The sequence below is a fragment of the Streptomyces sp. NPDC054786 genome (genome assembly GCF_053611685.1).
Window position 1 is genome coordinate 228469 of sequence record NZ_JBSHAW010000001.1, and the last position, 111519, is coordinate 339987.

Annotated in this window: 103 protein-coding genes, 5 tRNA genes and 1 pseudogene (2 of these 109 cut by a window edge); 51 read left to right on the forward strand and 58 right to left on the reverse strand. The window is 71.5% G+C overall.

The window, feature by feature from the left end:
- On the forward strand, window positions 1–257 hold the 3' end of the coding sequence (locus ACWGI6_RS01010; protein WP_453265734.1) for a rhomboid-like protein. 517 nt of this gene lie to the left of the window's left edge; 257 of the gene's 774 nt are visible here — the last part of the coding sequence; the start codon falls outside the window, past its left edge; the stop codon is at window positions 255–257.
- On the opposite strand, the gene ACWGI6_RS01015 is transcribed toward ACWGI6_RS01010, so the two are convergent.
- The 9 genes from ACWGI6_RS01015 to ACWGI6_RS01055 all read right to left on the reverse strand — a co-directional run bounded on the left by ACWGI6_RS01015 (window position 245) and on the right by ACWGI6_RS01055 (window position 10974).
- On the reverse strand, window positions 245–1060 hold the full coding sequence (locus tag ACWGI6_RS01015) for an HAD family hydrolase (RefSeq protein WP_453265534.1): 816 nt from the start codon (window positions 1058–1060) through the stop codon (window positions 245–247). The genes ACWGI6_RS01010 and ACWGI6_RS01015 overlap by 13 nt on opposite strands.
- Window positions 1057–2346 carry a serine--tRNA ligase gene (serS, locus tag ACWGI6_RS01020; RefSeq protein ID WP_453265535.1) on the reverse strand — a complete coding sequence of 430 codons (1290 nt, stop codon included), beginning with the start codon at window positions 2344–2346 and terminating at the stop codon, window positions 1057–1059. Before serS ends, ACWGI6_RS01015 begins: the two co-directional genes overlap by 4 nt.
- A gap of 739 nt (window positions 2347–3085) precedes the next feature.
- Entirely contained in the window at window positions 3086–4012 is a 927-nt protein-coding gene (pheA, locus tag ACWGI6_RS01025) for a prephenate dehydratase (RefSeq protein WP_453265536.1), read from the reverse strand.
- 215 nt (window positions 4013–4227) lie between these two features.
- Window positions 4228–5598, reverse strand: a complete 1371-nt coding sequence (efeB, locus tag ACWGI6_RS01030) for an iron uptake transporter deferrochelatase/peroxidase subunit (RefSeq protein WP_453265537.1) — start codon at window positions 5596–5598, stop codon at window positions 4228–4230.
- Entirely contained in the window at window positions 5598–7985 is a 2388-nt protein-coding gene (locus ACWGI6_RS01035) for a copper resistance CopC/CopD family protein (RefSeq protein ID WP_453265538.1), read from the reverse strand. Before ACWGI6_RS01035 ends, efeB begins: the two co-directional genes overlap by 1 nt.
- Window positions 7986–8045: 60 nt before the next feature.
- The gene (locus tag ACWGI6_RS01040; protein ID WP_453265539.1) at window positions 8046–8495 is read right to left on the reverse strand and encodes a copper chaperone PCu(A)C; all 450 of its coding nucleotides are present in this window, start codon (window positions 8493–8495) and stop codon (window positions 8046–8048) included.
- Window positions 8492–9136 (reverse strand): SCO family protein, encoded by a 645-nt coding sequence (locus ACWGI6_RS01045; RefSeq protein ID WP_453265540.1) that lies wholly within the window; start codon window positions 9134–9136, stop codon window positions 8492–8494. Before ACWGI6_RS01045 ends, ACWGI6_RS01040 begins: the two co-directional genes overlap by 4 nt.
- Window positions 9137–9224: 88 nt before the next feature.
- The gene (locus ACWGI6_RS01050; protein ID WP_453265735.1) at window positions 9225–9986 is read right to left on the reverse strand and encodes a YcnI family copper-binding membrane protein; all 762 of its coding nucleotides are present in this window, start codon (window positions 9984–9986) and stop codon (window positions 9225–9227) included.
- A gap of 136 nt (window positions 9987–10122) precedes the next feature.
- Window positions 10123–10974, reverse strand: a complete 852-nt coding sequence (locus ACWGI6_RS01055; RefSeq protein ID WP_453265541.1) for a hypothetical protein — start codon at window positions 10972–10974, stop codon at window positions 10123–10125.
- Between the two features lie 246 nt (window positions 10975–11220).
- Here ACWGI6_RS01055 and ACWGI6_RS01060 point away from each other — a divergent pair, with 246 nt between their 5' ends.
- From ACWGI6_RS01060 to ACWGI6_RS01085, 6 genes are all read left to right on the forward strand, one after another.
- Window positions 11221–11718 (forward strand): ATP-binding protein, encoded by a 498-nt coding sequence (locus ACWGI6_RS01060; RefSeq protein ID WP_328385627.1) that lies wholly within the window; start codon window positions 11221–11223, stop codon window positions 11716–11718.
- A gap of 159 nt (window positions 11719–11877) precedes the next feature.
- Window positions 11878–13221 carry a diacylglycerol/lipid kinase family protein gene (locus ACWGI6_RS01065; protein WP_453265542.1) on the forward strand — a complete coding sequence of 448 codons (1344 nt, stop codon included), beginning with the start codon at window positions 11878–11880 and terminating at the stop codon, window positions 13219–13221.
- Between the two features lie 315 nt (window positions 13222–13536).
- The gene (locus ACWGI6_RS01070) at window positions 13537–13668 is read left to right on the forward strand and encodes a hypothetical protein (protein ID WP_393904216.1); all 132 of its coding nucleotides are present in this window, start codon (window positions 13537–13539) and stop codon (window positions 13666–13668) included.
- A 337-nt stretch (window positions 13669–14005) separates the two neighbouring features.
- Window positions 14006–14158 (forward strand): hypothetical protein, encoded by a 153-nt coding sequence (locus ACWGI6_RS01075; RefSeq protein ID WP_453265543.1) that lies wholly within the window; start codon window positions 14006–14008, stop codon window positions 14156–14158.
- 232 nt (window positions 14159–14390) lie between these two features.
- Window positions 14391–16388, forward strand: coding sequence for an ABC transporter ATP-binding protein (locus ACWGI6_RS01080; RefSeq protein ID WP_453265736.1), 1998 nt, complete (start codon window positions 14391–14393; stop codon window positions 16386–16388).
- Window positions 16389–16651: 263 nt separating this feature from the next.
- Entirely contained in the window at window positions 16652–17356 is a 705-nt protein-coding gene (locus ACWGI6_RS01085) for a TetR/AcrR family transcriptional regulator (protein ID WP_453265544.1), read from the forward strand.
- 145 nt (window positions 17357–17501) lie between these two features.
- Here ACWGI6_RS01085 and ACWGI6_RS01090 read toward each other — a convergent pair whose 3' ends face one another.
- Both ACWGI6_RS01090 and ACWGI6_RS01095 read right to left on the reverse strand, forming a co-directional pair.
- Window positions 17502–18962, reverse strand: a complete 1461-nt coding sequence (locus ACWGI6_RS01090; protein WP_453265545.1) for an aminopeptidase P family protein — start codon at window positions 18960–18962, stop codon at window positions 17502–17504.
- A 224-nt stretch (window positions 18963–19186) separates the two neighbouring features.
- A complete protein-coding gene (locus ACWGI6_RS01095) occupies window positions 19187–20824 on the reverse strand; it encodes a PP2C family protein-serine/threonine phosphatase (protein ID WP_453265546.1) in 1638 nt (545 codons plus the stop codon).
- A 723-nt stretch (window positions 20825–21547) separates the two neighbouring features.
- On the opposite strand from ACWGI6_RS01095, the gene ACWGI6_RS01100 reads away from it, so the two are divergent.
- Both ACWGI6_RS01100 and ACWGI6_RS01105 read left to right on the forward strand, forming a co-directional pair.
- Window positions 21548–22258, forward strand: coding sequence for a bifunctional DNA primase/polymerase (locus ACWGI6_RS01100; RefSeq protein ID WP_453265547.1), 711 nt, complete (start codon window positions 21548–21550; stop codon window positions 22256–22258).
- A 512-nt stretch (window positions 22259–22770) separates the two neighbouring features.
- Entirely contained in the window at window positions 22771–23412 is a 642-nt protein-coding gene (locus ACWGI6_RS01105) for a hypothetical protein (protein WP_453265548.1), read from the forward strand.
- A gap of 250 nt (window positions 23413–23662) precedes the next feature.
- Here the strand turns inward: ACWGI6_RS01105 and ACWGI6_RS01110 are convergent, their stop codons facing one another.
- From ACWGI6_RS01110 to ACWGI6_RS01120, 3 genes are all read right to left on the reverse strand, one after another.
- Window positions 23663–24631, reverse strand: a complete 969-nt coding sequence (locus ACWGI6_RS01110) for a DUF5926 family protein (protein ID WP_453265549.1) — start codon at window positions 24629–24631, stop codon at window positions 23663–23665.
- A gap of 159 nt (window positions 24632–24790) precedes the next feature.
- Window positions 24791–25468: an ATP-binding protein gene (locus ACWGI6_RS01115; RefSeq protein WP_453265550.1), complete on the reverse strand. Its 678-nt coding sequence runs from the start codon at window positions 25466–25468 to the stop codon at window positions 24791–24793.
- A 53-nt stretch (window positions 25469–25521) separates the two neighbouring features.
- The gene (locus ACWGI6_RS01120) at window positions 25522–26367 is read right to left on the reverse strand and encodes a glycerophosphodiester phosphodiesterase (RefSeq protein WP_453265551.1); all 846 of its coding nucleotides are present in this window, start codon (window positions 26365–26367) and stop codon (window positions 25522–25524) included.
- 616 nt (window positions 26368–26983) lie between these two features.
- On the opposite strand from ACWGI6_RS01120, the gene ACWGI6_RS01125 reads away from it, so the two are divergent.
- Window positions 26984–28489 (forward strand): S1C family serine protease, encoded by a 1506-nt coding sequence (locus ACWGI6_RS01125; RefSeq protein WP_453265552.1) that lies wholly within the window; start codon window positions 26984–26986, stop codon window positions 28487–28489.
- A gap of 52 nt (window positions 28490–28541) precedes the next feature.
- A tRNA-Ser gene (locus tag ACWGI6_RS01130) sits at window positions 28542–28628 on the forward strand.
- Window positions 28629–28769: 141 nt separating this feature from the next.
- Here ACWGI6_RS01130 and ACWGI6_RS01135 read toward each other — a convergent pair.
- Window positions 28770–28895, reverse strand: coding sequence for a hypothetical protein (locus tag ACWGI6_RS01135; RefSeq protein ID WP_453265553.1), 126 nt, complete (start codon window positions 28893–28895; stop codon window positions 28770–28772).
- Between the two features lie 307 nt (window positions 28896–29202).
- Between ACWGI6_RS01135 and ACWGI6_RS01140 the strand changes: the two genes are divergently transcribed.
- The 5 genes from ACWGI6_RS01140 (at window position 29203) to ACWGI6_RS01160 (ending at window position 33721) form a co-directional block, all read left to right on the forward strand.
- Window positions 29203–29553: a hypothetical protein gene (locus tag ACWGI6_RS01140; protein WP_453265554.1), complete on the forward strand. Its 351-nt coding sequence runs from the start codon at window positions 29203–29205 to the stop codon at window positions 29551–29553.
- Window positions 29554–29818: 265 nt separating this feature from the next.
- Window positions 29819–30448 (forward strand): hypothetical protein, encoded by a 630-nt coding sequence (locus ACWGI6_RS01145; RefSeq protein ID WP_453265555.1) that lies wholly within the window; start codon window positions 29819–29821, stop codon window positions 30446–30448.
- Between the two features lie 509 nt (window positions 30449–30957).
- Entirely contained in the window at window positions 30958–32235 is a 1278-nt protein-coding gene (locus ACWGI6_RS01150) for an SGNH/GDSL hydrolase family protein (RefSeq protein WP_453265556.1), read from the forward strand.
- Between the two features lie 207 nt (window positions 32236–32442).
- A complete protein-coding gene (locus tag ACWGI6_RS01155; protein WP_453265557.1) occupies window positions 32443–32907 on the forward strand; it encodes a GNAT family N-acetyltransferase in 465 nt (154 codons plus the stop codon).
- Window positions 32908–32962: 55 nt separating this feature from the next.
- Complete coding sequence (locus ACWGI6_RS01160) at window positions 32963–33721, forward strand: class I SAM-dependent methyltransferase (protein WP_453265558.1); 759 nt, start codon at window positions 32963–32965, stop codon at window positions 33719–33721.
- Between the two features lie 182 nt (window positions 33722–33903).
- Here ACWGI6_RS01160 and ACWGI6_RS01165 read toward each other — a convergent pair whose 3' ends face one another.
- Window positions 33904–35070, reverse strand: a complete 1167-nt coding sequence (locus tag ACWGI6_RS01165) for a bifunctional DNA primase/polymerase (protein WP_453265559.1) — start codon at window positions 35068–35070, stop codon at window positions 33904–33906.
- Window positions 35071–35423: 353 nt separating this feature from the next.
- Here ACWGI6_RS01165 and ACWGI6_RS01170 point away from each other — a divergent pair, with 353 nt between their 5' ends.
- The 6 genes from ACWGI6_RS01170 (at window position 35424) to ACWGI6_RS01195 (ending at window position 40906) form a co-directional block, all read left to right on the forward strand.
- Window positions 35424–35729 carry a hypothetical protein gene (locus tag ACWGI6_RS01170; protein ID WP_393904201.1) on the forward strand — a complete coding sequence of 102 codons (306 nt, stop codon included), beginning with the start codon at window positions 35424–35426 and terminating at the stop codon, window positions 35727–35729.
- A gap of 208 nt (window positions 35730–35937) precedes the next feature.
- Window positions 35938–37107 carry an acyl-CoA dehydrogenase family protein gene (locus ACWGI6_RS01175; protein WP_453265560.1) on the forward strand — a complete coding sequence of 390 codons (1170 nt, stop codon included), beginning with the start codon at window positions 35938–35940 and terminating at the stop codon, window positions 37105–37107.
- On the forward strand, window positions 37104–38108 hold the full coding sequence (locus ACWGI6_RS01180) for a bifunctional MaoC family dehydratase N-terminal/OB-fold nucleic acid binding domain-containing protein (protein WP_453265561.1): 1005 nt from the start codon (window positions 37104–37106) through the stop codon (window positions 38106–38108). The genes ACWGI6_RS01175 and ACWGI6_RS01180 overlap by 4 nt, the downstream gene beginning before the upstream one ends.
- Before the next feature lies 1 nt (window position 38109).
- Window positions 38110–39351 carry an acyl-CoA dehydrogenase family protein gene (locus ACWGI6_RS01185; protein WP_453265562.1) on the forward strand — a complete coding sequence of 414 codons (1242 nt, stop codon included), beginning with the start codon at window positions 38110–38112 and terminating at the stop codon, window positions 39349–39351.
- The gene (locus ACWGI6_RS01190; RefSeq protein WP_453265563.1) at window positions 39348–39740 is read left to right on the forward strand and encodes a MaoC family dehydratase; all 393 of its coding nucleotides are present in this window, start codon (window positions 39348–39350) and stop codon (window positions 39738–39740) included. Before ACWGI6_RS01185 ends, ACWGI6_RS01190 begins: the two co-directional genes overlap by 4 nt.
- Complete coding sequence (locus ACWGI6_RS01195; RefSeq protein ID WP_453265564.1) at window positions 39737–40906, forward strand: lipid-transfer protein; 1170 nt, start codon at window positions 39737–39739, stop codon at window positions 40904–40906. The genes ACWGI6_RS01190 and ACWGI6_RS01195 overlap by 4 nt, the downstream gene beginning before the upstream one ends.
- 6 nt (window positions 40907–40912) lie before the next feature.
- Here ACWGI6_RS01195 and ACWGI6_RS01200 read toward each other — a convergent pair whose 3' ends face one another.
- Window positions 40913–41455 (reverse strand): DUF6640 family protein, encoded by a 543-nt coding sequence (locus ACWGI6_RS01200; protein WP_453265565.1) that lies wholly within the window; start codon window positions 41453–41455, stop codon window positions 40913–40915.
- Between the two features lie 78 nt (window positions 41456–41533).
- Complete coding sequence (locus tag ACWGI6_RS01205) at window positions 41534–42022, reverse strand: luciferase domain-containing protein (protein ID WP_453265566.1); 489 nt, start codon at window positions 42020–42022, stop codon at window positions 41534–41536.
- A 177-nt stretch (window positions 42023–42199) separates the two neighbouring features.
- On the opposite strand from ACWGI6_RS01205, the gene ACWGI6_RS01210 reads away from it, so the two are divergent.
- The 3 genes from ACWGI6_RS01210 to ACWGI6_RS01220 all read left to right on the forward strand — a co-directional run bounded on the left by ACWGI6_RS01210 (window position 42200) and on the right by ACWGI6_RS01220 (window position 44014).
- The gene (locus tag ACWGI6_RS01210; protein ID WP_393904193.1) at window positions 42200–42583 is read left to right on the forward strand and encodes a winged helix-turn-helix transcriptional regulator; all 384 of its coding nucleotides are present in this window, start codon (window positions 42200–42202) and stop codon (window positions 42581–42583) included.
- Window positions 42584–42840: 257 nt separating this feature from the next.
- Complete coding sequence (locus tag ACWGI6_RS01215) at window positions 42841–43377, forward strand: SigE family RNA polymerase sigma factor (protein WP_393904192.1); 537 nt, start codon at window positions 42841–42843, stop codon at window positions 43375–43377.
- 250 nt (window positions 43378–43627) lie between these two features.
- The gene (locus tag ACWGI6_RS01220; RefSeq protein WP_453265567.1) at window positions 43628–44014 is read left to right on the forward strand and encodes a VOC family protein; all 387 of its coding nucleotides are present in this window, start codon (window positions 43628–43630) and stop codon (window positions 44012–44014) included.
- Window positions 44015–44170: 156 nt separating this feature from the next.
- Here the strand turns inward: ACWGI6_RS01220 and ACWGI6_RS01225 are convergent, their stop codons facing one another.
- Window positions 44171–45049 carry a helix-turn-helix domain-containing protein gene (locus ACWGI6_RS01225; RefSeq protein ID WP_453265568.1) on the reverse strand — a complete coding sequence of 293 codons (879 nt, stop codon included), beginning with the start codon at window positions 45047–45049 and terminating at the stop codon, window positions 44171–44173.
- A 49-nt stretch (window positions 45050–45098) separates the two neighbouring features.
- On the opposite strand from ACWGI6_RS01225, the gene ACWGI6_RS01230 reads away from it, so the two are divergent.
- A complete protein-coding gene (locus tag ACWGI6_RS01230) occupies window positions 45099–45467 on the forward strand; it encodes a cupin domain-containing protein (RefSeq protein WP_453265569.1) in 369 nt (122 codons plus the stop codon).
- Window positions 45468–45473: 6 nt separating this feature from the next.
- Here the strand turns inward: ACWGI6_RS01230 and ACWGI6_RS01235 are convergent, their stop codons facing one another.
- The gene (locus ACWGI6_RS01235; RefSeq protein WP_453265570.1) at window positions 45474–45743 is read right to left on the reverse strand and encodes a DUF397 domain-containing protein; all 270 of its coding nucleotides are present in this window, start codon (window positions 45741–45743) and stop codon (window positions 45474–45476) included.
- Window positions 45740–45931 (reverse strand): annotated as a pseudogene (locus ACWGI6_RS01240) (transcriptional regulator); the annotation flags it as partial. The gene ACWGI6_RS01235 and the pseudogene ACWGI6_RS01240, both read right to left, overlap by 4 nt.
- A 330-nt stretch (window positions 45932–46261) precedes the next feature.
- Between ACWGI6_RS01240 and ACWGI6_RS01245 the strand changes: the two are divergent.
- Entirely contained in the window at window positions 46262–47158 is an 897-nt protein-coding gene (locus ACWGI6_RS01245) for a helix-turn-helix domain-containing protein (RefSeq protein WP_453265571.1), read from the forward strand.
- Window positions 47159–47534: 376 nt separating this feature from the next.
- Here ACWGI6_RS01245 and ACWGI6_RS01250 read toward each other — a convergent pair whose 3' ends face one another.
- Window positions 47535–48431 carry a response regulator gene (locus tag ACWGI6_RS01250; protein ID WP_453265572.1) on the reverse strand — a complete coding sequence of 299 codons (897 nt, stop codon included), beginning with the start codon at window positions 48429–48431 and terminating at the stop codon, window positions 47535–47537.
- The gene (locus ACWGI6_RS01255; protein WP_453265573.1) at window positions 48428–52795 is read right to left on the reverse strand and encodes a HAMP domain-containing protein; all 4368 of its coding nucleotides are present in this window, start codon (window positions 52793–52795) and stop codon (window positions 48428–48430) included. The genes ACWGI6_RS01250 and ACWGI6_RS01255 overlap by 4 nt, the downstream gene beginning before the upstream one ends.
- A gap of 160 nt (window positions 52796–52955) precedes the next feature.
- Here ACWGI6_RS01255 and ACWGI6_RS01260 point away from each other — a divergent pair, with 160 nt between their 5' ends.
- Window positions 52956–54782: a SpoIIE family protein phosphatase gene (locus ACWGI6_RS01260; protein ID WP_453265574.1), complete on the forward strand. Its 1827-nt coding sequence runs from the start codon at window positions 52956–52958 to the stop codon at window positions 54780–54782.
- A gap of 40 nt (window positions 54783–54822) precedes the next feature.
- On the opposite strand, the gene ACWGI6_RS01265 is transcribed toward ACWGI6_RS01260, so the two are convergent.
- Window positions 54823–55065: a hypothetical protein gene (locus ACWGI6_RS01265; RefSeq protein WP_453265575.1), complete on the reverse strand. Its 243-nt coding sequence runs from the start codon at window positions 55063–55065 to the stop codon at window positions 54823–54825.
- A gap of 305 nt (window positions 55066–55370) precedes the next feature.
- Between ACWGI6_RS01265 and ACWGI6_RS01270 the strand changes: the two genes are divergently transcribed.
- On the forward strand, window positions 55371–57020 hold the full coding sequence (locus tag ACWGI6_RS01270; RefSeq protein WP_453265576.1) for a long-chain fatty acid--CoA ligase: 1650 nt from the start codon (window positions 55371–55373) through the stop codon (window positions 57018–57020).
- Window positions 57021–57256: 236 nt separating this feature from the next.
- Here ACWGI6_RS01270 and ACWGI6_RS01275 read toward each other — a convergent pair whose 3' ends face one another.
- The gene (locus ACWGI6_RS01275) at window positions 57257–61624 is read right to left on the reverse strand and encodes a PAS domain-containing protein (protein WP_453265577.1); all 4368 of its coding nucleotides are present in this window, start codon (window positions 61622–61624) and stop codon (window positions 57257–57259) included.
- Between the two features lie 192 nt (window positions 61625–61816).
- Window positions 61817–62626, reverse strand: coding sequence for an SSI family serine proteinase inhibitor (locus ACWGI6_RS01280; RefSeq protein WP_453265578.1), 810 nt, complete (start codon window positions 62624–62626; stop codon window positions 61817–61819).
- A 164-nt stretch (window positions 62627–62790) separates the two neighbouring features.
- Between ACWGI6_RS01280 and ACWGI6_RS01285 the strand changes: the two genes are divergently transcribed.
- The 4 genes from ACWGI6_RS01285 to ACWGI6_RS01300 all read left to right on the forward strand — a co-directional run bounded on the left by ACWGI6_RS01285 (window position 62791) and on the right by ACWGI6_RS01300 (window position 65124).
- Window positions 62791–62881 (forward strand) — tRNA-Ser (locus tag ACWGI6_RS01285).
- Window positions 62882–63453: 572 nt separating this feature from the next.
- Window positions 63454–64125 carry an HD domain-containing protein gene (locus ACWGI6_RS01290; protein ID WP_453265579.1) on the forward strand — a complete coding sequence of 224 codons (672 nt, stop codon included), beginning with the start codon at window positions 63454–63456 and terminating at the stop codon, window positions 64123–64125.
- 133 nt (window positions 64126–64258) lie between these two features.
- A tRNA-Arg gene (locus ACWGI6_RS01295) sits at window positions 64259–64331 on the forward strand.
- A 719-nt stretch (window positions 64332–65050) separates the two neighbouring features.
- Window positions 65051–65124 (forward strand) — tRNA-Met (locus tag ACWGI6_RS01300).
- Window positions 65125–65196: 72 nt separating this feature from the next.
- Here the strand turns inward: ACWGI6_RS01300 and ACWGI6_RS01305 are convergent.
- Window positions 65197–65988, reverse strand: a complete 792-nt coding sequence (locus ACWGI6_RS01305) for an NAD(P)H-dependent oxidoreductase (RefSeq protein WP_453265580.1) — start codon at window positions 65986–65988, stop codon at window positions 65197–65199.
- 71 nt (window positions 65989–66059) lie between these two features.
- Between ACWGI6_RS01305 and ACWGI6_RS01310 the strand changes: the two genes are divergently transcribed.
- The 3 genes from ACWGI6_RS01310 (at window position 66060) to ACWGI6_RS01320 (ending at window position 69564) form a co-directional block, all read left to right on the forward strand.
- A complete protein-coding gene (locus ACWGI6_RS01310) occupies window positions 66060–67127 on the forward strand; it encodes a GlxA family transcriptional regulator (RefSeq protein ID WP_453265581.1) in 1068 nt (355 codons plus the stop codon).
- A gap of 299 nt (window positions 67128–67426) precedes the next feature.
- The gene (locus ACWGI6_RS01315) at window positions 67427–68332 is read left to right on the forward strand and encodes a DUF2797 domain-containing protein (protein ID WP_453265737.1); all 906 of its coding nucleotides are present in this window, start codon (window positions 67427–67429) and stop codon (window positions 68330–68332) included.
- Between the two features lie 356 nt (window positions 68333–68688).
- Window positions 68689–69564: an amidohydrolase family protein gene (locus tag ACWGI6_RS01320; RefSeq protein WP_453265582.1), complete on the forward strand. Its 876-nt coding sequence runs from the start codon at window positions 68689–68691 to the stop codon at window positions 69562–69564.
- A gap of 155 nt (window positions 69565–69719) precedes the next feature.
- Here the strand turns inward: ACWGI6_RS01320 and ACWGI6_RS01325 are convergent, their stop codons facing one another.
- Window positions 69720–70271, reverse strand: a complete 552-nt coding sequence (locus ACWGI6_RS01325) for an NADPH-dependent FMN reductase (RefSeq protein WP_453265583.1) — start codon at window positions 70269–70271, stop codon at window positions 69720–69722.
- Window positions 70272–70751: 480 nt separating this feature from the next.
- Here ACWGI6_RS01325 and ACWGI6_RS01330 point away from each other — a divergent pair, with 480 nt between their 5' ends.
- From ACWGI6_RS01330 to ACWGI6_RS01355, 6 genes are all read left to right on the forward strand, one after another.
- Complete coding sequence (locus ACWGI6_RS01330; RefSeq protein ID WP_393904358.1) at window positions 70752–71507, forward strand: response regulator transcription factor; 756 nt, start codon at window positions 70752–70754, stop codon at window positions 71505–71507.
- A 202-nt stretch (window positions 71508–71709) separates the two neighbouring features.
- Window positions 71710–73170, forward strand: a complete 1461-nt coding sequence (locus ACWGI6_RS01335) for a sensor histidine kinase (protein WP_453265584.1) — start codon at window positions 71710–71712, stop codon at window positions 73168–73170.
- A 160-nt stretch (window positions 73171–73330) separates the two neighbouring features.
- The gene (locus tag ACWGI6_RS01340) at window positions 73331–74653 is read left to right on the forward strand and encodes a glycosyltransferase (protein ID WP_453265585.1); all 1323 of its coding nucleotides are present in this window, start codon (window positions 73331–73333) and stop codon (window positions 74651–74653) included.
- The gene (locus ACWGI6_RS01345; protein ID WP_453265586.1) at window positions 74650–76947 is read left to right on the forward strand and encodes an ArnT family glycosyltransferase; all 2298 of its coding nucleotides are present in this window, start codon (window positions 74650–74652) and stop codon (window positions 76945–76947) included. The genes ACWGI6_RS01340 and ACWGI6_RS01345 overlap by 4 nt, the downstream gene beginning before the upstream one ends.
- Window positions 76948–77206: 259 nt before the next feature.
- Window positions 77207–78769, forward strand: a complete 1563-nt coding sequence (locus ACWGI6_RS01350) for an MFS transporter (protein WP_453265587.1) — start codon at window positions 77207–77209, stop codon at window positions 78767–78769.
- A gap of 144 nt (window positions 78770–78913) precedes the next feature.
- The gene (locus ACWGI6_RS01355) at window positions 78914–79684 is read left to right on the forward strand and encodes a TetR/AcrR family transcriptional regulator (protein ID WP_453265588.1); all 771 of its coding nucleotides are present in this window, start codon (window positions 78914–78916) and stop codon (window positions 79682–79684) included.
- 64 nt (window positions 79685–79748) lie between these two features.
- On the opposite strand, the gene ACWGI6_RS01360 is transcribed toward ACWGI6_RS01355, so the two are convergent.
- From ACWGI6_RS01360 to ACWGI6_RS01370, 3 genes are all read right to left on the reverse strand, one after another.
- On the reverse strand, window positions 79749–80591 hold the full coding sequence (locus ACWGI6_RS01360) for a YceI family protein (RefSeq protein ID WP_453265589.1): 843 nt from the start codon (window positions 80589–80591) through the stop codon (window positions 79749–79751).
- 218 nt (window positions 80592–80809) lie between these two features.
- Entirely contained in the window at window positions 80810–83407 is a 2598-nt protein-coding gene (locus tag ACWGI6_RS01365) for an MFS transporter (RefSeq protein WP_453265590.1), read from the reverse strand.
- A gap of 11 nt (window positions 83408–83418) precedes the next feature.
- Window positions 83419–83892 carry a MarR family winged helix-turn-helix transcriptional regulator gene (locus ACWGI6_RS01370; RefSeq protein WP_380933690.1) on the reverse strand — a complete coding sequence of 158 codons (474 nt, stop codon included), beginning with the start codon at window positions 83890–83892 and terminating at the stop codon, window positions 83419–83421.
- 356 nt (window positions 83893–84248) lie between these two features.
- On the opposite strand from ACWGI6_RS01370, the gene ACWGI6_RS01375 reads away from it, so the two are divergent.
- Window positions 84249–84467, forward strand: coding sequence for a hypothetical protein (locus ACWGI6_RS01375; RefSeq protein WP_393904168.1), 219 nt, complete (start codon window positions 84249–84251; stop codon window positions 84465–84467).
- 78 nt (window positions 84468–84545) lie between these two features.
- Here the strand turns inward: ACWGI6_RS01375 and ACWGI6_RS01380 are convergent, their stop codons facing one another.
- Window positions 84546–84824, reverse strand: a complete 279-nt coding sequence (locus tag ACWGI6_RS01380; protein WP_453265591.1) for a hypothetical protein — start codon at window positions 84822–84824, stop codon at window positions 84546–84548.
- A gap of 385 nt (window positions 84825–85209) precedes the next feature.
- Here ACWGI6_RS01380 and ACWGI6_RS01385 point away from each other — a divergent pair, with 385 nt between their 5' ends.
- The gene (locus ACWGI6_RS01385) at window positions 85210–85485 is read left to right on the forward strand and encodes a GntR family transcriptional regulator (protein WP_453265592.1); all 276 of its coding nucleotides are present in this window, start codon (window positions 85210–85212) and stop codon (window positions 85483–85485) included.
- Between the two features lie 4 nt (window positions 85486–85489).
- Window positions 85490–85726, forward strand: a complete 237-nt coding sequence (locus ACWGI6_RS01390) for a GntR family transcriptional regulator (RefSeq protein ID WP_453265593.1) — start codon at window positions 85490–85492, stop codon at window positions 85724–85726.
- Between the two features lie 89 nt (window positions 85727–85815).
- Here ACWGI6_RS01390 and ACWGI6_RS01395 read toward each other — a convergent pair whose 3' ends face one another.
- The 4 genes from ACWGI6_RS01395 to ACWGI6_RS01410 form a co-directional block, all read right to left on the reverse strand.
- Window positions 85816–86253: a hypothetical protein gene (locus ACWGI6_RS01395; RefSeq protein ID WP_453265594.1), complete on the reverse strand. Its 438-nt coding sequence runs from the start codon at window positions 86251–86253 to the stop codon at window positions 85816–85818.
- Between the two features lie 2 nt (window positions 86254–86255).
- A complete protein-coding gene (locus tag ACWGI6_RS01400; protein WP_453265595.1) occupies window positions 86256–87515 on the reverse strand; it encodes an amidase domain-containing protein in 1260 nt (419 codons plus the stop codon).
- A 2-nt stretch (window positions 87516–87517) separates the two neighbouring features.
- Window positions 87518–87835, reverse strand: a complete 318-nt coding sequence (locus ACWGI6_RS01405) for a WXG100 family type VII secretion target (RefSeq protein WP_453265596.1) — start codon at window positions 87833–87835, stop codon at window positions 87518–87520.
- A 244-nt stretch (window positions 87836–88079) separates the two neighbouring features.
- Entirely contained in the window at window positions 88080–89405 is a 1326-nt protein-coding gene (locus ACWGI6_RS01410) for an amidohydrolase family protein (protein ID WP_453265597.1), read from the reverse strand.
- Window positions 89406–89478: 73 nt separating this feature from the next.
- Between ACWGI6_RS01410 and ACWGI6_RS01415 the strand changes: the two genes are divergently transcribed.
- Window positions 89479–90030: a MarR family winged helix-turn-helix transcriptional regulator gene (locus tag ACWGI6_RS01415; protein ID WP_453265598.1), complete on the forward strand. Its 552-nt coding sequence runs from the start codon at window positions 89479–89481 to the stop codon at window positions 90028–90030.
- A gap of 187 nt (window positions 90031–90217) precedes the next feature.
- Here ACWGI6_RS01415 and ACWGI6_RS01420 read toward each other — a convergent pair whose 3' ends face one another.
- The 5 genes from ACWGI6_RS01420 to ACWGI6_RS01440 all read right to left on the reverse strand — a co-directional run bounded on the left by ACWGI6_RS01420 (window position 90218) and on the right by ACWGI6_RS01440 (window position 94824).
- Window positions 90218–90691: a VOC family protein gene (locus ACWGI6_RS01420; RefSeq protein WP_453265599.1), complete on the reverse strand. Its 474-nt coding sequence runs from the start codon at window positions 90689–90691 to the stop codon at window positions 90218–90220.
- A gap of 1481 nt (window positions 90692–92172) precedes the next feature.
- Window positions 92173–93009, reverse strand: a complete 837-nt coding sequence (locus ACWGI6_RS01425; protein WP_393904158.1) for an RNA polymerase sigma factor SigF — start codon at window positions 93007–93009, stop codon at window positions 92173–92175.
- A 190-nt stretch (window positions 93010–93199) separates the two neighbouring features.
- A complete protein-coding gene (locus ACWGI6_RS01430) occupies window positions 93200–94009 on the reverse strand; it encodes an RNA polymerase sigma factor SigF (protein WP_393904157.1) in 810 nt (269 codons plus the stop codon).
- A 222-nt stretch (window positions 94010–94231) separates the two neighbouring features.
- A complete protein-coding gene (locus ACWGI6_RS01435; protein ID WP_453265600.1) occupies window positions 94232–94525 on the reverse strand; it encodes a Dabb family protein in 294 nt (97 codons plus the stop codon).
- Window positions 94526–94659: 134 nt separating this feature from the next.
- Window positions 94660–94824 carry a hypothetical protein gene (locus ACWGI6_RS01440; RefSeq protein WP_453265601.1) on the reverse strand — a complete coding sequence of 55 codons (165 nt, stop codon included), beginning with the start codon at window positions 94822–94824 and terminating at the stop codon, window positions 94660–94662.
- Between the two features lie 772 nt (window positions 94825–95596).
- Here ACWGI6_RS01440 and ACWGI6_RS01445 point away from each other — a divergent pair.
- Complete coding sequence (locus tag ACWGI6_RS01445; protein WP_453265602.1) at window positions 95597–96376, forward strand: DUF2127 domain-containing protein; 780 nt, start codon at window positions 95597–95599, stop codon at window positions 96374–96376.
- 33 nt (window positions 96377–96409) lie between these two features.
- The gene (locus tag ACWGI6_RS01450) at window positions 96410–96892 is read left to right on the forward strand and encodes a hypothetical protein (protein WP_453265603.1); all 483 of its coding nucleotides are present in this window, start codon (window positions 96410–96412) and stop codon (window positions 96890–96892) included.
- A 298-nt stretch (window positions 96893–97190) separates the two neighbouring features.
- Here the strand turns inward: ACWGI6_RS01450 and ACWGI6_RS01455 are convergent.
- The 4 genes from ACWGI6_RS01455 to ACWGI6_RS01470 all read right to left on the reverse strand — a co-directional run bounded on the left by ACWGI6_RS01455 (window position 97191) and on the right by ACWGI6_RS01470 (window position 98991).
- Window positions 97191–97277: transfer RNA gene (locus ACWGI6_RS01455), tRNA-Ser, on the reverse strand.
- A 79-nt stretch (window positions 97278–97356) separates the two neighbouring features.
- Window positions 97357–97938 (reverse strand): nucleoside deaminase, encoded by a 582-nt coding sequence (locus ACWGI6_RS01460; RefSeq protein ID WP_453265604.1) that lies wholly within the window; start codon window positions 97936–97938, stop codon window positions 97357–97359.
- A gap of 70 nt (window positions 97939–98008) precedes the next feature.
- Window positions 98009–98563: a tRNA adenosine deaminase-associated protein gene (locus ACWGI6_RS01465; RefSeq protein WP_393904357.1), complete on the reverse strand. Its 555-nt coding sequence runs from the start codon at window positions 98561–98563 to the stop codon at window positions 98009–98011.
- 209 nt (window positions 98564–98772) lie between these two features.
- Entirely contained in the window at window positions 98773–98991 is a 219-nt protein-coding gene (locus tag ACWGI6_RS01470; RefSeq protein WP_453265605.1) for a hypothetical protein, read from the reverse strand.
- A gap of 175 nt (window positions 98992–99166) precedes the next feature.
- Here ACWGI6_RS01470 and upp point away from each other — a divergent pair, with 175 nt between their 5' ends.
- Entirely contained in the window at window positions 99167–99802 is a 636-nt protein-coding gene (gene upp / locus ACWGI6_RS01475; RefSeq protein WP_393904150.1) for a uracil phosphoribosyltransferase, read from the forward strand.
- A gap of 76 nt (window positions 99803–99878) precedes the next feature.
- Here the strand turns inward: upp and ACWGI6_RS01480 are convergent, their stop codons facing one another.
- From ACWGI6_RS01480 to ACWGI6_RS01515, 8 genes are all read right to left on the reverse strand, one after another.
- Window positions 99879–100526 (reverse strand): LytR C-terminal domain-containing protein, encoded by a 648-nt coding sequence (locus tag ACWGI6_RS01480; protein WP_453265606.1) that lies wholly within the window; start codon window positions 100524–100526, stop codon window positions 99879–99881.
- Between the two features lie 154 nt (window positions 100527–100680).
- Window positions 100681–100977, reverse strand: a complete 297-nt coding sequence (locus ACWGI6_RS01485; RefSeq protein WP_030084955.1) for a type II toxin-antitoxin system VapB family antitoxin — start codon at window positions 100975–100977, stop codon at window positions 100681–100683.
- Window positions 100978–101195: 218 nt separating this feature from the next.
- Complete coding sequence (locus ACWGI6_RS01490) at window positions 101196–101810, reverse strand: DUF4232 domain-containing protein (RefSeq protein ID WP_453265607.1); 615 nt, start codon at window positions 101808–101810, stop codon at window positions 101196–101198.
- A 139-nt stretch (window positions 101811–101949) separates the two neighbouring features.
- A complete protein-coding gene (locus tag ACWGI6_RS01495; RefSeq protein WP_453265608.1) occupies window positions 101950–102627 on the reverse strand; it encodes a hypothetical protein in 678 nt (225 codons plus the stop codon).
- On the reverse strand, window positions 102624–103328 hold the full coding sequence (locus tag ACWGI6_RS01500) for an RNA polymerase sigma factor (RefSeq protein ID WP_453265609.1): 705 nt from the start codon (window positions 103326–103328) through the stop codon (window positions 102624–102626). The genes ACWGI6_RS01495 and ACWGI6_RS01500 overlap by 4 nt, the downstream gene beginning before the upstream one ends.
- A gap of 41 nt (window positions 103329–103369) precedes the next feature.
- Window positions 103370–103933 (reverse strand): LPXTG cell wall anchor domain-containing protein, encoded by a 564-nt coding sequence (locus tag ACWGI6_RS01505; protein WP_453265610.1) that lies wholly within the window; start codon window positions 103931–103933, stop codon window positions 103370–103372.
- A 135-nt stretch (window positions 103934–104068) separates the two neighbouring features.
- Window positions 104069–104305: a hypothetical protein gene (locus ACWGI6_RS01510; protein WP_453265611.1), complete on the reverse strand. Its 237-nt coding sequence runs from the start codon at window positions 104303–104305 to the stop codon at window positions 104069–104071.
- Window positions 104302–104691: an ArsR/SmtB family transcription factor gene (locus tag ACWGI6_RS01515; protein ID WP_453265612.1), complete on the reverse strand. Its 390-nt coding sequence runs from the start codon at window positions 104689–104691 to the stop codon at window positions 104302–104304. Before ACWGI6_RS01515 ends, ACWGI6_RS01510 begins: the two co-directional genes overlap by 4 nt.
- A gap of 187 nt (window positions 104692–104878) precedes the next feature.
- Between ACWGI6_RS01515 and ACWGI6_RS01520 the strand changes: the two genes are divergently transcribed.
- Window positions 104879–107098 carry an MMPL family transporter gene (locus ACWGI6_RS01520; RefSeq protein ID WP_453265613.1) on the forward strand — a complete coding sequence of 740 codons (2220 nt, stop codon included), beginning with the start codon at window positions 104879–104881 and terminating at the stop codon, window positions 107096–107098.
- Window positions 107099–107191: 93 nt separating this feature from the next.
- On the opposite strand, the gene ACWGI6_RS01525 is transcribed toward ACWGI6_RS01520, so the two are convergent.
- From ACWGI6_RS01525 to ACWGI6_RS01535, 3 genes are all read right to left on the reverse strand, one after another.
- On the reverse strand, window positions 107192–108433 hold the full coding sequence (locus ACWGI6_RS01525) for a GTP-binding protein (RefSeq protein WP_453265614.1): 1242 nt from the start codon (window positions 108431–108433) through the stop codon (window positions 107192–107194).
- A 6-nt stretch (window positions 108434–108439) separates the two neighbouring features.
- Window positions 108440–108610 carry a 50S ribosomal protein L32 gene (gene rpmF / locus ACWGI6_RS01530; RefSeq protein WP_393904140.1) on the reverse strand — a complete coding sequence of 57 codons (171 nt, stop codon included), beginning with the start codon at window positions 108608–108610 and terminating at the stop codon, window positions 108440–108442.
- Window positions 108611–108815: 205 nt separating this feature from the next.
- Entirely contained in the window at window positions 108816–109871 is a 1056-nt protein-coding gene (locus ACWGI6_RS01535; protein WP_453265615.1) for an NAD(P)-dependent alcohol dehydrogenase, read from the reverse strand.
- 118 nt (window positions 109872–109989) lie between these two features.
- On the opposite strand from ACWGI6_RS01535, the gene ACWGI6_RS01540 reads away from it, so the two are divergent.
- On the forward strand, window positions 109990–110847 hold the full coding sequence (locus ACWGI6_RS01540) for a helix-turn-helix domain-containing protein (RefSeq protein ID WP_453265616.1): 858 nt from the start codon (window positions 109990–109992) through the stop codon (window positions 110845–110847).
- Here ACWGI6_RS01540 and ACWGI6_RS01545 read toward each other — a convergent pair.
- Together ACWGI6_RS01545 and ACWGI6_RS01550 are read right to left on the reverse strand one after the other, a co-directional pair.
- A complete protein-coding gene (locus ACWGI6_RS01545) occupies window positions 110814–111161 on the reverse strand; it encodes a hypothetical protein (RefSeq protein ID WP_393904137.1) in 348 nt (115 codons plus the stop codon). The genes ACWGI6_RS01540 and ACWGI6_RS01545 overlap by 34 nt on opposite strands.
- 144 nt (window positions 111162–111305) lie before the next feature.
- A protein-coding gene (locus ACWGI6_RS01550; RefSeq protein ID WP_453265617.1) for a PadR family transcriptional regulator crosses the window boundary here: on the reverse strand, window positions 111306–111519 show its 3' portion. Its footprint extends 356 nt past the window's final position; only the last 214 of its 570 coding nucleotides appear in the window; the start codon falls outside the window, past its right edge; its stop codon occupies window positions 111306–111308.

Genomic DNA, 111519 nt, shown 5'->3' on the forward strand with positions numbered 1-111519 from the left:
TCGCCGGGGTGCTGGTCTTCTTCGCCATCCCGCTGCTGGCCGGCGCCTCCTTCACCGACTTCGGCCATGCCATCGCGCTGACCATGGGCTTTGCGGCCTGGCCGCTGATCCCGGCGGCGGCCTCCGGGGAGCTGCCGGAGCACGATGCGGGCCAGGAGCCCGCCGGGGGGCCGGCGGCGCGGCAGAACTACGGCGGTCAGCCCGCTGCACCGGTCGCAGCGCCACCCCCGGAGCCGGAGGGCCGTCAGGAGAGGTAGAGCCGCTCCAGCACCACCGCGATACCGTCCTCCTCGTTGGAGGCGGTGAGTTCGTCCGCGACGGCCTTCAGCTCGTCATGGGCATTGGCCATCGCCACACCACGCGCGGACCAGGCGAACATCGGGATGTCGTTGGGCATGTCGCCGAAGGCCAGGGTCTCCTTGGCGGTGACGCCCAGCCGGCGCGCGGCCAGCGACAGCCCGGTGGCCTTCGACAGGCCCAGCGGCAGCAGTTCGACGATGTCCTGGCCGGCCACCGTCACGCCCACCAGATCCCCGGCGACCTGACGCGCGGCCAGCGCCAGCGCATCGTCGTCCAGGGTCGGATGCTGGATGTAGACCTTGTTGAGCGGGGCCGCCCACAGCTCGCCGGGGTCGTCCATCGTGACGTTCGGCAGCGGGCCTTCCTGGACGCGGTAGCCGGGGCCGACCAGTACCTCGCCCTCCAGACCGTCCCGGCTCGCCGCCAGACGCAGCGGGCCGACCTCCGCCTCGATCTTGGACAGCGCGAGACCGGCCAGCTGCCGGTCCAGCGTCACCGACGTCAGCAGCCGGTGCTCACCGGCGTGGTAGACCTGACCGCCCTGACCGCACACCGCAAGGCCCTTGTAGTCCAGGGCGTCGAGGATGTGCCGGGTCCAGGGCACGGCCCGGCCGGTGACGACGATATGCGCCGCGCCCGCCGCGGTGGCCGCGGCGAGCGCCCCGCGGGTGCGAGCGGAGACGGTCTCGTCGGGGCGCAGCAGCGTCCCGTCGAGATCCGTCGCGATGAGCTTGTAGGGGGGCGGAGCGGAGGAGCTCACTTGGCGACGGGCTCCAGGATCTCCCGGCCGCCCAGGTAGGGGCGGAGCACCTCGGGGACGCGCACGGAGCCGTCCGCCTGCTGGTGGTTCTCGAAGATCGCCACGATCGTGCGCGGTACGGCGCAGAGCGTGCCGTTCAGGGTCGCCAGCGGCTGGACCCGCTGCTTGCCGTCGACGGTCTCGCGCATCCGGACCGAGAGCCGCCGGGCCTGGAACTCGTCGCAGTTCGAGGCCGAGGTCAGTTCGCGGTACTTGCCCTGGGTGGGGATCCAGGCCTCGCAGTCGAACTTGCGGGAGGCCGAGGAGCCGAGGTCACCGGTGGCGACATCGATGACCTGGAACGGCAGCTCCAGGCCGGTCAGCCACTGCTTCTCCCAGTCCAGCAGCCGCTGGTGCTCGGCCTGGGCGTCCCCCGGCGCGACGTAGGAGAACATCTCCACCTTGTCGAACTGGTGGACCCGGAAGATGCCGCGGGTGTCCTTGCCGTAGGTGCCGGCCTCGCGGCGGAAGCACGGCGAGAAACCGGCGTAGCGCAGCGGCAGCTTGGCGCCGTCCAGGATCTCGTCCATGTGGTACGCGGCGAGCGGGACCTCGGAGGTGCCGACCAGGTAGTAGTCGTCCTTCTCCAGGTGGTAGACGTTCTCCGCGGCCTGACCGAGGAAGCCGGTGCCCTCCATGGCGCGCGGGCGCACCAGGGCGGGGGTCAGCATCGGCGTGAAACCGGCCGCGGTGGCCTGCGCGATGGCGGCGTTGACCAGGGCGAGCTCCAGCAGCGCGCCGACGCCCGTCAGGTAGTAGAAGCGGGAGCCGGACACCTTGGCGCCGCGCTCGACGTCGATCGCGCCGAGCAGCTCGCCGATCTCCAGGTGGTCCTTGGGCTCGAAGCCCTCGGCGGCGAAGTCACGGATCGTGCCGTGCGTCTCCAGGACGGTGAAGTCCTCCTCGCCGCCCACGGGCACGTCGGGGTGGACGAGGTTGCCGAGCTTCCGCAGCAGCGCTTGCGTCTCCTCCTTGGCCTCGTCCTGTGCGGCGTCGGCGGCCTTGACGGCGGCGGACAGCTCACCGGCCTTCTTCAGCAGCACGGCCTTCTCGTCGCCGGAGGCCTTGGGGATGAGCTTGCCGAGCGCCTTCTGCTCGGCACGCAGCTCATCGAAGCGGACGCTGGACGACCTGCGCCGTTCGTCGGCGGAGAGAAGCGCGTCGACGAGTGCGACGTCCTCTCCACGGGCGCGCTGGGACGCGCGCACACGGTCGGGGTCCTCACGGAGCAGGCGAAGGTCAATCACCCCACCAGGCTACCGGGCCCCGTCCCGCGCCTCGACGCGATATTCCCCGGCATGTCATTTTGCCCGTTTTGGGCTATTTATTCCCTTAGGGGAGGGGGAGGGGAAACGGATGGGTAATTCGCCTGCATTCCGTGCTGCCGGGTGGTCGGGAGCGAGTCCTTGCCGCGCCCTGCGGGAGCCTTTGCGGTGTCCGGCGGAGTCCTTCGCGGCGTCCGTCACGAGATCTTCGTAGTGTCCGCGATGGGGCTTTCGCGGTCTCCGTGCCGGGTGATCCACGGTGTGGACAACGGGAGTTGGGCGGGCGTCGGAAGGGGGTGCGGACCCCTGGTTTTCCCCCAGGATCCCCTGGTTGTCCACAGGGGCAGAGGGTTTCGGGATTCTTATCCACAGGCTGTGTGTGAGATCTGTGGAAGTCGGAGCTGATCATTCCGCTCCCGAAATGCTCGGCTATGGATTCCCTGTCCAAACCCCGTTCACGCACTCTTTCGTGTGGGATTGCCTCGCTCTAAAGGATTGATCACGTGAATTGGGCTGACGATGCCCGACGTGGGGTGCTGTGGAGGGGTGTGCGGTCAGTAGGGCGATATGTCGACTCTGTCCGACTCTCATGTCGACTTACCCACAGGTCGAGAACCGAGCCTGTGGATAACTTTGTGGATAACCCACAACCCTTCCAAAGTCGCAGGTCGTGCTGTTCCGCAGGGCTCGCCGACCGGGCCGCGGAGCATGCGTATCCGGCTCAGCCCCGCCCGTCCATGCAGCGCGCCAGCCAGTCCGACGCCTCGGTGAACGCCGCGTCGGTCATCTCCCGCCGCACACTCGGCGACACCTCGTCCGCCCGCGGATAGGAGCCGAGGAACCGCACCTCGCGGCAGACCCGCCTGAGGCCCATCAGCACCTCGCTGACCCGGCGGTCGGTGAGGTGCCCCTCGCAGTCCACGGAGAAGCAGTAACGGCCGATGCCCTCGCCGGTCGGCCGGGACTCGATCCGCATCATGTTCACCCCGCGCACCGCGTACTCCTGCAGCAGTTCGAGCAGCGCACCGGGGTGGTCCTCGGCCAGCCACAGCACGACCGAGGTCTTGTCGGCGCCGGTGGGCGCCGCGGGCCGGGCCGGGCGGCCCACCAGCACGAAGCGGGTGGCCGCGTTCTGCGCGTCATGGATGTCGGTGACCAGCGGCTCCAGGCCGTAGGTCGCCGCCGCGAACTCGCCCGCGAAGGCGCCGTCGTAGCGGCCCTCCTGCACCAGCCGCGCGCCATCGGCGTTCGAGGCCGCCGACTCCCATACGGCCTCCGGGAGATGGGCCGCCAGCCACTTGCGCACCTGCGGCTGGGCGACCGGGTGCCCGGTCACCGTCTTCACATCGCTGAGCGCCGTACCGGGGCGGGCGAGCAGCGCGAAGGCGATCGGCAGCAGCACCTCGCGGTAGATCATCAGCGGCTCGCCGGAGGCCAGTTCGTCGAGGGTGGTGGTCACCCCGCCCTCGACGGAGTTCTCGATCGGCACCAGCGCCGCGGCGGCCTCACCGGCGCGCACCGCGTCCAGGGCCGCCGGCACCGACACCATCGGCACCAGCTCGCGGGTCGCCGCCTCGGGAAGGCTGCGCAGCGCGGCCTCCGTGAACGTGCCCGCGGGGCCGAGATAGGTATAGCGGCTGGCCGACATGGATAAGGACTCCCTCGCGTAACTGCGGGGGCACCCCGCCGATCTTCTCCCTGTCCTGCCACGATACCCAGCCCTGCGGAGACCGGGCGGGACTTCCCTGGAGGGCCGGTTCCGGGGCCGCCTGCACGGGGGCCGTCTCGCGGAGAGCGGGGTCCCGGAGAGCGGGGTCCCCGGAGGGCGGCCCACCGGAGGCCGGTTCCGGCCTGCCGGGTTCCTCAGCCCTCCAGCAGCGGGCGGCCCACGTAGTCGCCCGGCTCGGCGGCCGGGGGCACCGCGAACAGTCCGCTCGCCTCGTGCCGCAGGAACCGCGACAGCGCGTCCCCGCGGTCCAGCTTCCGCTGGACCTGGGTGAACGCGCGCAGCGGGTCGGCCTGCCAGCAGACGAAGAGCAGCCCGGCGTCCGGGGCGCCGTCCTCCCGGAACCCGTCGTGGAAGGAGAACGGGCGGCGCAGCATCGCCGCGCCCTGGTTCGACTCCGGCGCCGCGATCCGCGCGTGCGCATTGGCCGGGATGACCGGCAGCCCGTCGGAGCCGCTCGCTTCCAGCCGCATCGGGGTGGTCTCGGAGCCGCCGGTCAGCGGCGCCCCGTTGTCCTTGCGGCGCCCGATGACCTTCTCCTGTTCGTGCCGTGAACGCTTCTCCCAGTCGTCCAGCAGCATCCGGATCCGGCGGACGACGGCGTACGAGCCGCCGCGCATCCAGGCCTGGTCGGCGTCCCGGCCCACGAAGATCCGCTCGTCGAAGTCCTTGTCCGACGGCTTGGGGTTGTTGGTGCCGTCGATCTGGCCCATCAGATTGCGTGCGGTCATCGGGTGCGCGGTGGCACCGGGTGTGCGGTTGAAGCCGTTCATCTGCCAGCGCAGCCGCGCCGCACCGGCCGCGTCCTTCTGCAGCGCGCGCAGCGCATGGAAGGCGACCAGCGCATCATCGGCGCCGATCTGTATCCACAGGTCGCCGTTGCTGCGCCGGGGATCCAGCGCGTCGGCGGAGAAGTCGGGCAGCGGGTCGAGCTGTACGGGACGCCGCTTCGTCAGGCCCGTACGGCCGAAGAAGCTGTGCCCGAAGCCGAAGGTGACGGTCAGCGAGGACGGGCCCGCGTCGAGCGCGACCCCGGTGTCGGCGTCCGGGGTCCGCCCGGCCATCAGCTCCGCGGCCGTCCGCGACCAGCGGCGCAGCAGCGCGGCGGCGGCCTTGCGGTCCGCGTCCGGTGCCAGGTCGAAGGCGACGAGATGCCCCGTGGCCTGCAACGGGGTGGTGATCCCGGCCTGGTGCCCGGCGTGCGCCGCCCGGAACGGGACCTCGGTCGAGCCGATGGTGGTCACGGCCTGGGCGGCTGCGTCCTGCGGCTGCGCCGCGGAGACCCCGATGGCGCCACCGGCCCCGCCGACGACCAGCCCGGCCGCGCCCGCCGCGCCGACGGTGCCGAGCAGCCGGCGCCGGGAGAACTCCAGGGCGGCGGAGCTGTCGGTTCCGGACGCCGGGGCGGCGGCCGGAGCGGGCACGCCCGCCGCGCTGCCGGGCCCGGCGGACTGTGCGCCCAGGGCCTTCTTCCCGGGTGCCTTCTTGCTGGACGTCTGCTTGCTCATCAGCCGATCTTCACGTTCTTGATCTCGGTCACCTGGTCGATGTCGGAGGTCCGTACGAGCAGCGACAGCTGCCACTGCCCGCGGACCGGCAGCTGGACCCCGTCCGCGCGCCAGTGGCCCTTGCCGACGTGCTTCGGTACGACCGGCAGCGGTCCGATCTTCTTGGCCTTCTGGGTGAAGGAGACCTTCACCTCGGGGACGTCGACGGCCTTGCCCGACGGGTCCGAGATCCGCAGCCGCAGCGCGTTGGCGCTGCCGCTGCGCCCCGGGTCGAGGTCGAGGCGGGCGGTGCCCTTGCCGCCCGCGCCGCCGGTGTCGAACGGGATGCTCAGCACCTGCGGCTGGTTGGCCGCGGTGGACTGCCCGCCCGAGGTGGCCTTGACCGCCTCTTCGGTACGGGCCGGTTCGGTGGCGGTCAGCACCGTGGTCACCACGAGCAGCACGACGGCGACCGACGCCTCGGCCAGCACGGACCGGCGCAGCCCCAGCCGCTCCGGATCGGCATCGCGCCGCCGCTTGGTACGGGCGGAACGCAACGCGGCCTGCTGGCGGGCGAGTTGGGCGCTGCGGGCGGGGTCGGGGGTTTCGTCCGGGGTCTCGTTGGAGGGTTCGTCAGGGGCGGGGGCACCGTCGGCGGCGAGGCGGCTGTCATCGGCGGGGGATCCGTTGCCGGCCGGGCCGCCGTCGTGAGTGGGGGCCTCGTGGGGAGCCGAAGCCGAAGCCGAAGCCGGAGCAGGAGCCGAAGCCGGAGCCGGAGCGGTTACGGCGTCGGCCCTGGCCGCGGCGCCGACGACCGCCTTCTCGGCCTCCCTGTCCTTCTCGGTCTCCCCTTCCGTGGGGACCTCAGATTCCTGGACCTCGGCCGTCCGGACCTCAGCCGCCTGGACCTCGGCCGCCCGGACCTCAGATTCCTGAACCTCGGCCGTCCGGACCTCCGCTGCCGGGATCTCGGCCGCCCGCGCCTCCGTCAGCCGTCCCGTCCACCGCCGCGACACCCAGGCGATCCCGACGAGCACCACGACCAGGCCCACCTTGAGCAGCAGCAGCCACCCGTACGTGGTGTCGGTCAGCGCACGCCAGCTGCCGACCTGCCGCCAGGACTGGTAGGTGCCGGTGGCCACCAGCACCAGCACGGAGCCGAACGCGATCCGCGAGAAGCGGCGTACGGCGGTCCGCTCGACGGGTGGCCCCCAGTACAGCGAGACGACCAGCGCCGCCAGCCCGCCGAGCCAGGTGGCGACCGCGAGCAGATGCAGCACATCGACCGGCATCGCGACGGCGGGCTGCAGACCGGTCGAGGCGTGTTCGGCCAGCGCCCAGGTCGCGGCGAGCCCGGCGGCGACGATCACACCACCGAAGGCGAGCCCGAAGGTGAGGTCCTTGCGCTGCCTGGCGTTGTCGGCGGTTTCCGCGTCGTGCTCCGCGGCCTCCGCGGCCTTCTGCCCGGCGGCGTCCGCATCCGGCTCCTCGGCGTTCTCGGCGTCCACGGCTCCGTCGCCCGCGTCGCCCGTCTCGCCGGGCACCCCCTTCTCCGCCGGCTGTCCGCCCTGCGCCGGTGCCTCCGCCGGCTCCTGCAGCCGTGCATACGTCCCGAAGAGCACCGCCACGAACAGCGCCGCGGCGGCGAGCAGCAGCAGCCGGGAGATCAGCGCCGCGCCCGGCTTCGTGACCAGGACCTGCTGGAGACCGCCGAGGTCGAAGACGTCGGCGAGATCGCCGGACCCGGTGTACGGGGTGCGCAGCAGCAGCATCGCGACGGTGGTGCCGGCCAGCAGCGCCCACCCCTGGACGACCAGCCGCTGCACGGACCCTACGAGGGCCGCGGCCGGCCGGCAGGCCAGCACGAAGGCCGCGCCGCCGACGAGCAGCACGAACCCGGTGTAGGCGAGGTAGCGGGCGACGCCGTAGAGCGCGCCGACCAGACCGCCGCCGGCCTGCTGTTGGAGTACCGGGGCGGTGGTCTTGGAGGGCGCTCCGACCGAGAAGGTGAAGGCGCCGGAGACGGGGTGGCTGTCGGCGGAGACCGCCTGCCAGGCGACGGTGTACGTACCGTCGTGCAGCCCCGGCGGCAGCCCCGTGCCGTATTTGACGATGCTGTCGCTGCACAGGTTGCGCAGCTTGCCGCGGTCCACCCGTTTGCCCTGCGGATCGAGCACCCGGATCGAGTTGTCGCCCAGGGCGACGCCCTCGGAGAAGGTGAGCGTCACCTGCTCGGGGGCGCGGTCCACCACCGAACCCTGCGCGGGGGTACTCCCGGTCAGCGCGGCATGCGCCGAGGCCGGGGCGGCGCCGCCGAGCCCGCCGAGCAGCGCGCCGGCCAGCGCCACCGCGACGACCAGCAGGCGCAGCACGGCGGACCGTCGCGGTCCGAGCCCGGTGGTGACCATAGTGATCGCTCCCCTTACTCCCGTTGTTCTGTACGGCCTGTGCGGTCTTTCGGTCCCCTGTTACTTCTTCGGCGCGTAGGTGACGGCCTTGACCGGGACCGTCACCTTGATCGGCTTGGCGGAGGCGAAGTGCAGCTCGATGCTCACCTTGTCGCCCTCGGCCGGCTTGTTCTTCAGGCCCATGAACATCAGGTGGTTGCCGCCGCGGCTCAGCCGGAGCTCGCCGCCCGCGGGTATCGCCAGCGAGTTGACCTGCTCCATCTTGGTGCCGACCGTCTTGTGGATCGTGATGTCCTTGGACAGGTCACTGGTGACCGAGGTCAGCTTGTCGGCGGTGCCGCCGCTGTTCTTGACGGTGAAGTACGCGCCGGCCATGTTCTGGTCGACCGGCTGCGGCATGTACGGGTCGGCGACCTTGAGCTGCGGGGCGCTGTCGGCGCCGCCGCAGCCCGCCAGCGCGAGACCAGCGGTGAGGGTGACGGCGGCGGCGAGGGTGGTGCGGCGGTTCACGGGTTCTGCCCCTTGACGATCTTCGGAAGTGCCTTGGTGTAGTTGTCGGAGGTCGCTTCCTGCATGCCCATCCAGTGGACCTTGTCGTCCTTGGGGGAGCTCAGCAGAACCTGTGCGCCGTGGGTGGAGACGACATCGCCGTTCTTCTTCTTGACCGGCTTCTCGATCCCGATGTTCACGCTGCGGGCGCCGGCCTGGATGGTGTCGAACTTGCCGGTCAGGCCGGTGAAGTCCTTGTCGATGCCGCCGAGCCACTTCTTGAGCGCGGCCGGGGTGTCACGCTCCGGGTCGGAGGTGACGAAGACGACCCGCAGATCCTTCTGTTCGGCCCGGGGCAGCTGCTTCACCGCGACCGCGATGTTGGCCATGGTCAGCGGGCAGACGTCCGGGCAGTTGGTGTAGCCGAAGTAGATCAGCGTCGGGTGGCCCTTGGTCTTCTCCAGCAGGTCGTACTTCTTGCCGTCGGAGTCGGTCAGGACGAGGTCCGGCTTCTCCATCGGGCTGTCGAGCGTGACGATCGGCTTGGCGGCGGTACCGCCGGAGACCTCGGCGGCGGGCTTGCCGTCGTCGCTGTCGCAGGCGGTCAGGCTGAAAGCCGCGGCCGCCGCGAGGGCGGACGCGAGCAGGGTCCTTCTGTGCATTGCAGATAAATCCCGTGTCGTGGAATCCCGTTTGTGCGGGAATGGGGTGGGTGGGCCGGCGCGGGTCGGGCGCCGGCCCAGCCGGTGATCAGGCGCTGCGGCGCCGGCCGGCGAACACGCCGAAGCCGACTCCGATGATGCCGACGACGATGCCGATGGCGCCCAGGATGCGCGCCGTGTTGTCACTTCCGGACGCGTCCGAGGTGGCAGCCGTGGTCTTCATGCCGGCCGAGGCGCCGCTCTTGTCGTCGGCGCCGGCGGCGCCGTGGCCGTCCTCTTCGGCCGCGGCCAGCTTGAGGACCGGCGCCGGGTTCTCCGGCTCCGGGGCGCCCTCCTTCGTCGGCTCGATCCAGCGCACGACTTCCTTGTTGTCGTACGTCTGGAGAGCCTTGAAGACGAGCTGGTCGGTGTCCTTGGGCAGCTGTCCGACGGAGAGCGGGAACTGCTGGAACTGGCCGGGCTCCACGCCCTTGCCGTCGGCGGTCCAAGTGATCTTCGAGGGCGCCTCGTTGATCTTCTCGCCCTCCATCTCGATCGGCTTGGCGAGCTTGGTCTTGGTGACCGAGATCTTCCACCCGGGCACCGGCTGCGGCATCACGGACGCCAGCGGGTGGTCCGTCGGCAGCGTGACCTCCAGCTTCACCGTCGAGGCGTCGTCCTTCTCATTGGGCACCTTGAAGTTGACGGTCGCATAGCCGCCCTTGGCCGCCGTGCCCGTGGGCTGCACGCTCACGTGCGCGAAGGCCGGGCCGGCGAGCAGCAGCACACTGCCGGCCGCGGCGGCGCCCACGAGCGGCAGCCGCCGTGCGAGCCGGCGCGGGTGTGACGCGTCCGACTGCTGCTGCGACATCTTCGCCATCTTCGAATTCTTCGACATCGAAATGCACTCCACAGGGAGGAGAAAGGTGCTGGTGACGGTTGGGTGGCGCGCGTGCGACGACGGCGCGTGAGCCCGTACCCGTCCTGTGGGAGCGTGCTTCGCGTCGTCAGGCCGCGAGGGCCAGGGACGGGGGCCCTCGCCTGACAACACTGTGGTGGAGTGCGAGGTTCTGCGGGCCGGGTTTGTCATCCCCGTACGAAACGGGGGCGCGCAGCGCATCATCGTGCGCCGTTCCGAGGCCCGTGAGCAGGGCACCGACGAGGGCGAGCGCCCCGCGCACCGCGCCGACCAGTGCCTGCAGCGCGATCTCGTACGCCGCCGGAGCCGACAGCCGGGCCAGCCGCCACAGGGCCGCCTCGCCCCGCCGCAGCAGCCAGCCGACGGCGAGCGCGGCCAGCAGATGCCCCAGCAGCATGGGCAGCGACGACAGCGGTCCGTGCATCATCGCGGCGCCGGCGGTGGTTGCGCCACCGGCCGTTCCGGACCCTGCCGGAGGGGCCATCCCGGCGGCGGAGGCCGTATCGAAGCCACCCGAACCGAGAATCCGGCGCGCCTCCGCGAGGCCTACCCGGCCGGTGCCGAGCCCGCATGTCAGATGCCGGGCAATGAAGATCGTCGCCCGGTCCGAAAGCCCGCCGTCGCCGTCGCCGGTGCCGGCGCCGCGCGCCATGGCGGGCATCGGGAGCTGGCCCCAGGCGAACAGTGCATGCAGGGTGAGCTGCCCCACGGCAAGACCCGCGGCGATCCCCGGCAGCGAGCGCTCCCGCCCGGCCAGCGGTGCCGCGACCGCGAACACCGCGGCAGCCGCAACACCCAGCGTCCACAACGGGATGGTGGCGCACGAGGCGGCGATGTGCCCGCCCGCGGACAACACAACACAGACCGCGGTGAAGACCGCGGCCCTCAACAGCCGGAGATCGGCGGCTGCGCGCGCTGTGGAGGCGGGCGGTGGAGTCATGGCCGCGCCATCATCCCACTGGTCGGAGGCGCCGCCTACGGCAGGTCGGCGCCGAGGGGCGCCATGCCGGGTGTCCAGGGAGGCCGACGGGGCGCGCGGCAGCGCAGGGGCGGCGCTTCGCCTACACCGATGCGCTGGCTCTTCGCATCCGCCGAATGAGCGGTATCACGTCCCGGACATGCTTACGGACCTTGCGGCGCGGCAATAGGTATCGATATGTCGAGCCGCGGCCAGGAGGCTGGAGCGATGAGCATCTGGTGGTCACTCCATTTGCGGCGTGAGGCTGCGAGCGTGCCGCTGGCCCGTCGTCTGCTGCTGGGCACGATGGAGACGGCGGGCGTCGATCCGGACATCTGTTACGACCTTGCGGTGGCCCTCTCCGAAGCCTGCGCGAACGCCGTCGAGCACGGCGGCGACGCCGCCACCGAGGACTACCGCGTCACGGCCTTCATCGACGGCGACACCTGCCGCATCGAAGTCACCGACTCGGGCCCCGGGTTCCGCCACTGCCCCGCACCCCCCGCCCCACCGCATACCGCCGCGGACCGCGCCCTCCCGCCGGCCCCCGTGCCCACCCCCGCGCAGGCTCCCGCCTTTGCGGAGGACGGCCGGGGGCTCTTTCTGATCGAGGCCCTCACCGACCACGTCCGCTACCGCAACCGCACGGGCCGCCCCGGCGCGGTCGTGAGCTTCGACAAGATCCTCAAGTGGCGCGAGGGGGCGGCGCTTCCGATGGCGTCGTGACCGGTCCGGCGCGGGCGCCGGACACGGCCTGGGCGGACGCCACCCAGCGCAAGCATGGCCGGGAAAGACGGCCGACACGGGCCACGGCATCGCTCACCGGGACACGTCCGGACCGCCGGGCCCTATGACCGCCGGGCCCCATGACCGCCAGGAGTCTCCATGGGCACGGATGCCCGCGTACGCGATCGCAGGGCGCAGCGCTGGTCCGCGCTGCTGGCCCTGACGGCCGCGGCCGCAGCGGCTCTGGTCCTGCTGGTGTTCGCGGGGCTCAGAAGCGTCATCCTCCTGGGCGTGGGGCTGGCCGGACTCGCCGTCGCCGCGGCGGGCGCCTGGTGCGCGCTGACGCGGCGCGGACTCACCAGGGTTCTTGCGGGCACGCTGGCCGCCGCGGCCCCGGTCACCGTGCTCCTGCTCTACGCCTGGGCCGGTCTGTTGTGGGTGGTACTCCTCTCGTTCGCCCTGTGGGCACTGGCGGTCTCCGCCGGCGGAGCCGCGCTCCGCAGGGACACCCGGCCGGACCGCACACCCGAAGTCCGGGCTGCTCCGCCCGAGCGCCCCTTCCTCCTCATGAATCCCCGCTCAGGGGGCGGGAAGGTGGGCACCTTCCACTTGAAGGAAAGGGCGGAGCAACGCGGTGCGGTCGTGCACCTGCTGGACACCGCCCACCATGAGGATGTGGTCGCGCTCGCGCGCAGCGCCGTGAACGAGGGCGCCGACCTCCTCGGCGTCGCCGGTGGGGACGGCACACAGGCCATGGTGGCCGGCGTGGCGGCGGAACACGGCATCCCGTTCATGGTGATCTCGGCCGGCACCCGCAACCACTTCGCACTCGACCTCGGCCTGGACCGGGACGATCCGTCGAGCTGCCTCGACGCCCTGACGGACGGGGTCGAACTCCGCGTCGACCTCGGCTTCATCAACGGGCGGGCCTTCGTCAACAACGCGTCCTTCGGGACGTACGCGGCTGTCGTACAGAGCCCCGACTACCGCAACGACAAGGTGCGGACCATCCTGGAGATGCTTCCGGACCTGCTGACGCACCAGCGCGGCCCGCGACTGGTCGTGCGTGCCGCGGGCACGGCCATCGACGCGCCCCAGGCGGTCCTCGTCAGCAACAACCCCTACCGCATGGGCGACCCGGCCGGATTGGGACGACGGGAAGTCCTGGATTCGGGCGTCCTCGGGGTCCTGGGCATCAAGGTCGACAACGCGGCGCAGGCGGCCGGAATCCTGCGGGGCAGGTACGGGCCGGGCCTCACCGCACTGACCGTCGAGGAGGTCGTCGTCGACGCCGACGAGCCCGAGATCCAGGTCGGCGTCGACGGCGAGGCCCTCACCCTGCCGACCCCCGTCCGCTGCTGGATCCGGCCCCGGGTCCTCCGCGTCCGCGTGCCGCTGCACCGCCCGGGCGTGCCGCAGTCGAAGCCCCCGATGAACTGGCGGCGGCTGCGAAGGCTCGCACTGGCGAGGGAACACCCCGCGGCAGGCAGCGGCGCCACTTAAAGGCTGTCCCGCAATCCCTGGCGGGCGCACGACGACAGCTACGGCACCTCGCCGCCGCGCTCCGGGCCCCTTGCGGAGGACCCGCCCGAGAGCCACGAGGCCCGGATAAGAGCCGGCTGTGCGTGGAATGTGCGTGGAATGTGCGGCGGGGGAATTGTGCCGGTTGCTCATCGCTTTCTGAGAAAACCTCATGCGGTATTCATTGAACCCTCAGCGGTTTTGACCCTTCCTTGGCTTTGTGGCCGGTAATTTTTTCTTCGTCAGGCAGTCGCGGATCAGAAATCCGCGGCACACACGAAGATCGAGGAGAACCTCATGTCTTTCAAGAAGATTGCGCCGCTGCCCAAGCCCAAGAAGAAGCCGCTGCCGAAGCCCCCGAAGGGCCACGGGCACGGGCACTGCCACAAGCCCGCCCGGAAGCCGCTGCCGGGGCACGGCGAGCGCTGACCGGGCAAGCAGTAGGGGCTGCCGCTCCTGAGTGACCGGGGCGGCGCGAGGGCCGACGGCCGTGGGGGTCGTCGGCCCTCTCTCTTTGTGCGCATAACGAATTTCCCGCAGCGGCTTTGCACGACCCTGCTGTGAAAACCATATGCGCCGCCTTGGCAGGGCATATGAATGCGGCAAAGGGAGGGTTAATTCGGGGTTGTGGTGACCGTGGCGGCCATTTTCCCGCCGAGCGGGCGGGGAGGTTTCCGGACCGGTCGGCGGATTCGGTATTCCTGCCTCGGCATCGGAAAGACCGGAGCGGCAGTAAGGACCGGAGCGGCTGGAGGTGCTGGGAGTAATGGGAGGACTGAAAGGCATGGAGGAAGCGGTGGTGAAGGCGTTGGCGGCGGCAGGGGATCGGGTGGCGGCGGACAAGGTGGCGCGGCACATGGGGGCGCGCACCCTGGTCGCGGGCGTGGGAGGGGGCGGCCGTGGGCCTGCGGGAGAGTGACTTCGCGACGATGCGGTTGCGGCGGGTCCCCGCCGAGGCCGGGGTGGTGCCCGGACTCGTACGGGGGCGGCACCGGCGCCACGGCACGGATGCCTACGGCGAGGACGACGGCCACGGAGTGTCCCGGACCCCCACCACGGGCGCCACCTCAGCCATCCCCGTCACCACACCCACCACACCCACCACCACACCCGCCATCCCGGCCCGCACCGCATTCCGTCGCTTCTGGCCGATGAGCAAGGGGCTGCGCGGCCAACTGGTGCTCATCTGCCTCTGTGTCATCGTCGCCGCGCTCGCCGAGACCGCCGCGATCCTGCTCTTCAGCGACCTCACCGACCATGCCCTGCAGCGCGGCTCGCTCGACGCGTTCTGGGCGCCGGCCGCACAGTGGCTCGGGGTGGCCGTGGCCGGCGCGGCCGTCGGCTATGCCGGCAACTCGCTCGCCGTTTGGGTCTCGGAACGGTTCGTGATGCGGCTGCGCGCACAGGTCTTCGACCACGTCCAGCGGATGCCGCCGCACTTCTTCCAGCGGCACCGCCAGGGCGATCTGGTCGCCCGGCTCACCGGCGATGTCGAGGCCATCGAGCAGATGGTGGTCTCCGGCGCGGTCGGCGCGGTCTCCTCGGCGTTCAGCGCGGTCTTCTACGCCGTCGCCGCCCTCTGGCTGCGCTGGGACCTGGCGGTGGCCACCTTCGTCCTCGCGCCGCTGTTCTGGCTGGCCGCCCGGCGTTTCTCCGGCCGTATCAGGACCGCGTCGCGCCAGGAGCGGGTGGCCGACGGCGCCATCACCTCCGTCGTCGAGGAGTCGCTCGGCAATGTCGTCCTCACCCAGGCATACGGCCGGGAGGGGGCGGAGCGGGCGCGGCTGGACCGTGAGGCCCGCGCCTGGTTCACCGCCTCGGTCCGCGGCGCCCGGCTGAGCGAGCTGTACGAGCGGCTGGTCGAGGTCATCGAGACGGTGTGTGTGCTGAGTGTGATCGGGCTCGGTGCCTGGGAGATCTCCGCGGGCCGGATGACGCTCGGTCAACTGCTGGCGTTCGCCGCGTTCCTGGGCTATCTGTATCCGCCGGTCCGGGATCTGGGCCAGCTCGGCCTCACGGTCACCGCGGCGACGGCGGGGGCCGAGCGGCTCATCGAGATACTGGACGCGCGCCCGTCGGTGGGAGATCCGGCGCCAGGGCCGACGGCGCCGGTCTCGCCCCCACTGCACCCGGCCCCGTCGCCGGCGGACACAGTGCCCCTCCCCGCGCAGCCGCCACCGGGCGCCGCACCGCCGGCGCCGGGCGCCGCACCGCTGCCACCGGGCGCCATGCCGCCGCCATCCGGCACCATGCCGCCGCCCCCGCAACTCACCATCCCCACAGCCCCGCTACGGCCCGCCCAGGGGGCCCCGGGCACCGTGCAGTTCCACGACGTCGGCTTCCGCTACCCCGGTGCGGATGCGGTGGCCGGGCCGGCCCTGTCCCGGATGGCGTTCACCGCCCGTCCGGGAGAGCTGCTGCTCGTCACCGGACCCAGTGGCGCGGGCAAGTCCACCGTCGCCAAGCTGCTGTTGCGCTTCTACGACCCGGACTCCGGCACCGTGACGCTGGACGGCGTGCCGCTGCGGGACCTCCCGCTGTCCCGGCTGCGGGAGCGGGTGACGCTGCTGCCGCAGGAGACGCTCATGCTGCACGACACCATCCGCGCGAACATCGCCTGCGGCCGCCCCGGCGCGAGCGACCAGGAGATCGCCGAGGCCGCGCGGGCCGCCGACGCGGACGCGTTCATCCGCGCGCTGCCCGACGGGTACGACACCGGGATCGATCCCCACTCGGCCCGTCTGTCGGGCGGTCAGCTCCAACGGCTGGCCATCGCCCGGGCCATGCTGCGCGATGCGCCGGTCCTCGTCCTGGACGAGCCGACGACCGGTCTGGACGCGCTCGCCGCGCGCCGTATCGTCCAGCCGCTGCGCAGACTGATGCGGGGCCGCACCACCATCATGATCACGCACGATCTCAATCTCGCGCCCGACGCCGACCGCATCCTCGTCCTGGACGGCGGCCGGATCGTGGAGGCCGGGCGGCACGAGGAGTTGCTGTCCCGCGCGGGCGGGGGGTACTCCCGGCTGCACCGGTCGCAGAACAACGCCGTCATGGACACCGGCGAGCTGCGGCTGCCGCTGTCCGACGACGGGCGACCGCTGTTCCGCGACGAGGCGTGGCTGCCCGGGAGCGACCGCCGAGGGTGAGCACCGCACGGTCCCCGGGCGGTGGCCGTGTGCGGGATGTCCGCGTATGAGGTGTCAATCCGGGCTCACGTCAGCAGTCGGAAAACTGGCTGGAAATCACCCTTTGCGGAAGCTGGTCAGCGCGGTCTCGCGGTGAGAGAACCTCCCCCGCGGCGTCCCCTGTCCTGCGAGACCAGCGCCCACCATGATTAACGCGAAGTTGCTCGCGTTAACCTTTCCCGGACAATACTTGGCGTGAACCCGCACTGCAATACGGAGCCGTCGTGACGACAGCGCACCATGCCCCGGGCGAGACCAGGCCCGGCGGTCGCACCGCCCGCACCCGCCAGGCCGTATTGACCGCCGTATTCGAGGAGTTGGGCGAGGGCGGCTTCGCCGAGCTGACCATGGAGAAGGTCGCGCAACGCTCGGGAATTCATGTCGCGACGCTCTACCGTCGCTGGCGCTGCACCGAGGGTCTGGTGTGCGACCTGCTGACCGATCTGAGTGCCGAGGTGCCGCTGCCGGACTCCGGCACCCTGCCCGGGGATCTGCAGGCGCTGGCCTGCTCGATAGCCGCCTTCTACGGGGAGGCGCGGATGCGCCGGCTGATCGAGGCGGTGGTTTCCGCCGCGGCCCGTGACCCACAGGCGGCGGCGGTGCTGCGGACCTTCTTCGGCGAACGGCTGGCGCTGGCGGGCCGGATGGTGGAGCGGGCCGTCGGCCGCGGCGAACTGCCCGCTGACACGGACCCGGAGAAGGTGATGTCGGCGCTCGGCGCGCCCTTCTACTACCGGATTCTGATCGCCCGTCGCCCTGTCGACCGGGATGTCGCCGAATCCGCCGCCACCGCTGTCTGGGCGGCGTCCCGGGCCGGCGCGTATGTGCGTACGGACGACGGTCCGGCTGTGTGCAGGGAGGACGAGGGCCCGGCTGTGCGCACGGAGGCCGACGGCCCGGCGAACGGCACGCCTCCCGGCGGCAGCTGAGCCACCGGGAGACGTACCGACGGGGCAACGGGCGCCGCGCGCCCGGCAGTCCCGCCCTGTGCGGCGGTCACTGCGCGGCCGGGCACTGCCGCCACCTGTGGCGGACGCCGCAACCGCCGGCAGACCCGCCGTATACCGCTGCCCACTACTTGCCGAGCAGTCCCGCCATCCAGGTCTCGACCTCGTCGGACCGCCGCGGCAGCCCGGCCGACAGGTTCCGGTTGCCGTCGTCCGTCACGAGGATGTCGTCCTCGATCCGGACGCCGATACCGCGGTACTCCTCGGGCACCGTCAGATCGTCCGCCTGGAAGTACAGACCGGGCTCGACGGTCAGCACCATGCCGGGCTCCAGCGTGCCGTTGACGTAGTTCTCGGTGCGGGCCGCGGCGCAGTCGTGGACGTCCAGGCCGAGCATGTGGCCGGTGCCGTGCAGGGTCCAGCGGCGCTGCAGCCCCAGCTCCAGCACCCGCTCGACCGGGCCCTCGACCAGACCCCACTCGACCAGCTTCTCGGTGAGCACCTGCTGCGCCGCGTCGTGGAAGTCGCGGTAGGCCGCGCCCGGCTTGACCGCCGCGATGCCCGCCTCCTGGGCCTCGTACACCGCGTCGTAGATCGTGCGCTGGAGGTCGGTGTAGCGGCCGTTGACCGGCAGGGTGCGGGTGACGTCCGCGGTGTAGAGGCTGGTGGTCTCCACACCGGCGTCCAGGAGCAGCAGATCGCCGGAGCGCACCGCGCCGTCGTTGCGGACCCAGTGCAGGGTGGTGGCGTGCGGCCCCGCGGCGCAGATCGAGCCGTAGCCGACGTCGTTGCCCTCGACGCGGGCGCGCAGGAAGAACGTGCCCTCGATGTAGCGCTCGCTGGTCGCCTCGGCCTTGTCCAGGACCTTCACGACGTCCTCGAAGCCGCGCACCGTCGAGTCGACGGCCTTCTGCAGCTCGCCGATCTCGAACGCGTCCTTGACCGCGCGGGCCTCGGAGAGGTGCACCCGCAGCTCTTCGTCGCGCTCGGCGGTGACCTTGTCGGTCAGCGCGGCCTCGATACCGGCGTCATGGCCGCGCACGACGCGGACCGGGCCGGTGGCCTCCTTGAGCGCGCCGGCCAGCTCGCGTACGTCGCTGCAGGGGACGCCGAGCAGCGCCTCGGCCTCGCTGAGGCTGTGGCGCCGGCCGACCCACAGCTCGCCCATGCCGTTCAGCCAGAACTCGCCGTTCTCCCGGTTGGAGCGGGGCAGGCGGTGGACCGTCGCCTCGTGGCCGTCCTTCGTCGGCTCCAGGACCAGGACGCTGTCGTCGGTCTGGTCGCCGGTGAGGTAGACGTACTCCGTCGAGGCACGGAAGGCGTACTCGGTGTCGTTGGAGCGGGTCTTCAGGTTGCCCGCCGGGATCACCAGACGCTCGCCGGGGAAGCGCGCGGACAGCGCGGCGCGGCGGCGGGCGGCGTTCGGGGCCTGCTCGATCGGCTGCAGGTCATGCAGCTCGGTGTCGGCCCAGCCGCCCTTCATGTTCTCCGCGAGCTCATCCGAGACGCCCGGGTAAAGGCCGTTCTTGCGCTGCTTGATCGGCTGCTCGTCCTCGTCCGGGGTCTCCGGCGTGAGCTCGTCGGTCACAATGCCTCCTTTTAAGACTGAACCGCCTTCCATCGTATGTGCGGATCGAAAGCGGTCCAGAGGCAAAAAGATGTGACCTCTGCGGTACGACGGCCTGAGGACGCATGGGGGCGGACGGGTGGCGTACGAAGACGGTCCGGCCGGCGGCCCCGGTGGGCGCCCCGGCGCGCGGCGGTGCGCCCGCCGTACGGCGCATGGCGCGTGCAGGTCCGGTCCGGCCGGCCCTACTCCTCGAAGTACGCCGCGAGCAGCACCACGTCCTCCTCCGACGAGGGATCGTCGAGGCCCTGCGGCAGCATCGTGCGCACGATGTGGTCGACGACCGCCTCCGGGTCATGGCGGATCGCCCTGGGGACGCCCGCGGCGGCCGCGTGCAGCCGGGTGAAGGCGCGGTCCATGGGCTCGCCGGTCCGGTGCAGCAGCCCGTCGCTGTAGAGCAGCAGGGTCTCGCCGCCGGCCGGTTCGATCTCCACGCTCGGCGCTTCCCAGCAGGCCAGCATGCCCAGCGGCGCGGACAGTGAGGTCTCCACGAACTCTGTCCGCAGCTCGCCGAGGATCAGTGGCGGGCAGTGGCCGGCCCCGGCCAGCACCAGCTTGCGGGCGAAGGGGTCGGTGATGCCGCCCGGCATCAGCGTCGCGGGAGGTCCGCCCGGTGCGCCGGGCGGTGGCTCGGTGAAGGCGAACAGCGCGGTGGCGCTGCGGGCCGGCTCGGTCAGCCGGAGCAGCAGTTCGAGGTCGGAGAGGACCGCGACCGGATCCTCGCCCTCCATGACGGCGTAGGCGCGCAGGGACGCCCGCAGCCGCCCCATGGCCGCCACCGCGCTCGGCCCGGATCCGGTCACCGAACCGACGGCCAGGCCCAGCGCGCCGTCGGGCAGCGGCAGCGCGTCGTACCAGTCGCCGCCGCCGCGCGGCCCGGTGCTGTGCCGCACCGCGAGGCGTACGCCGGGGATCCGCGGCAGCCGATGGGGCAGCAGCTCCTCGCGGAGCGTCCGGGTGGCCTGCCGGCTGCGGTGGAGTTCGAGGAGACAGGCGAGGTGCTCGGCGGCGTGCGCGCGGTAGAGGCCGACGAGGTGGCGCTGGCGTTCGGTGGGCTCGGCCGGTTCGTCGTAGAGCCAGACCGCGGCGCCGGTCCTGCCGAGGGGCTCGGCGGAGAGCGGGACCGCGTAACTGGCGGCGTACCCGAGACGGGCGGCGACCTCGCGCAGGCGGGGGTCGAGGTCCTTCTCACCGGGGATGTCGGGTTCGGCGATCTCGGTGCAGGGGCCTGCCGACGCGTCGTGGCGCGGGCCGGGGGCACGGCCCTCACCACGCGTCTCGTGGCAGGTGTCGTCGAGCGGGTCGGTCCGGGTGTCGTCGCCGGTGGCCCGCTCCGGGAGGCCGTCCAGTATCCGCGCGTACGACAGGGCGCGGCGCGGGATGGTCTCGATGTGACCGATCTCGGCGTGGCCGAGGCCGAGGCCGACGGTGGTCTCCGGCCCGAGGCCGTCGGACGGGGCGAGGACGACCAGACCGCGGCGCGCGCCGACCAGGGAGGCTCCGGCGCGCAGCAGCTCGTGGAGGGCGTCCTCCAACGTACGGGTGCGCGCGAGCCGTTCGGTCAGGTCGTGCAGGGTGCTGAGGTCCGAGATCCAGCCGGCCAGCCGGTCCTGGACGGCGGCGAGTTGGTCGACGACGGAGACGTCGGGGGCACCGGGTGCGCCCTCGGGTGCGGCGCCCCGGGGGGCGCCCTGAGGGGCCTCGGACGAGCCGTTTGACGAGGCGTCCGACGGGGTGCCGGCGGCGGGATCGGCGGGGGTTTTCGGCCCGCGCGGGTCGACAGTGTGCGCGGGGGAGGGAAGGGCTGGCTCGATTCCAGCCACTTTCGGCACGTGAGGGGTGGTCATGGCCTACGGCTCTCGTCGTGCCAGGTATTACCCCTGGTCAGGCCGCTTTTTGGTAGGGAGTGCGGCATTTTGTTGAGTGATGTTGTGCGGTACGGGTGGCCGCTCAATTTCCTCAATAGCATCGCAAACCCCCATGTCATGCTGCTCCGCTATTAATGCCTCCACATGTACACGTAGCAGCGATGCGATGTCCAGCATTGTCCCCATGGGGTTTGTGGTGTCAACGAGGTCTGTAGATTGGCCTGAAAAAAGCCCCCCGAGCGTCAATTTGAGGTCGACTGACGGCGATCAGCAGCGCGTCATCACCACAGTGGCGGGTACGTACTCGGAAAGGTGCGGAGTCAGTTGGCACCGCACCGGAACTCTCCGGCGGGCACCGGCGTCTAACATGCCGACGGCCGCGACGCACTCCCAAGCGGCGGGGGCTGCACCACGGAAGCGCAAGCGCCATACGCACGCCACCCCTCGCCATGCTTCACGCTCGGCGTACGACGTGATGCGCTGCCTTGTACACGCGGTGACCAGTGATCCACGTGGCGTGATCGATGCGCGATCGACCCCGGGTTCCATGGCCGGGCCGCAGGACACGCCCCACACGGCACGAAGCGGCACGGCGCGAAACGATGGTGAACCGGACATGTAGAGCCATGCAGTGCGATGGACAAAGCCCTCGGCGTTAACGGAAAGGAACGAGCGCTCATGCGCGAGATCCTCGGAAGGCGACGCAAGCCCCTGTTCCGGCGCGGCGGAAAGTCGGCCCAGCTCGGTGCGGCGCTCCACTACGCCACCGAGTGGCAGTGGCCGGTACTTCCCGGTGTGGGACTCGGATCCGGCGGCCGCCAGCCGGCCGGCGCCCGGCTCGGCCTCGGCGAACGGATCACTCGTCGGTGCAGCTGCCCGGACCCCGACTGTGTGGTGCCCGGCGCGCACCCCTTCGACCCCGGACTGCTGGCGGCCACCACCGATGGCCGGATGGTGCGGTGGTGGTGGACGAACCGCCCCGATGCCCCGGTCGTGCTGGCCACCGGCGGCCGTGCGCCCTGCGCGGTGAGCCTGCCCGCCGTGGCCGGGGCCCATGCCTTGGCGGCCCTGGACCACTTCGGCGTACGCCTCGGCCCCGTGGTGGCCACGCCCACCCGCTGGTCGCTGCTCGTATCGCCGTACGACCTCCCGGAGTTGGGCGAGCTGCTGCACTCCCAGGACTGGGTGCCCAGCTCGCTGCGGTTCCACGGCGAGGGCGGCTATGTGGTGCTCCCGCCCTCCCAGATCGGCGCCGGCCGGGTCCGCTGGGAGCGGCCGCCGGCCGTCACCCCGGCCGCGCCCTGGCTCCCGAAGGTGGCCACGATCGTGGACGCACTGGTCACGGCGAGCACCGGCACCCCCGACGGCGGCAGCCGGCTCGCGTACTGACGCTCGCGCATGCCCTGGGCGCCCGATGTGTGCTCGGGCGCCCTCGTTGTGTGCGGGATGCCGGCCGTGGGTGGGCGCCTGTCGTGGGTGGTGACTGTCGTGGGTGGGTGTCTGTGGCGCGTGAGGCGCCCGTTGCGCCTGGGTACTTGTCCCGCCTGGGCCCGTCCCGCCTGAGCCCGTGCTGCCTGGGTGCCTGCCTCACGCAGGCGCCGTCCCAGGTGATCGGCGGATCATCGCTGGATGCCGGCGGACGATCAGCGGTGGAGTGGACGGGTGGCTGACGGACAGATGGCTGGCGGACGGATGGCTGAGGGACGGGCGGCAGCCGGACGGCGGACGGTTGGCCGGCGGACGGGCGGAAACTCCCCGCGGCGGATCACCCGTACGGGTGTGACCTGCCCCGATCTCTCGGGGAAACGGGCGTCCGGGTGCCCGGGTGCACCCCCGCCGGCCGATAGGTTCGGCCCACCGTCAAGCCGTCGTCAGCGGCATCTCAAGTGCAGGTGGGGCCCATGCAGCGTGCGCAGAAAATCCGCATGATCGGGCTCGCCGGCGCGGCGCTGCTCGCGATCGCCGTGCCGCTGGGAGCCGCGATGGCCGGCCCGGCCGGCACCGCGGCTCCGGGAACGGGTCCCGGGGAGGCAGCCAAGGCCGAAAACAGCTCTACGGAGGACAAGGGAGGCAGGGGCGAGAGCGGTACCAAGCCAGGCAGTATGCCCCTCGCCGCCGTCGGCTCCACCCTCGGCTCCACGGGGTCACCCGGCTCCTCCGACCGCCCGGCCCTGCCGCACCTCACCGGCCGCACCTCCCGCTGCGGCCCCGAACTCACCGCCCCCCAGGGCATCGAGGCCCAGACCTGCGTGCTTGCCGAGGACGGTCTGACCTGGGGGCGTACGTACTACCGCAACCGCACCGGCGACCGGCTGCGCGCCGTACTGACGCTGCTGCGGCCGGACGACAGGGCCGTCCAGGTGAACTGTGAGGTGCCGGCGGGCGGCGCACCGGGCGTGTGCGAGACGCCGTCCGCCCCGACCGTGCACAGGAGCCGGCTGCCGTACACCGCGGTGGCGGAGATCGCCGATGCGGCGGGGGAGCGGCTGCTGCTGCGGTCCGGCAGCAACTCGTCCGCGGGAGACAGCGGTTCGGACCACTGAGGGGTCGGGGCCGCCGAGGTCCGGCCGAGCCAAGCGGAATGCCTGGTTCCGGACATGGAAGCGCCCGGTCGCTGGCGACGGGGGATGCACCAGCGACCGGGCTTTTAGAACCGTAACAAGAGATCGGCGGTTCGCAAATTCGATCGTGGATTTCCGGACGCCTATTTACCGGCAGGTACGGGGAGTTGTGACAGGCGTCACGCCTGGGGTCCCCGGGGCGTCCGGTCCGCACGGTCGAGGGGCGGCACGGTCAGCTCAGGGTGACCTGACGGTTGGTGAGCCCGCCGCGTGCCCGGCGCTCCTCGGGGGTCAGCGGGGTGTCCTTCGCCAGGGCCTCGGCCAGCCGCTCGGCGAACGCCGCGGCCGGCTTGGCGACCTCGTCGGCGCCCATCTCCGAGGGCAGGTCCCAGACCGGGACGACCAGGCCGTGGGCGCGGAACGAGCCCACCAGACGGGTGCCCTCACCGAGCGAGGTGGCGCCTGCCGCGTGCAGCCGGGCGAGCGCGTCCAGCAGCTGCTCCTCGGGGTGCGCGGTGACCCAGCGCAGATGGTTCTTGTCCGGGGCCTCGCACCAGTACGCGCCCTCCAGGCCGGGGATCCGGGCGGTCGGGATGGCCGCCGCGTTGGCCCGCTCCAGAGAGGCGGCGACCTCGCCGGTGGCGTTCTCGGCGTTCTCCACCCAGAACTCGAAGCCGGTGTGGACGGTCGGCTCGAACGCCGCGTCCGGGTCGAGCAGATCCTGCAGCCGCGGGCCGTCGGCGCTGTTCCGCTCGGCGGCGACCGGGTTGCCGGGTTCCGTGGCCAGCGCGCGCTGCAGGGTGTCCGCGAGGTCGCGGCTGAGGTCGCCGGAGGCGGTGTCGTTCTGCAGGCCGAGCAGCACCGCGCCGTTGTCGCGGCGCAGCGCGGGCCACGCCATCGGCAGCACGGTCGCCAGCGTCACGGACGGGACGCCCTCGGGCAGCCCGCCCTTCAGCGTCAACTCGGCGGTGGCGGCGGGCACCAGCTCGCGCATGGCCACCCAGTCGCACTCACCGGGCAGGCCCTCGAACGGGCGCTGCACGAGCTCGGTGGCGGCGTGTGCCGCCTGTCGCCCGTGACAGGCCTTGTACCGGCGGCCGGAGCCGCACGGGCAGGGCTCACGAGCGCCGACGACCGGCACCTCGCCGTCCTTGATCTGCGATGCTGCGGCCTGGGGCTGGGGACGGCGCTTCTTGGCCATGGCGACGGAGTCTCCTGGTCGATCCTGGGCGTACGGACGCGGTTCGGCGCGAGCCTAGAGGATTGCGTACGAGGTCGCGCTCGGTTGCGTACCGGGCCGTGTCCCGCCCTGGTGCGGCGGACGTCGGCGTGTCCCGGTGTGCGGCCGGGGCCGGTGCCGCTACGTCAGATCGTCGAAGTCCGGGAAGGCCGGCCCCAGAGGGTGCCCGTTGCTCACGCCCGCGCCCGTGGCGAGCGAGGGCGGCAGATCGGGCGTCAGGTCCACGCGCGTAGCGAACGCACCTTGAAGCGAGAGAATCGCCCAGACCGTGACCTCGCCGGCGGCGGTGTCGCGTACGCCCCAGTCCTTGGCGAGCGACCGGATGATCGCCAGCCCGCGGCCGCCGCGCGCCGTGACCGACGGAGTGGCCGGAAGGGGCCGGGTCGGGCCGCCGCCGTCCGTGACCGCGACGGTCAGTCTGCCCTGCGCATCAATACGCCAGGAGGCCCGCACGGATGCCGACGGCGCGTCCTTTGCGCCGGGAGTTACGGAACCCGGTGAGCCGTTTTCGTGTATCGGACGCGCATGGCGACACGAATTACTCAACAGCTCCGAAAGGACGAGAACCGCGTCATCGACGACGGTGTCCTGAACGCCACTTGCCAATAGCTCTTCACGCATGCGTCGCCTGGCCATGCCCACACCCACTGGACCATGGGGTACGGCCATGATCGACGACGTCGGCACCTCTTGTGCCACCACCAACGCCACCCCCGAGACCTCCTTTGCCCCACGCCACGGGATGAATTCCCCAATGGACTGGACCGGAAACCGGCCAAGCGACACGCAGTGACGCACTGGACATAACCGAATACGGCCCGAATGCGCCGGTGCACACCCTGTGAAGGGCTTTAGTCCAGGCCGAGTTGCATTCGCACCTGTTTGGGGCGATTTGTAATGACTGCGTCCACGCCCAATTCCTGGCACAGCTCGACATCGGCGGCGTCATTGACGGTCCAGACGTGGACCCGGTGGCCGGCGCGGTGCGCCCTGGCGACGTACTCGGGGTGCGCGCGGAGGATCCGCATCCCGGGGCCCGCGATGCCGACGCCGGGCGGGAGCCGGCCGTCGCGGTGCCGTGGGGTGAGGAATTGCATCAGGTAGACCCCGGGAATGTCGGGGGCCGCGGCCCGTACGCGGTGCAGCGAGCGCGCCGAGAAGCTCATGACCCGGACCGGAGAGGTCCAGTCGGTGCGCATGGCCGGTTTCGTGTGCCCGAACCGGGCGAGCAGCTCGACCAGCCGCTCCTCCACCTGTCCGGCCCAGCGGGTGGGGTGTTTGGTCTCGATGGCCAGCTCGACCCGTCGGTCGGCGTCCGCGACCAGCTCCAGCAGCCGCTCCAGCGTCAGTACGGAGGTCCGCTCGGGATCCTCGTGCTGCCGGTCCGGCGCCTCGTTCGCGGACCCGTCGCCCTTCCAGGAGCCGAAGTCGAGCGTGGCGAGATCGGCGAGCTCAAGGGCGGAGACCGAGCCGCGCCCGTTGGAGGTGCGGTTCACCCGCCGGTCGTGGACGCAGACGAGATGGCCGTCCGCGGTCAGCCGGACATCGCACTCCAGGGCGTCCGCGCCGTCCTCGATCGCTCTGCGATAGGCGGCGAGGGTGTGCTCCGGAGCGTCCTCGGAGGCACCGCGGTGGGCGACGACGGAAATGGCGGGACGGCCCGGACGGCCGTCCTGGGCGGGGCGTGCATAGGTCACCGCGTTATCGTGCCATCCACCGTTGCCGGGCCGCCGGGCGCGTACCCCGAGGTGCAGAACAGGGGATGCGCCGGTTTTGTCCGGCATAAAGGATGAGGGGACAGTCACAGCCTCGGCTTACGGCGCTCTGACGCGCGGTGGGAAAGGCTGGAAGGGAGACTCGCCCGTACCGTCCGGCCCGCAGTACCCGGGCCGGATCCGCGGACCGGGACTCGCGACAGCCGGGATGTGCGGGCCGGAGCCTGCGGTTCGGGCCCGCGGACCCTGGATCTGCGGGCCGGGACTCGCCCGTACTGCCCGGATCCTTAATCCTGGAGTACCGGGTCCCCCGTGCGGCAAGGGGGAGCTGTACGTCCCGGAGGGCCCGCCAGGCCCGCCGGACCGGAAGATCCGACCCGGAGGCCCGCGGGCCTCCGGACCGCACCACCCGGCGGACCGCACGGCCCGCCGGACCGACGAACCGCACCACCCGGACGCACCCCCAGGGTCCGGCCGAACTGCAAGCCCCGGAAGAAGCGGCCCGCCCCGGACACACAGGTGGCCGGGGCACGCGGCAGAAGGAGACCCTCCTGCCAGGGCCGTGGCCGCCGAAAGTCGTGAAGCTGAGGAGAGAGCTGTGAGCACCGAGAACGAGGGAGCCGCCGTCCCGTCGGAGGCCAAGCCACCGACCGGGCCGCAGCCGGACAGCGCGTCCGCCTCCGGCGCCCGGACTCCCGGCGCCCCGCCCGCGGCGCCCCCGCCGCCGGACTTCGCGCCGACCGTCCCCTCGGCCTCCGGCCCCGGCTACGACGAACCGGGCCGGATGCCGCCGTACAGCGACGGACGGGTTCCGCAGCCCGGCTACGGCCACCCCGGCGACGACCCCGCAGCCGACCGGACCAGCCAGTTCCCCACCTACTCGGCGGCCGGCCCCGGGGCCGGTGCCGGCGGTTGGGGCCAGCAGCCTCCCTACGGTGGCGGCGGCGACCCCTGGGGCACGATCGGCAGCCCCGCCCCCAAGCGGCGCAACGGCGGCCTGATCGCTGCTGTCCTGGTGGCCGCGCTGGTCGCCGGCGGTGTCGGCGGCGGCATCGGCTTCTGGGCCGCGGGCCAGAACGACAGCGCCTCCACGACGGTCTCCGCGTCCGGCGACCCCGGGGCACTGAACCGCAAGCCCACGTCCGTCTCCGGGATAGCGCAGAAGGCGCTGCCGAGCGTCGTGACGATCGAGGCGCAGGGTGCCACCGGCGACGGCGGCACCGGCACCGGCTTCATCTACGACAAGCAGGGCCACATCCTCACCAACAACCACGTCGTCGCCAGTGCGGCCGACGGCGGCAAGCTCACCGCGACGTTCTCCAACGGCAAGAAGTACGACGCCGAGGTCGTCGGCCATGCCCAGGGCTACGACGTCGCCGTGATCAAGCTGAAGAACGCCTCCGGCGCCCCGCTCAACCCGCTCCCGCTCGGCAAGTCCTCCAACGTGCAGGTCGGCGACGCCACGATCGCCATCGGCGCGCCCTTCGGCCTGTCCGGCACGGTCACCACCGGCATCATCAGCGCCAAGGACCGCCCGGTGGCCTCCAGCGACGGCGGCGGCACCAGTGCCTCGTACATGAGCGCCCTGCAGACGGACGCCTCGATAAACCCCGGTAACTCCGGCGGCCCGCTGATGGACGCCGCCGGCAATGTCATCGGCATCAACTCCGCCATCCAGTCGGCCGGCAACGGCGGCGGAATGGGCGGCGAGTCCCAGCAGTCCGGCAGCATCGGCCTGGGCTTCGCGATCCCCATCGACCAGGCGCGCCGGGTGGCGCAGGACCTGATCAAGTCCGGCAAGCCGGTCTACCCCCAGATCGGCGTCCAGGTCGGCATGCGGGACACCGGCAACGGCGCGACCATCGCCCGGACCGGCAACAACGGCTCCGAAGCGGTCACCCCGAACGGCCCGGCCGACAAGGCGGGCCTGAAGCCCGGCGACACCATCACCAAGCTCGACGACACGGTGATCGACGGCGGCCCCACCCTCATCAGCGAGATCTGGCAGCACAAGCCCGGCGACCAGGTCACCCTGACCTACAAGCGCGGCGGCAAGGAGCGCACCGCCCACGTCACCCTGGGCCAGCGCACAGGCGACAAGTGACGCGCTAGTCTGATCCCGCGACACCCGCGCACCCCGCGTGCCGGTGCCGCGGGGAGGCTTGCCCGAGCGGCCTAAGGGAACAGTCTTGAAAACTGTCGTGGCGGCAACGTCACCGTGGGTTCAAATCCCACAGCCTCCGCAGAGGTAGATAAACATGCAGGTGGGCGGCGGTTCCGGAGCGACCCGGGGCCGTCGCCCATTCGCATGTTGTCTCACTCAGGGTCGCCCCGGCCCGCCGTGTATCAGCCCGTGTGGACGGGGTGTGGACGAGGAACCCGGCTTACTCGGCTTCCCGGAGGGCCCGCTCAATCCGCTCGTTGGCCTGGTCCTGCTTGCCGTCGAGCACCTTGCCGTAGAAGCGGTAAAGCACGGCCACGCTGTGGCCGGCCCGTCGGGCAACCTCCACCGGGTCCACGCCCGCCTTGATCCACAGCGAGACGATCGCGTGTGACGCGGGCCCGGACAGGGCGGATGGCGGCGGCTGTGGCGGTGCCTCGCCCGTCGAGCTCTCCGTCGATGCCGACGGCGCGGGCGCGGCGTCGTGGCTGTCCGCCTCGCTGACCAGTGAGCGGACGTGCTCCCAGCCGCAATGCGGCCTATGGCGCCCGCGCCACCGCGTTACCCCGGTAGGAAACCCGCCCTCCGCGTGCCCTAGCCTGCAACGCCGTGCACGGGCGCGGGCACGCCGGCAACCAGGGGGTTTCTTTATGCGCTTGGCCACCACACTTCTGCTGCTCGGTGCCCTGTTCGGGGTGGCACCGGCCACGGCCGCCCATGCGGCGCCGTCGGGTAGCTCGGTCTCGAACGTCGCGTTCGAGCGGAGCGGGGGCAGTGGCAGTCACAGCGGCTTCAGCAGCGGTGGCGTCAGCAAGGTGAATCTCGCCCGCGGTTCCAAGACCACCAAGAGCTACAAGAGCCGCAGGATCGGAACGCATAGCGGCTCCCACGGCAACACGTCGCTCTCGGAGGCGATCATTGCCCTCATCTTCTTTGCGGTCTGCGGCGCCTACGCGGTCTATCGGGGCTTCAAGAAGCTGCGAACGTACTTCGGGAAGGGCGCCTGACGGCATTCACCGGTATGCCTCGTTCACTTCCTCTCGCGCAGTTCATGGTCCATCAGCGGGCTCCCTTTCGGGGTACCGGGGACGAGCCGGGTGGAGGGGTGGCGGGTCCACCCGCCGGCGCTCGCGCTGTACTCGCGTACGTCCTGCGGGCGGGCCTTGTCGGGGCCGTCGCACGAGAGCCTGGTTGAGGAAGGCGGCCAAGGTCCGTCTGCAGCGAGTGGGCGGATCCTCTCCACGAAGCGCCGCCACCCAGGATCATGGAGCGATGAATGAGGGGATAGCAGCATTGATCGCCGGCCTCGCTGCGGCTTTCGGGGGCGTAGTGGGAGCCTTCGGTGGAGGGGTCATCAGCGCGCGCGGGAGCCTGCGAGCAGCGGAGACGACTGCCACGGCTGCTTTGCGGCAGGTACAGGACCAGGGCGCCGTCGAACATGCTCACTGGGTCCGGCAGCAGAGGCAGGCTCTTTACGCGCGCGTTGTGGAGCTTTACGTGGCGGTCGGCGTGACCTTCCCAACGGCCGTGAAGCAATTGAAAGGAGGGGCGCCGCTTGCCGAAGAGGACAAGCAAACGATGCGGGCTGCGGTGGTGGCGCTGGAAGCCGCGATAAGCCAGCTCGGGTTCTGGGGACCTCAGCCGATGCAGGACATCGGAGGTGAACTCCGGACCCGTATCAAGGCCGTTGGCGGGACACTGATCGGCTGGAGCGATGCTGTGGGCCGGCAACCCGACCAGGCCCATCCGCTCACCGGAGGGCAGGAGCAGGCGCGTCGACAGGAAAGGGAAAACTGGAGGACCGAGTATCGCGCCGACCTCAGATCCGCAGCCGCGACCTACAACGAGTTCGTCCGGACGGCCGGCGAGACCTTGCAGAGCCCCGCTGCGCATGCCGCCTGATCGGACACGTCGACGCGGGCCCTCGCCGTGTGGGTGTGGCCGGGCCGGTCGGCTCCACGGCTTTGCCTCGCGCTCCCGTCCCACGTATACGCGCGCGCCGTCGGGTACTGCTGTTCCCTGCCTCGCTCGCTCGACCAGCGGCTGGACGTGTTTGCGCTCCTCGGGGGACGTCCATTCTTGACGCCGATTTCTGACGTCGATTTCTGACGTCCAGTCCTGACGTCCAGTCCCGATGTCAATCTCTGACCTCAAAGCCTGACCTCAAAGCCTGACCTCAAAGCCTGGCATCAATACCTGGGATCAATGCCCGAGGTCCGTTGCTGATTGACATGTGCGTGGGCGCCTCGGGGGCGCCGAGTTCTTTCTGCCGGAATCTCTGCCGAACGGCAGATGTGGAAGCGTCCGGGCCGGGCCGAGACTGCGGATGTGCCTGGCGGGGAGCGGCAGAAGCCGGTCCGGTGCCATGGCGGCCCGTAGTCCTTTCCTGGTGACACGAAAGCGAGCGGTTCATGGATCTCTCCCGGTTCCTTCCGGTCAAATATGCGGTGCTCCTGGTGGCGGCGGTCATCCCGGCGGTGGGTGCTCCTCCTGCTGACGCCCACCCCGCGGCGCCGCGGTCCCGCTGGACGCAGACCTGGGGCGCGGCGGTGCAGCAGCCCGTCGACGGAGCCGAGGGGGACGCCCCGAACTGGTCGAAGAAGGGCTTTCACGGTCAGTCGGTCCGTCAGGTCGTCCGGATCAGCACCGGTGGGTCGCAGCTGCGGATCAGGCTGTCCAACCGGTTCGGGAACGCGCCGTTGCGGGTGGACGGGGCGGTGGTCGCCCGGTCCGGGGGCGGTGGCCAGGCCTGGCCGGGAACCATACGGAAGCTGACCTTCCGGCACTCCGGCTCGACGGTCGTCCCGGCCGGCCGGGAGGCCGTCAGCGATGTGGTGGCGCTGTCCACGTCCCGTTTGGAGAAGCTGGTGGTCACCCTGTACTTCGCCGGGCGGACCGGCCCGGCCACCTTCCACCGCGTCGGGCAGGCAACCTCGTACCGGGCCACCGGCAATCACCTCGACGATGTGCTGGCCAAGGCCTACACCCGTACCTCGCAGTCCAGTTACTACCTCAGCGGGATCGACGTCTTCGGTCCCTTCCGGCCGAAGCGGAACACGGTGGTGGCGTGGGGCGACTCCGCCACCGACGGTGTGGGCTCCACACCGGACGCCGACGGCCGGTACACCGACGCTCTCGCCGAACGGCTGGTCGCTGCCGGCCGCGGGCTCGGAGTGGTCAACACCGGGATCGCCGGAAACATGCTGCTGACCAGCAGTTCCTGCTTCGGTGAGAAGGGGACCACCCGGTTTCGGCGGGACGTCCTGGGCCGGCCGGGCGTGCGGACGGTGATCCTTGAGCTGGGGGGCAACGACATCGGCGCCAACTGGTCCAAGGGCCCCTGTCTCCCGTCGTCGCACACACCGGTCTCGGCACGTCAGATCACTGACGGCTACCAGGAGTTGGTGCGGGCCGCGCATGAGCGGGGCATCAAGGTCATCGGTGCCACCGTGATTCCGCTGAAGGGGTACCCGGGCTACTCCGCCAAGGTCGAGCGCCTGCGTCAGCAGGTCAACCACTGGATCCGTACCAGCCGGGCGTACGACGCGGTCGTCGACTTCGACCGGGCCCTGGCGGACCCGGCTCACCCCGACCGGCCCCGGCCCGGCTACGTCTATCAGGACGGGCTGCACCCCAACGACGCCGGATACCACGCCCTCGCCGACGCCTTCGCTCTCACGGACCTCTGAATCGTTCGGTCCGCTGAAATGCGGAGGGCGTGGCGCGGCGGTAAATGCTCCCGGAGAAAGGGGAAGCGTGCGGCAATGGGGTTTTATTCGGGCGGTAGGGTGGCGGCGGAAAGATGAATGGAATTCCAGTCGTGATGCGGAGAGTGGGCAGAGGTCACCGTGGGTGCGCGGAGGGCGGGAGCGGCAGGTGTGGGTCGCCGGGGAAATGTGCTGATCCGGCGGGCCGAGGAGCGGGATGCCGGGCGGCTCACCCGCCTTGTGCGCAGCTCTCGGGCTTATGAGGGGCGCTATTCCTCGATGGTCGAGGGGTATCGGGTGGGGCCGGATTACCTCGCGGCGCACCGGGTGTTTGTCGCCGTGGAGGAGATCCCCGGTGAGGAGGGCCGCGGTGAGCGAATCCTGGGGTTCTATTCGCTCGTGGTGGAGCCGGCCGAGCTGGACCTGATGTTCGTGTCGGACCAGGCACAGGGGTACGGGATAGGGCGCCGGCTGGTCGAGCACATGCGGGGCGAGGCGCGGAGCGCCGGGATCGGCAGGGTGCGGGTGATCTCGCATCCGCCTGCCGAGGGGTTTTACCGCAGCGTGGGCGCCCAGCCGGTCGGAACGGTGCCGGCGAATCCGCCGGCAGTGATGTGGGACCGTCCGGAGCTCGTATTCCTGGTGGCCGAATAGCGGGTCGGGGCGTAAATCGTTGGCCAGGCGGTCCCTTCGTATTGATTGTGTAGGTATGACGCGATCATTTGAGGAACTGGTGGCCGAGGCCGATGCCGTATCGGTCGAGGGGTGGGACTTCTCGTGGCTGGCGGGGCGGGCCACGGAGGAGCGGCCCTCGTGGGGGTATCAGCGGGCGATGCGCGAGCGGTTGGCGGGGGCGTCGGCGGCACTGGACATTCAGACGGGTGGCGGTGAGGTGCTCGCCGGGGCGCCGAAGCTGCCGCCGGTGATGGTGGCGACGGAGTCCTGGCCGCCGAATGTCGCCAAGGCCACCGCGCTGTTGCATCCGCTCGGCGCGGTCGTGGTGGCTGACGCGGACGAGCCGCCGCTGCCGTTCGGTGACGCGGCGTTCGACCTGGTGACGAGCCGTCATCCGGTGACCGTGTGGTGGGAGGAGATCGCCCGGGTGCTGCGGCCCGGGGGCACCTACTTCTCCCAACAGGTCGGACCGGCCAGCGTGTTCGAGCTGGTCGAGTACTTTCTGGGGCCGCAGCCGGAGGACGTACGGCGGGCCCGTCACCCCGAGGAGGCACGCCGGGCGGCCGAGGCGGCAGGCCTGGAGGTGGTCGATCTCCGCGCGGAGTCGCTGCGGGCCGAGTTCTTCGACATCGGGGCGGTCGTCTACTTCCTGCGCAAGGTGGTGTGGATGGTTCCCGGGTTCACGGTGGCGCAATACCGGGAGCGCTTGCGGGAGTTGGACGAGTCGATCCGTGCGGAGGGGGCGTTCGTGGCGCACACGACCCGGTTCTTGATCGAGGCGCGTCGGAGCTGATCCTTCCGCGCCCGGTTCCTTCCGCGCCCGGCTCCCTCTGCGCCCGGCTCCGTCTGCGCCCGGCTCCGTCTGCGCCCGGCTCCATCTCCTCCCTGGTGACTGTCTCTGAGTGCGCCACCCCTTGCTGCGTACCCCTACGGGCTGCCGCCACCGTCGCTGCCCCTGCGGGCCGCCGCTCCCGGTTACCCCTGCCGCCGGCGGGCCGCCGAGGCGATCGTCGCGCGAGCCTCCTGTGCGGACAGGCCGGTGTGGCAGGCGGCCTCCGTGAGTCGGGCGGCGAGTTCCCGGCCGAGGCCGGACTCGTCGGCGCGGCAGGCGGCCCAGTAGAGGCGGGCATTGCGCTGACCGGCCGGGGAGGCGCGGACGAAACGTACGAGCGCCGCGGCGGGCTGGGGCGGGACGCCGTGCGGGGACTCGCGGTGGGCGGACGGGGGCGGGGCCGTGAGGAGGGCGAGCAGGGCGTCCGGCACGGGGGCGGGGCGGTGCGGGGCGCCCGGTGCCAGGGCGTAGCGCCCGTGGGCGGTGAGCGAGCCGGGGCCCACGAGATAGCCGCCCGCGCCGCGGATGTCGATGCCGGGGGCGAGCCGGCCGACCGAATTCGAAATGGCGGGGGACGGCGGGCCGGTGAGCCAGAGGTGGCGGCCGCCGCTGGGGGTGCGGACCGTGACCGTGGGCGGGATCGGGAAGCCGTGTTGTTCGGCGAGGAAGCGGAGGGCGGTCAGGCCATCGGCACCGTTCTTGGTGTCGAGGTCGATGCCGATGAGGTGGTGCGGGGGCCGCCCGCAGGCGAGTCCGTAGCCGGTGGCCCAGGGGGCGGCGGCGAACATCCGGCGGACGCCGAGCGGGTCGGTGCTCGCGTCGTGTACGCCGTGCCCGAGCCGGCCGCACTCGCCGCGGCAGGGCGGGACCTCGGGATGCCCGCGGTGCGGGGACCGGAGGGCCGGAAGCTTGTTGCGGGTCAGCGGGATGACGGGGTAGCCGCGCTCGGCGGCGAGGAGGGCATGGGCGAGGGCCGCGGCGTGCGCATCCGCGGGCCCGGTGGGATGGCGGCCGAGAGGCGGGGCGGGGCGGGGGCCATCGGGCTGCTGGGGGCGCTCCGCAGGCCGGGGTCCGGCGGTGGGCTCGGCGGGTCGATCCGAGGGCCGGGGCCCGGGGGCAACCGCAGGCCGGTGCTCGGTTCGATCCGCGGGCCGCCGAACCTCGTCCTGCGGATCGCGTCGAAGCCCAGGGCGCGGCTCGGCGGCCCGCGGATCCGGCCGCACCTCAGGGCACGGCTCGGCCCGCAGGCCAGGCCGCGGAGCGGGCCGGTCCTCCGTCGGTGTTCCGGTATGGCGTCGGTGCAGGGCCATGGCTCTAGTTTCGTACGAATGTTCGACGAAGGGAAGGGGGGCGCGCCCGAACCGGCCCGCGCGCCGGTTGTGGCGGCCGGGCGTGCGGGGCGCACGGAGTCGGCGCGGGGCGGGCTCTGGCGGGATGCCGTGGCGTGGAGGCGAGTGCCGGCGGGCGTCGTGCGGCGGCCGGGGTTTACCCGGGGTTCCTCATGCTTGCGGGGGAATCGCCCCTTCGCGACGGGTTCGCCGGGGATTCATGGGCAAGCCTGAGTGCGCGACGTCGAAGCAAGCACCGGGGTGGTCGGCCAACTGCCCGGTGAGCAAGCGGAGTTCCATCGATCCAGAAGTCGTGTTCCGTAGGAGGAATAGACATGGCAAGCACCCGTACCGCCCGCGTCATCGCCGTTGTTGCCGCACTGCCTTTCGCGGCCGCACTCTTCACGGGCGTGGCGCAGGCCGATAACGGCGGCTTTGCAACCAACGGGTCGAGCTCGGCGGCGACGAGCCAGACGGGGACGGGCGTCGGAGGCAGCAACTTCGGTAACTCGACCACCGGTCAGCAGGTCGCCAACGGCGCCGGCGCCTCCAACCAGAACAACACCGCGAGCGTGAACGGCTCCGGCCCCACGCGTATCGACCAGACCAACGCCACCGTCAACTTCACCAACCTCTGGTGACCCGGTACGCCGCATAGGGGAAGCGGCGACCGACCGAGGGGTGATGAGTCAGGGCCGGCACGGAGAGAAGGGGGCTTCTCCGGGGTTCACGCGCCGACCTTGACAGCGAGCGGGTTTCTGACGGACAGTCAGAAACCCGCTCGCTCGTTCGTACGCCAGGACTCCCCTGCGCACCGGGCGGACGGCCACCAGAAGGGGAGCCGCCGACGTGCACCTCGCCCCCACCGAGCGCCAGGCGCAGTTGCGCACCGAACTCCGTTCGTACTTCCGCGAGATGCTGCCGGACGGGCCGGTCGAGGACCCCGCCGAGCAGCGTGCGATGCTCCGCCGGATCGGCGCCGACGGCATGCTGGGACTGGGCTGGCCGACCGCGTACGGAGGGCAGGGGCGCGGCCCCGACGAGCAGTTCGTCTTCTTCGACGAGGCGCACCGCGCGGGCGCCCCGGTCTCGATGGTCACCCTCAACACCGTCGGCCCGACCCTGATGAAGTACGGCACCCAGCGGCAGAAGGACTTCTTCCTGCCGCGGATCCTCAGCGGGGAGCTCGTCTTCGCGATCGGCTATACGGAACCCGAGGCCGGTACCGACCTGGCCGCGCTCCGCACCCGCGCGGCGCGAGAGCGGGGCGGTGGTGATGCCGGCTGGCTGATCAACGGCGCCAAGAGCTTCACCAGCAACGCCCATCAGGCCGACTGGATCTGGCTCGCCTGCCGCACCGGCCCCGACGCCCCCAAGCACCGGGGCATCTCGATCATCCTCGTGCCCACCGACGCACCCGGATTCTCCTGGACGCCGATCGAGACGGTCGGCGGGCTGACGACCACCGCCACGTACTACGACGGCATCCGCGTCCCGGCCGGGAACCTCGTCGGGGAGGAGAACGCCGGCTGGACGCTGATCACTCATCAGCTCAACCATGAGCGGGTGGCGCTGGCCGCCATCGGGGTGCAGGCCGAGGACGCCTTCGACGCGGCGCTGGCCCATGCCCGTACACCGGAGGCGGAGACCGGCGAGCGGCCCGCCGACCGTCCATGGGTGCGGTCCCGGCTCGCCGAGGCGCACGCCCGGCTGGCCGCCACCCGGCTGCTGAACTGGCGGCTGGTCGATGGCGTGGGCGCCGGGACGCTCAGCCCCGGCGACGCCGGCGGCGTCAAGTTCGCCGGGACGGAGAGCGCCGTCGAGGTCTACCGGATGTGCCAGGAGGTGGTGGGCGATGCCGCCCTGGTGCGGGCCGGTTCGCCGGGCGCCTTCGGGGGCGGTGAGCTGGAGCGGATGAACCGTGCGGCGCAGATCAACACGTTCGGGGGCGGAGTGAGCGAGGTCCAGCGGGAGATCGTCGCGACGATGCGGCTGGGGATGCGAAGGGGGCGGCGATGAGCCCGGTGCAGCTCACATACGAGCAGCTCAAGGCCTATGAGGGCCGGCCGACCGGGAGCGCCGGCGTGGGCAAGGACCTGGTCAACGAGCCGATGATCAGGCACTGGTGTGAGGCCATGGGCGACACCGGCCCCGCCTACCGGGGGCCGGACGCCGTCGCCCCGCCGACCATGCTCCAGGCCTGGACGATGGGGGGCCTCTCCGGCCACATCGACCGCTCGGGGGCGTACGGCGAACTGTCCGGGCTGCTGGACGACGCCGGGTACACCTCCATCGTCGCCACCGACTGCGAGCAGGAGTATCTGCGGCCGCTGCGGCCCGGTGACCGGATCACCTTCGACGCGGTGATCGAATCGGTGTCGGAGCGCAAGACGACGAAGCTGGGGACCGGGCACTTCATCACCACGCGGATGGACATCCGCGCCGACGGCGAGCCGGCCGGGACGCACCGCTTCCGGGTCCTCAAGTACGCCCCGGCGGCACGGCCCCCCAAGAAGGCCGAGCAGTCGCAGGCACCCGAGCAGTCGCAGGCACCCCAACAGTCGCAGGCACCCCAGCAGCCCCGAGCCCGGCGGCCCCGCCCCGTCATCAACCGCGACAACGCCGGCTTCTGGGAGGGCGTCGCCGGGCACCGGCTGCTGATCCAGCGCTGCACGGGCTGCCGGACGCTGCGTTTCCCCTGGCTGCCTGGGTGCAATGCCTGCGGGTCGGCGGAGTGGGACACCGTCGAGGCGAGCGGCGCGGGAACGGTCTTCTCCTACGTCGTGATGCACCATCCGCCCTTCCCCGCCTTCACGGCGCCCGAGCACGGCGCGGACGCTCCCGGCCCCTACGCGGTCGCGCTGATCGAGCTCGCGGAGGGGGTGCGGATCGTCAGCAATGTCGTCGGCGTCCCCTACGACAAGGTGCGGATCGGCATGCCGGTACGGCTCGAATTCCTGTATGCGGACGACGAGTTGGAGTTGCCGGTCTTCCGCGCGGCAGAGGGCGGTGAGGGCTGAGATGGACTTCACGCCCACCCCGGAGCAGGCGGCGGCCCGTGAGCTGGCGGCGCAGATATTCGGCGACCTGTCCACGCCGGAGCGCCTCGCCGCCTGCGGCAGCGGCACGGACGCCGCACTGTGGAAGGCGCTGTGCGCGGCCGGTCTGCCGGGCGCGGTGGAGGAGACCGGCCTGCTCGGACTCGTGCTGATGCTGGAGGAGCAGGGGCGTACGACGGCGCAGGTGCCGTTCGCGGCGACCTGTGTGTACGGCTTGCTGGCGATCGGCGCGCACGGCGGCCCGGAACAGCGGGCGCGGCTGCTGCCGGCGCTGCGGGACGGCGAAGCGGTCGCCACCGGGGCGTTTCCGGCGCGGCGCGGCGGCGTACGGGCCGAGCGGGCGGCGGACGGGACGGGGCGGCTGACCGGCAGCGTCCCCGTGGTGCCGTGGCTGCGCGAGGCCACCCATGTACTGGTGCCGGACGGGACGACGCGGGCGCTGTGGCTCGTACGTACCGATGCCGCCGGGGTACGGCGGGACCCGGTGGAGACCACCGCCCCCTGGTCGGCGGGCCGGCTCACCCTGGACGACACCCCCGCCGAAGGCCTGAACGGCCCTGCCGCCTCCCCTCATCCGGACGCCACCCACGCCTACGCCGACGTCCTGGCCCTCGCCCGCACCGCCTTCGCCGGTCTCCAGGCCGGGGTCTGCGCCGGTTCCCTGGCCAGGGCGGTGTCCCACACCACCACCCGCGAGCAGTTCGGCCGCCCGCTCGCCACGAACCAGGCCGTGCAGCTGCGCGCCGCCGATGCCTATATGGACACCGAGGCCGTCCGGGTCACCGCCTACGAGGCGGCCTGGCGGCGGGACGCGGGCCTGGACGCCGGGCCGCATGCGCTGACCGCCGCCTGGTGGGCGTCCGAGGCGGGCACCCGCGTGGTGCACACCGGCCAGCATCTGCACGGCGGCATCGGAGCCGACGTCGACCACCCCGTCCACCGGCACTTCCTGTGGGGCAGACAACTGGCCGGGTACCTGGGGTCGGGGGCCGAAGTCCTCGATGAATTGGGGGAGTTGCTCACGGGAGAGGGGCAGGAGGCCAGGGAGGCCAGGGAGGCCAGGGAGGCGCTGGAGGGGCGAGAGGGCGGGGAAGGCCGTCCGTACCAGCAGGGCGGTCCGTACCAGGAGAGCCGCGCCGACCAGCAGAGCCGCGCCGACCACCAGGGCCCAGACGCCCGAGCCGACCGGAAGGAGGCCGGATGAAGGCCGGTGACGAGCTGCCGACGCTCACCATCCCCCTCACCCGCACCCTGATCGTCGCCGGAGCGCTCGCCTCCCGCGACTACCAGGACGTGCACCACGACACCGAGGCAGCCCAGGAGAAGGGCTCGCCGGACATCTTCATGAACATCCTGACCACCAACGGACTCGTCGGCCGCTACATCACCGACCACTTCGGGCCGCGCTGCACCCTGCGCAAGGTCGCCATCCGCCTCGGTGCCCCCAACTACCCCGAAGACACGATGGTGTTGAGCGGAACCGTCACCGAGGTGACGGACGGTACGGCGGTGGTGCGGATCGTCGGAGCCAACGGCATCGGCCACCACGTCACCGGCACGGTCACCGTAAGCCTCCCGGAGGGCACGGCATGAGCGTCCACCGCCCCGACGCCCTCGGCGGCCGGGCCGCCATCGCCGGAATCGGCGCGACCGAGTTCTCCAAGGACTCCGGCCGCAGCGAACTGACGCTCGCCGTCGAGGCCGTACGTGCCGCCCTCGACGACGCCGGGCTGACCCCCGCTGACGTCGACGGCCTGGTCACCTTCACCATGGACACCAACCCCGAGATCACCGTCGCGCAGGCGGCCGGCATCGGCGAGCTGTCCTTCTTCTCCCGGGTCCACTACGGGGGCGGCGCGGCCTGCGCCACCGTCCAGCAGGCGGCCCTGGCGGTCGCCACCGGTATCGCCGAAGTCGTCGTCTGCTACCGCGCGTTCAACGAGCGGTCGGGCCGCCGCTTCGGCTCCGGCGTACAGCAGCGGGAGCCCACAGCGGAGGGTGCGGCGCTCGGCTGGAACCTCCCCTTCGGCCTGCTCACCCCCGCCTCCTGGGTCGCCATGGCCGCCCAGCGCTACCTCCACACCTACGGCCTGACCCCGGACGCCTTCGGCCCGGTCGCGGTCACCGACCGACGCCACGCCGCCCGCAACCCGGCCGCGTACTTCTACAACAAGCCCATCACCCTCGCCGACCACGCCGCTTCCCGCTGGATCGTGGAGCCGCTGCGGCTGCTGGACTGCTGTCAGGAGACGGACGGCGCCCAGGCGATCGTGGTGACCTCGCCCGAGCGGGCCCGCGCGCTGCCCCACCCACCGGCGCTGATCACGGCCGCGGCCCAGGGCGCGGGCCGCGCCCAGGAGCAGATGACCAGCTTCTACCGCGACGGCCTGACCGGCCTCCCCGAGATGAACGTGGTCGCCCGCCAGCTCTGGCGCACCGCCGCCCTCACCCCCGCCGAGATCGATGTCGCGATCCTCTACGACCACTTCACCCCCTTCGTGCTGATGCAGCTGGAGGAGTTCGGCTTCTGCGCCCCCGGCGAGGCCGCGGACTTCGTCGCCGCTGACACCCTCCCGCTGAACACCCACGGCGGCCAGCTCGGCGAGGCCTATCTGCACGGGATGAATGGCATCGCCGAGGCCGTCCGCCAGCTCCGCGGCACCTCCGTCAACCAGGCCGGCAGCCCCGCCCATGTGCTGGTCACGGCCGGGACCGGGGTCCCGACCTCGGGGCTGATCCTCGGCGCGGACGGCTCGTGACACCCGTCATCCGGCTTCCGGACGGCGGGGAGAGGGCGCCGGGCGGCACAGCACCGATGCGCCCGCGATGGCGCCGAGTACGACGATCTCGATGACCGCCTGCACCGGCAGCCCCGCGATGTACTTGCCCGCGGTGTCGAACTGCGGGTCGAAGTAGGCCGCTCCGGGGTAGAGGATCGCCGCTGCCTGGCTGACCCAGTAGAGGCCGGCGAACCCGACCGCGGCGAGCAGGTTGGAGCGGGCGTCGCCGCGGCGGCGCCATACGAAGAAGAGGGAGACGAGGGCGAGCAAGGTGCCCATCGCCATGGTCTGGCCGTTGTGGAACTTGGCGTGCGGGGGCCAGAGCGGGTTCAACACATGTGTTTCGTTCCAGTCGGCGACGTACGGCGAGACGGCCGTGAAGACCGCGACCAGCGAGAGCAGGGTCTTGCCTGCCGTTTCCCGGGTCTTGGCGGCCCGCGCACGGACGGCTCCGCTCCGGACGGAACCGGTCGTGGTGGCCGACCGCGCGCTGTCGTACCCGCGGTCAGGAGACGTGGAGGTGTCCATCGGTATGGCCTTTCGGTGGAGTGATTGAGGAGGACGAGCCGAGGGCGCCGGTGATGCCGGTGCCCTGCCCCTGAGGGGTCAGGCCACAGCGGCGGCGGCGGTGGGCGCATGGCCGGTCGCGTACCGGTAGGAGGCGGCGACGACCTTCTTGGCCACCGCCAGTTCGGCCTGATCGCGTGGGGCGTAGAGCATGACGACGTTGATGCCGAGGTCGTACAGCGGATGCTTCTCACCCCACCCGGAGGCCAGGAACTCGGCATGGTCGGCCGGGTCCAGGGCCAGATGAAGGCTGCCGTCGGCGTGCAGATGCGCGAACTCCGCGTTCCGGCGCGGCGGGAAGAGCAGGGCGCCCGGAGCCGCGGCGCTGTCCTTCAGGAACACCGCCCAGGTGCTGGGGGCGGAGATCTCGCTGTGGCCGGTGGTGATGCCGGGCAGCACGGTGGCCATCCACTGCCGCAGTTCTTCCCTGGTCCGGGGCGGGCTGGTCTGGGTCAACTGCAGGTGGGGGACCTCGGGCCCGGTTTCGGGCCGGTCACCCGCACGTTCGGGGAGTGCCGGGAAGGTCATGGGAATGCTCCTTCGTGTCAGGGGACCGGACGCCGGGGAAGCAGGCGTCGATCGGATGCACCGGCGGTCCGGCCGGTGCCGGCCCGCTCTCCCTCCACGTTACTTTCCTCGGTATAGTGGTTACCTACGAGAAAGTACCCCCGGGCCCCCACGGCGCGGAGCGGGTCAGGAGGAAACATGACCGAGCAGAACGAGCAGGCGTGTCCGATCAACCCGGTGGTGGACCTGCTGTTCAGCCGCTGGACCACGCCGATCGTGTGGGTGCTGGAACACCACGGACGGCTGCGTTTCAACGAGCTGCAGCGGCTTGTGCCGTCCATCACGCCCAAGGTCCTCACCGAGCGCCTGCGCCGGCTGGAACGTGACGGCCTGGTGATCCGCACCTACCACGCGGAGATCCCGCCCAGGGTGGAGTACGAGATCAGCGACCTGGGCCGCACCCTGGTCCCGGTCTTCCAGACCCTCCATACCTGGTCCGCGTCACACCTTCCGCAGGTCACCGCCGCGCGTCAGGCCTACGACACCGCACGGGAGGAAGAGGCGGCCTGGGCCGAAGGCTGAGACGCGCTCTGCGAACGGGGCGGCGGTCCTCCGTCTGCGCCGCCGCGTCCGCCCCGGGACGCCCGGGACGCCCAGGCCGCCGGGCACGTCAGACGCAGCGCGGTGGGCCGTGCCCTTGCCGGACCTCTGACGGGTGGGGGGCCGGCCGTCCCCCCAGAGGAGGTGAACCGAGCCCCACCCGTACAACTTGAGACGGATGAGGCTTCGGCACCTTGGGGCGATCCGCCCGACCCACCCTCGCTCCTAGCGTGGTGCCCATGACCACGCCAGTGTGCACCAGCGCTTCGACCGCCGCTGTGTTCCCGACGTTCTCGTCCTATGTACGGGCCCGGGGGCCGGTTCTGCTGCGCACTGCGCGGTCGCTGTCCGCCAACCCGAACGACGCCGAGGACCTCCTCCAGACGGCCCTGGCCAAGACCTTCGTGGCCTGGGACCGTATCGAGGACCACCGCGCCCTGGACGGCTATGTCCGCCGCGCGCTGATCAACACCCGTACCTCCCAGTGGCGCAAGCGCAAGGTCGACGAGTTCGCCGTCGACGAGCTGCCGGAACCGGACCCGCTGCCGGCCCCCGACCCGGCCGAACTCCAGGGCCTGCGCGACGCGATGTGGCGCGCGGTGATGCGACTCCCCGCCCGCCAGCGGGCCATGGTCGTCCTCAGGTATTACGAGGACCTGAGCGAGGCCCAGACCGCCGAGGTCATGGAGGTCTCGATCGGCACGGTCAAGAGCGCCGTCTCCCGCGCCCTGGGCAAACTCCGGGAGGACCCGGAGCTGGCGATGATCTCGGCCTGATCCGTCGCCTCGGGGGAGCGCACCACCCGCTTATGCGCCCGGCCCTGCAGGCCGTGCCCCGCCATCTCTTTCTGCCCGAGGTGAGTCTCGCCTGACGGCCTACGGCCGTGTCCGGCGGATCGGACCAGCGGACCAGGACCGGCGGACCAGGACCAACGACCGATCCCGCCTCGCTGATCCGGCATATACGTTCCGTGTGCAACCAACCGACAGCGCTCTGACCATGCCGGGCGCCCCCAAAGGAGCCCCCATGCGCGTCACCGCCTTCGACCACCTCGTTCTCAACGTCTCCGACATCGAGCGCTCGCTCGACTTCTACTGCGGCCGGCTCGGTCTGGAGCCGGTGCGCGTCGACGCCTGGCGCGCGGGGGAGGCGCCCTTCCCCTCCGTACGCGTGAGTCCGACGACCATCATCGACCTCGTCCAGGGGCCCCGCGAGGGCTTCAACGTCGACCACCTCTGCCTGGTCGTCGAGCCCGTCGACTGGCAGGAGGTCATCGACTCGGGCGAGTTCACGGTGGTCGACGGCCCCGGGCAGCGCTTCGGCGCCCGGGGCACGGGCCAGTCCCTGTACGTCAGCGACCCGGACGACAACACCGTCGAGCTTCGCTGGTACGCGTCCGACGCCAAAGCCTGATCCGCCGGGCAGACCGCCCTGAGCCCGGCTCACGCCGGAACACCGGCTTTTACACCTCGCTGATGGAGGAGGTGTGGATGGGGACGCACTAAGTGCTGTCCGGGAGGCCGTGGACGGTGAAGCGGGAGCGGCGGCACCGGCGTATGGCAGCAACGGTCAACGGTCACGGTGCGGGAGAGACACGGCCGCGTAGCGCCCCGGTGTCGTGCCCACATGGCGGGTGAAGTGCCGGTTCAGATGCGCTTGATCATGGAATCCCACGGTGCTCGCGACCTCCGCCGGCCGCCTGCCGTCGAGCAGGAGCGAGCGGGCCCGCTCGATGCGCTTGCCGGTGAGGTAGGTGTGCGGCGGCAGGCCGTAGGCCTGCTTGAAGCAGCGGATCAAATGGGTGGGGTGCGCGTGCAGGACGGTCGCTGCCTCCTGTAGGGAGATGCCGGACGGGATCCGGGAATCCAGTAGTTCCCGCAAGGCGGCAGCCGTACGGTTCGCCTCGCGGCCCGGCGTACGCGGCGGCTGGAGCGCGTCCAGGTGGAACTGCAGCCGCTCCCGGATGAAGGCCAGCCGGGATTCGGCTTCGAAGGCGTCACCCGCGTGCACGTCGCCCGCGTGCACGTGGTCCGTGCGGCCGAGGGACGTATGCAGCTGGTGGATGCGATGGCGCAGCAGCGCGTCGCCGAAGACCGGACCGTCCACCGCGCGGCCGGTCAGCCCCATGGGGAGTGCGGCCGCATCGAGGTAGAGCACCCGTTTGCGGAAGCCCGCCGCGGTGACCGTCCTGCCGTCATGGGCGACGCCGGGAGGCAGCAGGACGACCTTGCCGGTCCCGGTCACGCCATGACGGTGGCGGTCACAGGCGAAGTCGACCGCCCCGTCATTGAGGATCATCAGGGCCCAGGTGTCATGGGTGTGGGACGGGTATGCGTGCTCGGTGAAGTGCGCGTGGAAGACCTCGGCTATGCCCGGGACGGGCGGCCGCCAGGCGCTGATCGTCGTACGGGGCGGGCCGTTCGCCGTACGGGACGGGCCGTCTGTCATGCCAGGAACGTACAAGACCGCCCGAGCCCGAGCACGGCAGTCTCAAGGCATGACCGACTCTCCCGCTCCCGTCAATCTCGCTGACAAGCTCTCGCAGTTCAGCGACCTGTGGTCACAGAAGAAGATCGCCGACCTCAACGACTACGAGGTCAAACTCGCCAAGCTCCACGGGGAGTTCGTCTGGCACACGCACAAGGACACCGACGAACTGTTCCTGGTCATCAGCGGCCGGCTCACCATCCAGCTCAGGGACGGTGAGGTGGTGCTCGGCCCCGGCGAGCTGTACGTCGTTCCCCGAGGCGTCGAGCACTGCCCGGTGGCCGAGGAGGAGACCGCCATCCTTCTCTTCGAACCGGCCGGCACGCTCAACACCGGTGATGCGGGCGGGCCCAGGAGCAAGGCGCCCGAGGCCCTTTGACGCGCGTCAGCGCCCCGCCGCGGCATACGCGACGAAGTCGGCCCAGGCGGCGGGGCGGAGGCGCAGCTGCGGGCCGTGGGGGTTCTTGGAGTCGCGGATGTGGATGGTGTCGGGGGTGGTGGCGACTTCGAGGCATTCGTTGCTGTTGCTGTCACCGCTGTAGCTGCTCTTCTGCCAGGCGACTTCGACGCACTCGTTGCCGTTGCCCTGGCCGCTGTAGCTGCTCTTGGTCCACTCCAGCGCGGAAACGCTTCCGGCAGAGGGCTTGAGGGTCATGTCTCTCCCAGCACTTTCTCGATGAAGGCCAGCGACTCCCGGGGCGTGAGAGCCTGGGCCCGGATGATGCCATAGCGCAGTTCGAGGATCCGGGTCTCTTGGGGGCCGGAGATCAGACGGCTGCTGAACTGGTCATCTGGGCGTCCCACCACTGAACCGTCCCCGAATTTCAGAATCTCGATCTCACCGAGACCGCGGGTGAGACGACTGGCGACCCGTCAACCGGAGGCCGGAAAGCCGGACGCCGGTGCGCCGCGCGCCGGGGTTTCGGCCCGTAAAAGACCCATAACCCCAGGTAGAGAAACCGGTCCAACCCAGCCCGACCCAGCCGAACCCACCCCGGTGTGCCCTGTCGTCACTCGCTTGGGTGATCCATGACCGGAAGGCTCGCCTCCGGTGCCCTCACCCATGCACTCTCGGCAACAACAACCCCAAAAACCCGCACACATGCGACGGCCCCCGGCCGGGACTGGCATCCCGATCGAGGGCCTGACCAACGAGGAAGCAGGACCTTCCCGATGGCTGAGCAGAAGCTTAATGCGCCTGCGCGCGCCCAGTACGAGGTTCGGCGATCCCCGGCCGGCGTCCGCAAAGTCACCGAGTACCAGGACCCCGGCTACACGATCGTCGGCAATCACCTCGCCCAGCACCGGTCCCTGTCCGGCCTCGCGATCGGGCTCGCCGCCCACATCCAGTCGCTGCCCGAGGGCGCGCCGGTCGACATCCGTACGCTGGCGAGGCGGTTCCCCGAGGGGCGGGGCCGGATCGCCGCCGCCTTACGGGAGTTGGAGGCGTACGGCTACCTCGAACGGGTCCGACGGCGCACCGACGACGGGCGCATGGTCACGGTCACGATCTCGTACAACAACCCGGAGGCCACCCGCGCCCGCCGCGCCCACGAGGCCACCGAGCAGGCCAAACGCCGCACCGCCGTCGAACCACCCCCTCCTGCGCCGGACCCGTCCCCCGTAAGGCAACCGCCGCAGCCTTCCCACGGACCGCAGCTACCGGAGCCCGCGACCGACGAGCACCACACCCCGGCCGCCGCCCTCCTGGCGAACCTCCGCCGCGACGACCCCCGCCTCCTGCTCTCCGTACGGGACATCCACCGCCTCGCCCCGCCCGTCGCCGCCTGGCTGGAACGCGGCGCCTCGCCGGACGCCGTACGAAGCGCCCTGACGGCAGGCCTTCCCCCCACGCTCCGCCACCCGGCAGCCTTGCTCGCCCACCGCCTCACGGAGCTACTTCCCCCACCCCTCCCCGCCGCGCTCCCAGTCACCCCTGCCCCCACCCACGCCCGCCCGGCCCCGCTCCAAACCTGCGACGGTTGCGACCGCGCCTTCCGCGCCCCCGCCCCGGGTCTCTGCCGCGACTGCCGCCACCCGGCCGCAGCGGAGCAGAGAGCCGCTTCCTGACTCCGTACGACGTGGTGTACACCGCCGTCGAGCAGGGGGGGCGTCGCCGTTCGATGTCGTGGTGGGTGTGCAGCGCATCGGTGGCATCGAGGAGCAGCCGGTCGCGTTCCGCCGTCCAGCAAGGGTCCGCGCTGGATCCGTGCGTCAGGGAGGTGATCTGTGCGGAGGTCAGTGCGGCGCGGAGGGCGAAGCGGGCGATGTGCACGCCCCATGCGTACGAGGGAGATCAGTGATTCTGAAACCGAAGCGCTACCCGTCGCGGAGAGGTAAGGCACGACGATGACGGCAGTCCCGATACCCCGACGTCCCGGGGAGCGGGACTGCGTCGGCGGGAGCGGTCGCGTCCGCGAGCCCGCCATGATCCAAACGACACGCCCTAGGTCCCCCGGCTCACCATCAACCTCCCCACCGCCTGCTCCAATTCGGCGACGCGGTCGGCGAGGCGGGCCTTGTCGGAGCCTTTTGCGTCGCGCAGGAGGAGTTCCACCTCGGCGAGCTGGCCGGCGATTTCCGCGAGGCGGGATGCGTCGGGGGTGGGCGCTGCGGGCTGCGGGGACGGCTCGGAATGTGCCGGCGCTCCGGGGCCTTCCGGGGGAATGGCGGGGTGCCCGGCCTGCTGTCCGGGTTTCGGGGGCTGCTGTGGATCCGGGCTCTCCGCGGCCGTCGAAGCCGAAGCCGTAGCAGCATCGGCGGTCGGCACGGCACCCGAAGCCGGGGCCGAAGTCGACACCGTGGGCGAGGGCGCGGGTGAGGACGAAGCCGCTTCCGTTCCCGCTGCGGTCGTCGTCGTGGCGGGCGGTGGCCCCTCGGCTCCAGGGCGGTCGTCCGAGGTCAGAAGGCGCTTCAACTGATCGGCCTGGGCGGCCAGTTGGCGGTTCTTGCGATGGAGGTCGAGGAAGACGTTCACCTTGGTGCGCAGCAGCCAGGGGTCGAAGGGCTTGATGAGGAAATCGGCGGCGCCGACCGTGTAGCCGCGGTAGGCGTAGTTGGGGTCGACCGAGGCGCCGGTGAGGAGAATGATCGGGACGTCTTTCGTCTGGTCCAGGCCCTTGATGTTCGCGGCGGTCTCGAAGCCGTTCATGCCCGGCATCATGACGTCGATGAGGACGACCGCGAACTCCTCGCGGAGCATGGCCTTGAGGGCTTCCTCGCCGGATCGCGCACGGACCACTTTCTGGGTGAGCGAGCCCAGTACGGCCTCCAGCGCGACGAGGTTCTCCTCCATGTCGTCGACGATGAGGATGCTGGATGAGGTGTCCGGCGCGGTCGTCATGACTGCTCCCCCGTCATTCCCCGGTCGTCCTGGCCGGTGTCCTCGGTGTCATGGGTGGTATCGGGCTTGCGGGAGGTGTCGCAGTGATCGGATTCCTCGGGGCCGTCGGCGTGGGGCTGCGGGGTGGGGCTGCCGTGCTGCGGGTCCAGGAGGCCGCAGATCACGGTCAGCAGCCGGTCCACGTCCACCGGTTTGGGGATGTAGTCATTGGCCCCGCTCTCGATCGCCTTTTCGCGGTCGCCGGGCATGGCCTTCGCGGTGAGGGCAATGACCGGCAGGTCCGCGAACCGAGGTGCTTGCCGGATCGCCTTGATCATCTCGTAACCATCCATTTCGGGCATCATGATGTCCATCAGCACCAGCGATACGTCCGGCGTCCGGTCGAGGACCTCCAGGCCCTCGCGGCCGTTCTCGGCGTATTTGACGCTGATGCCGACCCGGCCCAATACGTGCGTGAGCGCGAAGACATTGCGGATGTCGTCGTCGACGACGAGGATGCGGCGGTTGGCCAGCACCTCGCCGGGGCGTCCGCTGAGCCAGTCCTTGAGGCGGGTGGTCTCGGGCCAGGTGACATCGCCGCCGTCGGCGGAGTGGGCTCCCAGGTGCGGGGGCTGGTCCTGTTCCCCCTGGGTGGGGAAGACGTCACCGGACGAGGCGCTCCGCGCGGTGGCCCTGGGGGTCGCCGTGAGCTGTTCGGCCAGGACGGGGCGGGCGGGGCCTGCCTGCGCGGCGCTGTCCGCGGGGCGGGTCGCGGCGGTGGGGCTCGGTGCGGGGGAGGGGCCGGTGTAGTGCGCGGGCACATACAGGGTGAAGGTCGAGCCGACGCCCGGCTCGCTCTCGGCGATGATCCGGCCGCCGAGCAGCGCGGCCATATCGCGGCTGATGGAGAGGCCGAGGCCGGTTCCGCCGTATTTGCGGTTGGTGGTGCCGTCGGACTGCTGGAACGCCTCGAAGATGCCGTCGAGTTTCTCCGGTGAGATGCCGATGCCGGTGTCCTTGACGGAGAGGGCGATGACGTCGTCGGCGGTGCGGAGGGAGTCCTCCTCGAAATCCGTGCCCGGTACGCGCTGGACGATGAGTTCCACGCTGCCGGAGGAGGTGAACTTCACGGCGTTGGACAGCAGATTGCGGAGGATCTGCTGGAGGCGCTGTTCGTCGGAGAAGAGCTCCTTGGGGACGTGCTCGCCGACCTTGACGTCGAAGGTGAGGCCGCGGTCGACGGTGAGCGGCTTGAAGGTGGCGCGGACGTAGTCGAGCAGCTTGATCAGCGGCAGGGTCTTGGGGTGGACGTCCATCCGGCCGGCCTCGATCTTCGACAGGTCGAGGATGTCGTTGATGAGCTGGAGGAGGTCGGAGCCCGCGCGGTGGATGGTGACGGCGAATTCCACCTCCTGGGTGGAGAGCCGGCCGTCGGGGTTGTCGGCGAGGAGCCGGGAGAGCACCAGCAGGGAGTTCAGCGGGGTGCGCAGCTCGTGCGACATGTTCGCCAGGAATTCCGACTTGTACTGGGAGGAGGTGGCGAGAAGGGCCGCCTTCTCCTCCAGCTCGGCGTTCGTCAGCTGGAGTTCGTCGGAGCGCTGGCGGAGCTCGGCGGTCAGGCGCTGGGACTCCGAAAGCAGGGACTCCGTACGGGAGTTGGCGATGATGGTGTTGATCGAGACGCCGATGGTGTTCACGAACTGGTCGATGAAGGCGAGGTGGACGTCGCTGAAGCGGCTGAAGGAGGCCAGCTCGATGACGCCGAGCACCTGGTCCTCGAAGAGGATGGGGAGGATGACGATACTGGCCGGGGCCGAGGCGCCGAGTCCGGAGCTGATGGTGATGTAGTCGGGCGGGACGGCGTCGACGACGATGCGCTTCTTCTCCATGGCGGCCTGGGTGATCAGACCCCAGCCGGGGGTGCCCAGGCGCAGCCGCGGCAGTGAGCGGCGGCCCTCGGGCTGGCCGGTCCCGTAACCGGCGATCAGCTCCAGGCCCTCGCCCGGTTCGGCGCCCGCCTCGGCCAGGAAGAACGCGCCGAACTGCGCATTCACCAGCGGGGTCAGCTCGCGCAGGATCAGATCGGCGACCTCGACCAGGTCGCGGTGGCCCTGCATCAGGCTGGCGATACGGGCCAGGTTGGACTCCAGCCAGTCCTTGGCGCGGGTGGTCTCGCGGAGATTGGCGACCATCAGGTTGATGTTGTTCTTCAGGGCCGCGACCTCGCCCTGGGCGTCCACGGTGATCGAGCCGGACATATCGCCCTGGGTGACGGCGCTGGCCACCTCGGCGATCGCGCGGACCTGCGTCGTCAGGTTCAGCGCCAGCTCGTTGACGCTGGTGGTCAGCCGCTTCCAGGTGCCGTAGACGCCCTCGACCCGGGCCTGGCCGCCGAGCTGGCCCTCGCTGCCGACCTCACGGGCCACCCGGGTCACCTCGGAGGAGAACGAGGAGAGGGTGTCGACCATCGTGTTGATCGTCGTCTTCAGTTCCAGGATCTCGCCGCGGGCGTCGACGTCGATCTTCTTGGACAGGTCGCCCTTCGCGACGGCGGTGGCGACCTGGGCGATGTTGCGGACCTGGGACGTCAGGTTGTCGGCCATGGAGTTGACGTTGTCGGTGAGGTTCTTCCACACGCCGGAGACGCCATGGACCTGGGCCCGGCCGCCCAGCCGGCCCTCGGTGCCGACCTCGCGGGCCACCCGGGTGACCTCGTCCGCGAACGCCCGCAGCTGCTGGACCATCGTGTTGACGGTGTCCTTCAGCTCCAGGATCTCGCCGCGGGCGTCCACGTCGATCTTCTTGGACAGGTCGCCGTTGGCCACGGCCGTGGTCACCTGGGCGATGTTGCGGACCTGGGACGTGAGGTTGAGCGCCATGAAGTTGACGTTGTCGGTGAGGTCTTTCCAGACCCCGGAGACGTCCCTGACCTGCGCCTGACCGCCCAGGTTTCCTTCGGTGCCGACCTCGCGGGCGACGCGGGTGACTTCGTCGGCGAAGGCGGAGAGCTGGTCGACCATCGTGTTGATCGTGGTCTTCAGCTCCAGGATCTCGCCCTTCGCCTCCACGGTGATCGTCTTGCCGAGGTCGCCCTGCGCGACGGCGGTGGCGACCAGGGCGATGTTGCGGACCTGGGAGGTCAGGTTGTCCGCCATGAAGTTGACGCTCTCGGTGAGGTCCCGCCAGACCCCGGATACGCCTCTGACCTGCGCCCGGCCGCCCAGCCGCCCCTCGGTGCCGACCTCGCGGGCGACGCGGGTGACCTCGTCGGCGAAGGCGGAGAGCTGGTCGACCATCGTGTTGATCGTCGACTTCAGCTCCAGGATCTCGCCCCGCGCGTCCACGGTGATCTTCTGGCTCAGGTCGCCGTTGGCCACGGCCGTGGTCACCTGGGCGATGTTGCGGACCTGCCAGGTCAGGTTGGACGCCATGAAGTTGACGTTGTCGGTGAGGTCTTTCCAGACCCCGGATACGCCCCTGACCTGCGCACGGCCGCCGAGCTGGCCCTCGGTGCCGACCTCGCGGGCGACCCGGGTGACCTCGTCGGCGAACGCCCGCAGCTGATCCACCATCTTGTTGACGGTGAGCTTCAGCTCCAGCAGCTCGCCGGTGGCCTCGACCGTCACCTGCTGAGTCAGGTCGCCGGTGGCCACCGCGGTGGTGACCACGGCGATGTCCCGGACCTGCGCCGTCAGCCGCGACGCCATGGTGTTGACCGCCTCGGTCACATGGAGCCAGTCGCCGGAGAGTCCCTGGACCTTGGCCCGGCCGCCCAGCCGGCCCTCGGTGCCCACCTCACGGGCGACCCGGGTGACCTCGCCGGTGAACAGCGACAACTGGTCCACCATGCGGTTCACACCGCTGCCCAGCCGTCGCAGATCGCCGCGGAGCTGGCGGTTGCCGTCGTGCAGATCGACCCGCTGGGTCAGATCGCCGTCGGCCACCGCGTCCAGCACCCGGGTGGCCTTGGCGAGCGGCACCACCAGCGCCTGCAGCACGGTGTTGGCCGACTCGATGTTCGTCGTCCAGGTCCCCTGGCCGGGGCTGGCGGAGATCCGCTCGTCCAGCCGGCCCTGCCGGATGATCTCGCCGCGTACCCGCTGCAGCTCGGAGGCCAGATGGACGTTGCGGGCCACGATCTGATTGAAGACGCCCGTCATGTCGGCCAGCACGCCATCCGTGGAGGAGCCGTCCTGCGGGATCTCCACATGCGCGGTGAAATCCCCGTCGCGCAGCGCATTCATCGCCGCGAGCAGCGGCCGTAGCTCGCTGGTCCGCACCCACTGCCCGTCGTGCCGGGCGTCGGGCGGCTGCGGGGGCTCAGCGGGCTCCGGCGACTCCGGGGGCGGAGAAGCAGGCTCGGGCCGGGCCGGGTCGAGCGCCATGACACACCATCCCCCCAGTGATCGATGTGGAGAAAGCCGGTTGGGCAGGGTGATCCATTTGGGCAGATATGACATAGTATAAAGCGCTTGTAATCAGTTTTTCCCGGCACATTCAGGGGGCGCAGTGGTATCGCTGTCCTCCCCGCACGCGACGGAATCCGTGTCCCGGAAAGGCCTGCCCGCGAATCAGCTCGCGGCCGCCGGTGCACGTAAATTCGTGCGCGCGCTGCTCACCGAACGGGCGGCCGCACCGTCCGCCACGGCAGGGCCCGGCGCGGCGGCGATCAGTGCGGAGCTCATCCACGACGCCGTTCTGCTCACCAGCGAGCTGGTCACCAACGCCGTGATGTACGCCGGTACCGATATCGATGTGACCTGCCGCCTGGAGCACGACCGGCCGGCCGCCGAGGACGACGGGGAGCGCCGCCCGGCCAAGGTGGGCGTGGTGCTGGAGGTCTCCGACCGCCATCCCGCCCGGGGCGTACGCGGTGGGGTCGACGCCCGCACCGGAGAGCCGGGATTCGGACTCCAGCTGGTCAGCGCGCTGGCGGAGTCCTGGGGCGTGACCTACCGGCAGGCCGTGAAGACCGTCTGGTTCCGTCTGGAGGCCACCGAGGGCGAGTCCCTGCGCCCCAGCCGCGTGCCCCAGCGCGAGTCGCGCCGCGCCGAGCCCCCCGTACGCCTGGCCCACCCCGTGACCCATCGCGGCCGCCCGCACGGATTCGCCGCCGAATGGGCCGACCGCGGCGGCCCGTCCTTCCTCGCCGAGACCAGCGAGCTGCTGGCCGGGCAGCTCGACCAGGACATGGTCACCGCGCTCGCCGCCCAGCTGCTGGTGCCCCGGCTCGCCGACTGGTGTGCCATCTGGCTGACCACGGAGAGCGGCGGCATGCAGCTGTCGCGGGTCTGGCATGTCGACGAGCGGCGGATCGGCCCGCTCCGTGCCGAACTGGAACGGGACCCGCCGACCGACATCATCCGCACCGCCGGCACCCCCTGGCCCTGGCCGGAGTGCGCCGGCACGGCTCCCTCGGGCGGGTCCGCGCTCGCCTTCCCCCTGGTGGCCCGCGACGTCGACCAGGGCATGCTGCTGCTCGGCCGGGCGGGGCACCTGCAGATGACCGACACCGTGGTGCGGATGGTCGAGGACGTGGCACGCCGGGTCGCGCAGGCCGTGTTCACCGCCCGCCAGTACACCCGGCAGACCACGATCAGCCTGGCGCTCCAGCGTCGGCAGCTGCCCGCGACGCTCGCCAGCATCGTCGGCGTCGACACGGCGATCGTCTATGAGCCGCACGGCGAGGGGCAGACCGTCGGCGGCGACTTCTACGACGTCTTCCCGATGGGCAACCGCCGCTGGTGCTTCCTGCTCGGGGACGTACAGGGCAAGGACCCCGAGGCGATGTCCGTCACCGGACTGGCGCGCCATCTGGTGCGGCTGCTGGCCCGCGAGGGCCATGGTGTCGAGTCGGTGCTCGGCAGGCTGAATCTGGCCATGGCCGAGGAGAGCGCGGAGGCGGTGGAACTGGGCGGTGAGCAGGCCACCTCCCGCTTCCTGAGCCTGCTGTACGGCGAGCTGGAGGTCGATCCGGGCGTACCAGGGGCCCGCTGTACGGTCGCCAGCGCCGGCCACCCGCCACCGCTGCACATGTTCGTCGACGGCGCCGTGGAGCCGGCCTCCGACCCCCAGATGCTGCTCGGCATCGACGAGGGCACCGAATTCCACGCCAGCTCCTTCGTCCTCGCACCGGGCGAGACGCTGCTGTGCGTGACCGACGGTGTCACCGAACGCCGGTGCGGCAACTGGCAGTTGGACGACAACGACGGTCTGATCGAGGTACTGCGGGACGGCATGGGGCTGGGCGCCAAGGCCCTCGCCGAGCACGTACGGCGCGCCGCACACGACTTCGGCACCGGGCCCGTCGAGGACGATCTGTCGGTGCTCGTCCTCCAGGCGGTGGCCTCGACGGCCGACCGGCGCCCGTGAGCGGCCGGCCGGACCGCCGGAGAGCGGCGGCCGCCGCGCCTCAGGACCTGCTGCCGGCGTGGGTGAAGACCGGCTTCCCGCCGCCGGAGATCACCCCTCCGCCCATACCGGCGACGGGATCGAACTGCCCGCCGAACAGCGGCCGGCCGAGTGACGGGCCGTCGCCGGAAGGCCGGTGGGCCGGTGCGGCCTGCGGCGCCGCCTGAGCGACACCGGACGCCGCGAGTACACCGGCACCGCCCAGGGCGGCAAGGACGAGGAAACGACCGAGGTGGGGGCGCATGGGACGCTCCTTCAGTAGAGGAAACCGAGTAGCCGAATAACCGAGTGACCGGGTGCCGGGTAACGACGGCACGGGCCACCAGGGGCTCCCACGGGGCCGGCCGGGCGAATCGGCCACCGGGCGGGCGGGTGCACGACGCCACGAGGGGGCTCGCGGCCCGTTGCCGCGCGCCCGGGGGTGATCCGGGCATGGCCACATTCCGCCCCGAGCGGGTAAGAACACACCTCGGAGGGCGTGACATACCAGCCGGTATGCATCGACAATCTCAGCACCACTACCCGCCCGTAACACCGCGGAGGCATCCGGTGCTCAGCACGATGCAGGACGTACCGCTCACCGTCTCGCGAATCCTGGCCCACGGGTCGACGGTTCACGGTGAGTCGCAGGTCATCACCTGGACCGAGGGAGATCCGCACCGGCGCACCTTTGCCGAGGTCGGCCGCCGGGCCGCACAGCTGGCCCATGCGCTGCGCGACGAGCTGTCCGTGGCCGACGAGGAACGCGTCGGCACGCTCATGTGGAACAACGCGGAGCACTTGGAGGCCTATCTCGCGATCCCCTCCATGGGGGCGGTGCTGCACACACTCAATCTGCGGCTGCCCGCCGAGCAGCTGGTGTGGATCGTCAACCACGCCGAGGACCGGGTCGTGCTCGCCAACGGCACCCTGCTGCCGCTGCTCGCCCCCTTGCTGCCGCAGCTGCCGAACGTCGAGCACATCGTGGTCGTCGGCCCCGGCGACCACTCCCTGGTGGCGGGCGGCCCGGCGCGGGTGCACGACTACGAGGAGCTGATCGCCCGGCGGCCGGAGAGCTACGACTGGCCGGAGATCGACGAGCGGGAGGCCGCGGCGCTCTGCTACACCTCGGGGACCACCGGCGACCCCAAGGGCGTGCTCTACAGCCACCGTTCGCTCTATCTGCACTCGATGCAGGTCAACACCGCCGAGGCGTTCGCGCTCACCTCGCGTGACATCACGCTCCCCGTCGTGCCGATGTTCCACGTCAACGCCTGGGGCCTGCCGCACGCCGCCTTCATGGCCGGCGCCTCACTGCTGATGCCGGACCGCTTTCTGCAGCCCGCGCCGCTCGCCGAGATGATCGAGACCGTACGTCCCACCATCGGCGCCGCCGTGCCCACCATCTGGCAGGGCCTGCTCGCCGAACTCGACGCCACGCAGCGCGATGTCTCCTGTCTGCGCACCGTCGTCATCGGCGGCTCCGCCTGCCCGCCCGCCCTGATGCGCGGCTTCGAGGAGCGGCACGGCATCCGCGTCGTGCACGCCTGGGGCATGACCGAGACCTCCCCGCTGGGCACCGTCGCCCACCCGCCGGCCGGAGTCAGCGGCGACGACGAGTGGGCCTACCGCGCCACCCAGGGCCGCTTCGCCGCCTCCGTCGAGGCACGGCTGATCGGCCCCAACGGCGAACGGCTCCCCGGCGACGGCAAGGCCGCGGGCGAGCTGGAGGTCCGCGGCCCGTGGATCGCCGGCGCCTACTACGGCGGCGCGCAGGGCGAACCGCTGCGCCCCGAGGACAAGTTCAGCCCCGACGGCTGGCTGCGCACCGGCGATGTCGGCACCATCACCCCGAACGGCTATCTGACGCTGACCGACCGCGCCAAGGACGTCATCAAGTCCGGCGGCGAATGGATCTCCTCGGTCGAGCTGGAGAACCATCTGATGGCCCACCCGCATGTCGCGGAGGCCGCGGTGGTCGCCGTACCGGACGACAAGTGGGGCGAGCGGCCGCTGGCGACGGTGGTGCTCACCCAGGGCGCGACCATCGGGTACGAGGAGCTGAAGGCGTTCCTCGGTGAGCGGATCGCGCGCTGGCAGCTGCCGGAGCGGTGGGCGGTGATCCCGGCGGTGCCCAAGACGAGCGTGGGGAAGTTCGACAAGAAGGTGCTGCGCCGGCAGTACGCGCAGGGCGAGTTGGAGGTGACACTGCTGGCGTGAGCCGTTGGCCGGGCGCCCGCGGCACGGGCGCCCGGCCGGGCTGTCCGTACGGCCGGTCGGGCTGTCCGTACGGGCTCGGCCGGTCCGCATACGGGGTCCGGCCGGCCCGGAGAGGGCGCTCCGCCGGGCCCGTAAGGGGCTCCCGGCCGCCGCCCGTAGGGATGTCCCCGGCGACCGTCGTCCCGGGCCGGCCGCCGGCCCGTCTCAGGCCTCCGGCCGGCCCCTGCCGACCGTGGTCAGTTCGTGCCGATCTTGGACAGCAGGTCGACGATCCGGGCCTGCACCTCGGCGCTCGTGGAGCGCTCCGCGAGGAAGAGCACCGTCTCGCCGGCGGCCAGCCGCGGCAGCTGCGCCGGGTCCATGTCGGAGGAGGTGTAGACGACCAGCGGCGTGTGGTCGAGCAGACCGTTGGCACGCAGCCAGTCGACGATCCCGGCCCGTCGGCGGCGTACCTGCATCAGATCCATCACGACCAGATTCGGCCGCATCTGCGTCGCGAGGGTGACCGCGTCGCTGTCTCCGCCGGCCCGTGCGACCTGCATCCCGCGCCGCTTCAGCGACATGGTGAGGGCGCCCGCGATGTCGTCGTTCTGCTCGATCAGCAGCACCCGCGGCGGATGGACCTCACTGTCGCGCGGGGCCAGCGCCTTGAGGAGGACGGCCGGGTCGGCGCCGTACGCGGCCTCCCGGGTGGCCTGCCCCAGCCCGGCGGTCACCAGCACGGGAACCTCGGCCGCGCCCGCGGCCTGGCGCAGCGACTGCAGCGCGGTACGGGTGATCGGCCCGGTCAGCGGGTCGACGAAGAGCGCCGCCGGGTATGCGGCGATCTGGGCGTCCACCTCTTCGCGGGAGTTGACGATCACCGGGCGGTAGCCGCGGTCGCTCAGCGCCTGCTGGGTGGCGACATCCGGCGCCGGCCAGACCAGCAGCCGACGCGGATTGTCCAGCGGCTCCGGCGGCAACTCGTCGTCCATCGGCATCGGCTGACGGTCCATCACCTCTATGGCGCCGTTCGGGCCGTCCAGCGGCTCGGGACCCTCGCTGCCCTCGTCGGGCGCGGAGATGGCAAAGGCCCGGCCCTCGCCGGCGTCCATCAGATGTGGCTGCGGCTGGGGCTGGGCGGGGGTCTGGTGAGGGGCCGGCGGCCTGGGCTGTTGTTGCTGAGGCTGCGGTGCATTGGGGCGCGGACGCGCCTGGGCCGGCAGGGACTCGGCGGCCGTCGCCCGCTCGCCCTCCTGCGGCGGCGCGGCGAGCTTACGACGGCGGCCCGAACCGGCGGACGTACCGCCGGGCGGCGTGCTGCCGGGAGGCACCGGCGCGCGCTGCTGATCGGCGATCTGTTGGGCGAACGGCACCCCCTGCCCGAGCGTGCGCACGCTGAACGCCCGCCCGTGGGAGTGTCCCGCGGCGTGCGCATCGTCCTCGGCCGCGGGCGGCAGCGGCTGACGGTGCGGGGCCGCGGCGGGTCCGCCCTGCGGCGGCACGGGCGGCCGGCCCGCGGCCTCTTCGGCGGGGCTGGGGCGACCGCGCCGACGGCCGGTGGGGGCGGGAGCGTCGGGTGCCCGGGGGTCTTGCGGGGCGGCGGGGGCGTGGTGCGGCTGAGGCACGTCGGGCGCTTGGGGTGCACCGGCGTCCTGGGTCGGGACGATGCCGGGCGCCGTGCCGGTGGCCGTATCCGTCGCCTCCGCCGGTTCGGTGGGCTGCGCCACCAGCCCCTCCGGGCCCGCCACGAACGTGCCGGACGACTCGGAATCGGCCATGGCGGCCGCCGCGCGCTCCTCGGCCGCGGCCCGTCTGGCCCGCCGCCGGCCGGTCGGCTCCCCGTCCCACTCGCCTTGCGCCGCACCGGAGTTGACGGCTGCTTCCAGCTCGTACCCCGGCTGTCCACCGGGCATCGACCCCTCCGGGCCGTTGGCAACCGGCCGACGCGCCCGACGGCGCCCCGTGCCGATGCCGTCCTGTGGCCCGGTGGCTTGTGCGGGCACCTGGTCGGCGGTCACGGGCGACGACTGCGGGGTCCGGTCCGCCGCGGCGGGCGGCAGCGCAAAGGCGGTACGCGCACCGGCCTGCTGCGCCCCCGAGGAGGCGGCCGCGGATGCCCGGCCACCCTGCGCGGTCCGCTCGGGGGCCTCGGCCAGCGCCCGGCGCGCCCGCCGACCGCTCGGCTGTACGGGGCCCAGGCCCTGGGGTCCGACCGGGGCCGGTGCCTGACCGGGAATGTGCGGCTGCCCCGGAGCCGGGGTCTGCCCCGACGCCGAGCTCTGCCCGGGAATCTGCGGACGGGCCGGAACCGGAGCCGATCCGGCCGCGGAGGCCGGAGCCGATGTCTGCGCGTCGGCCGGTGGCGTCGCGGGCCGCTGCGTACCGGCTGCCGTGCCACGGCCCTGGGTGCCCGCCGCGGGTCCGTGTCCCGGCTGCTGTCCCGATGTCTGGTTCGTTCCGGGGGGGAGCGCGGGCAGCCCGCCGCCCTCCGGGGTGCCCTGCCGGGCCCGGCGCCGTCCGGTCGGCGGTACGGACTCGGCCCCCGCCATGCCCGGCGGCAGCCCCGTACCGTCGGCGGCAGGGCAGCCGCCCTGCGTACCCTGCGCGGCATCACCGTGCTGCGGATGAGCCCCCCGGCCGCCCTCGGCCGCCCCGGGGCCCGTCTCACCCTGCGGTCCGTCGCCCACGGCACCGTGCGGAACACCGGCCTTTGGCCCGGCACCCGCTCCCGTGGCCGGTCCGCCCGATGGCGTGCCCTGCTCCGCGCCGGAGTGCCGCGCACGGCGACGACCGGTCGGCTGCGCCCCGCCCGTCTGGGCCGGCACCGCCACACCGCGCTCCGCACCACCGCCACCGAGCGGCTCACCGGACCCGCCGGACCCGCCGGGCCCACCGTCACCACCGGGCCCACCGTCGCCACCGGGGTGGCCCTCGCCGCCCTCGTGACCCTCGCCGTCCGGCTCCTGGTCACCGTTGCCCGCGTCCGCCGCGTTGCCCCGGGTGCCCCGCGCATGGGCAGCCGGTACCGGCATCACCGTCGTCTCGTTGCCGGTCGGCCCGTCCATCCGGTCCGCACCGCCCGTCGCACCGTCCACCGTCGTGCCGTCCGCCGCCACCGGTAGCTCCAGCACATACGCGCTGCCGCCCGCGCCGGGCCCGCCGCCGGGCACCTCATGCGTCTGCATCAGCCCGCCGTGCTGCCGCACGATCCCGCGGACGATCGGCTCATGGACCGGGTCGCCGCCACCGAACGGGCCGCGCACCTCGATCCGTACGACATCACCGCGCTTGGCCGCCGCCACCACGATCGTCGAGTCACCGGGGATCGGCCCCGAACGCCCGCCCGCGGCGGCCTCACCGGCCGGCATCCGGCCCGTCGAGTCCACCCCCGCGACATCCGCGATCAGATGGGACAGCGCCTGGGCGATCCGCTCCGCGTCGACCGTCGCCTCTATCGGCGGCGCATGCACCGCGAACTGCGCCCGGCCCGGCCCGATCAGCTCGATCGCGCCCTCCACGCCCGCCGCGACCACGCCGTCCAGCGAAACCTTCGTGCGGTTGAGCTTCTCCTTGCCGGAGTCCAGCCGCTGATAGCTCAGGACGTTGTCCACCAGCGTCGTCATCCGGGCATGGCCGGCCGCGAGGTGGTGCAGGATCTGGTTCGCCTCGGGCCAGAGCTGGCCGGCCGGGTCGGAGGCGAGCGTGCCCAGCTCGCCCTTCAGCTCCTCCAGCGGCCCGCGCAGCGCCTGGTCGAGCACCGCCAGCAGCTGGGTGTGCCGGGCGGCCAGCGAGTCGTACGCACGGCGGTCGGTGAAGGTCATCACCGCGCCGACGAGCTGATCGCCGTCCCGCACCGGCGCCGTGGTCAGATCGACGGGCACCGCCCGCCCGTCCTTCCCCCACAGCGCCTGCCCGCGCACCCGGTGCTTGCGCCCGGACTTGAGGGTGTCGGCCAGCGGAGTGTCCTCCCACGGCAGCGCCGAGCCGTCCGCCCGCGAGTGGTGGATCAGCGGATGCAGCTCCTTGCCGCCCAGCTCGCTCGCCCGGAACCCCAGGATCTGCGCGGCGGACGGATTGACCAGGACGACTTTGCCCTCGCCGTCGACACCGACCACGCCCTCGGCCGCGGCCCGCAGAATCATCTCGGTCTGTCGCTGCTGGCGGGCCAGCTCGGTCTCGGTGTCCAGCGTCCCGGTCAGATCACGGACGACGAGCATCAGCAGCTCATTGCCCGTGTAGCCGTTGCGGTGATCGGCGTACGCGGCCTCGAAGGCGGACTCGTACGGAGTGCGGCCGTCCTCCAGGTTGGCGCTGGTCACCTCGACCAGCAGCTCGGTCCCGTCCGTACGCCGCGCGACCATACGGGTCGGCTTCGTCCGGCCGCCCTCGGTGTCCTCGTCGTGGCGCCGCATGGAGCCCGGAATGCGCTTGGAGTCGAAGGAGGGCAGCAGATCGAGCAATCCGCGCCCCACCAGGGCCGTGCCCGGCGCTTCGAAGGTCTCCAGCGCGATGGAGTTGGCGTTGACGACCGTGCCGTTGCAGTTGACGAGCAACAGCGCGTCGGGGAGGGCGTCGAGTATGGCTGCGAGGCGAGCAGCGCCTCGGGATGGCCTGCTGCTCACGACGACGCTTCCTCCCTGTTACCGCACCTTGCCGACCCACCGTGGCGGATCGCTGGAATGGAGTCTACGGGCACTTGCCCCAGGCGCGGAGGCGGATGACGAGGAGCTAATGCCACGGCCTTGTGCGACTCACCGCACGCCCGACATGTGCCCCTCGTCCTGACCTGGCGCGCTACTACGGCACGAACCGGGTCATGAACGGGTCGATGGGAGCAGGGGTTCGAAGCGGCTCCAGCGGCTGATCTCACACCCATTGGTGCGCCGGAAATCTGCGTTGACGGGACGCCCCGCCCAGGTTCCGGTGACATGCGCGGTGGCCGGGCCGCCGTACATCATCGTGCAGTTCACGCCCTGCGGTACGGGAGCGAACGGGTCTTTGCCCCACTTCGTCATCCCGTCCAGCTTGTCGCAGGCGCGCTTGACGTGACGGTGGTTGCCGCCGCCCGGGTGGCAGTACAGCTCGAAGGTGCCGTTGGCGGCCGCCGAGCCCGAGTGGTGGACGGTGACGGTGAGGTGATCGGTAGGCGCGTGGTCGCGAACCGGTGTGCCGTGGTCGACACGTGCGTCGTGATCGACGGGCGTGACGCGACCGACGGGTGTGCCGTGATCGACGGGTGTGCCGTGACCGACGGGCGTGCCGTGATCAACGGGTGTGCCGTGGCCGGTGAGGCCGTGGTGATCGGCGGTCGGGTGGTGACCCGCGCCGATGATGCCGTCCCCGGACCAGTGGTACGGCAGCGGGATCGGCGCGGCCGACGCGGCGGGCGCCGCCAGGGCCAGCGCCGCGGTGACGGAGACGACGGACACGGCGGCGATGGTGGAGACGCGGCCCGCGGCGGCCGTGGTGGCGGTCAGGCGGGTCACGGCCGAGGTGGCGGCGCTGGCGGCCGCGGCGAAGAGGGATGACGTCCGGCGGTGCGGCATCACAGGCTCCAGAGAGGCGAGTGCGGGGCGGTACGCGGTACGTACACGCCGGGGGCGCACGACGACGCGAGTCGCCACGGCCCCGACACCTCTAACGCGCCGCCGCCCCCGACGTTGCGCTGCAGGAACGTCTTTGCCGGGTGGCCCGCGCGCCTAGTACCGTAGGGGGCGATTGGTGACAGCCCTGGGAGCTGTGCCATCATCTGGACACACCACAGCGTGCCTGCGCGCGTGGGGTGTGTGGAGGCGTCGCCTAGTCCGGTCTATGGCGCCGCACTGCTAATGCGGTTTGGGGCTTACCCCCCATCGAGGGTTCAAATCCCTCCGCCTCCGCTCTTCTTCGTTCAGGCCCCGGTCCTCACCGACCGGGGCCTGCACGCTTTTACCCGCCTCCGCAGCGATCTTCTCTCCACGCCCGCAAAGCAATCCCCTCCGTACGGACGCGAGGCGATCTCCTGCGTATGGCCGCGAGGCGGTCTCCTGTACGGACGCGAGGCGGTCTCTTCCGTGCACGGCGCCGGAGCTACCCGCACGGGGCGATCTACGCTGCGCCTCCCGCCCGAGGTGCCGCTGCGTTCCCCGCCCGACGAGCTGCTGTGGTCCCCGCCCGACGGCTGCTGCGTCCTCCGCCCGAGGTGCCGCAGCGTTCCCCCGGACCGAGGTGCTGCTGTCGCGCCGCCCGACGGCTGCTGCGTCCCCCCGGGCCCGACCCCCGCCCCCGCCGGCCGTCCTGGATCCGCCATGACCGTCCCCTACGGGCCGCCGCGCCCGTTCTCTCCCCCGCCGCCACCACACGCCGACCGCGTGGCCCTCACCACCGCTCCCCACCGTCCACTGTCCACATCCGCGGCCAACCGGCCCCCGCGCACCGGGCGGAATCCGACCGCCCACGCCACCCTGGACCCATGGCACCTCAAGACCGCTCGCCCTCGTCGGACGCCGGTTCCGCCATCGGCGGCATCCCCGTCCCCGACAGCAAACTCGCCCGGGAGGCGACCGAGCTGATCCGCGATGTCACCGATGACCTGATCTACCACCACTCCCGCCGCGTCTACCTCTTCGGCGCCCACCACGGCCACCGGCACGACCTGGACTTCGACCCGGAGCTGCTCTACGTAGGAGCCCTCTTCCACGACCTCGGTCTCACCGAGAAGTTCCGCACCTCCCAGCAGCGCTTCGAGCTCGACGGCGCCGACGAGGCCCGCGCCTTCCTGGCCGCCCGCGGCATCCCCGCGGACCGCGCCCGCCTGGTCTGGGAGGGCATCGCCCTGCACACCACCCCGGAAATCCCGCACCACATGGCCCCGGAAGTGGCCCTCGTCACAGCCGGCGTCGAACTCGACGTCCTCGGCATCGGCTACGACACCCTCCCCGCGGAAACCCGCGAGGCCGTCGTCGCCGCCCACCCACGCCCCGACTTCAAACGCCGCATCCTCCGCGCCTTCCACGCCGGCCTGGCCCACCGTCCCCAGACCACTTTCGGCAATGTGAAGGCCGACGTCCTGGACCGCTTCGAAGAGGACTACACCCGCCCGAACTTCGTCCGGATCATCGAGGACTCCCCCTGGCCCCAGTAGCTTCCCAAACCCCGCCAGAAGCGCGTTTTCGCAGGTCAGAAGTGCTGCGAGTAATGGATTTCGCCTCACGCCGCAGGTCATGTAATGTTGTTCCCGCAACGCCGACCGGCAAGAAAAACCGCCGGAAAGCCAAGCGCTCGTAGCTTAACGGATAGAGCATCTGACTACGGATCAGAAGGTTGCAGGTTCGAATCCTGCCGAGCGCACAGCAGGTCAAAGCCCCCGCCGGGTAATCCGGGCGGGGGCTTTGTCGTGCTGTAGAGCGGTGAAGTACGGCAACCGGGTCAGCCGGTACCGCCCCTCGCTTCGGAGGGCTTGTCCGGGCTTGTGCGGACCTCGTGTGAGTGCCGCCGGTTGTGCCGAGCCGCCTTCGGGTACGGCCAAGGGCGAGTGACGGGTGTGCGGTGTGGCCCAGGAGCCCGTTCCTGCAGCGCCCGTACGTCGCTGCGGGGGCGGAGAAGCCGACGTGACCAACTGGACCAGCCCACGGCGCGCGTCAGTTGTGGCTGCTCAGCCGTTGACGCCGCCGGCCGCCCGGGGACGTTGCCCCGACCTTCGCGCAGCCTTGGGAGACGTCGAGCCGGGGCGATGCGGAGTACGGCTCCAGGCTCCATCGAGGGTCTGTCCGGTTGGCGGGCAGGGCATGGGTCGGGCCCGAAGTGGGGCGGAGTCCCCGTCGAGGGGGTGTGGGGCATATGGGGTAGATTGTCCGGCTTGAGCCCGGTGAGTTGGTTGCGGACGTGGCCGGCGGTCACCTGGGTCGGTTCGGCGGCAGCGTTGCGCGAGGGAGGGCAGGTGTGGGTGCGGAGTGCGTCAACCGGCTGGCTGTGAAGGTGAGTTGAGAGGGGGTGGTGTGGGTGTGGGGTGGCGGTGAGGGAAACGATTAGGCATTGGTGGGGGAGTGGCGTAATGTTCAGTTCATCGACGCGGGGTGGAGCAGCTCGGTAGCTCGCTGGGCTCATAACCCAGAGGTCGCAGGTTCAAATCCTGTCCCCGCTACTGAAAAGCCGCAGGCCCAGTGGATTCCATTCCACTGGGCCTGCGGCTTTTGTGCGTGCGGGTGCCTGCGGGTCAGTCGTGGACCGGTGGCGGCGGGGCCGTGTAGTGGGCGGCCGGGCCGGTGTGGGGGCGGGCCAGGTGGGGGCGGAGGAGCAGGTCGTCGTCGTAGTCACCGTCGTTCTGGTGGCGGAAGGGCAGCGGCTCGGTGGTGGGGAGGGTGTGCAGGCGCTCGCGCAGGCGGGTGGCGGCGGTCGCGTAGGCGGTGGGGGTGGTGCGGTCCGCGCCGGGGATCAGGAGGGGCGGGACGACGGAGATCCCGGTGTACCAGAGGGTGCCGTGCTGGAGGGGGAAGAGGAGGTCGTTGAGGTCTCCGTTGACGCCGCGCGGGCCGAGGGTGGCGGCGCGGGCGCCGGCGGTGGTGATGACCATGGCGCGCTTGCCGGTGAGTTTGCCGTCGCCGTAGCGCTGGGGGCGGCCGGTGGCGGGGTCGGTGATGCCGAAGGCGAAGCCCTTGACGAAGACGCGGTCGAACCAGCCCTTGAGGATGGCCGGCATGCCGTACCACCACAGGGGGAACTGGACGATCAAGGTGTCGGCCCAGGCGAGTTTCTGCTGTTCGGCGCGGATGTCGGGGGCCAAGTGACCGGCCGAGTAGGCGCACTCCGAGGCCGCCCCGATGAGCAGGCGGTCGGCCGGGTCGTGGTCGTAGTCGGCGGCATCGACCACCGGGTTCCACTTCATGGCGTACAGGTCGGAGACGCGGTACTCGTGGCCGTGGGCGTCGAGGGTGCGCAGTCCCTCGGCCTTGAGGGCGCCGCTCAGGGAGCGCTGGTCGGGGTGGGCGAACAGCCAGAGGACCTTCATGTCCTCCACTGTCCCGGGAGCGGTGGGCGAGATCGAGTGGCCCGATGGTCATGATGTGTAAGGATCGGGCCATGAGTGTGGTGGAGAGCGGCAGCGGTAGTGGTGGTGGGCATGTGCCGGCGGTTCCGGGGGGCGGGCGGCCGCACCGGGTGGTGGTGCTGGTGCGGGACGGGATGCTGCCGATCGAGGTGGGAATCGTGCACCGGATCTTCGGGGAGGCCCGGTCGGCGGACGGGGAGCGGCTGTACGAGCTGGTGACCTGTGCGCTGGAGCCGGGTGAGGTGCGTACGGACACGGATTTCACGGTGAATGTCGCGCACGGGCCGGAGGCGCTGGCGGCGGCCGACACCGTGGTCGTGCCGGCGTCCGGGACGGACTACGGACGGGGGGAGGGGCGGGGCACCGGGCGGCTGAATCCGGCGATGGCCGCAGCGCTGGGCCGGATACGGCCCGGGACCCGGATCGCGTCGATCTGTACGGGGGCGTTCGTGCTGGCCGCGGCCGGGCTGCTGGACGGGCGGCGGGCGACCACGCACTGGCGGTCGGTGGACGACTTCCGCCTGTTGTACCCGGCCGTCGAGCTGGATGCGGATGTGTTGTACACGGACGAGGGCGATGTGCTGACCGCGGCGGGGGTCGCCTCCGGGATCGATCTGTGTCTGCACATGGTCCGGTGCGATCACGGGGCGGCGGTGGCCAACGACGTGGCGCGGCGGACGGTCGTGCCGCCGCACCGGGAGGGCGGGCAGGCGCAGTACATCCGGCGGCCGGTGCCGGAGCCGCAGGTGTCCTCCACGGGGGTGGCGAGGGCCTGGGCGCTGGAACATCTGGACCGGCCGCTCAGCCTGCGGGAGCTGGCGGCGCGGGAGTCGATGAGCGTACGGACCTTCACCCGGCGGTTCCGGGAGGAGGTCGGGATCTCGCCGCTGCAGTGGCTGACGCAGCAACGGATCGAGCGCGCCCGGCAGTTGCTGGAGGAGACGGAGCTGACGGTGGACCGGATCGCGGCGGAGGCGGGCTTCGGGACGGCGGCCTCGCTGCGGATGCATCTGCAGTCGGCGCTGGGGGTGTCGCCGCGGGCCTATCGGAGCACGTTCCGGGGGCCGGGGAGTGGGGGTGACGGCGGGCTGGTGGCGTGAGGTCTGGTGCGGGGTGAGGCCGGGGGCTGGGTGCGGGGGTGGGGACGGTGCGTGTGGGGTGCCGGGGTGCCGAGGTGCTGCTGGGCGGTGGGCGCTGGGGGGTGCTGCGGGGCGTTGTGGGGGGCGTCGGTCCGAGGCCGGACGGGGACTTGCGTGCGGGCGGCGTTGTCAGTGGGTGGTCGTACGCTGGCGGTGTGTGGCGATGTATGGGACCGCGCTGGTCAGGCGGCGGGCCGGAGCCGGCGGGGCGGTTCGGGCAGCGGCTCGGCTGGTACTGCGCCGAGCGGGGCGAGGAGCGGGTGAGCATGCTCCCCGCGGGCAAGGTGCTGGCGTTCGCCGCGCAGGGGGAGCGGCGCTGTCTGGGCGTGCGGCGGGCCGGCCGCTGGATCGTGTGTCCGTACGGTGCGGAGCTCGACGGTGCGAGTGCCAAGGACCAGTGCGCGCGGTGCGCCCAGCTGGACCGGTCGCGTTCGGTGGCTGCGGACACCATGGCCGATGATCCGCGCCCGTACGGCGTCTACCTCGCGTACTTCGGCCCCGGCCTGCTCAAGGTGGGGATCACGGCCGTCGAGCGCGGCCCGGCCCGGCTGGTGGAGCAGGGGGCGGTGGCGTACGCATGGCTGGGGCGCGGGCCCTTGATGGCGGCGCGGCGGGCGGAGGCGCTGCTGGGGAGCGCGCTGGCGGTACCCGACCGGTTGGCGAAGGCGGCGAAACGGACGGCTCGTGGGGCGCTGCCCCCGGTGCCGGACCGGGCCGCGGAGCTGGCTCAACTACATGCGGCGGCCCGGGAGTTGCCGGGCTGGCCGGAGGCGTTGCGGCCGGTGGAGTTCGCCTGTGCGGACCATACGGAGCTGTTCGGGCTCGACCGTATTCCGGGGGCGGTGGCTGAGCTGGGCGGGATGACGTCCGGGGCGGAGATCGTGGGGGAGGTGCTGACCGGGGTGGGGTCCGATGTGTATCTGCGGTTGGCGGGGGGCGGGGAAGGGGGAGGAGCGGCCGGGGCCGCTGCTGGGAAGGGCCGAGCCGGTGGGACGGGCGGGTCCGGTGGGGTGGTTGTGGTGATGGATGCGCGGGTGTTGTCCGGGTGGGTGCTGGGGGCGGCTGTGGGGCGGGTGACGACGGTGCCGGTGCGGGACGCGGTGCCGGGGGCGGGGGAGCGGGCGGGGGAGGAGAGGGAGAAGGGGCGCCAGGAAGGGTTGTTCTGAGAGGGGTAGTTCGGCTGGGGGCGGGGTCCGGATCGAGTGGGCTCGTGGGGGGAGAGGGCGCGGGCCCGGTGGCGGGTGGGGCTTGCGGGGCTCGCCGGGGAAGCGGTTGAGGGGGTTGTTCCGGGCCGGGTCGGGGCGTTTAGATGCCATGTGCAGGTAGATCGCGGGTCCGGTGGGCTGAGCACGGTGCGGTGGCTGAGTGCGTTGCGCTGGCTGAGTGCGTGGTGGCGGCTGAGCGCGTTGTGTCGGCTTGCGCAGGGTAGGGCGTCGCGGATGCGGTCGTGGTGAGCGGTACCGGATTGGTCGGAGCCGTAAGGGACGTAAGGGATGTAAAGGACGTAAGGAGAGGGCCTGGCGTGGCGGATGGTGATGAGCGGGTCGGCGCATTCTGGCGGGAGTTGGGGCTGCCGGGGCTGATCGATGTGCATACGCACTTCATGCCCGAGCGGGTGATGGCGAAGGTCTGGGCGTACTTCGACGCGGCCGGGCCGCTGGTGGGGCGGGCGTGGCCGATCGCGTACCGGTTCGAGGAGGACGAGCGGCTGGCGGTGCTGCGTGGCTTCGGCGTGCGGGCCTTCACGTCGATGGTCTATCCGCACAAGTCGGGGATGGCGCAGTGGCTGAACGGCTGGGCGGCCGACTTCGCCTCCCGGACGCCCGACTGTCTGCGGACCGCGACATTCTTCCCGGAGGACGGCGCTGCGGCATACGTGCGTGCCGAACTGGAGGGCGGGGCACGGGTCTTCAAGGCGCATGTGCAGGTGGGCGGGTACGACCCGGCCGATGCGCTGCTCGACCCCGTGTGGGGTGCCCTCGCGGAGGCGGGGGCGCCGGTGGTCATCCACTGCGGGTCGGGTCCGGCGCCGGGCAAACACACCGGGCCCGAGCCGATCGGGCGGCTGCTGGCCCGCCATCCCCGGCTGCGACTGATCATCGCGCACATGGGGATGCCGGAGTACGTCGACTTCCTGGACCTTGCGCAGCGCTATCCGGGCGTGCACCTCGATACGACGATGGCCTTCACGGACTTCTCCGAGCGGACCGCGCCCTTCCCGCGGGCGGAACGCGGCCGGCTCACGGACCTCGGCGACCGGGTGCTGTTCGGCAGCGACTTCCCCAACATCCCGTATGGGTACGCGCATGCGCTGGAGGCGGTTGCCCGCCTGGAGCTGGGCGAGGAGTGGTTGCGGGGGGTCTGTTACGGGAATGCGGCGCGGTTGTTCGGGGTGTGAGCCGCGAGTCGGGGCGGGGCCGGCGGCCGCTTCGTCCAGGGGAGGTAAGCGGCGGAGTGCTGGGTGCTGAGGGCCTTCTGGGCGTGAGTGGGGCGCAGTTCGGCGCGGTCAGGGCCGTCCGGGCGTGGGGCGCGCAGTTCAGAGGTTCAGCGCGTTCAGGGCCGTTCGGACGTGAGGGGGGCGGCGGCTGCGGCCAGATGAGACAGGGCCGCGCGCAGATCGGACAGGGTGGCCTCGTCCGTCACGCGATCCGTAGTGGGATCGATCTTCGGGCCGATGGCGGGGATTTCGCGGCAGGCGGCCGTGACGACCTCGCCGGTCATCATGCGCAGGGTCTCGCGGAGCTGGGCGTTGGCGTGGTCGCCGCCGGTCGGGAACGGCGATGCGGTGATCACCGCGATCGGCTTGGTGACGCATTCGCCGCTGCTGACCAGCCAGTCGAGGGCGTTCTTCAGGACACCGGGGACACCGTGCGCGTACTCGGGGCTGACGACGAGCAGGGCGTCGGCCGTCGCGACCGCGGTGCGCAGGGCGGCTACCGGGGCGGGGGGTGTGGCGTCCTCGCCGTCCAGGTCGGGGTTGAAGTGCGGGAGCGTGCCGATGTCCGCGGTGGCGGTCGGGCCGTCCCAGAAGGCGAGAGCGGAGCGCAGCACCGCGCCGTTGGAGGAGCGCGCACGCAGACTGCCGGAGAGGGCGAGGAGTCTCATGGGGTGACGGTATACGCGGTACGCCGCACGGGATGGGGCGGTGCGGGCGGAGGGAGGAGAGGGGCGCGGCGGCCGGTTGCCGGAGCACCCCGCGGGCTTTCCGTATGGCGGTGAAAGTGCTGGTCAGAGCGATTGTCAGTGGCAGGTGCGATGCTTAAGGAGTGGTGATCGACCTGGACCGCGCGGGGGGCGGCCCAGGTCGGTCAAGGGCCGGGGAGCCGGGGCCGGGTGGGGCTCGAACGGGGGCCGGCAGGGGGTTGGCGGGGGCCAACGGCGGCCGGTGAGGGGTGGGGTGAGGGGGTGGGCAGGGGGCCCGGGGGAGGGGGGCGAAGCCCGCGAGGGGAGGCCGCGGCCCCCGGGCGCGGGACCAAGCACGGGGAATTCTCAGGAGATTCACAGGAAGGCGCAAGGGAGCTCTCAGGGGGGCGGGTCAGGATCACGGGCATGACCGTGACTTCGTCGTCCTCAGCGTCGTTTCGTATGCCGGCTTCGGCCTCGTCCTCCAGGGGCGCGCCCGGAAAGCAGCCGGAGCTGTTGCGGCCCGACGGCAGCCCCGTGCGGGTGCTGGTCGTGGACGACGAGTCCTCGCTCGCGGATCTGCTGTCGCTCGCCCTGCGCTACGAAGGGTGGGACATCCGCGCGGAAGGGGACGGCGCGGGAGCGCTGCGCTGCGCCCGTAGTTGGCGGCCCGATGCGGTGCTGCTCGATGTGATGCTGCCGGACATGGACGGGCTGACGGTGCTCGGACGGTTGCGGCGGGAACTGCCGGATGTGCCGGTGCTGTTCCTGACCGCCAAGGACGCGGTCGAGGACCGGATCGCCGGGCTGACGGCGGGCGGCGACGACTATGTCACCAAGCCGTTCAGCCTGGAAGAGGTGGTGGCCAGGCTGCGGGGGCTGCTGCGCCGGGCGGGGGCGGCCGCCGCGCGGAGCGAGTCGCGGCTGACCGTGGGCGATCTGGTGCTCGACGAGGACAGCCATGAGGTCTGGCGGGACGGCCAGGAGATCCATCTGACCGCCACCGAGTTCGAGTTGCTGCGCTATCTGATGCGCAACCCGCGGCGGGTGCTGAGCAAGACCCAGATCCTCGACCGGGTCTGGAGCTATGACTTCGGCGGCCAGGCCAACGTCGTGGAGCTGTATATCTCGTATCTGCGGCGGAAGATCGACGCGGGGCGGGCGCCGATGATTCACACCCGGCGCGGCGCGGGCTACCTCATCAAGCCGGGTGGGTAGGCCGGTGCCTCGCACCTCGGCCACCGGACCGGCCGGTCCTGGTACCCCGGCCACCCCGGCCACCCAGGCCACTCCCGCAGGCCCGGCCACCGCAGCCCCGGCATCCGCCCCGGCACCCCCCGTACCCTCGACACCCCCCACAGGCCCCGCCACTCCAACCCCCACTCCCCGCCGCCGCTGGTCGCTCCGGACCCGGCTCGTCGTGTCGGCGGTTGCGCTGATCGCTGTCGTCGGGGCCGTGATCGGCACGGTGACGACCATTGCGCTGCACTCCTATCTGCAAGGGCAGCTGGACCACCAGCTGCGGGATTCCGTGAACCATGCCCAGGGCGGCCCGCGGCCGCATGATCCCCGGCGTACGCGGACCCTGGACTTCGTGGCGATGGGCGGTCAGCCCCTGGAGACGGTGGGGGCGCTGTTCGGACCCGACGGCATGGCCAAGGACGGCGCCAGGCTGAACAACTCGACCAACCGGCTGCCCGGGGATCGGCTGGCGCCGCTGTCCGAGGTGCAGGTCGCGGCGCTGAACACGGTGCCGCGGGACGGCAACCCGCACACCGCCGACCTGCCGGGGCTCGGTGACTACCGGGTGATGTCCGCCAGGGACGGCTCGCTGGCGCTCGGTCTGCCGCTCGGCAAGGTGCAGGACACGGTCAGCCAACTGGTGGTCATCGAGGAGTGTGTGACGGTCGCCGGGCTGATCGCGGCCGGCATCGCCGGTTCCACCATGGTCGGCATCGCCCTGCGGCCCCTGCGCCGGGTCGCCGCCACCGCCACCCGGGTCTCCGAACTCCCGCTGCACCAGGGCGAGGTGGCGCTGCATGTCCGGGTGCCGGTGTCCGAGTCGGACGGCCGTACGGAAGTGGGGCAGGTCGGTGCGGCGCTGAACCGGATGCTGGGGCATGTCGGCTCGGCGCTCTCGGCCCGTCAGGAGAGCGAGATGCGGGTGCGGCGGTTTGTCGCCGACGCCAGCCATGAGCTGCGGACGCCGCTCGCCTCGATCCGGGGCTATGCCGAGCTGACCCGGCGTGGACGGGAGCAGCCAGGGCCGGAGACCCGGCACGCCCTGGGGCGGATCGAGTCGGAGGCGGAGCGGATGACGGGGCTGGTGGAGGACCTGTTGCTGCTCGCCCGGCTCGATTCCGGGCGCCCGCTCTCGTACGAGAGCACGGATCTGTCGCCGCTGGTGGTGGATGCGGTGAGCGATGCGCGAGTGGCGGGGCCCGGTCACCGGTGGCGGCTGGAGCTGCCCGATGAGCCGGCATTGGTGTGCGGCGACGGCGGGCGGCTGCACCAGATCTTGGTGAATCTGCTGGCCAATGCCCGTACGCATACGCCCGAGGGGACCACGGTGACCGCGCGGGTGCGCACTGCCGGCCGTACTGCCGGGCGTCGCGACGTCGTCCAGTTGGAGGTGGAGGACGACGGGCCCGGCATTCCGGCCGCTCTCCTCCCGCATGTCTTCGAGCGGTTCGCGCGGGGTGACGCCTCGCGTTCGCGTGCCGCCGGGAGCACGGGGCTCGGCCTCGCCATCGTGCAGGCGGTGGTTGCCGCGCACGGTGGCACGGTCGGGGTCGGCAGTGTGCCGGGGCGGACGGTCTTCACGGTGACCCTGCCGACGGCGGCGGTGGCCGCCTCTCAGGCACCGGCGCCTGGAGGCTAGGCACCGCCCAAGGGAGGAGGCCAGGTACCGCCCACGGGAGGGGCCAGGCACCGCCCAAGGGACGCTACGGACCGGCCGCGGGACCGCAGGTACTCCCCTCACAGCCAGAACACAGCCTCAGCACACGGCCATGACAGCGCGGTTGGCGAATGTCGTCCCCATGACAACGACACAGCCGCCCCGCACCCCGCTGGGCTCCCTGCCACCGCGCGAGCATCTGCGGCTCGGTCAGATCGCGACCGTCCTCGATGTGGTGATCCCCGTCTACAACGAGGAGCGCGATCTCGAACCGTGTGTGCGGCGGCTGCACGAGCACCTCGCCCGCACCTTCCCGTACGGCTTCCGCATCACCATCGCCGACAACGCGAGCACGGACCGTACGCCGGAGGTCGCCGCCGTGCTCGACGACGCGATCGACGAGGTCACGGCGGTACGGCTGGAGCAGAAGGGGCGCGGGCGGGCGCTGCGCACCGTGTGGTCGCTCTCCGAGGCGCCGGTGCTGGCCTACATGGACGTCGATCTGTCCACCGACCTCAACGCGCTGCTGCCGCTGGTCGCCCCGCTGATCTCCGGGCATTCGGACCTGGCGATCGGCTCCCGGCTCAGCCGCAGTGCGCGGGTGGTGCGCGGCCCGAAGCGGGAGTTCATCTCGCGTATGTACAACCTCATCCTGCGCGGCTCGCTCTCCGCACGCTTCTCCGATGCACAGTGCGGGTTCAAGGCCCTCCGCGGCGATGTCGCCGCGCGGCTGCTGCCGATGATCGAGGACACCGGATGGTTCTTCGACACCGAGATGCTGGTGCTCGCGGAGCGGGCCGGGCTGCGGATCCACGAGGTGCCGGTGGACTGGGTCGACGACCCCGACAGCACCGTGCAGCTGGTGCGGACGGCCACCGACGACCTCAAGGGCGTATGGCGGGTGGGGCGGGCGCTGGCGACCGGCGCGCTGCCGCTGGACCGGCTCGCCCGGCCGTTCGGGGACGACCCGCGCGACCGTGAGCTGTCCGGGGTGCCCGGCGGCCTGGCCCGTCAGCTCGTCGGCTTCTGTGTCGTCGGCGGGCTCAGCACCCTGCTCTATCTCGGCCTCTACTCCCTCTTCCGGCTCGGGGTGGGGCCCCAACTCGCCAATGCGGCAGCGCTGTTGGTGTCCGCCCTGGCCAATACGGCGGCCAACCGGCGGCTGACCTTCGGGGTGCGGGGCCGGGACCGGGCGGTCCGGCACCAGGCCCAGGGGCTGGTGGTCTTCGCCATCGGGCTGGCGCTGACCAGCGGCTCCCTGGCCGCCCTCGACGCCGCCGGCGGCGACTCCTCGCACGGCACCGAACTCGCGGTGCTGGTGGCCGCCAACCTCGCGGCGACGGTGCTGCGGTTCCTGCTCTTCCGCGCCTGGGTCTTCCCGGACCGTGAGCGGCGCGACGACGCCGGCGCACCGCAGCAGCCCACCACGCCCGACCACCACGACCTGACCAGGAGCGTTCGATGACCCCGCCCCCGTCCGCCACGCCGGCCCAGCCGTCGTATCGGCCCCCGCTCACCTCGCGCGGACGAGCGCCGGCATCGGTCGCCGCTCCCGGGGCGGCGCCGGAGCCCGCCTCCGATCCGCGCTGGGCGCGGCCCGCGCTGCTGGCGTTGTTGCTGGTCACGGCCGCGCTCTACCTCTGGAGCCTGTCCTCCTCCGGTTATGCCAACCAGTTCTACTCGGCCGCGGTGCAAGCCGGCAGCGAGAGCTGGAAGGCGTTCTTCTTCGGTTCCTCCGACGCGGCGAACTCCATCACCGTCGACAAGCCGCCGGCCGCGCTGTGGCCGATGGCGCTGTCCGTACGGCTCTTCGGGCTCAGCTCGTGGGCGATCCTGGTGCCCGAGGCGCTGATGGGTGTGGCGACGGTCGGGGTGCTCTACGGGGCGGTACGGCGGCGGTTCGGTGCGGGGGCGGGGCTGCTGGCCGGCGGGGCGCTGGCCGTGACGCCGGTCGCGGCGCTGATGTTCCGGTTCAACAACCCCGATGCGCTGCTGTGTCTCCTGATGGTCTGTGCGATCGCCGCCGTCCTGCGGGCGCTTGAGGACGGCCGTACGAAGTGGCTGGTGCTGGCCGGGGTCTGCTTCGGCCTGGGCTTTCTCACCAAGACGCTGCAGGCGTGGCTGATCCTGCCGGCGCTCGCGGTGATCTATGTCTGGTGCGGGCCGGTGGCGCTGCGCCGGCGGTTCGGGCAGCTGCTGCTCGCGGGGCTGGCGATCGTGGTGTCCGGTGGCTGGTGGGTGGCGGTCGTCGAGCTGTGGCCGGCGTCCTCGCGCCCGTACATCGGCGGCTCGCAGCACAACAGCTTCCTGGAGTTGACCTTCGGCTACAACGGCTTCGGGCGGATCAGCGGCAATGAGACCGGCAGTGTCGGCGGGGGCGGTGGCCGTCCCGGTGGCGGTGGCGGTGGCGGATGGGGGGAGACCGGGGTCACCCGGCTGTTCTCGTCCGACATGGGCGGGCAGATCTCCTGGCTGCTGCCTGCGGCGCTGATCCTGCTGGTCGCGAGCGTGTGGGTGCTGTGGCGGGCCCGGCGCGCGACCGATGCCGAACAGGCCGGTCAGCGGGCGGAGTTCCTGGTGTGGGGCGGCGCGCTGCTGATGACCTTCACGACCTTCAGCTTCATGTCCGGGATCTTCCACCAGTACTACAACATCGCGCTGGCCCCGTATATCGCGGCGCTGGTCGGGATGGGCGCGACGCTGTTGTGGCGGCGCGGCGGGCGGGCCGCCTCGCTCGTGCCGGCCGTGACGGTCGCAGTGACCGCCGGATGGTCGTACGTGCTGCTGAACCGGTCGCCGGACTGGCTGCCGTGGCTGCGCTGGACGGTGGTGGCCCTCGGTCTGCTGTCGGCGCTGGGGCTGCTGCTGCCGGTACGGGCGGGAGCGTCGGCGCGGAACGAGGAGCAGGCGGCGCGGGACGGGGAGCAGGCACGGGGCGGAGCGCCGGAACGCTCCCCGCTGCGGACGGGCCGACGCCTCGCGGTGCTGGCGGCCGGGCTCGGGGTGGCAACGGCGCTGGCCGGTCCGGTCGCGTACACGCTCCAAACGGTCAACACGCCCAAGAGCGGGTCGATCATCACCGCCGGCCCCACGGTGCGAGGCGGCATGGGCGGGCCCGGCGGCCGCTTCCCCGGTGGCGGGCGGCCCGGGGTGTGGCGTGGCAACAACGGCGGCATGCCGGGCGGCCCGGGCCAGGGCCAGGGCGGACCCCAGGGCAACAACCAGGGCGCCAAGCAGGGCAACAGCCAGGCCGCCAACCCGGGCCGGTTCCCGGGGCAGGGCGCCGGTGGCCGGAACCAAGGCGGTCGGCGGGGCTTCCCCGGCGGCATGGGCGGCTTCGGTGAGCGTGGCGCCGGGCGGGTGGGCGGCATGGGCGGTCTGCTCAACGGCAGCAAGGTGAGCACCCAGGCCAAGGCGCTGCTGGAGAAGGATGCAGGGGACTACACCTGGGCCGCCGCGGCGATCGCCTCGCAGAATGCGGCGAGCTACCAACTCGCCACCGAGAAGCCGGTGATGGCGATCGGCGGCTTCAACGGGAGTGACCCGTCGCCGACCCTCGGCCAGTTCAAGAAGGAGGTCGCGGACGGAAAGATCCACTACTTCATCGCGGGCGGGCAGGGCGGTCCCGGTGGTGGGAAGGGCGGCCCTGGCGGCGGCCGGGGCGGCGGCTCGTCGAAGATCACTTCCTGGGTGGAGAAAACCTTCCGGAAGGTCACCGTCGGCAGTGCCACCTTCTACGACCTGACCCGGAAGGCCTGACCGGGACCCGGAAGGCCCGACCGGGACCCGGAAGGCGTGACCCGGGAGCTGACTCCGAGGGCATGAGTCGGAAGGCCTGCCCCGGGCGGCCCGGCCGCAGCAGCGGCCCGCTCCCGGGCTCATGCCCCGCTCCCCGGCCCACGCCCCGCTCCCCGGGCCACGTCATCCGGCTCCCCCCGTACGGCCGAAAACGAAATGTACGGCGTATAGCACTCCCTGTACGGTGTAAGTCACCGCTCGCACCGTACAGGGAGCCTGTATGTCCTCCGTGGCCTCCGACGCCACCGCCGCCCCTCTCCAGCCGCCGGGCCGGCCCGCCGCCCGCTGGCTGATCCTCGCCGTCATCTGCCTCGCCCAGCTGACGGTCATCCTCGACAACACCGTCCTGAACGTCGCCATCCCCTCCCTCACCGAGGAGCTGGGCGCGACCACCGCCGACGTCCAGTGGATGATCAACGCGTATTCGCTGGTCCAGTCCGGTCTGCTGCTCACCGCGGGCAACTCCGCCGACCGGTACGGACGCAAGAAGATGCTGGTCGTCGGGCTGGCACTGTTCGGCGTCGCCTCGCTCGGCGCCGCCCTGGCCCAGTCACCGGGCCGGCTCATCGCCGCACGCGCCGGCATGGGCATCGGCGGGGCCCTGCTGGTGACCACCACCCTCGCCGTCGTCATGCAGATCTTCGACGACGAGGAGCGCCCCCGGGCCATCGGCATCTGGAGCTCGGTCAACTCCCTCGGCTTCGCCGCCGGCCCGCTGATCGGCGGCTCGCTGCTCGACCACTTCTGGTGGGGCTCGCTGTTCCTGGTCAACCTCCCCGTCGCCGCCATGGCGCTGGCGGCCGTCGTCGTCCTCGTCCCCGAGTCCAGGAGCCGCGGCGGTGAACGGCCGGACCTGCTGGGTGCCCTGCTGTCCATGATCGGCATGGTCGGAGTGGTCTTCGCGATCATCTCCGGGCCCATGTACGGCTGGCTGTCCGGCCGGGTGCTGATCTCCGCGGCCGTCGGTGCCGTCGGGCTCGCCGTCTTCGCGCTGTGGGAGCTGCGCGTCCCGTATCCGATGCTGGACATGCACTTCTTCCGCAACCGCCGGTTCATCGGCGCCGTCTCGGGCGGCATCCTCGTCGCCTTCGGGATGGGCGGCTCGATGTTCCTGCTCACCCAGCATCTCCAACTGGTCCTCGGTTACGGCCCGTTGGACGCGGGGCTGCGGATGGCGCCGCTCGCCGTCACGGTCATCCTGATCAACTTCACCGGTCTGGGTGCCCGTCTGATCCCCCGGTTCGGCACCCCCGGAATGATCGTTTCGGGGATGTCGCTGCTCGCGGCGGGCCTCGCCGCGATCTCTCTGCTGAGCGGCGCCGGCTACGGCGGCATGCTGGGCGGCCTGGTCGTGATGGGCGTCGGCATCGCGTTCGCCATGCCGACGATGGCCAACGCCATCATGTCCGCGATCCCGCCGGCCAAGGCCGGAGTGGGTGCCGGCGTCAACGGCACCCTGATGGAATTCGGCCAGGGGCTCGGCGTCGCCGTCCTCGGCGCGGTCCTCAACTCCCGCTTCGTGGCGCTGCTTCCGCTGGTCGCCGCGGGCGCCGGGTCGCTGCCCGCGGCGCTCGCCCGGACCCGTACGGGCGCCGAACGGACCGCCGTCCACGACGCCTTCGCCGCCGGCATCGGCACCAGCCAGCTGGTCGGCGCGGCCGCCGTGTTCCTCGGCGGGCTGCTCGCCGCCGTGCTGCTGCGCCGGGCGGAGCGTACCGGACGGGACGCGGAGCAGCTCGCGTCACCTTCCGGTGCGCAACCGGCCGCCGCCGCGGCGGAATAGCATCGGCTCGGTACGTGATCGTGAACGGCGCGTACCGGCGGCACGTATGACACCCCGTACGTGCCGTCACCGATGACGACACCGACGCCGACCTCGACGACGGCACCCACGACGTCGAAGACGCTCAGGACAGGGAGGGGCGCCATGGCAGCGACGGACGACCGCGCCGGGAAGCGGCCGAACAGCGTCTGGCTGACCGAACGGCCCCCGCTCAAACGGAAGGCGGAGCAGCCGGCCGGGCTCGACCTCGACAAGATCGTCGCGGCGACGGTCCGGCTGCTGGACGCCGAGGGCCTGTCGAAGTTCTCGATGCGCAGGCTCGCCGCCGAGCTCGGCGTCACCGCGATGTCCGTCTACTGGTACGTCGACACCAAGGACGACCTGCTGGAACTGGCCGTCGACGCGGTGGCCGGCGAGATGACCCTGCCCGACGAGTCGGACACCGGCGGCGACTGGCGCGACCAGCTGCGCACGCTCGCCGTCGGCTACCGCGACATGCTGTTGAGCCACTCCTGGGCGGCCCGGCTGCTGGGTGAGTTCCTCAACATCGGCCCGCATTCGACGGCCTTCTCCAACGCCACCCAGCGGGTGATGCGACGCAGCGGCCTGGCCGCTGACACCACGTCCGGCGCGCTGGCGTCCCTCTTCCACTTCGTCTACGGCTTCTCGACGATCCGGGCCACGCACGAGGCCCGCTGCCGGGCCGTGGGCATGAGTCTCGACGACTACTTCGAGCAGGTCGTCGCCGCGCTCTCGGACCGCCCGGAGTTCGCCGAGATGCTGGAGCCGTCCACCCGGGCCGACCACGTCCGCCAGGGCCGCAGCGCCGTGGAAATGCTGGACCGGGACTTCGCGTTCGCCCTCGATCTGCAGATCGCGGGGATCGAGGCGATGCGGGACCGGCCGGAGGGCTGACGGGAGAAGGCCCCGGGCTCGCAGCCCGGGGCCTTCTCCCGCATACCTGGGTGTGCCGGGGCCGTCACCCCATCGGCAGGCTGTCCCCCTGCACCGCCTGGATGTCCAGTTCGACCTTCAGGGTGGTGCCGATCGCCGCGATACCGGCCGCCACGACCTGGTTGTAGTTCATCTTGAACTCCTCGCGGCGCAGCTCCGCGGTGGCGCGGAACGCGGCCCGCACCCCGCCCCAGGGGTCGGGGCCGGTGCCGAGGTAGCTCAGATCAAGGTCCACCGGGCGTACGACACCGTGCAGCGACAGCTCGCCGTGCACCGTCCAGCGGTCGGGGCCGGCCGGCGACAGGCCCGAGCTGCGGTAGGTGATCTCCGGGAACTCCTCCACGTTCAGGAAGTCCTCGGAGCGCAGATGTCCGTCGCGCATACCGTTGCCGGTGTCGATGGACGTGGCCTTGATGGCCGCCTCGACCCGTGAAGCGCCGAGGTCCTCGGCGATCTCGATCCGGCCGCTGAACTCGGTGAACCGGCCGTGCACGCTGGAGATCCCCAGGTGCTGGGCGACCGCGGCCACCGTCGAGTGCATCGGGTCGATGGTCCAGACACCGGGCGGCGGCAGCTCGGCCCCGCCCTGCCGCGCCAGGACGACACTGCCGACGTCCATCCGGCCGCTCGCCGTCACGATCGAGCTGGAGGCGACCGGTGCGTAGCCGACCGCCGTCACGATGACCGTGTACGGGCCGGCGGGCAGCGGCTCCGCGCTGCGGATGGTGCCCTCGTCGTCCGCCGCCGCGCGCAGCACCTGCGCGCCCGTCATATCGGTGACGGTCAGTACGGCGTGCTGGACCGCCCAGCCGTCCCGTGTGCGGACCTGGGCCCTCAGTCCCGCAGCTCCCGCGCCCGTCGAAGTCATTGCCTCTCCTGTTTCCTGCCTGGTGGGGTCCCCCCTGCTCCGGCGATGCCGAGAGCTTGGGGAGTGTCGGGCTCCGGACGGCGGCGTGCAGGCCGTCCCCTGCCTGTGCGCAGCGCCGCCGCCGGAGCCCTGGGGTCCGGCCCGGGGCGCGTCTCCGCTCAACGCGCGCCCCGGTCCGGGGTATTGCTCCCGGGGTGGATCCCCGGGCCCGGGGTGTTTCAGTCCCCGGGGTGGGCGAGCTCGACGTCGTAGCCGTCGACCCCGTGGGCACCGACCGCAAGGCCGGTGGCGACCGGCGGGTAGCCGCTCGCGATGACCGTGTAGTCGCCGGCGTCCAGGTCGGTGAAGGCGTACGCGCCGTCCTCCCCGGTCGTCGAGGTGGCCACGACATTGCCCGCCGCGTCCACCAGGGTGACCCGTGCGTCGGGCAGCGGGCGGGGTCCGTGCGGACCGCCGGCCCGCACGATGCCCTGCACCCGTGCGCCGGACAGCAGCTCGATCTCGATCCGGGTCGTGCCCTGGCCGCCTATCTCGACCGGCAGTGCGGCCGGGCGGTGGTTCGCGGCGTTCACGGCGACGGTGAAGGTCCCGGGAGCCAGCTCGTCGAAGGCGAAGTGGCCCTCGGCGCCGGTCTTTCCGGTGGCCAGCACCTCTCCGCGGACGTCGGTGACGACGACCATCGCACCGTCGACCGGCGCGCCGGTGGCCGCGCTGCGGACCTGGCCGCCGAGGCCGCTGGTGCCGCTGAGCAGGATGTCGTAGCCGTACGGCTGGTCGCCGACGACGACCGTGGACGCCTGCGGCTGGTGGCCGTCGGCCGCGGCGATCAGCACGTACGAGCCGGCGCCGGGGGCGTCGAGCACATACGAGCCGTTGGCATGGGCGACCGCGCGGCCCAGCTGACGCCCGCTGAGCGAGATCAGCGTCACCGCGGAGCGCGGTACGGGGCTGCCTTCCGCATTGCGGACGAAGCCGTGGATCGCGGAACCGGTCGGGCCGGCGTCACCGCCGCCGGCCGAGGCGTACGCCGCCAGCGGCTGGGTGAGCGTCGCCGCGGCCGGCTGCGCCCACGAGGGCGTGTGCATGTCGTCGTCGTTGGCCACCGACGGGGCGCCCACCAGGGCGGGCTCCCGCTCCTCGACCGGCGCCGGGGCGGCGGCGAGGTCCGGGACGACCTCCGACGGGGTGGCCGACGGGGTGGCCGCGGCCTCCGCGCTCTGGGACAGTCCGCCACGCGTCTTCAACGCGACCTCCTTGATGAACAGGGTGAAGAGGAAGGCGAGCAGCGCGCAGGGCGCCGCGTAGAGGAACACATCGCCGACTCCGTGGCCGTAGGCGCTCTCCATGACGGTGCGCAGCGGCGCCGGGAGGGCGTCCAGGTCCGGGATGCCGCCGCTTTTGCCGGCTCCGTGGGCGGCGGCCTTGGCGGCCTTCGGGCCGAGGTCGGCCAGTCCGTCCTTGACGTAGTGGGTGACGCGGTTGGCGAGCACCGCACCGAGGGCCGAGACGCCCACCGCACCACCGAGGGAGCGGAAGAAGGTCACGACGGACGAGGCGGAACCGAGGTCCTCGGGCGCCACCTGGTTCTGCGTGGCGAGCACCAGGTTCTGCATCATCATGCCGATGCCCAGACCCATCAGGGCCATGAAGATCGCGATGTGCCAGTACTCGGTGTCGTAGCGGATGGTGCCCAGCAGGCCGAGACCCGCGGTCAACAGCACACCACCGGCGACCAGCCAGGCCTTCCAGCGGCCGGTCTTGGTGATGATCTGGCCCGAGACGGTCGAGGAGATGAACAGCCCGCCGATCATCGGGATCGTCATCACACCGGACATCGTCGGCGACTTGTCGCGCGCCAGCTGGAAGTACTGGCTGAAGAAGACGGTGCCGGAGAACATCGCGACACCGACGAAGAGCGAGGCCAGCGAGGCCAGGGTGATCGTCTTGTTGCGGAACAGCCGCAACGGGATGATCGGTTCCTTGGCCTTGGACTCGACGAAGACGAAGATCAAGCCGAGCAGCACCGAGCCGCCGACCATCGCCGCGGTCTGCCACGACCACCAGTCGTACTTGTCGCCGGCCAGCGTCACCCACACCAGCAGCAGTGAGACCGCCGCGCTGATGAAGAAGGCGCCCGCCCAGTCGACCTTGACACCTACCCGCTTGACGACCGGCAGCTTCAGGGTCTTCTGCAGCACGATCAGCGCGATGACCGCGAACGGCACACCGACGTAGAAGCACCAGCGCCAGCCGAGCCAGTCGGTGTCGGTGATGACACCGCCGAGCAGCGGGCCGCCGACGGTGGCGACGGCGAAGGTGGCGCCGAGGTAGCCGCTGTAACGACCGCGCTCCCGCGGCGAGATCATCGCGGCCATCACGATCTGGGCCAGGGCGGACAGGCCGCCCACGCCTATGCCCTGCACCACACGACAGGCGATCAGCATGCCGGTGTTCTGCGAGAGACCGGCCACGACCGAGCCCGCGACATAGATGATCAGCGCGAACTGCACCAGCAGCTTCTTGCTGAACAGGTCGGAGAGCTTGCCCCACAGTGGGGTGGTCGCGGTCATCGCGAGCAGCGAGGCGGTGACGACCCAGGTGTAGGCGCTCTGCCCGCCGTCGAGGTCATGAATGATCTCGGGCAGCGCGTTGGAGACGATCGTCGACGACAGAATGGCGACGAACATGCCGAGCAGTAGCCCGGACAGCGCCTCCATGATCTGACGGTGCGTCATTGGGGCCCCGTCGGAGGCGTGGTGTCCGCCTCCGTGTTTGGCGTGGCCGCCCCGCACACCGGCTGGTGTGGTCGTAGCCATGTAGTTCCTTTTCATCCTGCGGGTGTACGGGTGGTGGAGTCGTGATGCGCCCGGGTCCGGCAGTCGCCGAAGCTCGTGCGGAGCCTGGCGAGCAGTTCGGTGAGGTGTCCGACGTCGGTGTCGGTCCAGTCGTCCAGGTACCGGGCGAGCGTTGCGGTGTAGCGCTCGGCGAGCTCCTCCAGGAGCTCCGTGCCGCTCGGGGTCAGGCGCAGCAGCCGCGACCGCTTGTCCGCCGGATCGGGCTTCCGCTCGATCCAGCCGCGCTCGGCGGCGTGGGCGACATGCCGGCTGGTCACCGACATGTCGATGGCGAGCAGCTCGGCGAGCTGACTCATCCGCATCTCGCCGTGCCGGTCGAGAAGGGTGAGCACCCCGGCCGAGGCGGGCGGGCACTCCTGGGGCAGCATCCGCCCCATTTCGCGCTTGACGGCACCGATGGCGCTGAGTTGCCTGGCCAGTTCCTCGTACTGACTGTGGGCGGCCACGGCTCCTCCACGCATCCATCGCACATCGCATCAACATCTTTTGTTGCTTGGGGCAACCATAAGCAAGGTTGGTTGCTGAAGGCAAACGAATCGTCCAGGGTTGAAGTAAAGGGAACGAAAAGTCTGCGCCGGGGATTGGTCAATGAGCGCGACGTGACACGCAAAGGTGCAGGTCGGCGGCACGGCCGCAGGCCCTGGCCGATAACGGTCGGTAGGGGGACACCCCCAGACGTCCCGCCCGCGCTCTCGTCCACGCGCCGTACGCGGCCCGACCCCGCTCCGTAGGCGCCTTCGCGGGAGCCGCATACGCGCCCCAGGGGTGCCCCTCCGCCCCCGGTTCGCTAGGGTCCTTCCCCATGGCGACCAACCCGCAGAACCAGGCCGGCGGCAACTACGACCCGGCGGGCAGCACGCAGATGTTCCGGGCCTTCGTGGACGAGGGCGGCACCCCGGAGGCCGGCAGTCGCCGCGCACCGGCCCCGCAGCAGTCGGCCGGCCCCCGTGTGGGCGTCATCGTCGGCGTGATCGTCGCGATCCTGGTCATCGCGGGCGCGGCGTGGCTGGCGCTGTCGTAACCGGTCGCTCTGCAGCCGTCTTCACGCGTACGGGGCCCGGCATCGCGATGCCGGGCCCTTGATCTTTCTGCCTGCCGGTTACGTCACGCGCCCGTCCCTGCTCTCCGCGATCCGCAGCGCGTCCCGCAGCGCTTCACACAGCCTGTGGACACAGAAGCGCAGTTCCCGGGCGGTCGCCTCCGCCGGCCCGTTCAACAGCTCGGCCGCGTGCCGGAGCAGCTCCTCGCCGGTGCCGAGTTGAGCCTCTTCCATGCCGTCGGCGAGCTGGGACAGATACCCGCCGGCCTCATCGGTGGAGAGGTAGCAGCGCTGCCCGTCCGGCCCGCCCCAGGGCAGCAGCCGCATCCCGCCGCTCATGAGCTGACCGCCATCTCACGTAGGAACGCCCCCTCGCGCCACGCCTCTTGGCGCTCGTGCGCGAGGAGGCAGGGGCGTACGAGGAGGGCGGCGTCGCCATCGAGGGGAGATTCGGGTCGACGGCGGAGGAGAGGCCGGTGCGCCGGCCGCTGTGGCCGGTACGTGACGGCGGGGGCGGGGCGAGTCCGGCGCTTCCTTAACCGGGCGAGAAGGCCGCGCATAAGGTTTTGCATGTCGACGCTCCTTGGGCAGCGTGGGCCGTGCCCCGGGGGTGTTGGCGCACCCGCCGGGGTCTGTGTGGGCTTGAGTCTAGTGCGGTCTGCTACGCCATGGCACCCCTTAGTACCTCTCGCCTGCCATGCGGTGGCGTGCCTACCTTGGTCAAGTGATCGAATTTGCACCGGACCGGCCCCGATGGCGACAGGTCGCCGACGTGATCCGGCAGCGCATCGCAGACGGCACCTACCAGCCCGGCACTCGCGTCCCCTCAGTGGTCGAGATGCTGGAGGAGTTCGGCATCGCCACGACCACGGGCCAGAAGGTGCACCGCGGGCTGCGTTCCGAGGGGCTGATCTACACCGAACCCGGCATGGGCTCGTTCGTCTCACGGAACGCCACAGAAATCCTCAAAGAGGCGGCCCGGTCCTCCGACGGTCCGTGACGCAATGGAGTTCGACCCGACGTTGCCCAAGTGGAAGCAGATTGCCGACGTGATCCGAGCGCGGATCGCGGACGGCACATACCCTCCACGCCAGCTCATCTCCGAGGTGCGGATGGAGCAGGAGTTCGGTGTCGCGCGCGTGACCATCCGTAAGGTCACCGCCGCCCTCCGGGAGGAAGGGCTCATCGTCACTACCCCTGGCATGGGCTCCTTCGTGACTGAGCGGCGGCCGGACGCCTGACGCGGGCCCTCGCGGCTTCCTGAGCCGCAACGGAAGGCCACCCCGGGCCGCCACCGTCGTGAGTGGCGGCACCAAGGGCGCCTCAGGCCCTAGCCCTCACACAGCGTCTTTCCGATATTCGCGGCTGCCTCGGCGGCGTCCATATGGGCCACGACCGCCATGCCGGCCGTCAGCAGGACCATGAGGCACGCGATGACGAAGAAGAGCGTCGAAAGCAGGCTCTGCCAGCCACGATTGGGGTCCTGCCCGGCGCGTCGTGCGGACCGGAACATCAGCAGGTGGACGGCCACCGCGAGGACGGCCGCTGCCAGGCCGCCGTAGGCGACGGCGAAGTTCGTCCACGGCAGCAGCGTGTACCGGCACGCCGCCGACTGGAATGCGTGGTGCCCGTTGGAGAGCGAGACCGACGCAAAAAAGCCGATGATTGCCGCCGCCGAGAGCAATGGCACGGAGAGGATCATCATCTGCCAGCGCCCCGAGGGGCGAGGTGCCGGCGTCGCGGGTTGTGGGCTCGCTTCGGTCGTCACTGTCAGTACCAATCCGGGTGCGGGCGAACGATACGGATTCTCTGCTGACCTTCGGCCTTCTCCGTTGCCGGGAGCCGTCCCTGCAGACTCGCGTTCTGGTAAGAGTCCTGGTGTTGGGTGTACTTGACCTCGCCGTCCGGCATCACGGCCGTGACGACGGCGGCGTGGTGGGTGTTGCCACGCTCGCTTTCGGCGTCGGGCCCCTGCTGCTCGTAGTAGACGATGTCGCCGGGCCGCGCCTGGGACTGGGGGACTTCCTCCCCACCGTGCTTGAGCATGAAGTTCTGCTGGTTCTCCGCTCCGGCCCAGGTCTTGGAGTAGTACATGCTCGCGTCGATCGAGTCGATGCCGATGCCGCCGGTATTTCCCCAGGTGTCGTCGCCCCGGGCCCCTGACCAAGGGTCGATCTTCTTCTGCATGCCCGCGTGGTCGAGCGCCTGGGAGACGAAGTTGGTGCAGTTGTTGTCGAAGTGGATGGGGTCCTTCTTGTTCCAGTTGTCGAGGGCATACTGGACCATCTTCACCCGGTCGAACTTCCCGTCCGTGCCGCGCATTTCGCGCTTCGTGCTCTCGGGAATTCCGTCGAGGTGCGCGAGTTTCACCGGCTCGGCCCGCGCCATGTCGTACTGCTGCTTCTCGCTCAGGCCGTTCCACCAGGCGCGTACCGCGGCCGGGTCGGTGTTCGGCTTCGGGATGTCGGCGGCGAGCATGTCCATCTCGACATGCGAGGCGCGGTTCTGCTCCTTGAGGGCCTTGTCCGGGTCGCTGATGCCGACCGTGCCCGCCAGGCGGTACAGCTCGGCCGACGTCTTTTCGTCCGCTTCCGTCGCCTGCCGCAGTGCCTGTTCGCGCAGGGCGACGATGTCGTTGTAGGCCTGCTGCTGGTCCGCGCCCGCGTTCGGGGCGGGGCATTCCAGCGGCATGCCGTCATCGCCAAGGGGAAGGTCGTGAGCCCGTGAGAGATCGGTGATCTGGCATGCGGTGCTCATCGCCGTATCCAGGCTGGTGTGCATGCCTTCCATGACCATTTTGACGCTGAGCAACAGGTCGTAGGCCGACTCCAGTTGATTCGCCAGCTTCACGAAGTCGCCGGCCGCCGCACTGCCGACTTCGTCCGCCCAGTGGTCGGCGAGGGGCTTGGCGCCCTGCTCGCGTACGTCGTTCGCGGCGTTCAGGGCGTACTTCGCCAGCGCCGCCCAGTCGTCCGCGGCCTCTTTCCACTTCCGGGGGTGGGCGCTGATGAGTTCCGAATACGTGACCACGGTCAGTGCCTCCCCAGGTCCCGCATGCCGGCCCGCAGCCTGGAGACGGCTTCCTGGTCCGCGGCGTCGTAGCCGTCGGCCGAGTCCTGCAACCGCTGCCCCAGTTCGCCCATTTTCTTGGCGAGCGCGATCATGTGATCCTGCCAGGCGGTGCGGCACGACATGACGGCGTTTCCGGACTTCCAGAACATGGCGTCGTAGTAGACCTCTTGAGAGCTGTCGAGGACATGTGACAGCCGCCGCTGAGTGTCGCTCGACAACGCCTTCATGTCATCGCCGGTGCCGCGCACCTTCGCCGTGTCCACCCGTATGTCACCCACGGGTCCCCCCCCAATTGCGTTCGAACTTCTCTGCATCGGTCCTGTGCATGACCAGTGCAGCCGTACCGGAGCACCGTACGAGAGGCGGACAGGACTGCGCAGGAGGGGCGCTGACCAGGCGGTTCCGGAGGAAAACACGGCAGATTGAGCAAGGCGGACGAGTCGCCCACCGAGCCGCGCGATACGGCTCCAGGCATCCTCGCTGCCTCGTACCGGACCCCGTTGCGAGCCCGTTGCGAGCCCTCTAGGACCTCGACGCCCCGAGGCGTTCGGCCGCACGGTGGGCCTCGGTCAGTACGCCGCCGAGGTTCCCGTACAACAGCTGCCCGTGGCGCTTGACCGGGCGCCCGTCCACCAGGACCGTGTCGACGTTCCCGGGGTGTGCGGCGGTCACCACCGCACCGATCGGATCGTGCGCGACCGGGGCGAGGTTGAGCGCGTCGGCGCGCAGCAGGACGAGATCGGCGCGCTTGCCGACCCCCAGTGACCCCACCTCATCGCCCAGGCCGAGCGCCGCGGCCCCCTCGGCGGTGGCCATGCGCAGCACATCGGCGGCCTTGACCGTGGGCGTCCCGGCGGTGTCGTCCTCGTCGAAGTGGCTGCTCATCAGCGCCGCGCGCATCTGCGAGAACATGTCGCCCGGTGCGGAGGTGACCGCGTCCGCGCCCAGCCCCGTGGTGACGCCCGCCCGGCGCAGCCGTCCCGCCATCGGTGCGCCGAACCGCATCGAGGCCTCGATCGCCGGCGTGATCGCCACCGCCCCGCCGGACTCGGCGATCAGCCGCAGCTCGGAGTCGGGCAGCGAATTGCCGTGTACGTACAGGGTGCCGGCGGTGAGCAGGCCCTGTTCCTGGAGGGCGGCGACCGGCCGCTGTGCCACCGGCCCGGCGCTCACGTGGACGGCGACGGGCAGCCCCAGCTCGCGGGCGAGCAGCCAGTCCTCCCGTACCGCCTCCGCCGGCGCGAAGGAGGGGCCGACGGGCGCCAGGGCCATCGTGACCAGCGCATCGCGCGACGGGAAGTGCTCGGTGCGGGCCTTGCGCACCCAGTCGGACTGCCGGGCGGAGTCGTCGAAGACGGGGTAGCCGTAGCCGAAGAGGGCGCGGATTCCCGCCTCCTTCAGCGCCTCGACGGCGGCCGCGGTGTGCTCCGGCGTGTACTGGACGTGCGAGAAGTCCTGGACGGTGGTGACCCCCGAGTCCAGGCACTCCAGCGCGCCGAGGAGGTTGCCGGTGTACACATCGGCGGGCGTGAACCGGGCGGCGAGGTCGCCGAGGATCCGGCTGAAGTAGCTGTCGAGGCTCTCGTCGACCGCCGCGGACCGCAGCACTCCCTGCCACAGATGCCGGTGGGCGTCGACGAAGCCGGGCAGCACGATCATCGTGCGGGCGTCGATCACCTCCAGGCCGGCATCGGTGTCATCGAGCGGCAGACCGGGGCCCAGGGCGGCGATCCGGCCGTCCTCGATGAGGACGTCGGTGTGCGGGTGGACGACGGGGTGGGGGGCGGTGTCGATGACCAGGCCGCCGCGCAGGAGCAGTCGCGGTGTGTGGTGGCGCTCGATTCCCATGGCAAGTCACCCTCTACACATTCGGAAGAAAGCTTTATAGAAAGCTATCATGATGGTGAACTATCCTGCAGAGGTGACCGCAGCACCCGGGCCAGGCCCCGACCCCGTCGATGCGCTGCTGGGCGCCTGGCGCACCGAGCTGCCGGATGTGCTCCGCCCGACGACGGAACTGTCGAAGCGGATAGCTCAGCTGGCCGGCGCCCTGGACGCGGCCACCCGTGTTGTGCTGCCCGAACTCGGCCTGACCGTCGCCGAGTTCGACATCCTGGTTGCCCTGCGCAGGGCCGGCGAGCCGTACCGGATGAAGCCGAACGAACTGGTCCGGGCCCTGCTGCTGTCCTCCGGTGGCATCAGCAACGTCGTCAACCACCTCGCCGGCCGCGCACTCGTGCTCCGCGAGCCCTCGCCGGACGACGGCCGCAGCACCATGATCCGGCTTACGCCGGACGGGGTGCGCACCGCCGAGCGCGCCGTCCGCGCCAATGCCGACGCCCATGAGGCGGTCTTCGCCGAGGCGTCCCCCACGGCCGTGAACGCTGCCGCCCGTGCGCTGCGCGAGGTGGGCGTACACCGCCGCCCCGTACCGCGCCCGATACGGACGGGGCGGAATCCCAGCCGGTCCTGAGGTGACGGCGGCCCGGGGTGCAGCGGGGCGTCACGGGCGACGGCCGCTCCCGGCGCGTTCCGGATGGCGGCCGTTCCCGGCGAGCCCCGGACGACGGCCGCTCCCGGCGCATCGGCGAGCCCCGGACCGTGGCCGGCCCGGGGCTCCCGCGGCGCGTCACCGAGGGCCGGGGCGCCCGGGTGCTGCCCTACGCCTGATCGGCCGCCCCGTGGAGGGCGGCGATGTCGATCTTCTTCATGCCGAGCATGGCCTTCATGGCGCGGGTCGCGCGCCCCTGGTCCGGGTCGTTCAGCAGCTCCGCCATACCGCCGGGTGCGATCTGCCAGGACAGGCCGTACTTGTCCTTCACCCAGCCACAGGGGCCCTCCTCGCCGCCCTCGGAGAGCTTGGCCCAGTAATAGTCGATCTCCTCCTGGTCGGCGCAGTTGACCATCAGGGAGATCGCCTCGTCGAAGGTGAACTCGGGGCCGCCGTTGATCGCGATGTACGCCTGGCCGTCGAGCTCGAACTCGACCGTCAGTACGGTCCCCGCGGGGCGCGGACCTGCCTCGTTGTAATGGGTGACGGTCTTGATCTTCGAGTTCGGGAAAACCGAGCAGTAGAACTCCGCGGCTTCCTTGCCCTGGGTGTCGAACCAGAGGTTGGGGGTGATCTGGGGCATGGTCTTCTCCCTGGGACGGGTCGCTGCCGGTGGCTGCGTCTGTGCCTCTTCAGACCGTCGCACCGGTCGGAACTCATCGCTCTTCAGGGAAGCCATTCGACGCGCCCCTCAGGGTCGAGTTTCGGCCAGGTCGGCAACGGGTGCGGCGGCAGGGCGGCGGTAAGCACGGCCCGGGAGAGGGACGGCCGCCGCGCGTCCCCTCACTTCCAGCTGAAGGTCACGTCCTGCGTGTCGAGGTGCATGCCCAGCGGCACCCGCCAGCTGTCCACGCACACCCGCCAGGTGCCGGTCTGCTTCCTGCCCACGGCGAGCGGCAGCGGAAGGGCGTGGGTGGAGGTGCGGGTGGCCCAGTCGACGCCGAGGGCGCCGATGATGTGGGTGCCGAAGGTGACGGTGCCGGCGGTGACGGGCCGGTCGCCGTTGTTGAGGAAGTCGAGCGTGACCGACCTTCTGGCACCAGCGGACGTCGGTGCCGGCGAGAGCGGGCTTGCCTATCAGCAGGCCGTCGGGCGCGTCCGGCCCGGCCGGGATGGTGGGGGAGGGCGGTACGGGAGCGGGAGAGCCGTGCGGCGGCGTGGAACCTCCGGGGCGGGTGGGGGAGTTGGGTGCGCCCGGCGAGGACGGGGACGTGGCGCCGTCGCCGTGGCCGGTGTGCGCGCCCGCGGGTGGTGCGGAGGAGCCGGGCGGGGCGCCGGATGCGCCGGGGGCTCCCGTGCCGTCGGCCATGTCACCCTTACGGGATCCGGCGGGAGACCCCGGTCCGGACCGGCCGGTACCCGCACTGCCGCTGTTGCCGTCTCCGCTACCGCCGCTGCGGCCTCCGTCGCCGTCCAGCGGGGTCAGCTCGACGCCGCCCTCCGGCGGTACGGCCCGTGCCGGCGCGTGATCATCGGTGGGGCCTGCCGCGCCCACCGCGACATAGCCCTGGTCGGCCGAGCTTCCGCAGCCGGTGAGCAGAACACCCAGACCCAGCACGGCCGCAGAGGCGGCGGCCACAGTCGTCGTCCGTCGCATCGGGCCAGTGTTACTGACGGTACGTCAGGTGTACAGAGGTCGGTCGAGTTGCTGAAGTCTGGCCGGATCGTGGCTCTCGCGCGGCCGGAAACACGTGGCCTCAGCTTTGGCTGAGCTTCCGGCATCGATCCGCAGGACGGGGAATGGCGAAGGTGCCTGCTCCACCGTGGTGGGCTCACCGCTGACGACGTCGGCCGGCTGATACTCACGGACGACGGGCGGGTGGCTTTGGCCCGTACCAAGTCCCTGCTCGACGGGCTGCGTTCGGAGATTCCTGAGGGCGTCGGAGGACGCACCAGCGGAATGGCACGAAACACGGTGCGCAAACGGGGTCACGAGCCCTCGTCCGGCCCCTCATGCGGCCGGGCGCGCGCTTTTCGCGCCACGCCCCCGCATTCCTCCCTGCGCCTCTGTAACTGTCCGCCGAGCGGCACGGAGCGCCTTGCGGCCCCTCGGCGGACCGTTCCTCAGTCGGAGATGAGGCCCTCGCGCAGCTGCGCCAGGGTGCGGGTGAGCAGGCGGGAGACGTGCATCTGGGAGATGCCGACCTCCTCGCCGATCTGGGACTGCGTCATGTTGGCGAAGAAGCGCAGCATGATGATCTGGCGCTCGCGGGCCGGGAGTTTGGCCAGCAGGGGCTTGAGGGACTCGCGGTACTCCACGCCTTCCAGGGCGCTGTCCTCGTAGCCGAGGCGGTCCGCGAGGGAGCCCTCGCCGCCGTCGTCCTCGGGGGAGGGGGAGTCGAGCGAGGAGGCGGTGTACGCGTTGCCGACGGCCAGGCCGTCGACGACGTCCTCCTCCGACACCCCCAGGCACAGGGCCAGTTCGGGGACGGTCGGGGAGCGGTCCAGCTTCTGGGAGAGCTCGTCGCTGGCCTTGGTGAGGGCGAGCCGGAGCTCCTGGAGCCGGCGCGGGACGCGTACCGACCATGACGTGTCGCGGAAGAAGCGCTTGATCTCGCCGACCACGGTCGGCATCGCGAACGTCGGGAATTCCACGCCGCGTTCGCAGTCGAAACGGTCGATCGCCTTGATCAGGCCGATGGTGCCGACCTGGACGATGTCCTCCATCGGTTCGTTGCGGCTGCGGAAGCGGGCGGCCGCGTAGCGCACCAGAGGGAGGTTCAGTTCGATGAGCGTGTCACGGACGTAGGTACGTTCCGCGCAGTCCTTGTCGAGCGAGGCCAGCCGCAGGAACAGGGAGCGGGAGAGCGTGCGGGTGTTGATGGCGTTGTCGTCATGCACGTGTGGTGCGGGCGCGGGAATCGCGGCAAGCACCTTCGAGCTGCCCAGTTCTACGGACATGCCACCCCCTTGAGGTCGCGGTCGGGTCGCTGCGGCGTCCTCGGGCCGGGGCGGACCGAGGAGTGATACCTCCACCTGAATACCGGAGGCAGCGCTACGGCAAACGCGGTTCCTGCAGAATGTCACATGTCGGCAACACGCTGTAGCGCCTTGTCGACATATCTGTGCAGGAACGGGTCGCTCATCCCGGCTACGCGTCGATCCTGTTTGCGGATCGCAGTCGGGCGAAGCTCCGCGACAGTAGCCGCGAGACATGCATCTGCGACACCCCCAGCTCCGCACTGATCTGTGACTGCGTCAGATTGCTGTAGTAACGCAGCAGAAGGATCCGCTGCTCCCGCTCGGGCAGCTGGACGAGAAGGTGCCGTACGAGGTCGCGGTGCTCGACGCCGGCCAGCTCCGGGTCCTCGTATCCGAGGCGGTCGAGCAGTCCGGGCAGGCCGTCGCCTTCCTGGGCGGCCTCCAGCGAGGTGGCGTGATACGAGCGGCCGGCCTCCAGGCAGGCCAGGACCTCGTCCTCGCCGATCTTCAGCCGCTCGGCGATCTCGGCGGTGGTGGGGGAACGTCCGTGCAGCACCGTCAGGTCCTCGGTCGCGCCATTGACCTGCACCCAGAGCTCGTGGAGACGGCGCGGCACATGGACCGTACGGACATTGTCTCGAAAGTAGCGTTTGATCTCGCCGACGACGGTGGGCATGGCGAAGGTGGGGAACTGGACACCCCGGTCCGGATCGAACCGGTCGATCGCATTGATCAGGCCGATGGTGCCGACCTGGATGACGTCCTCCATCGGTTCATTGCGGCTACGGAAGCGCGCCGCGGCATAGCGGACCAGCGGCAGGTTGGCTTCGATCAGTGCGGCACGGACCCGGGTGTGCTCGGGGGTGCCGGGCTTGAGGTCCGTCAACTCCGCGAACAGCACCTGCGTGAGCGCCCGCGTGTCCGCGCTTCGGCTCTCGCGGGATGGAGCCTTGGGCGCAGTACGGGCCGTCACGGTCACGCCACCCTTCACAGTGCATGTATCCGGCAAAAGCGGTCATAGCATCACAAGACATGTGCACTGTGTGCAAGCACCCCATAACGCCGTGTTGAACAGAGAGTTGGGTGGGTGCGGGGCCGTCGGGGGGCGGGTGGGCGGCGGTGGGCGCCCGGGGGTACGGCGAAGCCCCCCGCCCACGGGGGGCGAGGGGCTCGGCGAGGAGAGGTGCGGGAGTGCCTCGGCTCAGAATTCGTAGTCGGCGATCACCCAGGTGGCGAATTCGCGCCACTGAGCTGCGGCCGCCTGGTGGGCCGGGTGCTCGATATAGCGCTTGAGGGCGTCCGTGTCGGCCACGGCGGAGTTGATCGCGAAGTCGTAGGCGATCGGGCGGTCGGTGATGTTCCAGGCGTACTCCCAGAACGTCAGCTCCGGAATCTCGCCCTCCAGCGCCGCGAATGCGCGGACGCCGGCCTGCACCCGCTCCTCGTCGCGGGAGACACCATCGTTGAGCTTGAACAGGACCAGGTGGCGGATCACTGGGGGCCTCCGTGCGGCGGACGGGGCGCAGCCGGGCCGGTGGGCCGACTGGCCGGGGCTGGGGCGCCGGCCGATCGCGGGCCGAGCCGTCCCTCGGGCGGCCCCTGAGGTCCGCCGGCCGGATCGGGCGGTCCCTACTTGATCAGCGACGTCATGAACTCGCCGACGCCCTGCGCGGCGGTCGAGATGCCCTCGAAGCCTATCTGGACCATTTCGGCGGCCCGCTGCGGGGAGGTGATGATCGTGTACAGCACGAAGACGATGACCATGTACAACGCGATCTTCTTCGCCTGCGCCATCAGTCCCGTCTCCCCTACGCAGTCCCCTACGGCAGTACCTGCACCTCCCGGTTGCAGTCGGGCGAGTGTAACCACACGTGTTCGATCGCGGGAGTCGAGCCCACGGGTCGTCCGCGACCGCCCGCCGGCCGTGCGGTCCGCACCGGCGCTGATCCGGACTTCCCAGTACTGATACGGACTTTATGGACCAAAGGCCCGCCAAAGGGGGCCCTTCGCCCGCCTGTTGGGGCGGGTCTCCCCAGGCACCATGAGTGAAGTGGCCCGGTGGATCTGGCAGGAATCCGCGGGCCCGGGACCAGGGCCCCGCTGCGGGGTCCGCGCCGTGATCGTCCCCGTGACGGCGGCGTGGACCGGGGGGCTCGGTCCGCATCGGGGGGAGCGGCCGTCTCCTGACACCGCTCCCGACCGAACAGGAGCTCCGCCTCCGAGCCGCCCCTGGATGCCACGGGGGGTCCCAGGACACGGCCCGGCGGCGGGGCTCCGTCGTGCGCGGTGGCCGGGTGCGCGCCGTACGGGGTTACGGTGTCCGCGACCGCCGGTTCCCCGCCACGGGTTGCCGCTGTGGGCCCGCGGCCGCGCGTCTGCAACCACGCGGAGGGCCCCCGCGTCTCCCACCTCGTACGACTCGGGCGCACCCGTACGTCGTAGGTCTCGAAGCACCTGGTCGGCACGCCCGGCATGCATCATGTACGCGACAGCAACGGAGCGCGGAAGCGCGCCGCGCCGCGGCGTGCGGCCGCGTGGGACGACGAAAGGAACACAGGCTCCAACGATGAAGATCGACTGGGACCGGCGTACCTGCGCGCGCCGCGGGCACATCACCTACCTCCCGCAGGAGGAGCACCTCCGGAACAGGCTGCGCGCGGACACCGCGCTCGGCGAGGCCTGGCGCTGTCTGCGCTGCGGCGACTTCGCCCTCGGCGACCCGCACGGCTCGGGCCCGGCCGCCGACGCCCCGCTGGTCCCGCGCGGCAAGGTCCTGCGCGATCTGTTCATCCTGCGGTTCCTGGCCGTCGAGCGGGCGGTGCGCGGAGTGTTCATCGTGCTGGCCGCCGTCGGCGTTTGGCAGTTCAGCAACCGCAAGGACGCGGTCCGCCAGTTCTTCGACGAGTACATCGCCGTGCTCCGCCCGGTGGCCCGGCACTTCCATTACGACCTGGACCACTCACCGGTCGTCGGCACCATCCAGAAGACCTTCGGCTACCGCCACTCCACCCTGCTGCTGGTGGCCGCGCTGCTGCTGGTGTACGCCCTGGTGGAGATCATCGAGGGCGTGGGCCTGTGGCGCGCCAAGCGGTGGGCGGAGTATCTGACGGTGGTGGCGACGGCGGCCTTCCTGCCGCTGGAGATCTACGAGCTGACCGAGAAGATCAGCTGGCTCAAGATCGCCACGCTTGTGGTCAACATCCTTGCGGTGCTCTACATCGCGCTCACCAAGCGGCTCTTCGGGCTGCGGGGCGGCCGCGCGGCCTTCGACGAGGAGCGGCGCAGCGCCTCTCTGATGGAGGTCGAGACCTCGGCCGGAGTGCCCGCCACCGCCCATAATGGCTGAACGCTCGATCCAAGGGGGAAACGAAGAATGCCCATGAACTCCGAACCGCGCGAGCCCGATTCGTCGTACGCGGCGGCCCGGCCGGCCCAGGGAGGACTCCGGTCGCCCCTGACGCGGCGGCGGCCGGCCGTCGTGCTGGCGCTGCTGGTCGGCCTGCTGGCCGCGGCCGTCGCACCGGCTACGGCGGCGAGCCGCGGCGCGGTGGACGGTGCACGGGCGGCGGCCACCGCGAGCGCGCCGAGCCGGAGCGCCGATGCCTCCCGGCTCGCCGCCGCCCCCGCGCAGTCCGCCGGCTACCGCCACCACAGCGCGCACCACTCGGCTCCGCTCAAGTCGGTCTTCAAGTCCAAGAAGTCGAAGTGGAAGTCGAAGGCGAAGAAGAAGGGCGGCTTCTTCAAGAAGCTCGGCATCTTCCTGGTCGTGCTGTTCGTCCTCTTCCTCATCGTCGTGACCCTGGTGATCTGGCTGATCGTGCGCTTCTTCCGCCGCGCGGCGCGCAACCGGCACAACGACTAGTCATGTCCTACGGGCCGTCCCGGCCCCGCGGCGCGTCCGTCCCGGCGGGCGCGCCGCTCTTTGCTGTGCGGCCTCTTCAACGGCTCCCGGCCGGCCCGGTCGTCCCGGTGGACGGGGCAGGCGGGCTCCCGGTCACCGGTACCCCGCCGGGTTGTGCGGGAACCCGCACCTCGCTGCCGGTCGCGCCGAGCCCCCATACGACGAAGCCCCCGGACACGACGAGGGCCCCGGATACGACGAAGCCCCCGGACACGACGAGGGCCCCGATCCGTAAAGATCGGGGCCCTCGTCCTCTGAGCGGTAGCGGTGGGATTTGAACCCACGGAGGAGTTGCCCCCTCACGCGCTTTCGAGGCGCGCTCCTTCGGCCGCTCGGACACGCTACCGAGAGAGAGCTTAGCCCACGGGTGGCCGTGCGCCGAAATCGGATTCCGGGGAGGAGCCGGTGCGGGGTGGGGCCGCCCGTCAGCGGTCGCGGAAGAAGTCGGTCAGCAGGGCCGCGCAGTCGGCTTCGAGGACGCCGGTGATGACCTCGGGGCGGTGGTTGAGACGGCGGTCACGGATGACGTCCCAGAGGGAGCCGGCCGCGCCGGCCTTGGCGTCGCGGGCGCCGTAGACGACGCGGTCGACGCGGGAGAGCACGATCGCGCCGGCGCACATCGTGCACGGTTCCAGGGTGACGACGAGGGTGCAGTCGGTCAGCCGCCACTCGCCCGCCCGTCGCCCGCCGGCACCCGGGGCGGCATCTTCACCGGGACCCGTCCGGGGGGAACCAGGGGCCGGTGCCTTCTCCCGCAGGGTCCGGGCCGCTGCCCGCAGCGCGAGGATCTCGGCGTGGGCGGTCGGATCGCCGGTGGCCTCACGTTCGTTGTGGCCGGTGCCGAGGACCGTGCCGTCCGCGGACAGCACGACGGCGCCCACCGGGACGTCACCGGTCCCGGGGGCGCGGGCGGCCTCGCCCAGCGCCTGCCGCATGGGTGCGATCCACGGATCGCGCAGCGGGTCGGGCGCGGGGGAGGGGTGAGAGGCGGATGGGGGGACGGTCATGTCCCCAGTGTCGGGGACGTGACCGGGGGCGGGGCCCAGGCCCTGAGGGCACGGGCCCGGCATGGCCGGCTCAGCGCACGGCTTCGAGGACCTCCGTGCAGCCCAGCGAGTCGGCGATGGTGCTCAGCGCATCACCGTCGAGGGCCAGCAGCTCCTTCTCGCTGACGCCCAGGTCGGTCAGCAGGGCGGCATCGCCGAGCGGGCCGTGCGGTGGGCCGTCCGAGCCGTTCACCGCGTCCAGGGGGTCGTTGTCGTCGTCGTCATGAACGTTGTTGTCCGATTCGGGTTCGCCGTCCTCCGTGCCGTCCAGGTCGAGGCTGTCGAGGTCATCGGCCGCATCGTCCTCATCGCGGCCGAGCAGCTCGTCGGTCAGCATCGCGCCGTACGAGCTTTTGGCGGCGGCGGCGGCGTTGGAGAGGAAGACCCGCGGGTCGTCCTCTCCGTCCACCCGGACGACGCCGAACCAGGCGCCCTCCTGCTCGATGAAGGCCACCACCGTGTCGTCGTCGACCGCCGCCTCTCGGGCCAGATCGGCCAGATCGGTCAGCGTCTCCACATCGTCGAGCTCCGTATCGCTCGCTTCCCACCCGTCTTCGGTGCGCGCGAGCAGTGCGGCGAAGTACACCGTGACTCTCCCACTGGTCATAGGCGTGCCGGGCCGGGCGGGGCGGCGCTGCACGCCGTTGGTCCCGCCCCTTCGGAATCGTGGCAGAAACAACGCGTTCGCGCGGGGTCTTCGGCGCTGCGTCGTGCGGAGGTTGTGCGAGATGTCGCTCACGTGCCGCAGCGCAGGCGGGGCGCGAGGGGGGTTCGCTACCAGCGGAACGGGCTCCGCTACCAGCGGAATGTGCGCATCCGCAGGGCCTGGCGCATCCGCTCGGCACGTGCGCGACGGGGCTGGACGCGGTTCCGCAGCTCCTTGGCCTCGTGCAGTTCCCGCAGAAATTGTGCGCGGCGCCGTCGGCGCGCCGCTTCCGCTTCGGCGTCGAGGGGCGCGCCCTCGTCGGCGGAGACGGCGTCGTTCGTGTCATGGGTCCGCTTACGGTCGGGCACACGCACACCACCTCGGGCGGGGTCTTCGCCCGACGGCAGGACGGCCGATCGGGCGTACGTGCCCCCTTTCCCTCCTTTCGGTGGATTGATGCCGATCACACCGCGCCGCCGTGAGCGGCTGCCGGGTGCTGCACGGCGGGCGCCGCGGCCTTCCGGCTCGGTTAGTGTCGATGCCATGCGGATCCACGTCGTCGACCACCCGCTGGTGGCGCACAAACTCACCACACTGCGCGACAAGCGCACCGACTCCCCCACCTTCCGGCGGCTCGCCGACGAGCTGGTCACCCTGCTCGCCTACGAGGCCACCCGTGATGTGCGCACCGAACAGGTCGACATCGAGACCCCCGTGACGCCCACCACCGGTGTGCGGCTGTCGCACCCGCGCCCCTTGGTCGTACCGATCCTGCGGGCCGGTCTGGGCATGCTGGACGGCATGGTGCGACTGCTGCCCACCGCCGAGGTCGGCTTCATGGGCATGGTCCGCAACGAGGAGACGTACGAGGCGCACACCTACGCCACGCGGATGCCCGATGACCTTTCGGGCCGTCAGGTGTACGTCGTCGACCCGATGCTCGCCACGGGCGGCACGCTGGTCGCGGCGATCCGTGAGCTGATCAAGCGCGGTGCGGACGATGTCACCGCGATCTGTCTGCTGGCCGCGCCGGAGGGGGTGGCGGTCATGGAGAAGGAGCTGGCCGGCACGCCGGTGACGGTGGTCACCGCGGCGGTCGACGAGCGGCTGAACGAGGCCCGCTACATCGTGCCGGGCCTCGGCGACGCGGGGGACCGGATGTACGGCACGGCCGGCTGAACGAGCCGCCGCCTTCCCGCCTGATCATGGTCCGGGCCCTGCACCACGGGTTGGTGCAGGGCCCGTCCGCATGCGGTCAGCACTTGTCGTCGGTGGCGGGGACCGGGGACGGGTGGGTCAGCAGGGCCAGGGACTTCGCGGCGTTCTGCTGGGTGGTCAGGTCCTTGAAGGTGTCACCGATGATCAGGTCGAGCTCGGCGCCCTTGCGGTCGTCGGTCTTCTGCTGAGCGCCGGTGAGCTGGGTGGCCAGTACCTTCAGCGGGGCGTCGGCCGCCTTGGGGCCGAGCAGTATCCCGGCGCCCTTGACCTTCTTGTCGTAGGCGGCAGGGGCGTTGCCCACCTTGCCGATCTTGAAGCCGCGCTTCTGGAGCTCGTCGGCGGTGCGCTTGGCGAGTCCGGAGCGCGGGGTGGCGTTGAAGACGTTGACGGTCAGCGTGCCGGGCGCGGGCGGTTTCCGTGCGGCGGTCCTGGCCTGCGCCGCGTCGGCCTTGCCGCTGTCCCGGCAGCGCTGTTTGTCCGGGGAGGCCTGGGCGGTACTGCCACGGCCACCGAAGACGTCGATGAGCTGCAGGGTCCCCCAGCCGGCCAGGCCGAGGGCGCAGGCCGTGACGACGAGGGTGAGGACGATCCGGCGACGGTGGCGGGGGCGGCGCATCCGCGGATACCTGTCGCCCGTGATGCGGTACTTCTTACCGCCCATCCCTGGGGGCGTCAGCATGCTCATGGGCGCAGCGTAGTGCGGGAGACAGGCCGTGCCTACTAGATGATCAACGCGTCGCGCGAGACCCAACCCATAAGGGTCAATACGGACAGGGCGGGTTGGGTGGCGCCGGGCGGTAAGAGGGGATTTCCGGTCAGTTGGCCAGGGAGGCTGCGCGTCAGCCCAGTTCGAGCACGCGGGCGTGCAGCACCTGGCGCTGCTGAAGAGCCGCGCGTACCGCGCGGTGCAGCCCGTCCTCCAGATAGAGGTCGCCCTCCCACTTCACGACATGCGCGAAGAGGTCGCCGTAGAACGTCGAGTCCTCGGCGAGCAGCGTTTCGAGGTCGAGCTGCTGCTTGGTCGTCACCAACTGGTCTAGGCGTACCGGGCGCGGGGCGACGTCCGCCCACTGGCGGGTGCTCTCCCGGCCGTGGTCCGGGTACGGCCGCCCATTTCCGATGCGCTTGAAGATCACACGGAAAGCCTACCGGGCGAGCGGCACCGGGCGCAGCCATGCCGCAGCAACGCAAAAGGATCATTGACGGCAAATTTGGATCATTGGGGAGGGGCGGGCCGGAGGATATGGCCGGATGCGACCCGAACGGCCTAGGGACTGACCGAGGGATCACGGCCGGGGTGGCGGTGCGTCCCGAGGGTCAGGGGTGCCTTTCGCCACGGTCCGGCCCTGGGTCGTCACCACTTCCGGGCGGCCGTCAGATTCGGCTGCCAGTACGTGACCGTGGCGGTGTGCGGGTCGACATGGATGGGAGAGCGGCCGTCCAGGCCGACCTGGGTGGGGGCGGCGCGGCGGGTCAGCGCGACGCCGAACTGGGAGATCTTCCGGCCCCGGTGGCCGTTGCCGCCCGGCCTGCCGGTGGCGGAGGTGGTGATCGTGGCGTATGCGGTGTCGTCGGGCGCCAGTGAGACCACGGTGGCCGGGCGGCTCGTCTCGATCGCGGGGAGGGCGGCGTGCCGGTCGTCGCCGAACCGCAGCAGGGGGTAGGGCTGGGCGGCGAAGTCGCAGGTCCGGCCGGAGGAGTTGGTGACCGTCAGCAGCATGCGACGGTCCCGCCGGGGCAGCGCCCCGGCGTGGAATCTGAGCATCTCGGGGGTGCAGGCGACCCGGCCGTCGGGGCCCGGGGGGTTGTCGCCGTCGTCCGGGGAGGACGGGGTGGGGGCCGGTGATACGGCCGTGACGGGGTTGCCGGCCCTGTTGCCGGGGACGCCGTGGCAGGCGGCGGTCAGGGTCAGCGCGGCGGCGACGAGGAGACCGGCGGCGACCCGGCGGGTGGTGGCGGTGAACGGCATAGGGAGCTCCCCCGGGACGGTGGCGTGTACACGACCTTCGGCGCGGGTGCTGGTGATCCGCTAACGCACGGCTAACGCAGGCGGGTGGTGTTGGGCCCTCCGGCCGCCGCGGCTTTGTGGGTGACCGCCAACGAGGCTCTCAACTGTGCGTCGGTGACGGGGAGTTGCCGCCGTCACCCGTCCCGGCGCTGCCCTGCGGGGTGGGGGCGTGCGACGGGGTGGTGGAGGGCGGCAGGGCGGTGGCGGAGGGACGGCCGTCCGGCTGATCCGTCGGCCGGGGGGTGGAGGTATCCGAACGGGAGTGGTGCGGCGGCCGGGCCGGGTCGGTGCCGGGCGCCCGCGAGCCGGCGGTGCGGTCGGGGTCTGCCGACGGGCGGCTCGGTGACGGGTCGGGGGTCGGTCCCGTACGGGTCGGGGTCGGCGTGGGGGCGACGGGGCTCGGTGGTGTCGCGGGCACGGGCCGATCCGGCGGGGTGCCGGGGGCGGTCGCCAGATAGCCGATCACGACGGCTGCGGTCGCGGCGGCCGCGGCCAGCGGCAGTCCGAAACGGCGCGGCCAGGGCCGATGCGGACCGGCCGGCCGGCCGCGGCGGGTGTGCGGTCCAGGGGGTGCGGCGGGCCGCAGGTCCCGGACGGCGATGCTCTCGGCGCGCGCGGCGAAGGCCCGGCGCAGCCGGTCTTCCACGGGCCGCCCGGACGCGGCGCCGCCGGGGCCCGTGCCGCTGCCGCCGCCTCCAGGGCCCATGGCGCCGATGCCGCCCGCGCCGTCGCCAGGCCCGCCTGCGGCGCGACCGCTACCCGTGCCGGGGCCGCTCATGACCGCTCCTCCAAGATCTTCTCCAGCGAGTTCAGTGCGCGGCTGGCGATCGACTTCACCGAGCCGCGGCTGATGCCCAGCGTCGTCGCGATCTGCGCTTCCGTCAGATCGCCCCAGTAGCGCAGGACGAGCACCTCCCGGCGGCGGGCGGTCAGCCCGCTCAGCGCGGCGAACACCTCCCGGTGCTCCTCGTCCAGCACGATCCGCTCCTCGGCGGACGGCGCATCCGCCTCGTACGGCGGGGTGTAGTCGCGTGCGGTACGCCGGCGCCGCAGCACCGAGCGGGCGGCGTTGACGACCGCGGTGCGCAGATAGGCGAGCGCATTGTCGACCTCGCCGAGCCGTTCGCCGTGCCGCTTGTAGAGCGCGGCGAACGCGTCCTGGACGACGTCCTCGGCGGTGGCGCGGTCGTCGACGAGCAGGACGGCCAGCCGGACCATGTTCAGCCGGTGCGCGTGGTAGAGCTCGCTGATCGTCGGGCGTGGCTCCGGAGGCGCGGGGGAGCCGCCGTCCGGCAACCGGGCCCCGGCACCTGCCGGTTGGCCGTACGCGGAGTGCTGGGGCGGGTGGCCGGGGCGCGGTGATTCGCGGTGGGCGGCCGCCGGGCGGGCGGTGCGCAGCAGCCACCGCCACAGGGCAGGCCGGGGCCCCGGCAGGGCGAACCGTACCGGGGCGTGCTGCGGGCCGGCGGAGTACTCCATCGATTCCTCGGGCTGGGGCGGGCGGCCTGGCGCGCGGTGGCTCAGCCGCGCCGGCGGCGGACCGCGTAGACGGCGCCGCCACCCGCGGCGATCAGGGCCGCGGCGCTGCCGCCGAGCGCCACGGTGGTCGTGGAGGAGGCCCCGGTGCGGGCGAGTTCCTTCTCGCTCCCGGAGCCCTTGGCGGGGGCGGGCCGGGCGCTCGGCGAGGGGCCGTCACCACCCTTGCCGGGGGAGGCCGGCGAGGCACTGGGCCGGGGTTCGGCGCTGGTCGGCTGCGGTCCCGGGCGGCTGGGGGAGGCGCTGGGCCGGGGCGTGCCGGGCACGGTGGGCCGGGAGGTCGATGCCGGCGGGACGCTGGTGGCCGGTTCGGGCGTGGGCCGGGCGCTGCCGCCGGCCGGCCGTGGGGCGGGCGACGGGGTCGCACGGCCGGTGTGCGGACGCTGCGGCTGCGGTGCCCGGTCATCGGCGTGTGCGGTGCCGGCCGTGGACAGCGCGGCCAGGGCGAGGGCGGTGACCAGCCCGGCGCCGGCCGCGCCGCGCAGACGGGGGCGGGTGGCGTACGGCCGGAAACCGGCGGAGGTGCGGGGGGTACGGGGGAACTTCACGGTCGGCTGCTCCACGTTCTTCGACGGGGCGGCGCCTGTTGGCGCCCTCACCCGTGACGACGTGCGGCGGGGACGGGGGTTGCCGGGCGGTGCGGAAAATCTTCCGCGGTCCCCGCGCCCGCCCGCCGGCCGTCCTCAGCCCACGCTGTGCAGCAATTTCTCCACGGCCTTGACCCGGTCGCCCAGCTCCGCCAACTGGGCGCTCATCGTCTCCTGTTGGACGGTGACTCGTTCCGCGAGCTTGCGGTACTCGGCCAGCGCGGCGGCATCCGCGCGATGCCGTTGCAGCTTGAAGTACGACGCCACGATCGTGGTGATCGAGGCGAAGATGATCGCCAGGACGGTAATCGGGATGATGGTGCTGCCGTTCATGTACGGGTCCCCCTAGGGTCGTTCGGTCCCTCCGCTGCCGACGGCTCCACCGCGCCGTCCGCGTCCCCGGTCTCCTGCTGTGCCGCCGCCCCGGACCGGTCCTCCTGGAGGGCCGCGAGGACGGTGGCCAGGTTCAGCTTCAGCTCGAACGGCGTCAGTTCGAAGTACTTGAGCGCCTTGCCGTCCTCGGACAGCTCCAGCCGGCCCGCCACCAGACCGGCCTTCTCCAGGCGGTCCAGATGCATGTAGAGCAGCGGCCGGGACATCTCCAGCCGGCGGGCCAGTTCGCTGACGTAGAGCCGGCCACCGGCAAGTTCGGCGATCACCCGCAGCCGCTGCGCATGGCCCACGGCGGACAACAGGGCCAGCAGCTCCTCGCTGTTCATGGCCCACCTTCTTGCCGTTCCGGACGCCGGTCAGCGGAGGTTTTCGTATGACGCGACGGACTGTCAAACACGTCCGCCGCCCTCCGCACCGCAATCTTACGGTTGACGCTCCATGGCGACACCTGTAATTCTCGACTTACATGCGTACCAGTGGGGGGCGCGACGCGATGGCGAAGGGGCCAGGCAGATGAACGTGGCGGTACGAATGCGGCCGACGGAGCACCGGCCGAAGGAAAAACGGCCGGTCACGGTGCGGTGGGCGACCTGGAGCGCGCGGCATCCGTGGCGTGCGCTGGCCGGATGGCTGGCGTTCGTGGTGCTGTGCCTGGGGGTGGGCAGCTCCGTCGGCACCCACCAGGCCACCGCGGCGGACTACCGCGTCGGGGAGGCCGGCCGCGCCGAGACCCTGGCCGCCGAGGCCCGTCTGGGCCATGAGCCGGTCGAGCAGGTACTGATCTCCGCCCGGTCCGGCCCACTCGACGGGGCGGCGGCCGATGCGGCCGCCCGGGACATCACCGCCCGGATGCGGAAGCTGCCCGAGGTGGCGCGGGTCGCGCCCCCGGTCCGCTCGGCCGACGGCGGCGCGCTACGGGTCGCCGTGGTGATGAAGGGCGCGGATGCGGACGCCGATGACCATGTCGCGCCGCTCGCCGAGCGGACCGCGGCGGTCCAGCGCAGCCACCCGCAGCTGCGGGTGGCGGAGACCGGCAGCCCGTCGGTCAGCGTCGGCGTCGATACCCAGCGTGGCCAGGACCTGGCGCTCTCCGAAGCGATCACCCTGCCCGTCACGCTGCTGACCCTGCTGGCCGTCTTCGGGTCCGCACTGATGGTGGCGGTGCCGCTGCTGCTCGCGCTGACCTCGATCGCGGCCGCCGTGGGTCTGTCGATGGTGGTCTCCCACGTACTGCCGGACGCCGGGGTGGGCACCAATGTCATCCTGCTGATCGGCATGGCGGTCGGCGTCGACTACACGCTCTTCTACCTCAAGCGAGAACGTGAGGAACGGGCCCGCGCGGGCGGCCGCCTCGGGCCCGAGGCGCTGGTGGAACTGGCCGCCGCCACCTCCGGCCGGGCGATCATCGTCTCCGGCCTCGCGGTCATCGTCTCCACGGCCACCCTCTATCTGGCCACGGACGTGGTCTTCTCCTCGCTCGCGACCAGCACCGTCATCGTCGTACTGGCCGCGGTCCTGAGCTCGCTGACGGCGCTGCCCGCACTCCTGGTCAAGATCGCCCAGCGCGCCGAACGCCGCGCGGTACGCCGCGAGCTGCGGAAGGGACACCGGTCGGCTCCGCGGGACCGTTCGGACGGTGCCGGCCGCCTCTGGCGCGCGCTGCTGCGCCCGGCGAGCACCCACCCGGTCCGCGCGCTGTGCCTGTCCGTCCTGCTGATGCTCGGCCTCGCGGCGCCCGCCCTGGGCATGCAGCTGCGGGTCCTCAACAAGGACAGCCACTCACGCGAGATCCCTGCCCTGCAGACCTATGACCGGCTGACCGCGGCCTTCCCCGACCTGCAGGTCCAGCATCAGATCGTGGTCCGTGCCGCCGCCGCACAGGCACCCGAAGTCGCCTCGGCGCTGCGCGAGTTGGGCGCGCGAGCCCAGTCCGATCCCCTCTACGCCAAGGACGTCACCCCGCCGCTGCGCACCTCGCGGGACCGCCGCACCACCACCATGGAGGTGTCGACACCCCACAAGGTCAGCTCCCCGGAGGCGATCACCTCCCTGGACCGCCTCCGTAAGGACTATCTGCCGGCCACCGTGGGCAAGGTGCCCGGCGCGGAGTTCGCGGTGAGCGGGGATGTCGCGCACGACACCGACTACCTCGCCCACCAGAACGAGAAACTGCCCCTGGTCGTCGGGGCGCTCTTGCTGCTGACCTTCCTCATGACGGCCCTGGTCTTCCGCTCCGTGGTGATCGGTCTGATCGGTGTCGCGCTCAACCTGCTGTCGGCGGCCGCCGCGTTCGGCCTGGTCGTGATCTTCTTCCAACACGGCCTGGCCAGCACGCTTTTCGGCTTCGACACCGCGGCGACCAGCGCCATCGGGTCCCGCGTCCCGCTGTTCCTGTTCGTGATCCTCTTCGGCCTGTCGATGGACTACCAGGTCTTCGTCGTCAGCCGCATACGGGAGGCGGCACTGCGCGGCGTACCGACCCGGGAGGCGGTGCTGCACGGGGTCGGCGCCTCCGCCAAGGTCGTCACCAGCGCGGCCGTGGTCATGGTGACGGTCTTCGCCAGCTATATGTTCCTGCACCTCGCCGAGATGAAGCAGATCGGCTTCAGCCTCGCGGTGGCCGTCCTGCTGGACGCCTTCGTCATCCGCGTGGTGATCCTGCCGGCGGCACTGATCCTCCTGGGCCGGGCGAGCTGGTGGCCGTCCCGGACGATGCGGCGGGCGCAGGGCTGAGGGAGCGCTTCGACGGGCCTGTCCGAGGGGTCAGGGCCGGACAGGCCCGGGGGAGGGCGCTGCGGGAAGGGGCGGGCGCCGGTCACTCCTACCTCAACCGGCCGCCTGAGCGGCGGAGTTGGCTTCTCCGTCGGCTTCCTCCGTCTCCTGCTCGCAGCGGTTCCCGGTCCCGTGGACCTCCCAGGCCGGGAACGGGTCGTCGGCCGTCACGGGGGTGGATTCGTCAGGGGCGAGGAGGCAGGAGGTGAGGGCGGCGTGCAGGGGCTCGGGCCGCAGTCCGGTGCCGATGAAGACCAGCTCCTGGACGGCTTGGGCGGGGGCCTGGTCCGGACCGTCTGCCGGAGTGTGCTCCGTGGGCCCGGTGTCCAGGCCCGACGGCTCGAAGCGGGCGACCGCGCCGGCCTGGGACCACAGGCCGGCCACGCCGGGGCGGGTGGCGAGGCGGAAGAAGCCCTTGGAGCGGAGGATGTCGCCATAAGCACCGCTGTCCAGGCCTTCGGTGACGAAGTGCCAGAGGCGGGCGGGGTGGAAGGGCCGGCCGGCGCGGAAGACGGTGCTGGAGATGCCGTACTCCTCGGTCTCCGGGACATGGTCGCCGTTGAGTTCCCTGACCCAGCCGGGCGCCTGCTGGGCGCGCTCCAGATCGAAGCGGCCGGTGTCCAGTACCTCTTCGAGCGCCACCCTGCCGTGCTGCGCCGGGAGGATGCGGGCGGCGGGATTGAGCCGGGTCAGCGTCGCCCGCAGACGTACGGCGGTCGCGCTGTCGACCAGGTCGTTCTTGTTGAGCACGAGGACGTCGGCGAATTCGATCTGGTCCATGAGGAGATCGCTGACCGTGCGTTCGTCGTCCTCGTACTGGTCGAGGCCGCGTTCGGCGAGGCCGTCGCCGCCGGTGAGTTCGGGCAGGAAGCCGGCGGCGTCGACGACGGTGACCATGGTGTCCAGGCGCGCCAGATCGTCGAGCGTGGCGCCGTCGTCGCGCGGAAAGGCAAAGGTCGCGGCGACCGGCATCGGCTCGGAGATACCGCTGGACTCGATCAGCAGACAGTCGAAGCGGCCCTCGCGGGCCAGCCGGCCGACCTCCTCCAGCAGGTCCTCGCGCAGGGTGCAGCAGATGCACCCGTTGGTCATCTCGACGAGCCGTTCCTCGGTGCGGGACAGCGCCGCGGCGCCGCCGCGCACCAGGGCGGCGTCGATGTTGACCTCGCTCATGTCATTGACGATGACGGCGACGCGCAGGCCCTCCCGGTTGCCCAGGATGTGGTGGAGCAGGGTGGTCTTGCCCGCGCCGAGGAAACCGGAGAGCACGGTGACGGGCAGCCGGGAGTGTGCCATGGCCGGTCAGCCCTTCGGGTCGATCAGGCCGAGCCGGTACGCCTTCGCGAGGCGGCGCGGGACCAGGTGGACGGAGCCGTCGACGGTGACGGGCACCAGCGGAGGAACGGTGGCCTTCCACTGGGCGCGGCGATGGCGGGTATTGCTGCGGGAGAGCTTGCGCTTGGGTACGGCCATGGGGCGGGGCCTCCTTCGGGGGCGGCGGGCGAGCCGGAGCGGTTCACCGGTGGCGGGCGCCGTCGGGAGGCTATCTGAAAATGGATACCGTTTTCAATTGACTCTCATGGCACGCGCACGCCCGGGGCGGCCTGCGTCAGGCGGCCCCGGGCGTGATCGCGTCAGGAAGCCGGGCGGGAAAGCGGGCGGGAAACCGGGCCGCGGATCAGATCGTCGAGGTGTCGATCACGAAGCGGTAGCGGACATCGCTCGCCAGCACCCGCTCGTACGCCTCGTTGATCTGCTCCGCGCTGATCACCTCGATGTCCGAGGCCAGCCCGTGCTCGCCGCAGAAGTCGAGCATCTCCTGCGTCTCCGGGATGCCGCCGATCATCGAGCCGGCGAGTGACCTGCGCCGCGGGATCAGCGCGAACGGCGCGACCGGCAGCGGGTTCTCCGGGGCGCCGACCTGGACCAGGGTGCCGTCGGTGCGCAGCAGCCCGAGGTAGGCGTTCAGGTCCAGGTTGGCGGAGACGGTGTTGACGATCAGGTCGAAGGTGTCCGCCAGTTCCTCGAACGTGGCCGGGTCGGAGGTCGCGTGGTAGTGGTCAGCGCCCAGCCGCAGGCCGTCGTCCTTCTTGCGCAGCGACTGGCTCAGCACGGTGACCTCCGCGCCCATCGCGTGCGCGATCTTCACGCCCATGTGGCCGAGGCCGCCCAGGCCGACGATGGCGACCTTCTTGCCGGGGCCGGCCTGCCAGTGGGCCAGCGGCGAGTAGAGGGTGATCCCGGCGCACAGCAGCGGGGCCGCGGCGTCCAGCGGGATGCTCTCGGGGATGCGCAGCGCGTAGTTCTCGTCGACGACGAGGTGGGTGGAGTAGCCGCCGTAGGTGGTCCCGCCGTCCCGGCCGGTCGCGTTGTACGTGCCGACGTTGCCGAGCTCGCCGGTGCAGTACTGCTGCAGGCCGGCCCGGCAGTTCTCGCACTCCCGGCAGGAGTCGACGAAGCAGCCGACGCCGACCCGGTCGCCCGCCCGGTAGCGGGTGACCTCGGCGCCGACCTCGGCGACCACGCCGGCGATCTCATGGCCGGGGACGATCGGGAAGGCCCCGCCGTCGCCCCACTCGGCGCGCACGGTGTGGATGTCGGAGTGGCAGATGCCGGCGTACTTGATGTCGATCAGGATGTCGTGGGCACCCAGCTCGCGGCGCGGAATCGTGATCCGCTCCAGCGGTGCTTTCGGGGCGGGTGCGGCGTACGCGGAGACAGAGGTGTGGGTCATGCCACCGAGAATGCGGCGTTCCGCTTGTCCTAACCAGTGCACCCTTGAACCTATGCATGGCGTGCCTACTACTGACGGAACCACCCTCCGGTCCGCTGCGCGGCCGCAGACTGCGGTCATGGACCAGCGAACGGAATTGAGCGAGTTCCTGCGCTCCCGGCGGGCCCGGCTGCGGCCGCAGGACGTCGGGCTGCCGGAGTACGGCGGGCGGCGCCGGGTGCCGGGGCTGCGCCGGGAGGAGCTGGCGCAGCTGGCCGGAGTGAGCGTGGCGTACTACATCCGCCTTGAACAGGGCCGTGGCCGCAATGTCTCGTCCGCGGTACTGGACGCCATCGGCAACGCGCTGCGGCTGACCCCCGCCGAGCGCGATCACCTCACCCATCTCGCCCGCCCGGTCTCGCGCCGGGTGCGCCCGGCCGGCCGCCCGCAACGGGTGCGCCCCGCACTGCAGCAGCTGATCGACACGATGGAGAGCGTCCCCGCCTATGTCATCGGGCGACGGCTGGACATCATCGCCTGGAACGGGCTCGCCCGCGCCCTGCTCGGCGACTTCGCCGCGCTGCCGCCCGAGCGCCGCAATCTGGCCTGGCAGGTGTTCCTGGATCCGGCCGCGCGCGAGCTGTACGAGGACTGGGACGCCAAGGCCGCCGATGTGGTCGGCTATCTGCGGCGCGATGCGGGCCGCAATCCGGATGATCCCGACATGGCTTCGCTGATCGGCCAACTCTCCCTCAACAGCCGCGAGTTCCGGCAGCTGTGGGCCGCCCATGACGTGCAGGACAAGGGCTTCGGCGGCAAGGTCCTGCACCATCCGCTGGCCGGCCGGCTGGTCTTGGCGTACGAGACCCTGACGCTGCCCGCCGACCCCGACCAGCAGGTGATCACCTACCACGCTGAACCGGGGTCGCGGTCGGCCGAGGCGCTCCGGCTGCTGGCGTCGGATCAGGAGAAGATCACCGAACGGACCTTCAGCTGATCCGAGGCGTGACCGCCGTTCGGCCGGAGGGTGAAGGAGTCGCCCGTGCAGTCGGCGCCCGCGAAGACCGTCGCGACGGATGAGGTGTAGTTCCGCGGGGTGTGGGCGGGCTGGACGGATGGGTCGGACACCTCGGGCAGGGCGAGGCACGCCCGGCTGGGCGGGTCGGCGAGCAGGCCCACGTGCGGGGTGCCGGTCGAGTCGGTGTACACGTAGGTGAAGGGGCCGGTGGCCGCGCCGGCCGAGGCGGTGGGCAGGGCCAGGGCGAGCGCGAGCGCGCCGACGGCGGTGACGACGGTAGAGCGAAGACGCATGGGGATATTCCTTTCCTTCCGTTTCTATGCGGAATGTCTACTTCCCTGGCATACGCCCGGTGATGTCCGCCGTCACACGAAGGAGTTCTGGCGCGACGCCGAAGGGCGCGCCGCGCTATGGGTCTTGTCGCGCGCCGCCCCGCCCTAGGGGCGTGGGTGCACCTCGCTCCGCTCCCGCAGCACGCCGGCGACCCGCTCGCACCAGTCGTGGGTCTCGCGCTCGAAGCCGAGACCACGCAGGCAGGTCAGGTAGGGGCCGAGCCGCGCGCCGCGGGCCAGGAACTCCGCCTCGTCCAGCCCGCCGCGCAGCCGCGCCAGCAGCTGGACGAAGATCTCGGCCTTGGCGGCGGCGACCCGC

Bases quoted from the DNA above. Each gene is read 5' to 3' on its own strand.
- ACWGI6_RS01055 (WP_453265541.1), bottom strand. From the start codon at position 10,974: ATGACTCCACCGCCCGCCTCCACAGCGCGCGCAGCCGCCGATCTCCGG.
- ACWGI6_RS01235 (WP_453265570.1), bottom strand. From the start codon at position 45,743: ATGACCCTCAAGCCCTCTGCCGGAAGCGTTTCCGCGCTGGAGTGGACC.
- ACWGI6_RS01355 (WP_453265588.1), top strand. From the start codon at position 78,914: ATGGCAGCGACGGACGACCGCGCCGGGAAGCGGCCGAACAGCGTCTGG.
- ACWGI6_RS01365 (WP_453265590.1), bottom strand. From the start codon at position 83,407: ATGGCTACGACCACACCAGCCGGTGTGCGGGGCGGCCACGCCAAACAC.
- rpmF (WP_393904140.1), bottom strand. From the start codon at position 108,610: ATGGCCGTACCCAAGCGCAAGCTCTCCCGCAGCAATACCCGCCATCGC.
- ACWGI6_RS01330 (WP_393904358.1), top strand. From the start codon at position 70,752: ATGCCGGCTTCGGCCTCGTCCTCCAGGGGCGCGCCCGGAAAGCAGCCG.
- ACWGI6_RS01200 (WP_453265565.1), bottom strand. From the start codon at position 41,455: ATGGACACCTCCACGTCTCCTGACCGCGGGTACGACAGCGCGCGGTCG.
- ACWGI6_RS01170 (WP_393904201.1), top strand. From the start codon at position 35,424: ATGGCAAGCACCCGTACCGCCCGCGTCATCGCCGTTGTTGCCGCACTG.
- ACWGI6_RS01480 (WP_453265606.1), bottom strand. From the start codon at position 100,526: ATGAGCATGCTGACGCCCCCAGGGATGGGCGGTAAGAAGTACCGCATC.
- ACWGI6_RS01045 (WP_453265540.1), bottom strand. From the start codon at position 9,136: ATGCACAGAAGGACCCTGCTCGCGTCCGCCCTCGCGGCGGCCGCGGCT.
- ACWGI6_RS01495 (WP_453265608.1), bottom strand. From the start codon at position 102,627: ATGAGCGGCCCCGGCACGGGTAGCGGTCGCGCCGCAGGCGGGCCTGGC.
- ACWGI6_RS01500 (WP_453265609.1), bottom strand. From the start codon at position 103,328: ATGGAGTACTCCGCCGGCCCGCAGCACGCCCCGGTACGGTTCGCCCTG.
- ACWGI6_RS01225 (WP_453265568.1), bottom strand. From the start codon at position 45,049: ATGACAGACGGCCCGTCCCGTACGGCGAACGGCCCGCCCCGTACGACG.
- ACWGI6_RS01100 (WP_453265547.1), top strand. From the start codon at position 21,548: ATGCGCGAGATCCTCGGAAGGCGACGCAAGCCCCTGTTCCGGCGCGGC.
- ACWGI6_RS01345 (WP_453265586.1), top strand. From the start codon at position 74,650: ATGACCCCGCCCCCGTCCGCCACGCCGGCCCAGCCGTCGTATCGGCCC.
- ACWGI6_RS01420 (WP_453265599.1), bottom strand. From the start codon at position 90,691: ATGCCCCAGATCACCCCCAACCTCTGGTTCGACACCCAGGGCAAGGAA.
- ACWGI6_RS01265 (WP_453265575.1), bottom strand. From the start codon at position 55,065: ATGCGCCCCCACCTCGGTCGTTTCCTCGTCCTTGCCGCCCTGGGCGGT.
- ACWGI6_RS01540 (WP_453265616.1), top strand. From the start codon at position 109,990: ATGGACCAGCGAACGGAATTGAGCGAGTTCCTGCGCTCCCGGCGGGCC.
- ACWGI6_RS01145 (WP_453265555.1), top strand. From the start codon at position 29,819: ATGAATGAGGGGATAGCAGCATTGATCGCCGGCCTCGCTGCGGCTTTC.
- ACWGI6_RS01205 (WP_453265566.1), bottom strand. From the start codon at position 42,022: ATGACCTTCCCGGCACTCCCCGAACGTGCGGGTGACCGGCCCGAAACC.
- ACWGI6_RS01180 (WP_453265561.1), top strand. From the start codon at position 37,104: ATGAGCCCGGTGCAGCTCACATACGAGCAGCTCAAGGCCTATGAGGGC.
- ACWGI6_RS01190 (WP_453265563.1), top strand. From the start codon at position 39,348: ATGAAGGCCGGTGACGAGCTGCCGACGCTCACCATCCCCCTCACCCGC.
- ACWGI6_RS01545 (WP_393904137.1), bottom strand. From the start codon at position 111,161: ATGCGTCTTCGCTCTACCGTCGTCACCGCCGTCGGCGCGCTCGCGCTC.
- ACWGI6_RS01105 (WP_453265548.1), top strand. From the start codon at position 22,771: ATGCAGCGTGCGCAGAAAATCCGCATGATCGGGCTCGCCGGCGCGGCG.
- ACWGI6_RS01450 (WP_453265603.1), top strand. From the start codon at position 96,410: ATGAACTCCGAACCGCGCGAGCCCGATTCGTCGTACGCGGCGGCCCGG.
- ACWGI6_RS01525 (WP_453265614.1), bottom strand. From the start codon at position 108,433: ATGGCACACTCCCGGCTGCCCGTCACCGTGCTCTCCGGTTTCCTCGGC.
- ACWGI6_RS01070 (WP_393904216.1), top strand. From the start codon at position 13,537: ATGTCTTTCAAGAAGATTGCGCCGCTGCCCAAGCCCAAGAAGAAGCCG.
- ACWGI6_RS01375 (WP_393904168.1), top strand. From the start codon at position 84,249: ATGGCGACCAACCCGCAGAACCAGGCCGGCGGCAACTACGACCCGGCG.
- ACWGI6_RS01050 (WP_453265735.1), bottom strand. From the start codon at position 9,986: ATGTCGCAGCAGCAGTCGGACGCGTCACACCCGCGCCGGCTCGCACGG.
- ACWGI6_RS01075 (WP_453265543.1), top strand. From the start codon at position 14,006: ATGGGAGGACTGAAAGGCATGGAGGAAGCGGTGGTGAAGGCGTTGGCG.
- upp (WP_393904150.1), top strand. From the start codon at position 99,167: ATGCGGATCCACGTCGTCGACCACCCGCTGGTGGCGCACAAACTCACC.
- ACWGI6_RS01490 (WP_453265607.1), bottom strand. From the start codon at position 101,810: ATGCCGTTCACCGCCACCACCCGCCGGGTCGCCGCCGGTCTCCTCGTC.
- ACWGI6_RS01220 (WP_453265567.1), top strand. From the start codon at position 43,628: ATGCGCGTCACCGCCTTCGACCACCTCGTTCTCAACGTCTCCGACATC.
- ACWGI6_RS01290 (WP_453265579.1), top strand. From the start codon at position 63,454: ATGGCACCTCAAGACCGCTCGCCCTCGTCGGACGCCGGTTCCGCCATC.
- ACWGI6_RS01360 (WP_453265589.1), bottom strand. From the start codon at position 80,591: ATGACTTCGACGGGCGCGGGAGCTGCGGGACTGAGGGCCCAGGTCCGC.
- ACWGI6_RS01065 (WP_453265542.1), top strand. From the start codon at position 11,878: ATGGGCACGGATGCCCGCGTACGCGATCGCAGGGCGCAGCGCTGGTCC.
- ACWGI6_RS01410 (WP_453265597.1), bottom strand. From the start codon at position 89,405: ATGGGAATCGAGCGCCACCACACACCGCGACTGCTCCTGCGCGGCGGC.
- ACWGI6_RS01510 (WP_453265611.1), bottom strand. From the start codon at position 104,305: ATGAACGGCAGCACCATCATCCCGATTACCGTCCTGGCGATCATCTTC.
- ACWGI6_RS01325 (WP_453265583.1), bottom strand. From the start codon at position 70,271: ATGAGACTCCTCGCCCTCTCCGGCAGTCTGCGTGCGCGCTCCTCCAAC.
- ACWGI6_RS01195 (WP_453265564.1), top strand. From the start codon at position 39,737: ATGAGCGTCCACCGCCCCGACGCCCTCGGCGGCCGGGCCGCCATCGCC.
- ACWGI6_RS01515 (WP_453265612.1), bottom strand. From the start codon at position 104,691: ATGAACAGCGAGGAGCTGCTGGCCCTGTTGTCCGCCGTGGGCCATGCG.
- ACWGI6_RS01080 (WP_453265736.1), top strand. From the start codon at position 14,391: ATGAGCAAGGGGCTGCGCGGCCAACTGGTGCTCATCTGCCTCTGTGTC.
- ACWGI6_RS01390 (WP_453265593.1), top strand. From the start codon at position 85,490: ATGGAGTTCGACCCGACGTTGCCCAAGTGGAAGCAGATTGCCGACGTG.
- ACWGI6_RS01440 (WP_453265601.1), bottom strand. From the start codon at position 94,824: ATGGCGCAGGCGAAGAAGATCGCGTTGTACATGGTCATCGTCTTCGTG.
- ACWGI6_RS01185 (WP_453265562.1), top strand. From the start codon at position 38,110: ATGGACTTCACGCCCACCCCGGAGCAGGCGGCGGCCCGTGAGCTGGCG.
- ACWGI6_RS01305 (WP_453265580.1), bottom strand. From the start codon at position 65,988: ATGAAGGTCCTCTGGCTGTTCGCCCACCCCGACCAGCGCTCCCTGAGC.
- ACWGI6_RS01445 (WP_453265602.1), top strand. From the start codon at position 95,597: ATGAAGATCGACTGGGACCGGCGTACCTGCGCGCGCCGCGGGCACATC.
- ACWGI6_RS01230 (WP_453265569.1), top strand. From the start codon at position 45,099: ATGACCGACTCTCCCGCTCCCGTCAATCTCGCTGACAAGCTCTCGCAG.
- ACWGI6_RS01380 (WP_453265591.1), bottom strand. From the start codon at position 84,824: ATGAGCGGCGGGATGCGGCTGCTGCCCTGGGGCGGGCCGGACGGGCAG.
- ACWGI6_RS01520 (WP_453265613.1), top strand. From the start codon at position 104,879: ATGAACGTGGCGGTACGAATGCGGCCGACGGAGCACCGGCCGAAGGAA.
- ACWGI6_RS01350 (WP_453265587.1), top strand. From the start codon at position 77,207: ATGTCCTCCGTGGCCTCCGACGCCACCGCCGCCCCTCTCCAGCCGCCG.
- pheA (WP_453265536.1), bottom strand. From the start codon at position 4,012: ATGTCGGCCAGCCGCTATACCTATCTCGGCCCCGCGGGCACGTTCACG.
- ACWGI6_RS01460 (WP_453265604.1), bottom strand. From the start codon at position 97,938: ATGACCGTCCCCCCATCCGCCTCTCACCCCTCCCCCGCGCCCGACCCG.
- ACWGI6_RS01035 (WP_453265538.1), bottom strand. From the start codon at position 7,985: ATGGTCACCACCGGGCTCGGACCGCGACGGTCCGCCGTGCTGCGCCTG.
- ACWGI6_RS01250 (WP_453265572.1), bottom strand. From the start codon at position 48,431: ATGACGACCGCGCCGGACACCTCATCCAGCATCCTCATCGTCGACGAC.
- ACWGI6_RS01110 (WP_453265549.1), bottom strand. From the start codon at position 24,631: ATGGCCAAGAAGCGCCGTCCCCAGCCCCAGGCCGCAGCATCGCAGATC.
- ACWGI6_RS01060 (WP_328385627.1), top strand. From the start codon at position 11,221: ATGAGCATCTGGTGGTCACTCCATTTGCGGCGTGAGGCTGCGAGCGTG.
- ACWGI6_RS01245 (WP_453265571.1), top strand. From the start codon at position 46,262: ATGGCTGAGCAGAAGCTTAATGCGCCTGCGCGCGCCCAGTACGAGGTT.
- ACWGI6_RS01215 (WP_393904192.1), top strand. From the start codon at position 42,841: ATGACCACGCCAGTGTGCACCAGCGCTTCGACCGCCGCTGTGTTCCCG.
- ACWGI6_RS01535 (WP_453265615.1), bottom strand. From the start codon at position 109,871: ATGACCCACACCTCTGTCTCCGCGTACGCCGCACCCGCCCCGAAAGCA.
- ACWGI6_RS01340 (WP_453265585.1), top strand. From the start codon at position 73,331: ATGACAACGACACAGCCGCCCCGCACCCCGCTGGGCTCCCTGCCACCG.
- ACWGI6_RS01150 (WP_453265556.1), top strand. From the start codon at position 30,958: ATGGATCTCTCCCGGTTCCTTCCGGTCAAATATGCGGTGCTCCTGGTG.
- ACWGI6_RS01210 (WP_393904193.1), top strand. From the start codon at position 42,200: ATGACCGAGCAGAACGAGCAGGCGTGTCCGATCAACCCGGTGGTGGAC.
- ACWGI6_RS01165 (WP_453265559.1), bottom strand. From the start codon at position 35,070: ATGGCCCTGCACCGACGCCATACCGGAACACCGACGGAGGACCGGCCC.
- ACWGI6_RS01255 (WP_453265573.1), bottom strand. From the start codon at position 52,795: ATGGCGCTCGACCCGGCCCGGCCCGAGCCTGCTTCTCCGCCCCCGGAG.
- ACWGI6_RS01425 (WP_393904158.1), bottom strand. From the start codon at position 93,009: ATGTCCGTAGAACTGGGCAGCTCGAAGGTGCTTGCCGCGATTCCCGCG.
- ACWGI6_RS01160 (WP_453265558.1), top strand. From the start codon at position 32,963: ATGACGCGATCATTTGAGGAACTGGTGGCCGAGGCCGATGCCGTATCG.
- efeB (WP_453265537.1), bottom strand. From the start codon at position 5,598: ATGAGCAAGCAGACGTCCAGCAAGAAGGCACCCGGGAAGAAGGCCCTG.
- ACWGI6_RS01310 (WP_453265581.1), top strand. From the start codon at position 66,060: ATGAGTGTGGTGGAGAGCGGCAGCGGTAGTGGTGGTGGGCATGTGCCG.